An 88215-nucleotide genomic window follows, 5' to 3' on the forward strand; every position below is an offset into this window, starting at 1 on the left:
CCGCCGCAGGCCGCGTCCCGCGCCGTCAGTTTGGCCCGCATCAGGTGCGCGGACGAACGATCGGATCGCGGCTGGCCCAGTCCCGAAAGGTCCGCCGGCATGGCATCGCCGCGCGCGCGCCAGGGTGTGCTCGCTCTCGCCCGCCGCGATCCGGGCGCAGATCTCATGGCCCAGCTCGACCGAATAGCGCACAGGCGTGCGCGACGGCGCGCGCCGCCCACGCCCGCGTCAAACGCGTCGTCCATGGTCGTCTCACAGATGTGTCAGGAAGACAGGCAGCCTCGCACAAACGCGCGCAAAAGTTCAGAACAAATACGGAACGCCACCGCGCCCCCGCAAACCGATACCGCGGTTCGCCAAACCGGCTAGCCCAACCCAGAGGCGAATGGCAGTATTCTCGACCACGAACGCCATCCGGGGGGACGCAAATGGCCGCCATCGCCGAATCCATGCCGCTTGAACCGCAGAAGGACGACCGGGGATTCTTCCTCGGCGGAGCCATCGCCATGGCCCTGACCATCGCCGCGGGCTTCTCCATCAATATCGTGACCGGGCGCTCCAGCTTCGCCTCGCCGCCGGTCGTCCATGCCCACGCGCTCGTCTTCATGAGCTGGGTCGCGATCTACCTGGCCCAGAACGTTCTGGCCCGGCAGGGGAACATGGCCCTGCACCGCCGCCTCGGCTGGCTGGCCACCGGCTGGGTCGTGCTGATGGTGATCATGGGCTGCGTCATCACCGCCTATGACATCCGCGCCGGCCACGTGCCCTTCTTCTTCCAGCCGCTGCAGTTCCTGGTCTTCGACCCGCTCAGCGTCTTCGCCTTCGCCGGCCTGACCTGGAGCGCGGTGGCCCTGCGCAAACAGACCGACTGGCACCGGCGCCTGCACTTCTGCGCCATGGCCCTGATGGTCGGCCCGGGCATGGGCCGCATCCTGCCCATGCCCCTGCTCGCCCCCTGGGCGTGGGAGATCACCTTCGCCGCCTGCCTGATCTTCCCGCTGGCCGGGATCATCGCCGACCTGCGCCGCACCGGCCGCGTCCACCTCGCCTGGGGCGTGGGCCTGGCCGTCACCTTCGGCGTGCTCATCGGCACCGAGGCGATCACCTACAGCCCAGTCGGCACGGCCCTCTACAAGGCCGTCGCCGCCGGCTCCCCCGGCGCCGCCATCGCCCCCCTGGACTTCCCCAAGCCCCCCGGCCCGCCGCCGGGGGCCTAAGGGCGGCGCGCTCCCTCTCCACCGCTCATCCCCGCCCAGGCGAGGACCCAAGCGAAGGTCCGCCTCACCAGCCGTTGCAGGCGCTGCACCCGCTCATAACCTGTGGATGCAGGCTCGCCGCGCCTGGCGGCGGGTTGCACCCACCCCAAGATCAGCCCAGGATTGCCGCGTGGGCGCAGGTCGCGCTCAGGGGGGACTTACCAATGCCGCATACATCTTCGCGCCGCAAAGCGGCGGCGCTGCTCGCCGCTGCGCTCGTCCTGGCGCCCTTCGCGGCGCAAGCCGCCTCGGTGAAGCTGCCCGAGGGCACTGAGCTCAGGATCCGCTTCAACGACAAGCTGTCCTCGGGGACCAATTCCGAAGGCGACCAATTCGCCATCACCCTGGATGAGCCGGTCACCCTCAACGACGGCACCGTCATCGCCGCCGGATACCGCGGCAAGGGCGAGGTCACCGAGGCCAAGAAGAAGGGCTTCATGGGCCAGGCCGGCGAACTGAACATCCGCCTCAACAACCTGCGCATCGGCGAGACCCGCGTGCACATCCGGGCCAACAAGGGCGGCGAAGGCAAGGGCGCGATGGGCGCCACCATCGCGCTCACGGTCCTGTTCGGCCCCCTCGGCCTGCTCAAGCACGGCCACGACATCGAGATCAAACCCGGCCAGACCATCACGGCCTATGTCGACGAAGACACGATGCTCAACACCCCGCTGGAACCGCCGCCCAAGGGCGAGTGAGCAACCGCTCCGCCGCTCATCCTAAGGAGGCCATCCGTCAGGTATGCGATGGCCTCCTAGTCCGGCGCCCGGGCGCCGTGCTTGATCCTCATGATCGACACAGTGCTTCCGGCGACGTGGTATCGGATGACATAGGGCGGGACGATGGTCAGTTCCCGCACGCCTGACCGCACCGCACCGCACGTCCTCGCTCCGGGTGCTCATGCAATCCCAAGGCGGCCGCCCGAAGCTTCAAAGTCATGCGCTGTGCGGCGAGCGGACTGAACTGGCCGATATAAGCCCAGATAGCCGACAGATCGGCCAGAGCCCGCCTCGACCAGACTATTTGAACCAATGGGCGGGCGCTGGCGTCTCGTCCGGCGTTCCCCAGGTTTCCAGCCAGGCCTCAACCTCGGCATGAGGTACGACCCGCCCTGCCGCGATGTCGGCCATCGCCTGCGCGTCGGCCCGCTCATCGCCCTCGGCGTCGATCTCATCAAAGAGGGACGGCACGGGTTTCATTGGCGAAGCCTAGCACGACAAAACGTGAACATCCAGAGTGCTCACCCCTCTCCACCGCTCATCCCCGCGCAGGCGGGGACCCAAGCAGACCTGGGGCCATGCGCTTACGTCGGCGTGGCGGACGCTCGGCTTGGGCGCCCGCCTGCGCGGGGATGAGCAGAGTTTGGAGCGGGCCCCGTTCGTGTTTTTTCGTGTTTTTTCGTGGTCGGATCTTACTGCGCGAGCCGCTCCCGTTCGTGAGGTTCGGGGCTTCGCGAACCCTACCCCACGAAAATCCAACCCGACGGCAGGCTCGACAGCTTCACCCCCACCAGGGTCATCACCGCCCCCCCGGTCATGGTGATCACCGTGTCAGCCCCCGACTGCGACACGCGATAGGTCGTGCCGGGGTCGAGTTGCACGCGGTCGCCTTCGGCGGCGCTGAAGTCGGTCACCCGGTCAATCCCGGCGTCACCCCAGCTGTGAAAGATGTCGGCTCCGGCCCCGCCGCTGATGGTGTCATCGCCCTTGTCGCCGCTCATGAAGTCGTTTCCGGCCCCGCCGGACAGCACGTCGTTGCCCTGGCCGCCGCGCACCCAGTCATCGCCAGCGTCCCCGGACAAGGTGTCGTCACCCAGATTGGCGTAGACGATGTCGGCCCCGTCGCCGCCGAACAGCTGGTCATTCCCCTGGCCGCCGACGACCCAGTCATCCCCGGCCCCGCCGCTCTCTGAATCGGCGCCCGCATTGCCCTGCAGATAGTCGAAGCCGGCGCCGCCCATCAGGGTGTCGGCGCCATCCCCGCCCGCCACCATGCCGGTCGTCGAGCCCAGGCGGCCATCATAGGTGTCGTTATCGCCGCCCAGGTCCACGTCGCCTTTGATTAGGCCTGAGTTGACGAGGATCTCGTGACCAGCGCCCAGAACGACCCGGCCGATCAGCTGGCCGTTATTCTGGAGTATTGCGGACGCCGTCTGGATTGATGGCTGGGAATCGACCTTCAGGGCGATGTCGGCCTGTACGACGCCGGTGTTGACGAAGATCTGGTTGTTCGAATTCGACGGATCCATGGCCGAGCCATCCAGCGACACGCCGACACTGGACCAACCCTCGCCTCCATCGGCGGCTTCGATTCGGCCGCCGTTGATCAAATGAGTGAAATGGTTCAACGCCATGAAACCGACGGCCGAACGGTCGGCATAGACCTTGACGATCCCCTCATTGTCGATCGTCTGGCCGAACCCTCCGTCGGCGCGGATGCCCACCGCCCAATCCACCGCCTTTACGGTGACCTGGCCGAAATTGGTCAGCATCACCTCCTTGTGGGTGGTGCCGACATAGCTGCCGACCTGCACGCCGAACGCCTGATAGTCGGAGGTGACGGAGATCGCGCCGGCATTGGTGATCATGGGCGTGAAGGTGCCGCCCATCAGCCCATAGGCGACACGTGTGTCCCCCACCGCTGTGACCGACAGCTGGGCCTGGGCGGTGATGTCGAGATGAAACACATTGAAGGTCAAGCCCATCACCGCCACCGCGGCGAGCTCGGTGTTTACGACGCTGTCGAAGGAGACGCTGATCGCCCCGCCTATGGAAACGTCCGGCGCCGCGCCGTCCCGCTCTTCAATGGATACGCCGGTGTCGTTTGTGGCAGAGAGCAGCTCGCCATAGGCGAGGCTATAGGGCGCGCTGGTCACGGTGACGATCGGCAAGGCGGTTCCCCCAGTGCGCGCCCGCATACGTCGCGCCCGGCCGACCCTAACGCGCGCAACGGTTGAGGCGCAATCGCTGAAGCCCCACTTTATAGATCGGGAGTTGAGCCGCCTCTCAGTCCGCCAGCAGCGCCTCGCAGAACCCGCCCCAGCGGCCCTCGGGCTCCACCAGGTGGACCTCCAGGATCCAGTAGCGGACCCGCCCGTCCGCGTCCTTGTCCCGCATCGGCCAGACATTGACCGGGGCGATCAGCGAGACCTCGCGCCCGCCCGGGAAGTCGGTGTGCGGGAACTCGCCCACCAGATGGCCGGCGATCGTCCCGCCAAACCGCCAGCCCCGCCGCTCGGCGGCCCGGTGGGCCTCGGCGTAGAGCTCGGCGCCGGTGATGTCCGGGTGCGCGCCGAAATAGGCCGTCAGCTCCGCGAACACCGCGTCCAGATCGGCGACCAGCCGGGCCTTCTCGGGGTGGTCGCCCAGCAGGTAGCAGCGGCCATAGTCGGCCTCCCAGGCGTCGAACACCGGGCCGAAATCGAGGAACACGAGGTCGTCGTCCTCGATCACATGCTCGGGCGGATCGTCATAGAAGGTGGCCACCGTATTGTGCCCGGCGCGAACCACCTTCCGGTGCCAGTGGGTCTGCGCCCCGAACCGCTCGGCGGCCAGGGCGTGGATCTCCTGGCTGAGCGCCGCCTCGCTCACGCCGGCGCGCAACAACCCCCCGTCGCGGACCGCGTCGAACAGGGCCTCAGCCTTATCCTGCGCCGCCACCAGCTCCGCCCACCGGCGGGTTTCGTCGAACACTTGGATGGTCTCCGGCATGTCCCGCGTTTCCCAATTTCCGCTCATCCCCGCGAAGGCGGGGACCCAAGCCGAATCTCTAACGCACCGCGATCAGCAGCTGGCCCCAAGTCCGCTTGGGTCCCCGCCTTCGCGGGGATGAGCGGTTGAGGGGCGAGCCTGTGGTTCGTGGACGAACCCCCTCACTCCGGCTCGTAATTCAGGATCGGCGCCAGCCAGCGCTCGGCCTTGGCCAGGTCCCAGCCCTTGCGGCGGGCATAGTCCTCGACCTGGTCCTTCTCGATGCGGCCGACCCCGAAATAGTGGCTCTCGGGATGGCTGAAATAGAGCCCGGAGACCGCCGCCGTCGGCGTCATGGCGAAGCTCTCGGTCAGCTCCATCCCCGTCGCCTTGCGCGCGTCGAGCAGGCGGAACAGGGTGTCCTTCTCGGTGTGGTCGGGCTGGGCCGGATAGCCGGCGGCCGGGCGGATGCCGCGGTATTTCTCGCCGATCAGGAAGTCGAGGTCGAAGGGCTCGTCCTCGGCATAGGCCCACAGCTCGGTGCGCACCTTGCGGTGCAGGGCCTCGGCGAAGGCCTCGGCCAGGCGGTCGGCCAGGGCCGCGGCCATGATCGCCGAATAGTCGTCGCCCTTGGCCTTGAAGGCCGCCGCCACCTCCGGCTCGCCGTGGCCCGCCGTCACCGCGAAGCCGCCGATCCAGTCCGGCGTGCCGATCGGGGCCACGAAGTCGGACAAGGCCACATTCGCCCGGCCGCCCTCCCCCTTGGCCATCTGCTGGCGCAGCGAATGGAAACGGCCGAGTTCGACGGTGCGGGTCTCGTCGGTCCAGACCACGATGTCGTCGCCGTCCGAATTGGCCGGCCAGAAGCCGACCACACCCTTGGCCGTGAACCACTGCTCGGCGATGATCTTGTCGAGCATGGCGGTCGCGTCCTTGTAGAGGTCGCGGGCGGCCTCCCCCACGACGTCGTCCTCGAGGATCTGCGGGAAGCGGCCGATCAGCTCCCAGCTGGCGAAGAACGGCGACCAGTCGATGTGGCGCGCCAGGTCGGCCAGGTCCCAGGCCTCATAGGGCCGGGTTCCCAGGAAGCTCGGCCTCACCGGCGGGTGCTTGGCGAAGTCCGGCTTGAAGCGGTTGGCGCGGGCCTCGGCGAGCGATGACCGCGACCGGTTGGTCTGGCCGCGGGCGAACTGCTCGCGGACCTTGTCATAGTCGGCGCGGGTCTCGGCGACGAAGCGCTCGGACTCGGTGGGCGAGAGCAGGTTCGAGACCACGCCCACGGCGCGGCTGGCGTCCAGCACATAGGTGGTCGAGCCGCCCTTGTAGCCGGGCTGGATCTTCACCGCCGTGTGGGTCTTCGACGTGGTGGCCCCGCCGATCAGCAGGGGGATGGTGAAGCCGCGCCGCTCCATCTCCTTGGCCACATAGACCATCTCGTCCAGCGACGGCGTGATCAGGCCCGACAGGCCGATGACGTCGACATTGTGCGCCTTGGCCTCGTCCAGGATCCGGTCGGCCGGGACCATGACGCCCAGGTCGATGACCTCGTAATTGTTGCACTGCAGGACCACGCCCACGATGTTCTTGCCGATGTCGTGGACGTCGCCCTTGACCGTGGCCATCAGCACCTTGCCGGCGTTGGTGCGCGGCTGGCCGGCCTTCTCGGCCTCCATGAAGGGCATCAGATAGGCCACGGCCTGCTTCATCACCCGGGCCGACTTCACGACCTGAGGCAGGAACATCTTGCCCGCGCCGAACAGGTCGCCGACCACGTTCATGCCGTCCATCAGCGGACCTTCGATGACGTGCAGCGGGCGCTCGGCCTGGGCGCGAGCCTCCTCGGTGTCGGCCTCGATGAACTCGGTCACTCCATGGACCAGGGCGTGGCTGATGCGGGCGGCGACGGGGGCGTCGCGCCAGGCCAGGTCCGGGCCCTTGGCCTCGCTCTTGCCGCCCTTGTACTTGGGGGCCAGCTCGACCAGCCGCTCGGTGTTGGTCAGCTTGGGGTCGCGCTGCGGCCGGTTGAGGATCACGTCCTCGACGGCGACCTTCAGCTCCTCGGGAATGTCGTCATAGACCGGCAGGTCGCCGGCGTTGACGATGCCCATGTCCATGCCCGCCGCGATGGCGTGGTAGAGGAACACCGAGTGGATGGCGCGCCGCACCGGCTCGTTGCCGCGGAAGGAGAACGAGACGTTGGAGACCCCGCCCGAGACCCTGGCGTAGGGCAGGGTCTGCTTGATCTGGCGCGTCGCCTCGATGAAGTCGACGGCGTAGTTGTCGTGCTCCTCGATCCCGGTCGCCACGGCGAAGATGTTGGGGTCGAAGATGATGTCTTCCGGCGGGAAGCCGACCTGTTCGGTCAGCGTGCGATAGGCCCGTTCGCAGATCTCGACCTTGCGTGCGCGGGTGTCGGCCTGGCCCTGTTCGTCAAAGGCCATGACCACCACGGCGGCCCCGTAGCGGAGGCAGGCCGTCGCCTGCTCCAGGAACTTTTTCTCCCCTTCTTTCAAGGAGATAGAGTTGACAATGCCCTTGCCCTGGACGCACCGGAGCCCGGCCTCGATGACCTCCCATTTCGACGAGTCGATCATCACCGGGACCCGGGCGATATCGGGCTCGGCGGCGAGTAGGTTGAGGAAGGTGGTCATGGCCTTCTGGCTGTCCAGAAGTCCCTCGTCCATGTTGACGTCAATGATCGCGGCCCCGGCCTCGACCTGCTGACGGGCAACGTCCAGGGCGGCGTTGAAATCGCCCTCGACGATCAGTTTGCGGAACTTGGCCGAGCCGGTGACATTGGTCCGCTCGCCGACGTTGACAAAGATCGGTCTCATGAAAGTTCGAAGGGCTCCAGGCCCGCGAGCCGCATGGCCTTCGGACGTTCAGGGATCTGTCGGGGCGCGAGACCTTTGACGGCCTGGGCGACGTGGGCGATGTGGTCGGGCGTGGTCCCGCAACAGCCCCCGAGGATGTTCACAAGGCCATGCTCGGCCCACTCGTGCAGCTCGTGGCTGGTCTGGTGCGGCTCCTCGTCGTACTGGCCGAAGGCGTTCGGCAGGCCGGCGTTGGGATAGGCGCTGACCAGGGTGTCAGCGACGCGGGAAAGCTCGGCGATGTGCGGGCGCATCAGCTCGGCCCCGAGCGCGCAGTTCAGGCCGATGGCGAACGGCTTGGCGTGCTTGACCGAGTTCCAGAAGGCCTCGACCGTCTGGCCCGACAGGGTCCGGCCCGAGCGGTCGGTGATGGTGCCCGAGATCCAGATCGGCAGGGGCTCATAGCCCTCGTCCTCGAGGTCCATGATCGCCTTGATGGCGGCCTTGCAGTTCATGGTGTCGGTGATGGTCTCGATCAAGAACAGGTCGACCCCGCCCTCGTGCAACGCGATCATCTGTTCGCGATAGGCCTGGTAGACCTCATCGAAGGTGACCAGCCGCGCGCCGGGATCGTTCACGTCCGAGGACATGGACAGCATCTTGTTCAAGGGCCCGATCGAGCCGGCGACGAAGCGCGGCTTGTCCGGCTCCTTGGCGGTCCAGCGGTCGGCGACCTCGCGGGCGATGCGCGCGCCGGCCAGGTTGATGTCGCGCACCGCGCCTTCCATCTCGTAATCGGCCTGGGCGATGGTCGTCGCCGAAAAGGTGTTGGTCTCGGAGATGTCGGCCCCGGCGGCGTAATAGGCGTCGTGCAGGTCGGCGATGATGTCCGGCCGGGTGAGGCAGAGCAGGTCGTTGTTGCCCTTGAGCTGGCCGTTGTGGTGCGCGAAGCGCTCGCCGCGATAGTCGGCCTCGTCCAGGCCGCGCTTCTGGATCATCACGCCCCAGGAGCCGTCGAGGATCAGGATGCGCTGCTTGGAGATCGCCTTGAGCTTGGCGATCCGATCGGAACGGGCGCTCATCGGGCGGCCTCCTGTTGCTTGGCGAGATCCTGGCGGAAGGCCTGTTCGGCGGCGGCCACCCGGACCTGCAGTTCATTGGGGTCGACGAAGGGATTGGGCCCCTTGCCCAGGCGCGCGCGCTTGCCCTCCAGGTCGAACTGCTCGGCGTGCGGGGCCAGGAAGATGTCGGCCTTGAAGGTCTTCAGGATCGCGAAGGTCTTCTCATAGTCGGCGACGATGCCGGGATATTGCGGGCCCTTGGTCTTGGAGACCAGGCGGTTGGCCGCCACGCTGGTGCTGCAATAGGCGATGGCCTGCAGGGTCTTGCCCTCGACCTTCACCGGAAAGGTCCAGGTGGTGCAGCCGGCGGAGTGGCCCGGGGTGACATGGGCGGTCAGCACCTCGCCGCCCAGCGAGACCGTGTCGCCGTCCTTCAGCACCCGGTCGACCTTGACCGGCGGGAAGTTCAGGAACTTGGCGTCCTCAGACCCCGGATAGGTCCCGGTCTCCAGCGCCGCGCGATCCCCGGCGCTGGCGTCCAGGGGCGCGTGAAGGTCGGCCTTCAGTTCCGCGAGGCCGCCGGCGTGGTCGAGGTGGGCGTGAGTGTTGAGCAGGACCTTCACGTCCGCAGGCTTGAAGCCCAGGGTCGCGATGCTCTTCTCGATCTGCTTGGCCGTCCCCGGCATGCCGCCGTCGATCAGAATGTGGCCCTTGGGCGTGGTGATCAGGAAGCTCGAGATCCCGGCCGAGCCCACATAGAAGAGGTTGTCGGCGATCCGGAACGGAGCGGTGGGCGTCGTCCAGGAAGCGGGCGATTGCGCCTGGGCCGCGGAGGCGACGGCGGCCAGGGCGGCGGCGATGACGAGCGGCTTCATGCGGCGGCCTCCTGCAGGGGCTCGGACGGATCCTCGCGCACGCCCAGCACGCGGCAGATGGCGTAGACCAGATCGGCGCGGTTCAGCGTGTAGAAGTGGAAGTCGGAGAAGCCTTCCTCGGCCAGGCGCGCGCACATTTCGTCGCGACCGAGGCGGCGATCAGCTTGCGGGTCTCCGGGTCCTTGTCGAGGCCCTCGAACAGGTTGCCCAGCCAGGACGGGATGGTGATCCCCACCGGCCCGGCCATCTTCTTCAGGCCCTTGAAGTTCGACACCGGCATGATCCCCGGCGAGATCGGAATGGTCACGCCGGCTTTGCGCACCTTCTCCATAAACCGCAGGAAGCTGTCGATATCATAGAAGAATTGGGTGATCGCCCGGGTCGCACCGGCGTCGATCTTGGCCTTCAGCACGTCGATGTCGCGCTCGATCGAGCCGCTCTCGGGATGGGTCTGGGGATAGAGGCTGACGCTGACTTCGAAGTCACCGATGGCCTTGATGCCCGCCGTCAGTTCGGTGGCGTTCAGATAGCCGTCGGGGCGCGGCACATAGACCCCGCCGATCTGGCCGGGCGGATCGCCGCGCAGGGCGACGATGTGGCGGATGCCGGCGTCCCAATAGGCCTGGACCACCTCATCGACCTCGGCGCGCGAGGCTTCCACGCAGGTCAGGTGGGCGGCGGGCTTCAGCCGCGTCTCCTTCAGCATGCGCACGACGGTCCTGTGGGTGCGGTCGCGGGTCGAGCCGCCGGCGCCATAGGTCACCGAGACGAACTCCGGATTCAGCGGTTCGAGGCGGCGGATCGCCTCCCACAGGTTCTCCTCGGCCTCGGGGGTCTTGGGCGGCGAGAATTCGAACGAGACCTTCGGGCGCTTGGCCAGGCCTGCGCCGGCGCGGGCCACGGGGCCCAGGGCTGTAGCGGTCATGCCGCGCTCCTGTTGGATTGGCGGACCCGTTCCCCGGTCCAGATCTTGACGGTGAGGCCGTCGCGGCGGGCAGGCGGCAGGGCCGCGGCGCGGACCTTGGCGAGCCCCGCCTCATGCAGCCAGCGCTCCATCTCGGCTTCGGCGAAACCCAGACGGCGGTGCTGGTGCTGTTCGCGCAGGAACTCGAGATTGTGCGGGGCGAAGTCGACGATGATCAGCCGGCCGCCCTCGGCGACCAGCCGACCGGCTTCGCGGACCGCCGCGCCTGGATCTCCCAGATAGTGCAGCACCTGGTGCACGACCACGAGGTCGGCGCTCTGGCCCGGCAGGCGGGTGGAGAAGATGTCGCCGTGGCGCAGCTCGCAGCGCGCGAGCCCGGCGTCCGCCACGTGGGCGCGGGCGATGTTCAGCATCTGCTGCGACAGATCGAGGCCGACGGCCGCCTCGGCGTGGGGACCGAGCAGGGTCAGCATGCGGCCGGTGCCGGAGCCGAGGTCCACCAAACGCTTGAAGGGCCCCGACCCCGCGGCCTTAAGAATGGCGGCCTCGACGGCGGTCTCGGAGATGTAGAGCGACCGGATCTCGTCCCAGCGGGCGGCGTTGCGGGCGAAATACTCGCCGGCTTCGGTCGAGCGCTCGGCGCGGACCTCCTGCAGGCGACTGATGTCGCGCAGCAGGACCGGGTCGGCGGGATCGATCAGGCGCAGGGTCTCGTCGGTCAGGCGGCGGGGCTCGCCGCCCGAAACCAGGCGGTAGAACACCCAGGCGCCGTCGGGAAAGCGCTCGACCAGGCCCGCTTCGGCCAGCAGCTTCAGATGGCGCGAGACACGCGGCTGACTCTGGTCCAGAACCCGGCAGAGTTCGAGAACGGCCAGCTCCTCGTGGGCCAGCAGGGCGAGAATGCGCATGCGGCTAGGCTCACCCGCCGCGCGCAGCACATCCACAGCTTGGCCTGAGGTCAGACTCATGGCCGACATAAAGATATCTTTATGTCTTTATGTCAAGGCTCGGAGGGCTCCGGCGCGGGCTCCCAGAGCTCGATCTTCAGACCGGCGGGATCCATCAACCAGGCGAAGCGGCCATTGTCGTCGGTGTCGTCGCGCCCCGTCGGCTCGACCCCCGCCGACGCCGCGCGGGCGAGCACCCCGTCCAGGTCATCGACGATGAAATTGATCATGAAGGGCGAGGTCGACGGCTCGAAATAGGTCGTGTCGGCCTTGAAGGGCGACCAGATGGTGCAGCCCCGGTCGCCGTGCGGCCACATGGCGCCCGACCACGCGCCGCCGCCAAATCCCAGCACCCGGTCATACCAGGCCGCCAGGGCGGCGGGATCCTCCGTCTTGAAGAAGACGCCGCCGATGCCGAGCACCTGGGCCATGTCACGCTCCGTGGATCAGTCTGGGACCGGGCTCATCAAAGGCTCGCCGGCGAAGAACCGACGCAGGTTCTCAAAGCACTGGCCGATCATCAAGGGCAGGGAATCCACGGTGGTTCCGGCCGAATGCGGGGTGAGCACCGTGCCGGGAACCCCCGCCCAGCGCGACGCAGGCGTCGGCTCCTGCGCGAACACATCCAGGGCGGCGCGCCCCAGCCGTCCCTCCTTCAGCGCCGCGACTAGGGCGTCCTCGTCGATGATCGAGCCGCGGGCGACATTGACGATCAGGCCGCGCGGACCGACCGCCTCGATGATCTCGGCATTGACCGCCTTGCGGTTGGAGGCGTCGGCGCGGCAGGCCACCACCAGGATGTCGCTGTCGGCGGCCAGGGCCTTAAGGCTCTCGGCCCGCGGCCAGCGGGCGTCAGGCTTAGGCCTCGGCCCCCACCAGGAGACCTGCATGCCGAAGGCCTCGACCCGGCTGGCCACCGCCTCGCCGATGAAGCCCAGCCCCATGACCCCCACCTTGCGGCCCTTGAGGCCGGGGCGAGCGCCCATGCGGTCGGCCATGGTCCAGCCGCCGGACCGCACCATCTGGTCGCCACGAACGATGTCGCGCCAGGAGGCGATCAGCAGGCCCACGGCATGGTCCGCCACGTCCTCGGCGTTCAGGCCTTCCGCGTGGGTGACCTCGATGTCGCGCGCCCGGCACCAGGCCACATCGACCCCGTCATAGCCGACGCTCACATTGGCGATCAGCTTGAGCTCGGGCAGGAAGGCCAGAAACTCAGGCGTCAGCACGATCTCGCCGGCATGGACGATGGCCTGGGCCTCAGCCCCCTCGTTGGGCGTCATGTCCCAGCGCCGCACCACCTTGTAGCCCTGAGCCTCCAGCCCCGCCTGGATGGGGGCCAGCATCTCGTGGCTGATCATGACGACGGGGGGTTTGGACATGCGGCGCTCCTGAGGACGGGCGTCCTATAGCGGGGTCAGAGCCCGCGCGAATAGCCCCGCTCGGCCTGCAAAGCGGAGGCGCCTTCCGCTTGTCACCCAATGCGCCCATATGATCGCCATCCCAGGGAGCATCGCATGAAGTACAATCAGCTTGGCCGCACAGGCCTGTTCGTTTCCGAGATCTGCCTCGGGACCATGACCTTCGGCGGCGACAATGACGCCGGCATCTGGAAGGCGATCGGATCGCTTGGCCAGGACGAGGTCGACGCCATCGTCGGCAAGGCGTTGGCCTCCGGCGTGAACTTCTTCGATACGGCCGACGTCTATTCCTTCGGCGCGTCCGAGCGGCTGCTGGGCCAGTCGCTGAAGAACCTGGGCGTGGCCCGCAAGGACGTGGTGATCGCCACCAAGGTGTTCGGCGAGATGGGCCCCGGCCCCAATGATCGCGGCGCCTCGCGCGGCCACATCATGGATTCGGTGTCGGCCAGCCTGGAGCGGCTGCAGACCGACCACATCGATCTCTACCAGATCCACGGCAATGACAGCGTCACGCCGATTGACGAGACCCTGCGGGCGTTGGACGACCTGATCCGCCAGGGCATGGTGCGCTATGTCGGCGTGTCCAACTGGGCGGCCTGGAAGATCGCCAAGGCGCTCGGTCTGGCCGAGGCCAAGGGCTATGCGCGGTTCGAGACCCTGCAAGCCTATTACTCCATCGCCGGCCGCGACCTGGAGCGCGAGCTGGTCCCCATGCTGACCGAGGAGAAGCTGGGCCTGATGGTCTGGTCGCCGCTGGCCGGCGGCCTGCTCAGCGGCAAGTTCGGGCCGGGCGCCGCGACGCCCAATGGCGCGCGCCGGGTCACCTTCGACTTCCCGCCGGTGAACAAGGACCGCGCCTGGGCGTGCGTGGCGGCGATGCGCGAGATCGGCGACGCCAGGGGCGTGTCAGTGGCCCGGGTGGCGCTGGCCTGGCTGCTGGCCAAGTCCCACGTGATGAGCGTGATCATCGGCGCCAAGACCGTCGAGCAGCTGGACGACAATCTGGCCGCGGTCGGGCTGGAGCTGACGGCCGACGAGGTCGCCAGGCTGGACGCGGTCAGCGCCCTGCCCTCGGAATATCCGGGCTGGATGTTCGAGCGCCAGGGCGGCGCGCGGCGGCCGAGGCCGTTCGTGGCGAAGTAATTACAGAGCCGCCCCCAACCCCTTGGGGGCGGCAACTGGGACACACACCTATTTGACCAGCTGGCCGAGGCTCAGGCCATCGACCGCTGTCGCCTGCGGATGAGCCGAGACAATGGCTGCCGACAGGCCGAGGCCCGGCAGGGTCCGAAACCTCGCGGGCATGTGCGTCAGGGTGAAGGGCGGCGCCAGGGCAAAGGCTGGCGACACCCGCAAGAACAAGAGCAGGCACGAGAAGGCCCAGCAGGCGAGCGTCAAAAACGCCATGCCTAGCCGAGCGCCGGGATCAGCTTGACGGTCTCGATGGCGAACTGGGTGCCCCGGTGGATCATCCATGGCCCCAGCGCCATGAGCACCGGGGCGGCGACTAAAAGCTTGGGCACATAGCCTAGGGTCATCTCCTGCAGCTGGGTTGCCACCTGCAGCACGCTGATCAGCAGTCCGACCGGGAGCGCCGCGCCCTGCACTGGGGCGGCCACCAACAGGCTGCTCCACAGGAGCCGGTTCATCAGCTCCAGCGCATCATCCGCCCCACCTGCCCGCCCCCGCTTTAAGCTTGAGCGACGCAACTGACATGAGCCGTGGCTATACGGCACGGTGGTGCCGCTGGGTGCGTTTAGCAATGGTTGGTCACTGCGTCCTAGTCTCACAACTGTAGGCATTGCGTGAGGCAGTCGATCTATAGAACCAAGTAAGGGTCTGCGCTTCCTGCCTAAGGTCGCTCGCGCCTAACGCGCTGGAGCTGAAGAATTGGGTCTCGGGCAGAGCACCGCTCATTCCAATCCAAAATTTAACGCAACAACGACGACACCCATTCACCGAACCGAAATTCCCTCCAAAACTCACTCGAGACAAATTCGAGCAAAGAAATACAGAGCACGACGGCCCCCACAATGAGAGCAAACGCGCCGATCACCCGAAGACGCAGCAAAAACCCAAGACCGTTTAACCCAGCTATCTTCTTTATATTTGGAACTTTTGACGCCAATTCTCTAGCCACTAATTCTGCAATATATTTCTTTGTCAGAAATAAACCTATAACGCCCCAATAGAAAAAGTAAGATCCAATAGCGAAATGTTCAATTATATTCATCAGATCTACATCACGAAATCAATCACCACTGAAACCGGGACACACACACCTATTGTCCGGCCCTGCCTCCCACGCATCCTAACGTTGAACGACCGCCAGTCCACCCAAGGGACGCCCTCGACGCCTTGACATTTGGGACATTGCGGGAACACCTTCGGACAACTGCAATTCTCCAGGCCGGCGCCCATGCCCAGAATGGCCCGCGTGATAGTCCCCGGCGCGCGAACCACGTGACCCAGCGCGGCAATCGGCGGCAGCAGACCTTTTCCGACCCGCCGGCTATCTGACCCATCTCACCATCGCCGCCGAGGCCTTTGCGGAGGCCGGGGTCGAGGTCTGGGCCTATTGTCTGATGCCCAACCACGTCCACCTGATCGCCACGGCCGGCCGCCGCGAAGCCCTGCCACGGGCCGTCGCGGCAACCCATCTACGCTACACCCGACAGGTGAACCTGCGCGAAGATTAGACCGGCTACCTCTGGCAGGGGCGGTTCTTCTCCTGCCCCTTGACGAGGACTTCCTTCGAACCTGCGCCCGCTATGTCGGCCTGAATCCGGTGCGGGCCGGGTTGGGTCGACCGGGCGGAAGACTGGCCCTGGTCCAGCGTCAAGGCGCATCTGCACGGCCGCGACGATCCGTTAATGACCTCCGCCCACTTGGCCACCCGCCTCGGCGACGACCTCGCCACCTTCTTCGAGATCGACGTTCGGGACGACGCCCGCAGGGGCCTGCGCCGGGCGAGCACGTCTGGCCGACCGCTTAGCGCGGCAGTCTGAATCAAGGCGCTGGAGGCGGCGACCGGGCGAGACCTCGCGGTGCGCCCGGTCGGGCGGCCAAGGCGGGAAGAGGCGGGAAAATAGTTGTGCCTGTTTTCGGTTTCCCCGCAGGGGAAGACCGGGCCCCATGGACCTGATCCATCCTGCGAGCCTCGCGCGTATGGGTCCCGGCCCTCCGCTGCGCTCCGGACGAGATGACAGGTATGGGGGAATTACAGGCGTTAGGTTGGCTTGACTCCCCGCCCCCGCCCTGGCTCCCTGCCCTCCAGGTGAGCCGCGGCGGGCGGCGATGACATGGGCTCACCGTCGATCCCGGCAGCTGCGGCTGGCGGATGTGTGGCTCCGCGCGAGCCCGGCCCCCTCGACGGACCTCTTCCATGACCTCCCCCCGCGCCCTGTGGCGCGATCCCGATTTCGCCCGGCTGTGGGCGGCCCAGGCCGTGTCCAGCTTCGGCGCCCGCATTACCCGTGAGGGCCTGCCGATTCTGGCCGTGACCACACTGGCCGCCGCGCCCGCATCGCTCGGCGTGCTGGCCGCCATCGCCAGCGGCGCGGCCCTGGTCGTGGGCCTAAGCGCCGGCGGCTTCGTCGATCGGCGGTCGCGCAAGCCTGTCCTGGTTGGCGCCGACCTGGCCCGCGCCCTGGTGCTGATCTCCATCCCGATCGCCGCGGCCTTGGGCCGGCTGACCATGCTCCAGGTGTTCCTGGTGGGCGGCCTGGTCGCCTGTTGCAGCGTGGTGTTCGACATGGCGAGCCACGCCTATCTGCCGGGCGTGGTGGGCCCAGACCGGTTGGTCGAGGGCAATTCGCGGCTGGCGGCGACGGAGTCCCTGGCCGAGATCGGCGGGCCTGCCCTGGCCGGCCTGCTGTTCCAGATCCTCAGCGCGCCATTCGCGCTCGCGGTCAATGCCGGGACCTACCTGGCCTCCGCCGGGTTCCTGTCCCTGATCCGCAAGCCCGAGCCCCCGCCAGAGCACGAACCGCCGGGGCACTGGACCGTCGAGGTCACCCAGGGGCTAAGGCTCGCCTGGGCCGAGCCCAGGGTCCGCGCCCTGCTGCTGATGGGCCTGGTCCAGGGCCTGTTCGGCGGGGTGTTCTCGGCGCTCTACATCCTGTTCGCGATCAAGACGCTCAATCTGCCAACCACGGTGCTGGGCCTCGCCATCGCCTGCGGCGGGGTCGGCGCCTTGCTGGGCGCGGGGCTCGGCCCCTGGCTCGCGCGGCGGGCCGGCGCGGGCCCCGCGATCATCCTGTCGATCACCGGGGCCAGCCTCTCGGCCATGGCGATCGGGCTCGCACCCGTCGACCGGGCCGGCGCCACGGTGGTGCTAATCGTGACCCAGATCGGCGGCGACGCCTTCGGGGTCTCGGCCAATCTGCTGATGATCAGCCTGCGTCAGGCCTTGCTGCCCCAAGCGGTGCTGGGCCGGGTGTCGGGCGCCTTCCAGGCCTCGGCTGGCGGGCTCGGCATTGTCGGCGCGCTCGGCGGCGGCTGGCTGGGCGGGGCGATCGGACCGCGGGCCGCGATCCTGGGCGCCGCGGCGGGCTTCCTGCTGATCCCGCTGATTGCGATCCTGTCGCCAATCCGCAAGGTCGGCGAAATCAGCGGCGGATCCGCGTCGACAGAATGATCGAGGAGGTCGTGCGCTCGACGCCCTCGATCAGGCCGATGTCGTCCAGCACCTGATCCAGCTCCTCGATCGAGGCGGCGGCGACCAGGACGATCATGTCGAAGGGACCGGAGACCGAATGCAGGGCCTCGACCTGGGGCATGGCGCGCAGGGTCGCTTCGATGTGGCGGGCGGCCTTGGGCGCGGCGGTGACCAGGACGTGGCCGCGCACGCGGCGGCCGGCCAGGTCGTCGCCCAGGCGGATGGTGAAGCCGGCGATGACGCCCGAGGCCACCAGCCGGTCGATCCGCGCCTGGACCGTGGTGCGCGACAGGCCGAGCCGTCGGGCCAGGGTGGCGGTGGGGAGGCGGGAGTCGGCCTCCAGCAGCCGGATCAGGGCCTGATCCCGGGCGTCCAATGTCATTTCGGCGGTCGGACTTGGCATAATGCACAGTCTCTTTGGGCGATATGGTCAGTATGAATGTTCAAATCGACCGTCAAATCGCTCAGCGTCAACCGAATTCATCGGGGAGACGGGTCATGCGCAACATCGTGGTGGTGGGCGGCGGCAAGATCGGCGGCGTGATCGCCGAGATGCTGGCGGAGACGAGCGACTATGCGGTCACGGTCATCGACCGGTCGGCCGAGGCTCTGAAGACCATTTCGGCCCTGGCCGGGGTGACGACCCGCGTCGTCGACGTGACCGACGCGGCCGCCCTGGACGAGGTGCTGGTCCACGCCTTCGCCGTGCTGAGCGCCGCGCCCTTCCACCTGACCGGCAAGGTGGCCGAGGCCGCGGCCCGGGTCGGCTGCCACTATCTGGATCTCACCGAGGACGTTGCGACGACCCGCAAGGTCAAGGCCCTGGCCGAGACCGCCAAGGGCGCCTTCATTCCGCAATGCGGCCTGGCGCCGGGCTTCATCTCGATAGCCGGGGCGGATCTGGCCCGCGGCTTCGAGCGCGTCGAGGAGTTGCGCCTGCGGGTCGGCGCCCTGCCGCGCTATCCCTCCAACTCGCTGGGCTACAATCTGACCTGGTCGACCGAGGGCGTGATCAACGAATATTGCGAGCCCTGCGAGGCCCTGGTCGAGGGCGAGCTGCGCGAGCTGCCGGCCCTGGAAGGGCTTGAGACCTTCAGCCTCGACGGCGTGACCTATGAGGCCTTCAACACCTCCGGCGGGCTGGGCAGCCTGGCCGAGGTGCTGGCCGGCAAGGCCAAGAACCTGAACTACAAGTCAGTCCGCTATCCCGGCCACTGCGCCCTGATGCGCACCCTGCTCAACGACCTGAACCTGCGCGCCCGGCGCGACCTCCTGAAGGACGTGCTGGAAGGCGCGGTGCCCGGCACCGAGCAGGACGTGGTGGTGTTTTTCGTCACCGCCTCGGGCTGGCGCAACGGGCGGCTGATGCAGGAGAGCTATGCCGGCCGGGTGATCGGCGAGCACCACGGCAAGGGCTTCTGGAGCGCCATCCAGGTGACCACGGCCGCCGGCATCTGCACCGTGCTGGACCTGCTGGCCCAGGGTCGGCTGCCGCAGCAGGGCTATGTCCGCCAGGAGGAGATCGCGCTGGCCGACTTCCTCGCCAACCGCTTCGGCCGCGCCTATGCGCAGGGCGAGCCGGTGCGCACGCCTGTGCTGGCGGCCGTCGCCTAGTCCCCCATCCGTCCGTCCCGCGCCCTCCGAACTGGGTCCCGGCCTTCGCCGGGATGAGCGGTTGGGGTATGGAGCGCTTCGAGGAGATTCCCCATGAACGCCCATGTCCGCCCCCTGACCGCGCCCGCCGAGGACGCCCTGGCCACCCTCGCCAAGCTGGGTGTCGATCTGGCCCGCCACGCGGGCGGCGACGTCGAGGCGCGCTCGCCGATCGACGGGAGCCTGGTCGCCACCCTGCGCGCCGCCACCCAGGTCGAGGCCGACGCCGCCATCGAGGCGGCGCACACGGCGTTTCTGGCTTGGCGCACCGTGCCGGCGCCCCGTCGCGGCGAGCTGATCCGCCTGTTCGGCGAGGAGCTGCGCGCCGCCAAGGACGACCTGGGCCGCCTCGTGGCGCTGGAGGCCGGCAAGGTCACCTCCGAAGGCCTGGGCGAGGTGCAGGAGATGATCGATATCTGCGACTTCGCCGTCGGCCTGTCGCGCCAGCTGCACGGCCTGACCATCGCCACCGAGCGGCCCGGCCACCGGATGATGGAGACCTGGCATCCGCTCGGCGTCTGCGGGATCATCTCGGCCTTCAACTTCCCCGTCGCGGTCTGGTGCTGGAACGCGGCGCTCGCCCTGGTCTGCGGCGATCCCGTGGTGTGGAAGCCTTCCGAGAAGACCCCGCTGACCGCGCTGGCCGTCCAGGCGGTGTTCGACAAGGCGCTCGTCCGCTTCGGCGATGCGCCGGCCAACCTCTCGGCGGTGCTGCAGGGCAAGGCCGATATCGGCGCGGCCCTGGTCGCCCACCCGAAGGTCGCCCTGGTGTCCGCCACCGGCTCGACCCGCATGGGCCGCGCCGTCGCCCCCATCCTGGCCGAGCGCTTCGCCCGCGCCATCCTGGAGCTCGGCGGCAATAACGCGGCCATCGTCGCCCCCTCGGCCGACCTGGAGCTGACCGTTCGCGGCGTCGCCTTCGCCGCCATGGGCACGGCGGGCCAGCGCTGCACGACGCTTCGCCGGCTGTTCGTCCACGAGAGCATCGCCGACACCCTGATCACCCGTCTGAAGGCGGCCTACGCCTCGGTGCCGGTGGGCGATCCGCGCGAGACGGGAACCCTGGTCGGCCCGCTGATCGACGAAGCCGCCTACGCCGGCATGCAGGCCGCGCTGGACGAAGCCAAGGCGCCGGCGGCGTGGTGCATGGCGGCGAGCGCGTCGAGCGGGACGGCGTCTATGTGCGCCCGGCCCTGGTGGAGATGCCGGCCCAGGCGGGCCCGATGCTGCGCGAGACCTTCGCCCCCATCCTCTATGTCGTCCGCTACAAGGACCTGGCCGAGGCCATCGCCCTGCAGAACGCCACGGCGGCGGGCCTCGCCTCCTCGATCTTCTCCACCGACCTGCGCGAGACCGAGCTGTTCATCTCGTCGCAAGGCTCAGACTGCGGCATCGCCAATGTGAACATCGGTCCCTCGGGCGCCGAGATCGGCGGGGCCTTCGGCGGCGAGAAGGAGACCGGCGGCGGCCGCGAAAGCGGCTCCGACGCCTGGCGCGCCTATATGCGCCGCGCGACCAACACGGTGAACTACTCCTCGGCCCTGCCGCTGGCCCAGGGCGTCAAGTTCGACATCTGACGGACCGGGCCGGGAAACAATCCGGCCCGATCAGCGTTTCCCGGAGAGGCGCCGCCCCAGCGCGGTGCATCGCCCTTGGGAGACCTTCTGATGAGACTGACCCTCCTGGCCCTCGCCGCCGCCTCGGCCGTCGCGAGCACCCCCGCCCTGGCCGCCGGCCACCACGCGTCCATGGGCGCCATGGTCAAGCCGCCCGCCCAGCCCCTGCCCTACGCCCAGCTCGACGCCTATCTGAAGGCCTCGCCGAAACAGCGGGCCAGCAAGGACTGGTGGGCCGAGGGCGCGCCCGTCGGCGCCGCGGCCAATACGTCGGCCACCGCCCCGGCCATTCCGGGCGACACGCCGACCAGCGCCACGCCCGCGCCGTCGATGACCCCGCCCAATCCCGACCCGGCCGCCAGCGCGCCCACCGCCACGGACACGCCGCCGGACAAGGCCAGTCCCGAGGCCATGACCTCTAGCGAAAAGCCGCACTAGGCCCCGGACGGCGTCAGTATCCCACCACCAGCCAGTTGGGCGTGGCGGTGGAGGTGGTGACGCCGACCAGGATCAACTGATCGCCATTGCCCAGGTCGACGACCGTGTCCGCGCCGACCTGGGTGACGGTGTAGGTCGACCCCGGATCCAGCTGGACCCTGTCGCCCTCGGCCGCCGAGAAATCGGTGACCCGGTCGATCCCGGCGCCGGAGAAGAAGTGGAAGATGTCGGATCCGGCCCCGCCGGAAATGGTGTCGGAGCCCTTGTCGCCGGACATCCAGTCGCGCCCGGCGCCGCCCTCCAGGATGTCGTTGCCTTGGCCGCCCCGGACGATGTCCGCGCCGTCATTGCCATAAAGGGTGTCGTCGCCGAGGTTGCCGTAGACGATGTCGTCCCCGGCGTCGCCGAACAGCATGTCGCCGTCCTTGCCGCCCACGACCCAGTCGTCGCCGTCATTGCCATGGGCAGTGTCGGCGCCCGCATTGCCGTTGATGTCATCGAAGCTGGCGCCGCCATTGATGACGTCATTGCCCTCGTCGCCGCGCAGATAGTCGGCGCCCGCCCCGCCCTGGATGGAGTCGTCGCCGGCGTTGCCGAACATCTGGGCCGCCGCGCCGCCCGCGGTGAAGCTGTCATTGCCGTCGCCGCCATAGAGGGTGTCCGCGCCATTGCCCGCCGTCAGGGTGTCGTCGCCCGCGTCCCCGAACAGGCGGGAGGATCCGCCGCCGCCGATCAGCCGGTCTGCGCCGTCCCCGCCATAGAGGTCGCTGCCGCCGGTCCCGGCGTTCAGCGTGTCGTCGCCCGCGTCGCCGTAGAGGCTGGACGCCCCGGTCCCGCCATTGAGCTGGTCATTGCCCTCGCCGCCATAGAGCTGGTTATGGCCCGCCCCGCCCGACAGGGTGTCCGCGCCGGCGTCGCCAAACAGCTTCGACGCTCCGCCGCCGCCGATCAGGCTGTCGTTCCCATCGCCGCCGGCCAGGGTGTCCGCCCCGGTCCCGGCCGTCAGGCGGTCATCGCCCGCGTCCCCATAGAGGCTCGCCCCGCCGCCGCCGGCGGTCAGGCTGTCATTGCCATCGCCGCCATAGAGGCTGTCCGCGCCATTGCCGCCCGTGAGGGTGTCGTCGCCCGCGTCCCCGAACAGACGCGAGGCCCCGCCGCCGCCGATGAGGCGGTCCGCGCCGTCACCGCCATAGAGATCGCTGCCGCCGGTCCCGGCATTGAGCGTGTCGTCGCCTGCATCGCCATAGAGGCTCGACGCGCCGGTCCCGCCGTTGAGCTGGTCATTGCCTTCGCCGCCATAGAGCAGGTTTTGACCCGCCCCGCCCGACAGGGTGTCGGCGCCCGCATCCCCAAACAGCTTGGAGGCCCCGGCGCCGCCTTTCAGGGTGTCGGCGCCGTTGCCACCGGCCAGGGTGTCCGCGCCCGTCCCGGCGGTCAGGCTGTCATTGCCCGCGTCGCCATAGAGGCTCGAGCCGCCCGCCCCGCCAAACAGGCTGTCATTGCCCTCGCCGCCAAACAGCCCCTGCGCGCCGGTCCCGGCCTCCAGGGTGTCGTCACCGGCGTCGCCGTAGAGGCTGGCTGTGCCCGCGCCGATCAGCCGGTCATTGCCTTCGCCGCCATAGAGCAAGTTCGCGCCGCTGCTCGCCGTGAGGGTGTCGTCGCCCAGGTCACCGAAGAGCTGCGCCTGATCGGCGCTGCTGGTCAGGCTGTCATTCCCCGCGCCGCCATGAACCTCGATATTGGCGCTCTGGGGCTGAATGGTGAACGTGTCACCGAACTCGGTGCCGCGCAGATAGACCAGGTTTTCAATGTTCTGGATGACCCCGCCGCCCAGATTGAACGATGCGCCGGGCGAGATGCTGGCGGTGTTGAACTGGATCCCCGCCCCAAGCCCGCCAAGCGACAGGCGGAGGACGTCATACCCGTCGCCACCGTCGGCGTCGTCGCCATAGCCAATCGCCAGAATGTCGTTGCCGCCGCCGCCGGTGATCCGGTCGTGCTCAAGACCCATGTCATCGGCGGGGTTGCCACCAAAACTGGCGACGTCCGCAGAATAGAGTGAGTCCGCCCCAGCGCCTCCAGCGATGGTGTCGGCGCCGGATCCGCCCGATATGATGTTGGAACTATCGGCCGCGGTGATCTTGTCATCGCCTGCATCGCCATAGACCAGTCCACGATAGCCCGTCGATTGCATGATGATGGTGTCGTTGCCGGCGTCGCCATGGGTGACCCCATTGGCGTAGATGGTGTCGTCACCCGCGCCGCCATTCGCCTGAGCACCGGAACTATTGCTCGTGTAGAGCGTGTCATTGCCCGCGCCGCCGTCCAGGCGCATCAGGTATTGGCTGGGCCGGCTATCGAGGACGTCGTCACCATCATCGCCAAAGATCGATCCCGTATAGTATCCAGCCGTTATGGTGTCATTGCCGCCCATGCCGCGGACTGCGGTTAAGTCAGAATAACCCCCCTGAGTTGCGCGAACATTGACGATGTCGTCGAACTCACTTCCCTCAACGTAGCTGATGTTCTCAATGCCGGTGATGATCCCGCCACCGATGTTCTGAGTTGCAAGCCCGAAATCCACATTCACGCCACTGGGCGCGCCCTGGAAACTGATGAATAGATAGTCTCCGTAGTTTCCGTTGCCACCTCCATCTACATTGTCTCCGTAACCGGCGAAAATTCGATCCGAACCATCTCCACCAATCAGAGTATCAACTTCACTGCCCCGATCGAGCTGGGGAAACACATACGGAAGATTGGAGTACGGCAGATTGTACGGTGGGGACTCGTCGCCGCTGTACAGCGTGTCGTCTCCCGCCCCACCCTCGAGCCTGTCCGTGCCGGCGCCGCCAATCAGCTGGTCATTGCCATCCGAGCCATAGAGCGTGTCCGCATCAGCGCCGCCCACAGCTCGGTCATTGCCGGTCGTGCCGTTGAAGATCATGCGAGGCCCCCGTCTCAGCGCCGCAGCCGCGGCTGACGACGCCGGCCCCACCAGCACGATTGCTGTAGCAAACTGGGTCGTCACCATCTGCGATTGCAGGACAGGCGCCAGAGTTCAGGCTCGGGGATACGCGCTTAGATAATTCTCCCCGCAGGGAGGCTCTCCGATAGGTTGCTCCACGGAAACGCGAGTTTGGGGGCGGAAATCGCCTAGCCGACGCCGATCCAGCCGCTGGTCAGGGTCGAGAGCGTGACCCCGACCAGGATCATCTGGTCGCCATTGCCCATGTCGATGACGGTGTCTGCGCCAACCTGGGACACCGAATAGGTCGTGCCCGGATCCAGTTGGACGTGATCGCCCTCGGCTGCCGAGAAGTCGATCACCCGGTCGATCCCGGCCCCTGAGAACGACCGGAACACATCGGCCCCGGCCCCGCCGCTGATCGTGTCATTGCCGCGGTCGCCATAGAGCAGGTCGTTGCCGGCCCCGCCGGAGACGCTGTCATTGCCCTGGCCGCCGCGCACCCAGTCATTGCCGTCGCCACCGCTGATCGTGTCGTCGCCGAGGTTGCCGTAGACGATGTCGTTTCCGGCGTCGCCATAGAGGACGTCATTGTCCTTGCCGCCCACCACCCAGTCGTCGCCGTCATTGCCGTGGGCCGTGTCATTGCCGGCGTTGCCGTTGATGTCGTCGAAGCCCGAGCCGCCGGAGATGGAATCGTTACCCTCGTCGCCGCGCAGATAGGTTGTTCCGCCAGCGACGCTGATTGAGTCATCCCCACTTCCGCCATAGGCGACGGCCCCGTCGCCGCCCCCGGAGATCGTATCCGCACCGTCACCACCGAGCAGCGAGTCGTGACCGCCGCCGCCATTCAGGACATCATTGCCGGCCCCTCCGTCCAGCAGATCGACACCACGCCCGCCTGTGAGCGTGTCCGACCCAATCGCTCCATAGAGGTTGTCGCCAGTTTCGTTTGCTTGGACGTTGAGCTTGAGATTGGCGGCGAGATCGATCACCTCAAACCCTGTTGGGGTTTCCAGGAGGAGTTGACGGCCATGATCGCCAATCAACATCTTCCCCCAATTCCCCAACAGGTCCGCGCCCTGAACGACCGTGCTGACCTGAAGATCGCCCACCTCGGTCCAGCTGTGGGTGTCGAACACGCGGACGGTATCAGACACGGCGTCCCACAGAAGAAGCTGGTGACCGCCGTCATTGAATTTCACACCGACAATTCGGCCCGCCGACTGAAGTCTCGAAAGATCTTTTACGAGTTTAAATGAAAAATCGAAGACTCTGAGATCGGTGTAGGTGTCGTTTACACCCAGTCCAGACGCCTCGTTCAGATCAGCGCGGCCTACATTGGATGTACCGTTGCTTCCGAGCTCAACCATGCTACCAAAAGCGACAATCTTATCGGCCTGTGCGTCAAACAATGACAAAGGCGCATCGCTCTGATTTCCCCAAAGCATTAGCACATAGTGCCGATCTTCAGAGGGAATGAGTGATGTGCTCTGGTTTACCGTGAACTTCTGACCGAGATACGAGATTTCGCTTGTTGAAAAAGGGCTGGCGAAAGGATCGAACTGTCGCAGCGGGACCCGCCCAGAGCCTGCAAACTGGGTGGTCACAAGAGCGGCGTTTTGGCCAATGAAGGCCAAGTCGCTCACGCCCACTTCATACTGCCACTCCGTCTTGAACGTCAGCGTCTTGGTCGAAAGATCGTCCAAAGATACAAGATAGATGCTGTCTAGGTTCGCGCTGGTGAGACTTCCCGCGGGTTGCGGCAGCGCCGAGTACTGCTGGTCGCCAATCAGCAGGCTATTTCCGTCCGGGGAGATATCGATCGCGGATAGGGTTCCGCCCAAATGTGCGAGGTCTGTCAGAGCGCCAGACCCGAGGTCGAAGGCGTACAGGTCGCCATCAGTCGTCGTCATGTAGGCTTTGTCATGCTGGGGATCGAAGACCCAGTCCTGCATGTTACGGAGGGTATATTGACGCCCCACGCGCAGTCCTCCCGTGGGGCGGGTCGCCCGCGCGACAGCCCGTGCAGCTACAATTTCGACGGCCCGCAAGCGAAGCGGTACAATTTGAGATTGAAACGGTTGCAGCCGTCAAGACCCAACTGAAGGTCCTGAGACATGGGCGCGACCTGCCGGCCGCCGAGGCGAAACGGCAGTTTGCGCAATCTTGTTATCTCGACGATGGCAAGGGGCCGCGCCCGCCCCGCAGCCCCTACCGCGTGAACTTGTGGAACTTGATCCGGTGGGGGATCAGGCTGTCGGCGCCCAGGCGGCGCTTCTTGTCTTCCTCATAGGCTTCGAAGTTGCCTTCGAACCATTCGACGTGGCTGTCGCCCTCGAAGGCCAGGATGTGGGTGGCCAGGCGGTCCAGGAACCAGCGGTCGTGGGAGATGACCACGGCGCAGCCGGCGAACTCGTCGAGCGCCTCTTCCAGGTTCTGCAAGGTCTCGATGTCGAGGTCGTTGGTCGGTTCGTCGAGCAGGATGACATTGCCGCCGGTGGTCAGCGTCTTGGCCAGGTGGACGCGGTTGCGTTCCCCGCCGGACAAGAGCCCGACCTTCTTCTGCTGGTCGCCGCCCTTGAAGTTGAACGAGCCCACATAGGAGCGCGTGTTGATCTCGCGCTTGCCGACCGTGAGGATGTCGAGGCCCTGGGAGACCTCCTGCCAGATCGTCTTGTTGGGATCGAGGGCGTCGCGGCTCTGGTCCACATAGGAGAGCTTGACGGTCTCACCCAGGCGGAAGGTGCCGGAGTCCGGCTTCTCCTGGCCGGTGATGATCCGGAACAGGGTCGACTTGCCGGCGCCGTTGGGGCCGATGACGCCGACGATGCCGTTGGGCGGCAGCTTGAAGGACAGGTTCTCGAACAGGACCTTGTCGCCATAGGCCTTGGACAGGTTGTCGGCCTCGAGCACCACATTGCCCAGGCGCGGGCCGGGCGGGATCTGGATGGTGGCGAAGGTCTGGGCGCCGCGCGCCTGTTCCTGTTCGCGGACCATTTCGTCATAGGCCGCCAGACGGGCCTTGGACTTGGCCTGGCGGGCCTTGGCGCCGGACCGCACCCATTCCAGTTCGCGGGTCATGGCGCGCTGGCGGGCCTCGGACTCCGACTGTTCCTGGACGATCCGCTTGGTCTTCTGTTCCAGCCAGCCGGAATAGTTGCCCTCATAGGGGATGCCCTTGCCGCGATCGAGTTCCAGCGTCCACTTGGTCACCTGATCCAGGAAGTAGCGGTCGTGGGTGACGAGGATGACGCAGCCCGGGAAGGCTTCCAGGTGGTGCTGCAGCCAGGCGACGCTCTCGGCGTCGAGGTGGTTGGTGGGTTCGTCCAGCAGCAGCATGTCCGGCTTGGACAGCAGCAGGCGGGCCAGGGCCACGCGGCGCTTTTCACCGCCCGACAGATTGTCGACGCGCCAGTCGTCCGGCGGGCAGCGCAGGGCGCCCATGGCCATCTCGATGCGGCTGTCGATGTCCCACAGGTCGCCGGCGTCGATCTTTTCCTGGAGGGCGGTCATCTCCTCCATGAGTTCGTCGGTGTAGTTCTCGCCGAGTTCGGTCGCGATGGCGTTGTAGCGGTCGAAGATCTTCTTCTCTTCGCACCAGGCGATGACGTTCTCCCAGACGTTCAGGTCCGGATCGAGATGCGGCTCCTGCTCCAGGTAGCCCATCTTCACGCCCTCGGCGGCCTTGGCCTCGCCGCTGAACTCCTTGTCGATGCCGGCCATGATCTTCAGCAGGGTCGACTTGCCCGAGCCGTTGACCCCGACCACGCCGATCTTGGCGTCCGAATAGAACGACAGCCAGATGTTCTCGAAGGTCTTCTTGGTCGCGCCAGGGAAGGTCTTGGTCAGACCCTGCATCTGGAAAATGTATTGCTGCGCCATGGGGCGTGCGGGCTCGCTTAACGGAGGAGTGGAGATTTGGCTGCGGACATAGCGTTGGCGGGCCCTTGGCGCAATGTCGCCGTCCTCCTGCGAAGCTTCACAGGTCCGCCGTCGAACCGAATCCGAACTGTCGCAGAGCGGCGCTAGGCGAACCCCATCCACGTCGCGAAGGCCGACGGGACCCTAGGGGATAGCTTATGAAAAACCATCTTCTCGCTGGCGCAGCCGCCGGCGCTCTACTTCTGATCGCGGGCCAGGCCTGCGCGGCCGAAGCCGCCGCCACCGACGCGGGAACCAGCGTCGAGGAGCTGGTGGTCTACGGCAAGGGCGAGAGCCGCCAGGTCCAGCAGATCGCGGTCCAGGAAATCGAGCAGGCCGCCCCGGGCACCAGCCCGATCAAGATGGTCGAGAAGCTGCCCGGCGTGAACTTCCAGTCCGCCGACGCCTTCGGCGCCTATGAGTGGTCGACCCGCATCTCGATCCGCGGCTTCAACCAGAATCAGCTGGGCTTCACCCTCGACGGCGTGCCGCTCGGCGACATGAGCTATGGCAACCACAACGGCCTGCACATCAGCCGCGCGATCATGTCGGAAGACCTGGGCGGTGTGGAGCTGGCGCAAGGCTCCGGTTCGCTGGACACCGCGTCGTCTTCGAACCTCGGCGGCACGCTCAAGTTCGTCTCCCGCGATCCGTCCTCGAAGTTCGGCGTGTTCGCCGCCGGCACGGTCGGCTCCGACAACATGTATCGCGGCTTCGTGCGGCTTGAGACCGGCGACCTGCCCTCGGGCGGCCGCGCCTATGTCAGCTACGCCAAGCAGGACGCCGACAAGTGGAAGGGCTACGGCGTCCAGAAGCAGCAGCAGATCGACTTCAAGTTCGTCCAGCCGATCGGCGAGGGCAAGGTCACCGGCTTCTACGACTGGTCGCAGCGCCGTGAGAACGACTACCAGGACCTCTCGCTCGAGATGATCAAGCGTCTGGGCTACGGCTTCGACAACATCTCCAACGACTATGCGCTCGCCAATAAGATCGCCAACACGGCCCTGGCCCACTATCTGGCCACCGGGACCTCGGGCGACCCGGCCTATTGCGTCTCCGACCCGGGCGACGGCACGAACAGCTATTCGGCCCCGATCAAGTGCGACGACGACGCCTATTTCGACGCCGGCGGCCTGCGCGACGACAAGCTCTGGTCGATCAAGGGCGAAATGCCCTTCGGTGAGAGCGTCAACACCACGGCCCTGATCTATGGCCACACCAACAAGGGCCAGGGCACCTGGTACGCCCCGCTGAACCCGAGCCCGAACTTCGGCGTGCCCGGCGCGACCACCGCCAACTCGTCGATGTCCTATCGGACCACCGAGTACAATATCGACCGCACGGGCGTGGTGCTCGGCGGCGACATTAAGCTCGGCGCCCACGCCATCCGCCTCGGCGGCTGGTATGAGGACAACGATTTCGAGCAAGCCCGCCGCTACTATTCGCTCGACGCCGCGGCCAACAACCGCGACTCGCTGGCCTTCCAGTCGAACCCCTTCAAGACCCGCTGGCACTACGCCTTCAACACCAAGACCACCCAGTTCTCGCTCGAGGACAACTGGACGGTCACCGACGCCCTGAAGGTCAATTTCGGTTTCAAGTCGCTCAAGGTCGAGAACAAGGCCAAGTTCCTGGACGGCTACGGCCCGCTGGTGAACTCGGGCTCGATCCAGTCCAAGGACAGCTTCCTGCCGCAGGTGGGCGCCAACTATAAGCTGAACGAGAACAGCGAGGTCTTCGGCTCCTACACTGAGAACATGCGCGCCTTCGTCAGCGCGGCCACCGCCGGTCCGTTCTCGACGACCCAGGCCGGCTTCGACGCCATCAAGAACAAGCTGAAGCCGGAAACCTCCAAGACCTTTGAAGCCGGCTGGCGCTTCAAGACGGCCGACTTCCAGGGCGTTATCGCCGCCTATCACGTGAAGTTCGACAACCGCCTGCTGGCCACGGCCTCGGGCTCCGGCGTCGCCGGCAATCCGAGCGTGCTCTCCAATGTCGGCAGCGTGACGACCAACGGCTTCGAGACCGCCGGCACCTGGCGGATCAATGACGCCTTCTCGCTGTTCGGCTCCTACGCCTACAACGACTCCAGCTTCGACGACGACGTGCGAAACGGCTCGGGCGCCCTGGTCGCCAAGACCGCGGGCAAGTCCCTGCCCGACGCGCCGAAGTCGATCGCCAACCTGAGCCTGGCCTATGACCAGAACGGCTGGTTCGGCGCGCTGGCCGCCCACTACACCGGCGAGCGCTACATCACCTACACCAACGACCTCAGCGTTCCGGCGGTCACCACGCTCGACCTGAACATCGGCTACCGCTTCCAGGGCGAAGGCCTGACCAAGGACCTGGAGATCCAGGCCAATGTCACCAACCTCCTGGACAAGGAATACGTCTCGACGATCGGTTCGAACGGCTTCGCCAACTCGGGCGACAGCCAGACCCTGCTGGCCGGCGCGCCGCGGCAGGTGTTCGTGACCGTCCGCAAGCAGTTCTGATCCGACCCAATCAGAATGTCCGAGGAGAGCCCCCTTCCCGACCGGGAAGGGGGTTTTTCTTTGGGCGCCTAGGCCGGCTCGCCGACCGGCGGGGCGGTGTAGCTGGCCGACTTGGTGATCACCTCGTCGGGAACCTTGAGCATCTGCTGATAGGTTTCCGGCGGATAGGCCATGTGCGGTTTGGCCGGGTCATAGGCCGGCTGCGGCACGGGGCTCGGGCCCGTATAGGCGGCCGGCGCCTTGAAGCGGGCGGCCTCCTCGGCCGAGATGCCCGCCTTGGCCAGGACCGCCGGGTCGATCCACTTGGCGGGATCGATGGCTTCGTGGCTGGTGGCGACCTCCAGGGTCATCTGGTCGGGACCGGCGAAATAGATCGAGCGGCACATGCCATGGTCGATCGGGCCGATGACATTGACCCCGTGGCTGCGGATGCGGTCGCGCATGGCGACCAGGTCGGCGTCGGTGTCCACCCGGAAGGCCAGGTGCTGCAGGGTCCCCGGCGCGCTGGGCAGAGCGCCCGAGCCCGCATGGGTCTTGCCGAGCTCGATCGGGATCTTGTCCACGTCCGGCAGCTGGACGATCGAGAAATAGCCGTGGTCGTTCATGCGCAGGAAGGCGTGCAGACCGCCCGGCACGCCGTGCATGTCGAACAGGGCCACCAGCGGGCAGCCCATGACCTCCGAGAAGAAGGCGATGTGCTTCTTGATGTCCCCGGCCATGAAGGCCAGGTGGTGAATGCCTGTGGGTTGGGTCATCGGGTCTCCTCCGGGATCTCGCTTCTGTCGGCGAGCAGGCCCTGAACCAGGGCGTTGAGTATCAGGTCCTCGTGGGCGGCGCGGCCGGCCTCGGTGTCGGGGTCGATGCCGAAGGCGCTGCGCATCAGCGGGGCCAGGTTGATCACGCCCGCGGCGCCGGCCTGCAGGGTCACGACCAGCATCTCCGGCGGGAAGGGCTTCAAGTCGCCGGCGTCCATCGCCTTGCGGGCGAGATCGACCAGGCGGCGGTTGCGGGGGCCCAGGAGGTGCTGGTTCAGCCAGTCGAGCCGCTCGCCGCCAGCCATGCCCTCGAGCGCCACGATCCGACCCAGCGCCGGGTGGCGCCAGCTGATCTGCAGGAACAACCGCATGGCCATGCGCAGCTGGGCGATGGGCGGCGCATCGCGGGCGGCGGACAATAGCCGCTCCTCCTCCGAGATCACCGCCGACAGCTCCAGCATGGCGCTGCGCCACAGCTGGTCCTTGTCCTGGAAATGATAGTGCAGGGTCGCCTGGGAGACCTCGGCCGCCGCGGCGATGCCGCCCATGGTCACGCGCTCGAAGCCCAGCCGCGAGAACTGGTCCAGCGCCACCTCGCGGATCTTCGCGGCGGTGCGCTCGCCCTTGCCCAGGGCGACGACGGTGGCGGACTTCGACACAGGAATTGACTTCTCGATCAGTTTTCCTGATTTGATACTCAAAAATCAGCTCAGGGCAAGCTTGGCCCTCGGCCGGGGTCAGGGAGAGAACGACATGGCGGTGGTGCGCGAACCCTATGGTTTCGTCCATGCGGACACGAGCAAGCTGAAGGAGGTCTATGGCGGCCCCACCGGCCAGGTCTTCGTGGAGTGCATGCGCATCCGGCCGGAGACCGGCGCATCCAAGACCGTCATCCTGTTCAGCCACCCGATCGGCGGCGGCTCGTTCCTGCCGCTGGTCAACGCCCTGGCCCATGGCGGGCGCCACGTCATCTATTGCAACCCGCGCTATCGCGGGAACGACACCGCCCTGATCATGGAGAAGTGCGTCCTCGACCTCGGCGCCTGCATCGCCGACCTCAAGACCCGCTTCGGCTATGAGAAGGTGATCCTCGGCGGCTGGTCCGGCGGCGGCTCGCTGTCCCTGTTCTACCAGGACCAGGCCGAGCACCCGACGCTCACCGACACCCCGGCCGGCGACCCGGTGGACCTGGTAGGCGCAGGCCTCCAGCCCGCCGACGGGATCATGCTGCTGGCCGCCCATATCAGCCGCTCGGTGACCATGACCGAGTGGCTCGACCCCTCGATCCTGGACGAGGACAAGCCCTTCGAGCGCGACCGCGAGCTCAACATCTACGACCCCGCCTGCCCCAACCAGCCGCCCTATTCCGACGCCTTCGTGGCGAAGTTCCGGGCCGCCCAGATCGCCCGCAATCGTCGCATCACCGCCCGTGTGAAGGCCCAGCTGGCGGCCCTGAAGGCGGCCGGCGAGCCCGACGCCGAGCGGCCCTTCGTGGTCTATGGCACCATGTGCGACGTCCGTTGGACCGACCCCGCCCAGGACCCCTCCGACCGCCGCCCCGGGACCTGCTATCTGGGGGAGCCGAAGATCGCCAATGACGGGCCCGTCGGCCTCGGCCGCTTCGCCACCCTGCGCTCCTGGCTCTCCCAATGGAGCTATGACGAGAGCCGCGCCAATGGAGTGGTCAACGCCGCCCACATCTCCTGCCCGGTGCTGGTGATCAACAACACCGCCGACCTCGCCTGCACCCCCAGCCACGCCGATCGGCTGTTCGCCGCGGTGGCGTCGAAGGACAAGGAGATCGTCCAGATCCAGGACGCCGATCACTATTACGTCGAGCGCAAGGACCTGCTGCCCAAGGCCGTGGCCACGGTCGGGGATTGGCTGGACCGGCACGGATTTTAGATACAGCCCTCCACCAGGATCAGCTTGCTGACCGTGGTGCGTTCGCGGACGGCCTTCAGGCTCTGGAAGTCGGGGTCGTCCAGGAACGCGCGCGCGTGCTCCGACGAGGGAAATTCGAGGATGACCACCCGGTCCGGCGACCAGTCGCCCTCCATCACCTGGGGCTCGACGCCCCGGACAATGTAGCGGCCGCCATGCTTGGCGATGAAGGCCGGGACGCCTTCGACATAAGCCATGAAGCCCCTGAGATCGAGGACGGCGAAGTCCAGGACGAGATAGGCGGTCATGAGACAGCTCCCTGTTCGCAAGACGGCGCCCTCTGACGGAACCGCACGCCCGTGTCACGCGTATGGAAGGGCGAACCTCCCCAGCGCACAAGGAATTCCAACATGCACAAGGACACCATCAAGGGCGCCGCCAAGGAAGCCGTCGGTTCGGCCAAGGAAGCCGTCGGCAAGGTGACCGGCAATGAGCGCCTGCAGGCCGAAGGCGTCGTCGAAAAGACCGCCGGCAAGGTCGAGAGGACCGTCGGCGATCTGAAAGACACCGCCCGGACCGCGCTGAAGAAATAACCCCACACCGTCCGTTTGCCGCCCCCCCAGAGTCTGGCGGTCGCCTGACATAGTCCCCCTCAGGTCGCCGGACTCGCATGCGGACGGAACAGGCAGGGCCGCGTCTTCACAGGCGCGGCCCTCGTCATGTCTGGCCATCCCCGCGCGGGCGCCCTCCTATGGCGACCTGGGTGGGGTGGGTCATGCGCAGGGCGATCGGCGGACTTGTCGCGGGGGTGGTGCTGATGGCGGCGATGACGGGCTCCAGCGGCCACGCGGCGGAGGATCCCGCCTTCGCGAGCTTCGCCCAGCAGCAGGCGGCGATGGCCGCGGGCCAGACCAGCGCCGAGCGCCTGGTGCAGGCTTATCTCGCCCGAATCGCGGCCCTGGACCATGCGGGCCCCAGACTCAACAGCGTCATCGCCCTCAACCCCCACGCCCTGGCCGACGCCCGCGCGCTCGACGCCGAGCGCAAGGCCGGCCATGTGCGCGGCCCCCTGCACGGGGTGGTGATCCTGTTGAAAGACAATATCGAGTCGGCCGACGACACCGCCACCACCGCCGGCTCCCTGGCGCTGAAGGACAATGTTACCAACCGCGACGCGCCCCTGGTCAAGCGCCTGACCGACGCCGGCGCCGTGATCCTGGGCAAGACCAATCTGTCTGAATGGGCGAACTATCGCTCCACCCGCTCGATCAGCGGCTGGAGCGGCGTGGGCGGGCTGGTGCGCAATCCGCACGCGCTGGACCGCAGCGCCTGCGGCTCCAGCGCCGGGTCCGGCGCGGCGGTCGCCGCCGCCCTCGCCTCCGCGGCGATCGGCACCGAGACGGACGGTTCGGTCACCTGCCCCGCCACCATGAACGGCATTGTCGGGCTGAAGCCCACCGTGGGCCTGGTCTCCCGCACCCACATCATCCCGATCTCGGCCAGCCAGGACACGGCCGGGCCCATGACCCGCCACGTCGCGGACGCCGCGGCCCTGCTCACCGCCATGGCGGGCTCCGATCCCGCCGACCCGGCCACGGCCGCCGCCGATCAACACAAGACCGACTATCTGAAGGCTCTGGACGCCTCCGCCCTGAAGGGCGCCCGGATCGGCGTCCTGCGCACGACCGCCGGCCGCTCGCCCGACACCGACGCCGTGTTCGAGCGGGCGCTCGCCGCCCTGAAGGGGGCCGGCGCCACCCTCGTGGAGGTCAAGGCCCCCGACTCCGCCGCCATGGCGGCGGCCGAAAGCCTGGTGCTGCAGGTGGAGTTCAAGGCCGGGATCAACACCTATCTGGCCTCGACCTCGCCCGACCGGGTTAAGACCCGCACCCTGGCCGACCTGATCGCCTTCAATGCCGCCAGCCCGCGCGAACTCGCCCTCTTCGGCCAGGAGAGCTTCGAGCGGAGTCAGGCCGGCCCGGGCCTGGACGACCCGGCCTATCTGAAGGCGAAGGCCGACGCCAAGCGCCTGGCCGGGCCCGAGGGCATCGACCGGCTCCTGGCCGAGGCCAAGGTCGAGGTGCTGGTCGCCGAGAGCGGCGGCCCGAGTTCGGTGGTCGACCCGGTGAACGGCAGCAAATGGCTGGGCTCGGCCTCGGGTATGCCGGCGGTGGCGGGATATCCGCACCTCACCGTGCCCATGGGCCAGGTCTCGGGCCTACCCGTGGGCTTGTCGTTCATTGGCCCGGCCTGGTCGGAAGCCCGACTGCTGTCGCTCGGCTACGCCTTCGAGCAGGGGACCCAGGCGAGGATCACCCCGGCGTTCCTGCCCTCGGTGAGTGTGAGCTCGCCTTACGAGGCGGCGTTCGCGCCGGTGAAGTGAGGGGCCTAAGGTTGGCCTCTCGCGGGAATGTGCCGCGCAAGATCCATGGCCTCATGCAAGATGCGCATGACCCGGACTTCAGCCGCATCAAATTCATAGAGGATCAGGTGCCGGGGATCTGAGACGATGGTCCCGGCGACCCGCGCGCGCTGCCGACTGTGCCTCAGGTGGTAGACGTAAACCCCGGCGGCCAGGTCCGGTCGCAATTGGCTCCCGACCGCTTTCGGGTCGTCCAAGAGGTCGCGAAGCGCCACATCGAGCAGGGCGCTGTAACGGCGGCGAGCCTGTTGACCAAAGACCTCCCCGCTTCGTGCGAGGATTCCCGCAACATCGACTCGGCCTTCCAAGGAAAGGATCAGGCGACGCATGGCGCGATCCGTTCAGTCTGTTTCGAAATCGCCGAGACTTTCTAGAAAACCTGCGATCTCATGGGCCTCAAGGCTAATGAACCGACCGGCCTCAATATCCCTGCGCCCCACGGCGATCGCCTGGCGCAGCGCCTCCAGCTTCAACTCATCCTCTTGCTGCTGGCGTTCAAGCAGGCGCAGCGCCTCGCGAACCACCTCGCTGGCGTTCTGGAAGCGGCCGGACTCGACATTCATGTCGATGAACTGGGCCAGATGATCGGTGAGATTGACGTTGCGCGCGGTCACGATGAGGCTCCCTCGACCTCATCAGACTAGAATTGCTGTCAATCTTTGACAACAGGCCGGCAGGCCACCGCCTAGTGCGGCCGCAGCACGTCGATCGGCGGCGGCGGGGGGATCACGCGGCTGGGCGCGGGCGCCGTCGGGTGGGGAATATGCCGGGGCTCGGAGGCGCAGGCGGCCAGGGCCGAGAGCGTCAGGCCCGCGGCGGCGACGAGCAGGAGCCGGCTCAGCACTTGAGGGCCCCGATGCCGACCATGCCGTTCTGAGCGCCCAGGCCGATGACATGGTCGCCCACCGCCACCCCGACCGCAGCCGAGTCACGGCCGGCCGCCAGGGTCGGGCCAAGCACCGCCATGTCGCCGCGATTGCCGGCGAACAGGCCCAGGCCCAGCTTGAAGCAGTCATGCTCGCGCATCAGGCTGCCATCGCCGTCCATGCGCCAGGTCTGGCCGGTGCGGCCGTCGAAGCCGGTGATCTGGGCGCTGTCGCCCACCGGACGGATCGAATAGGCGTCGCCGCCGGGCGTACCGTCCACGGTGCAGACTTCCGGCGTGCCATGCTGGCCCAGATCGCCGGCCACGTGGGCGGCCGAGCGGGTGCGCGGGTTATAGGCGGTGACTTCGGTGCGCTGGGTCTGGTCGACGAAGACCTGGGTCCCACTGCGCGAGTCGTAGGTCATGATGTCGGGGGCCTGGCCGGTCAGGGCCTGTTGCCCGCAGCCGCCGCCGGCGCCGCGCCCTGGGCCGGGTTGGGCGACCGCCGGAGCGGTCCAGATCAGGCAGCTGGACGCGACCGTCACCGCCGCGGCGAGGAGCGCCGTCGTCTTGCGGGGGGAAATCGTCATTTCGGAGATCCTCCTTGGCTCGCGCCACGGGAATTGGGGGCGGCGCCCCCGTTGGAATAGGGGCCGGCGCCCGGCAGCGGCGCGGCGACCGAGGGACGACCGGCCGGGGCGTAGGCGGCCGGGGCCGAAGGCGGGCCGCCCTTGAAGCTCGGGGTGGCCAGAGCCTCCTGCTCGCTGTCGAGCACAGCCTGGAAGCTGTCGAAGGTCGGCAGGGTGGTGCGGGTATGGCCGCCGCCCAGTTCCGGCGCCTCGAACCAGGGGCGGCAGGTCAGGGCGCCTTCGAAGAAGCCGCTCTTCAGGGCCGCGCAGCCGTCCTTGGCCGCGAACACGGTGTTGTCGACGCTCCGCACCTGGGCCCCGCGTTCGGCGAAGATGCCCGAGCGCATCACGCCCTGGATCCGGGCCTGGGACACGTAAGTTGTCCCGGCGGCGGCATAGACCCCAACCTCGTCGGCGCTGAGCAGGGCCTTGGAGACGCGGGTGGTCGGACCTTCGACCAGCAGGGCCCAGTCGGCGCCGGTGATCGAGGGGCTGCGCAGATTGACCTCGCCGGCGCCGGACACATAGGCCCCGCGCGAGAAGCCGTTGATGTCCAGGCCGCTGACCTCGATCAGCTGCGAGGCGCCGACCTCGGTCAGCACCAGACCCGCCGAGGCGGCCGAGCGCTGCGATCCGGTCCAGTCGTCGAGCCGCACCAGTTCCAGGTCGTCGATCTTGACGTCGTCGGTGGGCGTGGCCTTCAAGCCGATCACCGCGGCGCCGATGGTGACGTGGTTGATCTTCAGACGGCCGCGGGTGGTCACGGCCGGCGCCTGGCTGCGGGAGACGATCCGGCTGTCGGCCAGGGTCAGCTTGCTGTCGCCGGCCAGCGCAATGGCGCCGCCCGCGCCCGAATAGGCCAGGCTGGTGTTGTAGAGGTTGAGTTCGTCGGTCTGGCCCAGGATGCAGGGGGCCTCGGCGCCCTCGGCCTGGCCGATGGTCAGGTCCTGGAGGGTCACCCAGATGGCCGGGGCCAGGCGCAAACAGGGCTGGCCGGGGGGCGCGATGAGCAGGGGGCGGGCGAAGCTCAGGGGCGCGCGGGCGTCGCCCACGATGCGCACCGGGCGATTGACGACCACCGCCTCCTCGCAGGCGCGGCCATTGGACGAGGTGAGCGTAATGGTCGCCCCGTTCCAGCTGCGCTCGATCGTGTCGCTGATCTGGCCGGGCCAGGCATAGGCGCAGTCGATATAGGTCGAGGGGTAGTAGCTGCGGGTGTTGCCGTAGCCATAGCCCGGCTTCCGGCGATGGGTGGTCCCCTTGCAGCGGATGTCGGGATTGGTCAGCAGGCCGAAGCAGGGCCGGATCACCGCGTCCACGCGGGCGTCGGGGGCGGCCAGGGCCGGAGCCGGCGCGACGATATCGGCCGCCAGGATCAGGGCCAGGGCGATGAGGCCGTTGAGCAGATTACGCATGAGGGTCATCTATCTGTACCCCTCGCTTTGGGGCCGCACGGGACGGATCGTCAGACTGTCAGGCCGGCCCGGGCCGGGCCTCTGAGGCGGACCATAGCCGCCGGCGCCCTGACGCGGGCCGCCACCGATGTCCTGGCCGTAGCCGCCGGACGGGCCGGGACCATAGCCGCCGCCGGGCCCCTGGCTTGGGCCGTAGCCGCCGCCCTGGCCATAGGGCTCGCGGACCGGGCGCCGTTCGCCATCGTCCTGGTAGGAGCCGTAGCCGTCGCGTTGGGGTTGGCCGGAAACCTGGGCCAGCACGTTGCGCAGGCGGGTCACCGAAGGGCTGAAGCCGGAGAGCGCGGAGTCGATCTGGTAGACCACCGCCTGGGCGCGGTCCTGGTCGGCGATGCCCGCCACGCCGAGCGAGAAATAGGTCGACATGGCGTACTTGGCTTCCGGGCTGCCCTGCTTCTCGGCTTCCGAGAACCAGTGGAAGGCGCGGGCGTAGTCACGCGGCACGCCGACGCCCTCGGCGTACATCACCGCCAGCACCAGTTGGGAGTTGGGCGAGCCGTTGACCGCCGCGTACTGGATGGCGCGAACCTTCTCCAGCGGGCTCAGGCGGCCTGTGCCCGGCCGGCCCAGCATGCCCTGCATGGCGCTGGCTTCCGCCGACCCCAGCTGGTTCTCATGCTGCGGCGGACGCGGGGTGATCCGCAGATAGGTGAGCGCCCGCCCGACATGGATGAAGGGCAGTTCGTTGATGCGGCCGAGCGCCACGGCGCCCGCCTCCCCGGCGGCGTCGCTTTCGTCCGAATGGGGCACGCCGGAGGCCGGGGCCTCGGGCGGATAGAACTCGTAGGGCGGGACCCAGCGCACGGCGGTGGCCTGGGCGTCGGCCGCGAGCGCCGCCCGCTCGGGCGAGGACCGCTCGAAGTCCTTCAGCATCACATAGCCGGCCACGTCGCCGGCCTGGGTGGCCAGGTAATTGTAGAGATAGACGTCGACGTCGTTGCGTGTGAACAGGGTCGCTGAAGCCGGCGGCTTCACGCGCGTCAAGTCCTTGGGATTGATCGGTGAATTGTCCGGCGGGTCGCCGAACGGTCCGAAGGACACGTCATGCAGGCGCGCCAGGGTGCGGAAGCCATAGGCGCCCTGGGTCGAGAGCACATAGATCACCCGGTTGCGCACGTCCTGGCGCTCGTCGGAGCTCATCAGGTTCAGCAGCCGCTCAAGGGCGTAATAGGCGCCGCGGCGCTCGGCCGTGCGGCAGTCGGTGACCTTGCGCGGGCCGCGCTCGTTCGGGCGCCGATCGGATAGGGCACGATCGGCGAATAGCCGTCGGGATTGGACAGGGCGAGCTCGTACCAGACCGCGGCTTCCACCGGGTCTTCCAGGTTGCGCTCGCGCGCGTCGCGGCCGGAATAGCGGCGGGCGAGATCGATCTGGGCGAAGAAGTCGCCGTGGAACGCCTGGCGGCGCAGGAAGCGGACGTCCTGCTCCTGGGCGTTGAACTGGGGCGCGACGCCGATCGGACCCTGCGGCCTGGGACAGGTCGCGTTGGCCGCGGCGAATCGAGAGCCTGGACCATTGGGGGGCTGGCAGCCGCCCATCAACGGCACCAGACCCGCCATCACCAAAATCGTGAGCGCTCTGCGCCCCCACCGGCGGGCGTCCAGGGCAGCTTCATGTCGGTCCATGCGCTCCCCCAAGCGTTAACCATAATTCCACAGCTTCACTAGCGTCTCTGGACCGCTGTCTGTCAAGCGCTCCAGCAACGCTTTGCACTCTGAACAGATTCACCTGACAGGTACATGAACAGCTTGAGGGGGCGCCAAGCCTTGGAATGTCCCGATTTCGCCTGTGAGGCGAAGTCAAACTCAATCAAGAAGTTCTTCGCGGCTCACGGGAAAACATTGCCGACGGGACTTGAGATCAGTGAGACAGTACTTTGTTGCTTGACTATGGTTGCGACCTGTTCAGTCGCCAAGACTTCCACGCCTTCGATTCGGGGGACTGATCGGGCGTGAAGGCGCCCCTCCCCGTCGCCGGAGAGGGGCGTCCGATCCTTAACGGCCGGTGGGCATGTCCTTGAACGGAATGTCCTTGTCGACCCGGATGTCGCCGGGCAGGCCCAGGACCCGCTCGGCGATGATGTTCTTCAGGATCTCGTCCGTGCCGCCAGCGATCCGCAGGCCCGGGGCGAACATCACCGAGGAATGGAAGCCGCCGCGCAGGGCCGCCAGGTTGGGATCATTGATGATGCCGTACTGATCGAGCATCTCGACGGCGGTGTTGCCGAGCTCCTGCATCTGGACCGCCGAGACGATCTTGCCGATCGAGCTCTCCGGTCCCGGGGTCTGACCCCGCGAGAGCGCGGTCATGGTCCGGTTGCGGGTGTGCTTGAGGCCCTCGGCCTGGACGTACCAGTCCGCCAGCTTCTCGCGCAGGGCGCCGTCCTTCAGGGCCGAGCCGCCGTCGAGGCCAGGCGTCTGGCGCGCGGCTTCCATGAACTCGCTCCAGCCGGCGCCGGTCGCCCCGCCCACGGCCAGGCGCTCGTTCATCAGGGTGACCAGGCTGACCTTCCAGCCGTCGCCTTCCCCGCCGAGGCGCTGGCTGTCTTTGACCCGGACATCGGTGAAGAAGACCTCGTTGAAGCCCGAGCCGCCCGACATCTGGTGGATCGGCTTCACCTCCACGCCCGGATCATGCATGTCGATCCAGAACATGGTGAGGCCCTTGTGCTTGGGCACGTCGGGATTGGTACGGCAGATGACGATGCCGAAGTCCGAGAACTGGGCCCCCGTCGTCCACACCTTCTGGCCGTTTATGATCCAGTCGCCCGAGCCGTCCGGCGCGCGTTCCGCCTTGGTCCGCGAGCCGGCCACGTCCGAGCCGCCCGAGGGTTCGGAGAACAGCTGGCACCAGATCTCCTCGCCGCGGATGGCCGGGCCCACGAAGCGCTTCTTGGTGGCCTCGTCGGCGAAGGTCATGACCGTGGGCACGCACATGCCCAGGCCGATCTGGAACGGGTTGGGCGGGATCGGATACTTGGCTTCCTCGGCGCCGAAGATCACCGTCTGGATCGGGGTGCCGCCCTGCCCGCCCCATTCCTTGGGCCAGGTGATGCAGGCGTAGCCGGCGGCCGCCTTCTTGGCCTGCCAGGCCTTGGAGGCCTCCAGGCTGTCGCCGCCTTCGGGATCGCCGCCGGCATAGGTCTTGGGGGCGTTGGCCGCGAGCCAGTCCTGGACCTGCTTGCGATAGGCGGCTTCGTCGGGAGAATCGTTGAAGTCCATGATCTCAATCTCCTTTAGGCGGCCGCCGCGTTGCGGCGTTCGAGGTGGCTGACGAGACGTTCCTTCCAGACCCGGGGCGCGCCCGCGACCAGAGAAAGCTGGCGCGAGCGCCGATAATAGAGGTGGCAGTCCATTTCCCAGGTGAAGCCGATGCCGCCGTGGGTCTGGATGTTTTCCTTGGAGGCGAACCAGAAGGCTTCCGATCCGGCGATCCGCGCGGCGCTGGCGGCGACCGGCAGTTCGGGGGCGTTGGTGTTGAGCGCCCAGGCCCCATAATAGGCATTGGAGCGGGCCAGCTCGTTCTTGACGTACATGTCGGCCAGCTTGTGCTTGATCGCCTGGTAGGAGGCGATGACGCGGCCGAAGGCGTAGCGCTCAAGCGCATATTCCTTGGCCATGTCCAGGCAGCGGTCCGCGCCGCCGCACTGTTCGAAGCTCAGCAGCACCGCCGCGCGGTCCAGGACCTGTTCGAGCAGGGCGAGGCCCTCGCCGGCCGGGCCGAGACGCTGGGCCGCGGCGCCGGCGAACACCAGCTTGGCCGCATCGCGGGTGGGATCGAGGGTCTTGACCGCCTCGCGGGTGACGCCGCCAGCCGCCAGATCGACCAGGAACAGGGAGAGCTTGCCGCCCTCCTTGGCCAGCACCAGGGCCACCTCGGCGATGTCGCCGTCGGTCACCGGGATCTTGGCGCCCGAGAGCTTGCCGTCGGTCACGGTCGCCTGGACCGTGGCGGCGGTCACCGGACCGGGGCCTTCCGAACTCGCCACGCAGCCGATCACCTCGCCGGCCGCGATCTTGGGCAGCAGGCGCGCCTTCTGGTCGGCGTCGCCCGCCAGCATCACCGCCTCGGCCAGGAAATAGACCGTCGAGGCGAAGGGAATCGGAGCGACCACGCGGCCGAGCTCCTCGGCGATCACGCAGAGCTCCAGGTGGCCCAGGCCCAGGCCGCCATGTTCCTCGGGGATCGCGGCGCCCAGCCAGCCCTGTTCGGCGACCGCCTTCCAGAGGTCGGCGTCATAGGCCTTGCCGTCGTCGTCCAGGACCTTGCGGACCCGGGCCGTCTGGCAATTGGCCTCGAGGAACTTGCGCGCCTCGCTCTTCAGAAACTTCTGATCGTCTGAAAAATCGAAATTCATGTCCGCCCATCCCGCCGTCGAGGTCGGTTAAAAGGTTTCGTCGCGCGCACCATAGCGATGGCGAAGCCCATGAAAAGATTGACCTCGCGTCAAGGATTTCAGGGTCTTATGCGGCCCTTGCAGTCGGGCTCAGGGGCGCGTGCGGATGGCCAAGGCGATATTCCAGCGAAACCAGAAGGTTTGGGTCGAAAGCGTCGGCGCCTGGGCGGTGGTTGAGAAGATCGTGCCGATCTGGGCGAAGGGCTTCGATGAGCCGGTCCGGGTCACTTATGACGTCGGCATGGGGCGCGATTTCCAGGCCCATGAGCTGAAGGCCGAACAGGACAGCGCCGAGACGGTGTCCGACGACGGGTCGCGCTGGCGGCTGCTGCGCGCCAAGAACAAGTGGCAGACCGAGGACAACTGCCGCCACCATCCCTATCCGGGCAGCTATCCGGTGGTGGTCACGGATCTGAACGACTGGGGCGGCTGGCGGGTGCCCGGCGCGGAATATGATCGTGACCCGGCCAAGATCGAACATCAGGCCCGGCTGATCGCCTCGGCGCCGCGGCTGCTGGAGGCCTGCCGCCGGGTGGTGACTATGGTCGACGAAAGCCCCGGCGAGGCGCCGACGGAAATCGTGCGCCTGGCCGAGGACATCATGAAGATCGAGGCCTATCTGAAGTCGGTCCCGGCGGCGGAGACGCGCGAGGCGGACCCCGCCGCCCACGCCGCCGAGTAGGACGTCCCGACGACCGTTTGGCTTAGAACTTGTAGCCGAAGCCGGCGGACACGACCCACGGGTCGAGGTTCACCTTGGACTTCAGCGTGCCGCCATTGATCTTGGCGTCGGTTTCGAAGAACACCTTCTTCACGTCGACATTGACGCTCCAGGGGCCCTTGGTGGCGATGTCGGCGCCGGCCTGCAGGGCGTATCCGAAGCCGTCCTTCAGCTTCACGTTGAAGCCGTTCTTATCCTTGCCGCTGTAGAAGATCATGTAGTTCACGCCCGCGCCCACATAGGGGCTGAACTTGGCGTCCGGCGCGAAGTGATATTGCAGCGAGACGACCGGCGGCAGGACCCAGGTGTCATGCACGGCCACGTCGACGCCCGCGCCCTTTGCCTTGATCGTGTGCTTGGAGGTGCCGGCGATGGCTTCGATGGCCACGTGGTCGGTCAGGAAGTAGCTAAGGCCGATGGTCGGGACCACGTCGTCCTTCACGTCGACATGCAGGCCCGTGGCCGCACCGGCCGCGGTGGTGATGGCGTCGCTGGTGTCGGGCGAGACGTCCGTCGCGCGGACGTTCAGCATGATCAGGCCCTTGTGCTTGGGCGTGAACTCTTGCGCATTGGCGGTCCCGGCGAGGGCGAGGACGGCGGCGCCGGCGAGCAGCGCGGTGCGGATGACGGTCATGAGATGTATCCCCTTCTTGGCGGCAGGTCGGTGCTGCCTTGAGCGAGGGGATCGCGCCGCCGGGGCCTCACGGCCTTGATCTAACTCAAACGACTGTTTGAACCGGCGAGGTGTGTGTTTCAGGTCGCAGTCACGGCGCCAAACCGGTCGATTTCGACGCCGACCGCCCTCGCCCTTCGGCCGGCGATGGCCTAAATCTGCGGGATGCGCACCGAAACGCCCCAGCCGATCCGGCTCACCGACTATCGCCCGCCCGCCTATCTGATCGACGAGGTCCACCTGACCTTCGATCTGGCCCCGAACACCACCCGGGTGACGGCCAGGCTGTCGATCCGCCGCAATGGCGACCACGCCGAGCCCCTGGTGCTGAACGGCGAGCGGCTGAAGCCGATCTCGGTCGCGGTGGACGGCCGGGAACTCGGCGCCGCCGAGCACAGCGTCGATGCTGAATTCCTGACGGTGCCGAACGTGCCGGCGGCCTTCACCCTGACCACCGAGGTCGAGATCGATCCCGAGGCCAACAAGGCGCTGGATGGCCTCTATATGTCCGGCGGCCGCTTCTGCACCCAGTGCGAGGCCGAGGGCTTCCGCAAGATCACCTGGTTCGCCGACCGCCCGGACGTGCTGTCCCGCTTCACCGTGCGGATCGAGGCGCCCAAGACCTATCAACGCCTGTTGTCGAACGGCAATCTGATGGAGAGCGGCGACTTGCCCGGCGGCAAGCGCTACGCCGCCTGGAACGACCCCTTCCCCAAGCCCTGCTATCTGTTCGCCCTGGTGGCGGGCGAGCTCGACGAGCTGTCCGACTCCCTGGTGACCATGAGCGGCCGCACGGTCGATCTGAAGATCTATGTCGACCCCGGCATGGCCGGCCGCGCGACCTACGCCATGGACGCGCTCAAGCGCTCGATGAAGTGGGACGAGGAAGCCTTCGGCCGCGAATACGACCTCGACCTGTTCATGATCGTCGCCGTCCGCGACTTCAATTTCGGGGCGATGGAGAACAAGGGGTTGAACATCTTCAACTCCTCCCTGCTGCTGGCCGACCCAGCCACCGCCACCGACTTCGACTATGAGCGGATCGAGAGCGTCGTCGCCCACGAGTATTTCCACAACTGGACCGGCGATCGCATCACCTGCCGCGACTGGTTCCAACTGTGCCTGAAGGAAGGCTTGACCGTCTTCCGTGACCAGAGCTTCTCGGCTGACATGCGCGGCGAGGCCGTCCAGCGGATCAAGGACGTCAAGGCCCTGCGCGCCCGGCAGTTCTCCGAGGACCAGGGGCCGCTGGCCCACCCGGTGCGGCCGTCCAGCTATCTGAAGATCGACAACTTCTACACCGCGACCATCTATGAGAAGGGCGCGGAGGTCATCCGGATGCTCAAGACCCTGATCGGGCCTGAGAAGTTCCGCGAGGGCATGGACCTCTATTTCGACCGCTGGGACGGCCACGCCACCACGGTCGAGGAGTTCATCCGCTGCTTCGCCGACGTCACCGGCGAAGACCTCAGCGACTTCTTCGCCTGGTACGAACAGGCCGGCACGCCGAAGGTCAGCCTGGTTCAGAGCTATGACGCCGAGGCCCGGACCCTGACCCTGGAGTTCAGCCAGGAGATCGACCCGACCTCCGGCCAGCCGACCAAGCGCCCCCTGCCCACCCCCGTCCGCATCGGGCTGCTCGATGGCGAGGGCCGCACCCTGGCCTTCGAACGCGACGGCCAGGCGGTCGATGAGACCGTGGTCGTTCTGGACCAGGCCAAGGCCAAGGTGGTCCTGACCGGGGTCGACTCGGCACCCGTGGTCTCGGCCCTGCGCGGCTTCTCCGCGCCCGTGACGCTGACCACCGATTCGCCGTCCAAGGACCGCTACGTCCAGCTGGCCGGCGACCCGGACCTGTTCAATCGCTGGGAGTCCGGCCAGGACCTGGCCCGCGACCTGATCCTCGGCCGTGCGGCCGGCAAGCCCGACGAGGTGGGCGAGGAACGCTACGCCCACGCCGTGGCCCGCGCCCTGGCCGACCAGGCCGCCGATCCGGCCTTCAAGGCCCTGCTGCTCGCCCTGCCCAGCGAATCCGACCTGGTCCTGGCCCGCCAGCCGGCCGATCCGGCGGCGATCCATGCGGCCCGGGAGGCCCTGCGCCAGCGGCTGGCCCTGCATCTCGAGGACGACCTCAAGCGTCTGCACATCGGTCTGCAGCAGATCGGCGATTTCTCGCCGGACGCCGCCAGCGCCGGACGCCGGGCGCTGCGCAACGCCAGCCTCGACCTGCTGGCCGCCAATCCGCGCTCCGACGTCGTCGAACTGGCGGACGGCCATTATCGCGCCGCCCTCAACATGACCGACGCCATGGGGGGCCTGAACGCCCTGATGCAGATCGGCGGCGAGGCCTATGAGGCGGCCCTGGCCGACTTCTACGACCGCTGGAAGACCGAGCCCCTGGTGATCGACAAGTGGTTCGCCCTGCAGGCCCGCGCCCCGGACGAGGGCGTGCTGGGCCGGGTGCTGGGCCTGACCGCCCATCCGGCCTTTGACCAGAAGAATCCCAACCGGCTGCGCGCCCTGGTCTCGACCTTCGCCAGCGGTAATCCGTCCCGCTTCCACGACCCCAGCGGGGCGGGCTACCGGTTCCTGGCCGATCAGATCCTGGCCGTCGACGGCTTCAACCCCATGACCGCCGCGCGCATGGTCGAACCCCTGGGCGGATGGCGGCGTTACAGCCCCGAACTGGGCGCTTTGATGAAGCAGCAGCTTCAACGGATCGCCGAAACTCAGGGCCTGTCGAAGAACGTCTATGAGTTGGTCGCCAAAGCGCTGGGCGAATAGGCGTCAAACAACTTTAGGGTGCTGGTTATCCCGCGCTCCACCAGGATAGATCGGGCGATCAAGGGGGCCACGGCGGTATGTCGAACGCGTTGAACCGAGTGCGCATTCTGCTCGTGGACGACAACATCCGGACGATCGACCTGGTCAAGACCATGCTCCGGGGCTTCGGCTTCGAGCGGTTCTCCGAGGCGACGACCATCGCCGAGGCCAAGAAGATCCTACGGTCCACGCCGCCAGATCTGATGCTGCTCGACTATATGATGGGCGCCGAAGAGGGCGTGACCCTGGCCCGCTGGCTGCGCAATGATCCGGCCAGTCCCGCCCCGCAGCTGCCGATCATCATGCTGACCGGCCACGCCGACCGCGCCCGGGTGATGGCCGCCCGCGACGCCGGCATCAATGAGATCTGCGTGAAGCCGTTCACCCCGGCCGACCTGATGAAGCGGATGCTCACCACCTTCGAGAACCCGAGGCCCTTCGTGAACTCGGGCACGGGCTATTTCGGCCCCGACCGGCGCCGTCACGACGACCCGAGATACAAGGGTCCGGAGCGCCGCAAGCGCAGCTGAGCGCCGCGCCCCATTCAGGGTCAGGTGTGACCGCATGACTCTCGTGACGGGTCGGCGCCGCCCGCGTAGACTCGCAAGCTTCGGGGTGACTCGGTCTAGGTTCGGAAGGAGCGGCGGGCTTTGGCCAGACGCGTGGGGGATGACGCGGCTGAAGACCCTGCTGGCGGGCGAAAGCGGGTGAAGGCGCAGCCTTCCCAGCCTCTGCCCGGGCAGGCGTTCGCGCGCGTCGCCATCCTGTCCACCCTGCTCCTGCTGGCCATCTATACCCTGTTCGCGGTCGCCCGCGTGCAGCGCGAGCCGCAGAGCGCCACGCTCGCCAACGCCGCCCTGCCCGACCGCGCCGACGCCGTGGCCGCCCGCCTGGACGCCGAGGCCGTCGGCCTGAAGGGCGGTCTGGCCGCCGCCCGCGACCTGTTGGCCCGCGAGGACGAGCAGCCGGCCGACGCCGCCCAGACCGGTCTGGCCGCAACCTCCGGCGCGGGCTCCAGCCTGGCGATCCTCGGCGACGAGAGCGCCCTGGCGGTGGCCGGCGCCGCCGACGGCGTGGACTGGCGCGAACTGGCCGAGGCGGCGGAGAAGTCCGGACGTGATCCGTGGCTGGGCGTCACCCACCAGGCCAAGCCGGCCCTGGCCGCCGCGAGCCTGGCCAATACGCCCAAGGGCCGTCGGTGGATCATCACCGTGGGCTCGCCGACCCGCTTGGCCGCCTGGCTGTCCAAGAGCCGCGATGAGGCGATCGTCACCCCTCAGGGGCGCGTTCTGGCGGCGAGCGGCCCCGGCGGCGTGGCCCTGGCCGACACCCTGAACGCCGCCTTCGGCATCACCGCCGCCGAGCTCACCCTCGACGGCGGCCTCGGGCGGGCAAGCGGCCGGACCGCGCCGCGCTCGACCTGGCCGCCCGGCCGGCCCTGGGCGGCGCGCTGAACGTGGTCGCCGCCGCGCCCTCGGCGGTCAATGAGCACCAGACCACCGCCGAGCAACTGACCTGGCTGCTCGTGCCGCTGGCCGCCGCCTTCCTGCTGGGCCTGCTGCTGCTGGGCCAGAGCCGCAAGGCCGAGACGGCGACCAAGGCCTTCGTCGATTCCGAGCAGCGCTTCCGTCTGGCTGTCGAGGCCGCGCGCTGCGGGATCTGGGAGTGGGATCTGGCGACCGACCAGATGTACATGTCCGACGTGACCGGGGCGATTTTCGGCTGGGGCGGCGGCGGGGTCGTGCCGGGCCAGCAGGTGCTGGAGCGGGTCTCGCCGGACCACCGCGACCGGGTCCGCCAGGCCCTGGCGACAGCCGCGGCCTATGGCGGCTTCGACGTCTCCTTCCGCGTGCCCAGCGCCGCCGGCGGCCGGCCGATCTGGATCGACGCCCGCGGCCAGGCCTTTGGCGATGGCCCCAGCCAGGGCTACACCCGCATCATCGGCGTCGCCCTTGACGTCACTGAGGAGCGCATGGCCCAGGCCCGCGCCCAGGCCGCCGAGATCCGCCTGCGCGACGCCATCGAGAGCGTGTCGGAGGCCTTTGTCCTGTGGGACCGGGCCGGCCGCCTGTTGATGTGCAACCGCAATTATCGCAGCGTCTTCTCCCTTGAGCCGAGGCTCCTGAAGCCGGGCGCCTCGCGCGACCAGGTCAATCGCTTCGCCCAGCTGGCCATCAAGCACGAAACCCCCTCCCCCGACGGCCGCAAGGGCGTGCGGGAGGCCGAGCTGAACGACGGCCGCTGGATCCAGATCTCGGAGCGCCGCACCGCCGAGGGCGGGCTGGTGATGACGGCCGCCGACATCACCGCGATTAAGACCCAGGAGGAGGCCCGCCGGCTCAACGAGGAGCAGCTGCAGAAGGCCGTGGCCAGCCTGGAGCGCAGCCAGGAGCAACTGTCGGAGCTGGCTCGCAAGTACGAGAGCGAGAAGGTGCGCGCCGAAGGCGCCAACCGCGCCAAGAGCGAATTCCTCGCCAATATGAGCCACGAGCTGCGCACGCCGCTCAACGCCATCAACGGCTTCTCCGACATCATGGTCCAGGAGATGTTCGGCCCGCTCGGCGACGCCCGCTACAAGGGCTATTCCCAGGACATCCTGTCGTCCGGCCAGCACCTCTTGGCCCTGATCAACGACATCCTCGACATGTCGAAGATCGAGGCCGGCAAGATGAGCCTGAAGTTCGAGCCCCTGTCCCTGGAGGATGTCGCCGAGGACGCCGTGCGCCTGGTGCGCAATCGGGCCGAGACCGCGGGCCTGGCGCTGACCATCGACCTGCCGCCGCACCTGCCGGAGGTCGAGGCCGACTATCGCGCCATCAAGCAGGTGCTGCTCAACCTGTTGTCCAACGCCATCAAGTTCACCCCGCGCGGCGGCCGCGTCACGGTGCGCGCCGAGGGCCGCCACGATCCGCTCGGCGAGCGCATCCGGGTGAGCGTGCAGGACACCGGCATCGGCATTGCGGAAGACGACCTCGCCCGCCTGGCCCAGCCTTTCGAGCAGGTCGAGAACCAGCATTCCAAGACCACCCAAGGCACGGGCCTGGGCCTGGCGCTGACCAAGTCCCTGGTCGAGATGCACGGGGGCTCGCTCGACATGCAGAGCGCGCCCGGCGAGGGCACGATGGTCAGCTTCTCCCTGCCGATCCGCCAGACCGGTGTCGCCCTGGCAACCGGCGGCGCGGCCGCCTGAACAGGCGTTCCGGCTACTGGGCTTCGGGCCCGGGCGGCGGCGGCTCCTCGCCCATCGGCCGCATCCGGCGCATGCCGTTCAAGGGGCCGGGCGCCGACTGCATCAGGCCCCGGGCCAGTTCCGCCCGTTCCTCGGGGGGCAAGGTGGCGGCGAAATCGACGATGCGGCTCTCCACCTCGCCACGGGCCTGAACCTCCAGGGTCCGGGCGTCGGCCAGGCGCTTGCGCGTAGCGTCGGCGTCGAAGGGATCCTCCCCCAGGGCGGCGAAGGCGTCGCGGCGGGCGCGGCGGGCCTCCCGGATCTGCTGGCCGACGCCCATGGCCTGGCCCTGCAGCAGGCGGCGATAGGCGTCGCGCTGATCGATCGGCAGGCCGTCGGCGGCGGCCCACAGCGGCTGGGGCCGATGGGGCTGAGCGGCCTCGCTGTGCAGGCGATGGCCGATCACGAACACGCCCACGCCCGTGCCGATCACGAACAGGTTCACGGCCAGCGACAGGAACAGGGCGATGGTCAGGTTGCGGGGGCTCATCCTAGGCTTGGCCCTCCAGGGCCGAGGTCGAGAAGGCGCCGCTGGTGTCGGTCAGGCCTTCATAGGCGGTCATAGCGGCGCTGACCGGTTCCGTCGTCTCGGCCGTCGTCGCGCCGACGCCGGAGAGGGCGACGCCCATCATCAGCCCCGCGGCGCAGGCCGCGGCGAGCCCGGCGCCCAGGGCGCCGCGCCAGATCCAGGCTGCAGCCCGCCGCATCGGCGCGCGGGGCGCCTGGGCGACCACCTGCTCCAGCAGGGCGTGACTGACATGGACGGGCCGCCAGGCGTCCAGCGCGGCGTCCAGGGCCTCGGCCCGGGCCAGAATCTGTCGAGCGGCCTCCGGCTGGGCGGTCATCCAGGCCGCCGCCGCCTCGCGCTCCGCCTGGGGCCAGCGCGCCACCGCGCCGCCATAGGCCTCCGCCAGCTCTTCGAACCGTTCAGGGGTCATCTCGCCATCCTCATGACGCCACCATATCCGCCAGCGCCGTCCGCAGGGCGCGCCGGCCCCGCGACAAAAGACTTTCCAGGGCCTCGATGCTGACGCCCATCACGGCGGCGGCCTCGATATTGGTCAGGTCCTGATAGTGACACAGGGCGACCGCCTCCCGCTGCCGGTCCGGCAGGGCCTGCATGGCCTGGGCCACACGACGCCCCACATCGGCGGCCTCGAGCCCCGATCGGGGCCGGGCCCTCGTCCGCGCGCTCCGGCGGCTGGTCCATGGCGATCTCGCGCCGGCGTCTCAGCCGGTCGTAGCAAAGATTCAGGGCCACCCGATGCAGCCAGGTGTCGAACTTGGCCGCCCCCGGACGCCACTTGGGCGCCTGGCGCCAGGCGCGGATCATCGCCTCCTGGGCCACGTCCTCCGCGTCGGGCGTGTCGCCCAGCATCCGCTGGGCCAAAGCCAGCATCCGGGGCAGCTTGCGGGCCGCTAGGGCCCGCACGGCCGCGACGTCGCCCGCGGCGACGCGCAACACCAGGGCCTCGTCCGGATCGCTCGCGTCCAAGCCTCACCTCGCCCAGGGCCGGCGCGCCGCCGCCCGCGGGTTCAACCCGGCCCACGCCGGTTCTGGCGCAGGGTGAGCAATTCATCCCGGCTAAGCCAGCCATCATGATTGGTGTCGGCCGCATTGAAGCGCTTTCGCGCCCCGGCCTCGATCTCGGCGCGGGTCAGGACGCCGTCGTGATTGGCGTCCTCCTTGGCGAACCGCTGGTTCATCCGCTGGGCCGCGTCAGGCGGCCCGAAGCCCGCCATGCGGTCGACCATCGCCTTCACCTCGGCCTTGCTGATCTTGCCGTCGTGATTGGCATCGAACCGGCGCAGCATCCGGTCGGCGGCGGCCGTCTTGAATTCGTCGAAGGTGACCTTGCCGTCGTGATTGCGGTCAGGATCCATGCGCGGACCGCCGGGGCCCCCAGGACCGCCCGGCCCGCCAGGCCCGCCAGGCCCGCCAGGGCCATGCGGGCCGCCGCGCATCATGCCGCCCGCGCCGGGGCCCGCCCGGAGGCGGCCCCATCTGAGCCTGAGCTGCGCCCGCAACCAGCATCAGACCTGCGGCGATCATGATCCGCTTCATCGACTTGTCCTTCCGGGCGCCTGGGGGAGGCTTCGGCGCCGTTCAACCCTTCAACGTCCCTACACCGCAAGTCCGTCGGTCAAGATTGCAGGATGATGTCATAGGCTGCCCGCGCCGCATGCCGCACCCGGTCCAGCCGGGCGCGCAGGGCCTTGAAGTCGCGGGCGCCGCCGGCGCGGGCCAGCAGCTGGCGGAAGCCCTTGGGTTCCTGGCTGACGTCCTCGGCGCCGGTCAGGGCGAGCTTCAGGAGCTGGGTCAGGTCCTGCTGCAGGCGCCAGGCTGTGCGCAGGGCCTCGAGCGGCGCGTGGTCGGCGAGATTGGCGCCTTCCGCCTCTGCCAGGGCCTCGGCGGTGTTCTGGCGCAGGGGCGCGCCCTCGGCGGCGTAGGCGAGCTGCAGGTATTGGGCGGCGAACTCGATATCCACCAGCCCCCCCGGCGAGAGCTTGAGATCCCAAGGGCCCTTGGGCGGCCGCTCGCGTTCCAGGAGCTCGCGCATGTCACGCACGTCGGCCGCGGTCTTCGCCCGGTCACGGGGTCGGCGCAGGGCGAGATCGACGGCGCCCTGGGCGGCCTCCGCGAAGGCGTCGCTGGTCGCCCAGACCACCCGGGCGCGGGTCAGCGCGAGCAGCTCCCAGGTCTCGGCCTCGCGCTCGTAATAGTCCTCGAAGGCCGCGAAGCTCACCGCCACCGGCCCCTTGGTGCCGGAGGGGCGCAACTGCATGTCGACCTCATAGAGCTCCCCCTCCCCGGTCGGGGTGGAGAGCGCCGCGATCAGGCGCTGGGTGAAGCGGCCATAGAAGACGTCGGCGCTCCAGCCCTTGAGGATGGAGGCGGCGCCGGGCGCCGAGGCGCGATAGAGGGTCATGAGGTCGAGGTCCGACCCCGCGCTCATCTCCCGCGATCCGCACTTGCCGAGCGCCACCACCGCCACCTCGCCGGGGAAATCGCCGCCGATCCGCGCCGCCTCGGCCAGGGCCACGGGGGCCAGCGCCTGGATGCAGAGGTCGGCGAGATCGGCGAAGGCGGCGCCCGCCACCTCGGCGCTGGCCGTGCCGCTCATCACCTGCACCCCGATGCGGAAGGTCTGCTCGCGGTGGGCGCGACGCACGGCGTCCATGGCCGCCTCGAAGCCGGGCGCCTCGGCCACCGCTCGGCTCATCGCCGCCCGCTCCTCCTCGATCAGGATGGTCGAGAAGAAGTCCCCGTCCAGCATGGCGTCGATGGCCGCCGGCCGGCGGGCCAGGGTCGAGGCCAGGCGCGGCGCATAGGCCATCACCTGGACGATCAGCTCGAACAGGGCCGGCTGGGCCAGGAACAGAGACTGCAACTGCACGCCCGTGGACAGTCGGCCGAAGAAGTCGGCGAACCGGTTGAAGGCCGCATCCGGCGATCCGGTCGCCTGGGCGGCGTCGAGCAGGCGCGGGGCCAGCCGGGTGAACAGCTCGCGGCCCCGCTCGGTGCGGGTGGCGGCGATATGGCCATGGTGCCAGCCGCGGATGGTCTGGGAGACGCGCGGCGGATTGGAGAAGCCCATGCGGGCGAGCGTCGCCAGGGTCTCCGGGTCGTCCTCGACCCCGGTGAAGATCAGGCTGCCGAACTTCGACGACAGCGGCTCCTCGTCGGGGAACAGCTCGCCATAGCGCTTGTTGACGGTCTTCAGCGTGCGCTCGACCAGGGCGTCGAAGCTGCGCAGGCGGGGTTGGCCATAGAGGGCGGCGACCCGCTTGCGCTCGGTGTCGGACTCCGGAAGCCGGTGGGTCTGCTCGTCGGCCAGCATCTGGATGCGGTGCTCGACGCTGCGCAGCAGGTGATAGGCGACCGTGAGTTCGCTGCAGGCCTGGGCGGTGACGTGGCCGGCGTCGCGCAGGGCAATGAGCGCATCGAGGGTGCGATAGCTGCGCAGGTCCGGGTGACGGCCGCCCAGGATCAACTGCTGGGTCTGGACGTAGAACTCGATCTCGCGGATCCCGCCCCGGCCCAGCTTCAGATCCATGCCCTTGGCGGTCAGGCGGTCATCGACCTTGTGGACATGGATCTGGCGCTTGATCGAATGGATGTCGGCGATCGAGGCGAAGTCGAGGTTCTTGCGCCAGATGAAGGGGATCAGCTCGGCCAAGAAGGCCTGGGCCCGGGGCATGTCGCCGGCGCAGGCGCGCGCCTTGATGAAGGCCGCCCGCTCCCAGTTCTGGCCCACGCTCTCGTAATATTCGAGCGCCGCCGGCACCGGCACGGCGGGGGGCGTCGAGCCGGGATCAGGGCGCAGGCGCAGGTCGACCCGGAAGACATAGCCGTCGGCCGTGCGGTCCTGCATCAGGTCGGCCAGCCTATGTGTCAGGCGGACCGCAAATCCTTGGGTCTCAATGCCCGGCGCCAACGGCAGGGCGTCGGGCTCGTAGAAGACCGAGATGTCGATGTCGCTGGAATAGTTCAGCTCATAGGCGCCGTGCTTGCCCATGGCGATGCAGAAGAAGCCGGGCACAGGGCCGTAGTCGCCGAACTCCGGCGGGATCAAACGGCCGGCGTCGGCCTCTTCCCGCGCCGCGACCCGCAGCGCGGTCTGCAGGGCGCCGTCGGCGAAACGGGCGAGCGCGCGGGTGACGGCGTCGAGATCCCAGACCCCGCCCAGGTCGGCCAATGCGATCAGCAGGTGGGCCTCGGCCTTCAGCCGCCGCAGGGCGCCCTTGGCCGTCGCGAGGTCGCCGCCGCCCACCGCCTCGGTGCGGGCGAGCAGGTCCTCGAAGCGCGCGTCGGGATCGCCGGACAACAGATCGGCCAGGCGGGCGGGATCGCGGCGGATCAGGCTGGTCAGATAGGTGGAGGCCCCGAAGATCGGCGCCAGGACCGGCCAGGCCGCCTCCAGCAGCGGTGTGGCGGCGCCGTCCGCGACCAGCAGCCAGGTCCGCGCGCGTTCGGCGGCCTTGAGGTCGATCACCGGCCCGCAGGGGGTCATTCGGTCCAGGAGGCGAGTCATGGCCCCCAGCCTAGCACTCCGCGCCTAGAGCGCGCGCGGCAGGATCAGGGCGACCCGCAGGCCGGGGCCGATCTCGCCGACTTTGCCGGGCCCTTCGGCCAGTTCGAGACGGCCCCCATGGGCCTCGGCCACGGCGCCGACCAGGGACAGGCCCAGGCCTGCGCCGGGTTCGTTGCGGCTGTTCTCCAGGCGCACGAAGCGCTGAACCACCCGCTCGCGATCCTCCTCCGGCACGCCGGGGCCGGTGTCGGTCACCGAGAACTCCACCTCACCGGAGGACCGGCGGCGGACCCGCAGCATGATGGCGCCGCCGGGCGGAGTGTATTTCACGGCGTTGTCGAGGATGTTGGCCAGGGCCTGGGCCAGGAACTCCTGATTGCCGCGCACGGTCAGGTCGGGGACCAGCTCGGCCTTGAAGTCGATGCCCTTGTCCTCGCAGAGCGGCTCATAGAGTTCGGCGATGTCGGCGCCCAGGACGGCGGGATCGATATTGGTCGGGTTGGGCGCCTGGCCGGCCGCCTGCAGCCGGGCGATGGCCAGCACCGCGCCGAAGGTTTTCAGCACCCCGTCGGTGTCGTCCAGCGCCTGGGCGAGCGCCTCGGTGGCGTTGCCCTTGCCGGCCTCGACGTCGAGATAGGCCACTTCCAGGCGGGCGCGCAGGCGGGTGAGCGGCGAGCGCAGGTCGTGGGCGATGGCGTCGCCGGCGTGGCGGTGGCCGGCCATGGACCGCTCCAGCCGGTCGAGCATCTCGTTGAGGCCCTCGGCCAGTTCGTCGAACTCATCGCGGGCGCCGCGCACAGGAGCCCGGGCGCCGAGGTCGCCGTTGCGCACGGCGGTGACCACGTCGGTCAGGCTGGCCATGCTGCGGCTGACATTGCGGCTGACCAGCACCCCGCCCAGGAGGCCGAGCACGATGATCAGGCGCCGGCGCCCCACAGGGCCCGCACGATCTTGACCACATAGGCCTCGTCCTCGCCGATGTCGGCGCCGACGAACAGAATCTCGCCGCCGCTCATCCGCTCCTGCAGGCCGCGGGCCGGATGCTTGACCTGGCGGCCCTGGACGTCGGTGTCGGTGACCGAAAAGCTGTTCCAGGTGGGCGTGCCGTCGAACTTGTCGAGCGGGCTCTCGGCGATGGAGCCGGAGATGCGGGTCCCGTCCGGCTTCATCAGCAGATAGAGGAACGGCCGCTCGCTGGCGGCGCGCTCGATCAGGGACTGGTTCAGCGCATCCATGCCGGCGCGGTCATAGGCCGCCGCCAGGGAGCGCATCTCGCGGGTGATCTCCTGGTCGGTCCGCCGCGTCGCCTCGCCCGCCGTGGCCACATAGATATAGGCCAGGAAGGCGCTGGCCGCGGCCGCGAACAGCGCGAGGAACAGCAGGGTCAGCCGGAACGGGGTGGTCCGGAACAGGCGTGGCAGGCGCATGATCCGCGCCGGCCGCTAAGCGTCCAGGCGGTAGCCCGCCCCGCGGACGGTCTGCAGCATCGGGCGATCGAAACCCTTGTCGATCTTCGAGCGCAGACGCGAGATATGCACGTCGATGACATTGGTCTGGGGATCGAAGTGATATTCCCAGACCTTCTCCAGCAGCATGGTGCGGGTCACCGACTGGCCGGCGTGACGCATCATGAATTCCAGCAACTGGAACTCGCGGGGCTGGAGGTCGATCTCCTTGCCCTGGCGGTGCACGGTGCGGCCGATCAGGTCCATTTCCAGCTCGCCAACCCGAAGCAGGGTCTGGACCGAACCGGTTTCGCGACGGCGCGACAGGGCCTCGACCCGGGCGATCAGCTCGGCGAAGGCGTAGGGCTTGACCAGATAGTCGTCGCCCCCGGCCTTCAGGCCCGCCACCCGGTCATTGATCTCTCCGAGCGCCGACAGGAACAGGACCGGGGTCTGGTCCCCCTCGCGCCGGATGGTCTCGATCAGGGTGACGCCGTCCATCTTGGGCATCATGCGGTCAACGATCATCACGTCGAACTCTCCGGCCCGGGCGGCGGCGAGACCTTCCTCGCCGTCCGCCGCCTGGGTGCAGGCGTGGCCGCCGTCACTCAGGCCGCGCACCATGGCTTCGGCCGCTTCCAGGTCGTCCTCAACGATCAGGATCCGCATGATTCGCCCCCAGCGATTGTCGGAGTTAGCCGGAAACCTTGATCGGCAGGAAGATGGTGCGACCCGAGCGGTGGACGCCCATCAGGATGCTCGGCCGGCCCGCCTTCTTGGCGGCGTCGACCGCGGCCGCGACGTCGGAAGCCAGAGCCACGTCCCGGTCGCCGGCGCGGACGATCACGTCGTCCTTGCGCAGGCCCTTGGTCGCGGCGTCCGAGTTCTGATCGACGCTGGTCACCAGGGCGCCCTTGATCCCGGCGTCGACGCCGATGCGACGGCGGTTGGCCTCGTCCAGGGGCGCGAGCGCCAGGCCGATGACCACCGGGTTCTTGGGTTGCCCCTGGCCCTGGGAGGGACCGCCCTGGTCGTCGCCGCCGCGGTTGTCATTGGCCGCCAGCTGCTGCTCGCTGGGGCGGGTGCCCGAGCGGACCTCGATGGTCTTGGGCTTGCCGTCGCGCAGGACGTTGAGCTTCAGGGTGTCGCCCGCATGGGCCTTGGCGACCTCGCGGGTCAGTTCCGAGGAGGTGCGGACCGTGACGCCGTTGACCGAAGTCACGACATCGCCGGGCTGCAGGCCCGCGCGCTGCGAGGGACCGCCGGGGACCAGATCGGCGACGATGGCGCCCTTCTGGCCGGGCGTGCCCTGGGCCTCGGCCATTTCCGAGGTGAAGTTCTGGATGGTCGCGCCGATATAGCCGCGGCTGATCTTGCCGCCGGCGATCAGCTGCTTGGTGATCACATTGGCGACGTCGGCCGGAATGGCGAAGCCGATGCCCACCGAACCGCCCGTGGGCGAGAAGATCGCGGTGTTCACCCCGATGACCCGGCCATAGATGTCGAAGGTCGGACCGCCGGAATTGCCCCGATTGATGGGGGCGTCGATCTGGATGTAGTCGACGAAGGTCTCGCCGATGTCACGGCCATAGGCCGAGATGATCCCGGCCGTGGCGGTGCCGCCCAGGCCGAAGGGATTGCCGACCGCGATGACCCAGTCGCCGACCCGCGGCTTGGCGGAGTCCTCGAAGTTCACGAAGGTGAAGTTGTCGCCCTTGACCTTGATGACCGCCAGGTCGGTGCCTTCGTCGCGGCCGACCACGACGGCGTCGAGCTCGCGCTCGTCCTTCAGCACCACTTTGATGGTCTCGGCGTTCTCGACCACGTGGTTGTTGGTGACGATGTAGCCGTCCGACGAGATGAAGAAGCCGGAGCCGGCCGACTGCTGGGTCGGCAGGCGCGGCTGGCCCTTGCCGCTCGGCGGCGCGCCGTCCTCGTCGTCCTCGCCGCCCGGCGCCTGGCGCGGAACGATATCGAAGGGCAGGCCGGGGATCTGGCGGCGCAGGCTGCTGGCGTCGACCTTGGAGGTCACATTGATCGAGACGACCGCCGGCGAGACCTGCTGGAAGATGTCGGCGAACGACAGGGGCGCGCCGGGCGGGGGCGCGAAGATCGGCGCCGTGGAGGCCCGGATCATCTGGGGCGTTTCGGCCTGGGCGGAGGGCATGCGCATGCCCACCCCGGCCATGGCGGCGGTGACGATGCCCGCGCCGGCGACGACGCCCAGGAGATAACCGGTCTTCTTAGAGGTCATAGGCCTTGTGTTCCCTGTGGAGGCCCGGAAGCCGGTCCGTCCCCACCAACTTAAGTTCGATGCCTGAGAGCGTAAGTGCTCTCAAGTTACGTTTAGGTCACCCTGGGCGCCGCATGGCGACCGATCTTGGGCGCAATCGTGTCATTCTTCGCCTTCACCGGCGAGCCCTGCGATACGTTTCGCCTCTTCAGGCGACAGATCATCCTGTTCAACGACGCGGCGACGGCGGAGGTTGCCCAGCAGCAGCAGGACGCCCAGGCCGACCACGGCGAAGGGCGCGCCCCACAGGACGGCGTTGCCCAGGGAGAAGGCCGGTTTCAGCAGCACGAACTCGCCATAGCGCGACACCAGATAGGCGCGCACCTGCTGGTCCGACCGCCCGGCCTTGATCTCGTCGCGGACCAGCTTGCGCAGGTCGGCGGCCAGCTCGGCCTGGGAATCGTCGATCGACTCGTTCTGGCAGACCAGGCAGCGGACCTCCTGGAAGATCGCGCGGGCGCGGGCCTCCTGGGCCGGATCAGGCAAACGCTCGGCCGGATCGGCCGCGGCGGCGATGCAGAGCACGGCGCCCAATATCGCCAGGATGCGCCTCATGCCGGCCGCGCCGCGCGCTTGCCGACGCCCAGCCGCAGCCGGCGGTCGGACAGGGACAGGACGCCGCCCAGGGCCATGATCACCGGGCCGATGAAGATGAACAGCGCCCAGGGGTTATAATAGGCGCGCACCAGCCAGACCGGCGCCTTGGCGCCCGGCGCCTCGCGCCGCTCGCCCAGCACCACATAGAGGTGGTCGGCGCCGCGGGTGCAGATGGCGACCTCGGAGGTCGTCTGGCCGCCGGCCGGATAGAACCGCCGTTCAGGCCGCGGGGTGCAGAGTTCGCGGCCGGCCCGCACGGCGTGGATGGTGGCGCGTTCGGCGTCATAGTTGGGCCCGTCGACGCCCTGGACCTTTTCCAAGGTCAGTTCATAGGCGCCGACCTTCAGATGGCCGCCCAGGGACAGGGTCTCGGCCGCCTCGACCTTCCAGCCGGTCTCGACGCAGGCGCCCAGCACGAAGACGCCGAGGCCAATATGGGCGAGCGTCATGCCCCAGGCGCCACGCGGCAGGCCGGTGAGGCGCCGGCGGGTCTCGGCCCAGTCGCCGCGGAAGGCGCGGGTGCGCTCCACCAGCTCCGACAGCGTGCCGGCGATCAGCCAGGCGCCAAGGCCGAGGCCGGCGCAGGCGAAGGCCTTACGCGGGCTGACCATGGCGTAGGCCGTGAGCCCCGCGCCGACGGCGATGACGGCCGCGAGCGCCAGGCGCTGAGCCACGCCTCGGGCGTCGGCGCGCTTCCAGGACAGCAGGGGCCGGCCGGGACCAGCAGGATGAGGGCGGTCATCAGCGGGGTGAAGGTCAGGTTGAAATAGGGCGGGCCGACCGAGATCGACTCCCCGGTCATCGCCTCGCGGATCAGCGGATAGAGCGTGCCCAGCAGGACGGTGGCGGTCGCAGCCGCCAGCAGGATGTTGTTGAGCACCAGGGCGCTCTCGCGGCTGACCGGCGCAAACAAGCCGCCCGGCGCAAGGCTCGGCGCCCGCCAGGCGAACAGCAGGAAGCCGGCGCCGGCGGTCACGCCCAGGATGATCAGCAAAAGCACGCCGCGGGTCGGGTCGACGGCGAAGGCGTGGACGGAGGTGAGCACGCCGGACCGGACCAGGAAGGCGCCCAGCATCGAGAAGGTGAAGGCCGCCATGGCCAGGAACACGGTCCAGCCGGACAGGGCGCCGCGCTTCTCGGTGACGATGGCCGAATGCAGCAGGGCCGTGGCGATCAGCCAGGGCATGAAGCTGGCGTTCTCGACAGGGTCCCAGAACCACCAGCCGCCCCAGCCCAGCTCATAATAGGCCCAGAAGGCGCCCAGCGTGATGCCCACGGTGAGCAGGCTCCAGCCGGCGAGCGCCCAGGGCCGGACCCAGCGGGCCCAGGCGGCGTCGACCTTGCCCTCGACCAGGGCCGCGACCGCCAGGGAGAACACCACCGAGAGGCCGACATAGCCCGCATAGAGAAAGGGCGGGTGCACCGCGAGCGCCGGGTCCTGCAGCAGCGGATTGAGCGAGTGGCCCTCCACCGGCGGATTGAGCAGGCGGACGAAGGGATTGGAGGCGAAGACCGTATAGGCCAGGAAGACCGTGCCCAGCAGGCCCTGGGTTCCGACCGCCACCGCCTTGAGGCCGGCGGGCAATCCCTTGCCGAGCCCCGCCACCGCCGCGCCGAAGCCGGTCAGGGCCAGGCACCAGAGCAGCATCGAGCCCTCGTGGCTGCCCCATGTCCCGGCCACGCGATAGAGCAGCGGCTTTTCGGTGTGGGAATTGGCCGCCACATTGGCGACTGAGAAGTCCGACACGACGAAGGCGTGCATCAGGGCGGCGAAGGCCAGCGCCACACTCAGGAAGGCGGCGAGCGCCGCGCCCTCCCCGGCCCCGGCCAGCACCGACGACCGGCGCACGCGCGCCACGCCGGACAGGACCGCCTGGGTCAGGGACAGCACCAGACCCAGGATCAGGGCGAAGCCGCCGAACTCGTCGATCATGTGCCCGAGCCCGGGGTCTGATAGGCGGCGACCTTGCCGTCGCCCCGCCATTCGCCCTGCTTCTTCAAGGCCTTGGAGACCTCGCGCGGCATGTAGCGTTCGTCGTGCTTGGCCAGGACCTGCTTGGCCTGGAACACGCCGTCGCCGCGGAAGGATCCGGTGGCGACGATGCCTTGGCCCTCGCGGAACAGGTCGGGCAGATCGCCCTGATAGGAGACCAGCGCCTTGGCGGTCTGGTCGCGAACCACGAACTCCACCTTGCCGTTGGAGGACTTCACGACGCTGCCCTTCTCGACCAGCCCGCCGAGCTGGATCGAGCGGCCGGCCGGCGGCTTGGCCGCCTGGGCCTGGGAGGGCGTGTAGAAATAGGAGATCGAGTCCGACAGGCCGTAGAGGGTCAGGCCGACGGCCAGCGCCAGGACCGGCGCGATCGCCGCCACCAGGATCAGGCGTCGGCGCGCCTTGGGGGATTTGGGAAGCCAGCCGCTCATTTCATCGGTTCCGTCTTGGCCGCGGCGTCCAGCTCGGCCTGGATTGCGGGCTTGCCGGCGAAGCGCTTGCGCGCATCGGCCAAGGCCGCGTCACGTTTGGCGCTTTCCCCGAGCACCGCATAGGAGCGCACCAGCCGGACCCAGCCTTCGGGGTCGTCGGGCTGGGTCTTGAGCCGCTCGGCCAGGCCCGCGACCATGCCGCGGATCATGTCGAGCTGGCCGCCGGGCGGCGCCGCGGCGACAGCCGGCGTTTCCGACTGGGCCTCGGCGATCGCCTGCTGCAGAGCAGGTCGGCGCGGGTCTTCGGCGGGCATGTCGGCCAGCAGGGCCTTCCAGTCGGCGATCCCGCCGGCCTTGTCGCCGCCCATGACCCGCGAGCGGGCCAGGTGGAACCGCGCGGCGATCGAGGTCGGATCGCGCTTCAGGGCCTCGCGGAAGGCGTTGTCGGCCTCGGGCGACGGCGCGCCCCCGCTCTCGACCACCAGGGACTGGCCCAGCAGCTCCCAGAGATCCGCGCGGCCGGGAGCCAGGGTGATGGCGTGGCGCAGGGCGCGGCCCGAGGCCGAGGTGTTTTCCGCCGCGCTCTCGGCGAGCGCCAGATAGCGCCAGGCGTCAGGATCCTTGGGACGCTCGACGGCGACCTGGCGCATGACCGCGGCCAGGGCGGCGGGCGGCAGGGTCTGGAGGTCGGCGGCGCGCCATTGCGCCAGGCGGTGCTTGAAGCTGTCGTCGGGTAGGCCCGGCGACCCGACAAGGACGTAGAGGGCGAGCGCCGCGAGGGGGGCCACGGCCGCGGCGATCAGGACGGGCCGGCGCTCAGCGCCGTCATGGGTCCAGGGCTGGGCGGTCTGGTCGGCGGCGGTCAGCAGACGGCGGCCGGCCTCGGCATGGGCGGCGCCCTGTTCATCCTCGCCGATCAGGCCGCGGGCGGCGAGGTCGTCGATCTCGGATAACTGGCGACGATAGACGTCAAGCGTCGGGTCGGGAGATCCGACGCTGGCGGCCGCCCGAGCGGCGCGATGCAGGACAAGGCCGGCTGCGACGGCCGATAGCACGCCCGCCGCCACCCATAAGGCGATCATGCGCGGGCTTTAGCGGAATCGCGGCGGCGAAGCGAGGGGTCTGGAGGTCGCGCTCGACGATATCGTGCCGGGGCGCGCGCAGGTCAGTCGGCGAGCGGAGCCGGCTCGGGCGGCAGCAGGCCGCGGGCCTGATCGACCGCCACGGCCGTGCGGCGACGAACGATGTCGCCGGCCCGCGGCTCGCGGATCAGGGCGGCGCAATTGGCGGCCACTTCCAGATAGCTGGCGGCGAGGGTGAAATCGCGCACGGACCCGTCGCGGATCAGGGCCAGGCTTTCCTCGACATAGAAGTCGAGCTGCTCGGCCGCCTTCTCCAGCACCTTGGCGCGGGCCGAGGCGAAGCCGCCATAGTTGGAGCTGGTGCGGATGGCCTCGACGAAGGTCAGCACAGCCATGGCGCGCTCGGTGGCGCGGGGATCGGGATCGGTGGTGAAGCGCGGCAACTCCTTGCTCATCCGCGCCACCTTCACCTGCTGGGTCGGCAGGGCCGCGCCCATCAGCTTGGCGACCTCGCGCAGGCGGCCCTCGACGCAGCCGGCCAGCTGGCCCTTCTGCTTCTTGACCCGACCGCCCCAGCCGCCCTCGTGGGCCAGCTCGATGCTGCCTTCCATCTCGGCGATCTGGCGGGTGACCAGCTCGACCACGGTCGCGGCGTGGCGGCCGGACTTGGCGCCGCCGTCCAGGTCGAACTTGGCGATGTGGACCAGGTTCTCGTCGATCAGCTCCATCAGGCGAAGGGCGAAGATCGAGAGCTCCGACGCCGCAAGATAGCGCTCCGCCGGATGATCCATGACCGAGGAGACGACGCGCAGGATGGTCCAGGGCTCGGCGAGCTGGGCCGAGAGCATCTCGAAGAACCGCGGCGCGGCGTCCTCGGCGATGGTGATCGCGTCCTTATAGGCAAGGCGCGCGGCGGCGGCCCGCTCGTCCGTGGTCCGGCTGATCCAGTCGGGAAGACGCAGGGTCGCGGCGCGGACGATCGCACCAATGTCCAGGCATGCGGCCAGGGCGTAGGCGTTGCCGGGCCGGACCGCGTCGAGGCAGTCGGCGGCGGCCATGAAGTCGTGGGTGTCGCGATTGCGCAGCCCTTCGGCGGCGCGGGCCACCAGGGCGTCGAGCGGCTCGGGCGAAGTTTCGTCGGGCCGGAAGTCGGCCAGGATCCGCGCGGCGAGCGCGACCTCGCCCGGCGCTTCGGCCTTAAGGCCGCGCCAGATCAGCGACAGGGCGCGGGCGGGAAACACCAGGCGTGTGCTGATCCGGCCGTCGCCGACGAACAGCGGCGCCACAGGGGCCAGGACTGCGTTGCGCAGACGACGATCAGCGACCTCGGATTCGACCAGTTGGCGCACGCCCGCCAGGGCGCTGTCGCCGGAGGCGGCGGACAGGGCGTTTTGCAGTCCGCCGACAATCTTGTCCGGGGCGGACTCGACCAGGTGTCGGACAATTTCAATCTTGTGGTCGGACAGACCCGTCATGAGGCGCTCCAGACCCGGAACAGGCCCGCGTCATCCCCATCCTTCCGCGCTGCGAGTTAAGGTTTTCCAAAAGCTAAGGAAAACGAGTGACGGCGTTCCGCGACAAAATGGCAACCAGGGGTTTTAGGCCTCCGCCCGAGGCAACTCCATTTCGACCATGAGGCCGCCCAGGCGCGACTCGCCGAGCTTGAGCACGCCGCCATAGGCGCGGGCCAGCTCGTCGATGATGTTGAGCCCCAGACCCGAGCCCGGCGCCGATTCGTCGAGCCGCGCGCCGCGCAGGAGAGCAGCCTCGCGCCCTTCCGGCGTAAGCCCCGGGCCGTCATCCTCGACGGTCAGCCGCAGGCGTGACGGACTGATCTGCTCGGCCCTCACCCGCACCCGGCCGCGACACCATTTGCAGCCGTTCTCCATGGCGTTGCCCGCCAGTTCGAGCAGGTCCTGCCGCTCACCCAGAAAGTGCAGATCGTCGGCGGCGTCCCAGTCGATGGTGACGCCCTTGTCCTGAAAAATTCGCTCGAGGGTCCGGGAAAGCTCATCCAGCACCTCGGCGACCCCGGTGCGTTCGCCGGAGCCCTGGGTCCGGGCGGCGGCGCGGGCGCGGCGCAGGTGGTGATCGACCTGGCGGCGCATGGCCTCGGACTGGCGGGTCACCACCTCCGACAGCGGCCCGGGCTGCTGCACGGCCTCGGTCAGCATGACCGACAGCGGGGTCTTTAGCGCATGGGCGAGATTGCCGACATGGGTGCGCTGGCGCTCCACCACTTCCTGATTGTGCGCCATCAGGGCGTTGAGCTCCTCCGCCAGGGGGGTGAGTTCGCTGGGATAGTCGCGGACCACCCGCTCGGCCTGGCCGCGGCGGATCTGGGCCACCTCGCGCCGCAGGGCGAAGAGCGGGTTCAGGCCGACCCGCACCTGGATCACCACCGCCGCCACCAGGCCTGCGCCCAGCAGCAGGAACACCACGGCCGTGGCGGCCACGAAGCTGCGGATATCATTGTCGACCGGGGTGCGGTCCTCGGCGGCCATGAAGATCACCGGCGCGGCCCGGCCGGCAGCTTGGCCTGGCTGACCATGGCCCGCAGCGGCTCTTCCAGCGGCCCGCGGGTGTCGTAGGAGACCGGCTTGCCGGGATTGGCGCTGAGCGCCTCGACCGCGCCGACGGGCGCGCGCAGGTCGCTGTCCCACAGCGAGCGGGAGCGGACCAGGATGTGCAGCCTGCCGCCGGCCGGCTCGGCGATCTGCCAGTACTTGCCGGAATAGGCGCGCAGGGCGCGCAGGTCGGTCAGGGCCGGGGCCAGGACCTGGCCCTTGTCGCCAATGGTGGCGCCGGCCACCAGATTGTCGATCAGCTCCGCAAGGCCCTGGTCGAAGCGCCTCAGGGCCGCCTGCTGGAACAGCAGGGACAGGACCAGCGCCGAGACCAGCAGCACCGCGAGGCTCCAACCCGCGGCCAGGATCACCAGCCGCCGGACGAGCGAGGGACGGCGCAGGGCCTCGGGGATCACGAGCGCGCGGCCTCGCCCCCCAGTTCCTCGGCCGGCGCGGTCAGGCGGTAGCCGAGACCCCGCACCGTATCGATGCGGTCGGATCCGATCTTCTTGCGCACCCGGCCGATGAACACCTCGATGGTGTTGGAGTCGCGGTCGAAGTCCTGGTCATAGAGATGCTCGACCAGCTCGGTGCGGCTGATCACCCGGCCCTGGTGCATCATCAGATAGTGCAGCAGGCGGTATTCCAGCGAGGTCAGGCGCAGGGGCTCGCCATTGACGCTGGCGCGGGCCGCGCGCGGATCCAGGCGCAGGCCGCCGCAGGACAGGCTGGGGGCCGCGTGGCCCGCGGCCCGGCGCAGCAGGGCGCGCAGGCGGGCCAGCAGCTCCTCGGTGTGGAAGGGCTTGGTCAGATAGTCGTCGGCCCCGGCGTCGAAGCCCGCGACCTTCTCGCTCCAGGCGCCGCGCGCCGTCAGGATCAGCACCGGCGTGGAGACCGCGCCGCGCCGCCAGCGCTCCAGCACCGAGACCCCGTCGACCTTGGGCAGGCCGAGATCGAGCACGACAGCGTCGTAAGGCTCCGTCTCGCCCAGGAACTGGGCCTCCTCGCCGTCGGGGGCGTGATCGACCGCATAGCCGGCGTCGGCCAGCGCCGCCTTCAGCTGCCGCGACAGATCCGGATCGTCCTCGACCAGCAGGATGCGCATGGGATTCCTCTTAGCCGCCCTGGCGGCCGATGATGGCGCCGCTCTCGGCGTCGACGATGAAGATCATCACCCGGTTGTCCGGGGTTTGCCACTGCACGAAATAGGCGGGTCGTCCGCCATAGTCGCCCATGGTCGTATTCAGCTGGCGGCCGGGCACACCGGAGCCGCGAATGGCGGCGATCACCCGGGCGAGCGGCACCTGGCGGCCGCCGCGGACGGCGTCGCGAGCCTGGTCCTGGTCCCCGCGCCCGGCCCCATAAGAGGGCCGGCCGTAGTCAGGATAGCCCTGGGCCGAGGCGGCCAGAGGCGCGGCCAGCAGGACAAGTATGGCGAGAAACCGCTTCATCTTCGCTGTTCTAGGCGCCCCTGACTGAACCCAAGCTGAATGGCCGGTTTATGAAGTCGCAAACCGGGCCTGTCACGCCCGCTCAACCGGGACGGCGTCGCGGCGCATAGGGACGCTCACTCCGCCAGCGTTCGGCGAAGGCCTCCAGCTCCGGATCGGGCGTCTCGGGCAGCATCAGGACGATGCGGGCGATCAGGTCGCCGCGCTTTCCGACGCTGTTGGACAGCCCCTTGCCCTTAAGCCGCAGGGCCTGGCCGGAATTGCCGCCCTTGGGCACGGTGAGCGTCACCGCCCCGTCCGGGGTGGGAGCCTGGACCTTGCCGCCCAACACCGCATCCGGCACCGAGACCGGCAGGTCCATGACCAGGGTCTCACCCTCGCGCTTGAAGACCGGATGCGGCCGGATGGCCAGGTCGATCAGGGCGTCGCCCGGCCCGCTGCGGCCCGGCGAGCCCTGGCCCTTGAGCCTCAGGGTCTGGCCTTCCTCGGCGCCCTTGGGGATGGTCACGTCGATGGTGCGGCCGTCCGAGAAGGCGATGCGCTTCTTGCCGCCGTGGATCGCCTCTTCCAGGTCGATCTCCAGCTTGGCCCGCACGTCCGCACCGCGTTGGGAGAAGCCGCCGAACCCGCCGCCCTGGCCGCCCCCGCCCGGCCGGCCGCGGCCGAGGATGTCGCCGAACAGGTCGGACAGGTCGATATTGTCGAACCCTTCCTGACGGCCGGGGCTCCAGCCCTGGGAGAAGCCGCCCGGGCCACCGGCCCCGCCGCCGAACGGGCCGCCGCCGCCGAAGCCGCGCATGGTCTCGCGGCCGTCGGCGTCGATCTCGCCGGCGTCGAATTTCTTTTTCTTGGCGGCGTCGCCCAGGATGTCGAAGGCCGCGCTGACGCGCTTGAACTTTTCCTCCGACGCCTTGTCGCCCGGATTGGTGTCGGGATGGTGCTGCTTGGCCAGCTTGCGGAACGCCTTGCGGATCTCGTCGGCGCTGGCGCCGCGAGACACACCCAGTTCCTGATATGGATCGCCCGCCAAGGAATAGCCCTTCAGATGCTGTGGAAACTCTGGGCCTCAATTAGGCGGTTTAGCCTGGGGCGCAAGAGCTATTGTTGCAGAAAAGTCACAGTCCGTTTCGTGGTCAGTCCCGGCCGCGTTCTTCCATCAGATCCCAGGCCGCATAGTCGAGCGCATCATCCGGATCGTCGAGGGTCGCCTCGCTGATCGTCTCGCCCCGCACCGAAACGCCCGCGGCGTGGACGCTTTCCGGGTCACCGCTGACCAGCGGATGCCAGTCGGCGAGGCCACGGCCCTCATTGATCCGTCGATAGGCGCAGGACAGTGGCATCCAGGCGAGCCGTTCGACATTGTGCGGCGTCAATTTAATGCAATCCGGCACATGGCGCTTACGGTCGGCATAGTCGGAACAGCGGCACAGCTCGGGGTCGAACAACTTGCAATGCACGCGCGTGGGGACGACCTCGCCCGATTCCTCATCTTCGAAGCGAACCAGGCAGCACAGGCCGCAGCCATCGCATAGACTCTCCCACTCCGGGACAGTCATTTGTTCGAGGGATTTTGTTTCCCAGAAAGGTCTTTTGGACATGCTAAGCAGCGTCCTAGACCAATCCCCAGCCGCCTCTCACTAGTTTTCTCGCACCGTGTCCGACTGGAACCTCGAACCCTACCGCTTCCCGGACGGAAAACCGGCCCAGCCTGAGGCCGCGCCCACGGCTGCGCCCGAGGCGGCGCCGGGGCCTGATCCGTTCGCGGGCGAGGCGACCGAGCCCGAGGAAACCTTCCGCGCCGACCTGCCGGCCTCCAAGTCCAAGAAGGCCAAGAAAGCCAAACCGCCCAAGCCTCCGAAGCCGCCCAAGCCGCCGCGGCGGCGTGGCGGCGGCGGTGGGGGACCGCGTCGGCCGGGTCGCTGGGGCTGGGTGCTGCCGACCCTGGGCGCCCTGGCCCTGGTGCTCGCCCTCGTCGGGATCGGCGGGGCCATCTACATCCAGCAGGTCTATCTGAAGGACATTCCGCCGCTGCCGGCGCGGGAGTCGCTCTATGCGATCAACCGGGCCCCGGCGATCCGCTTCTTCGACAAGAACGGGGTCCAGATCGCCCTGCGCGGTCCGAAATACGGCGACCGCCTCGCCCTCAACCAGCTGCCCGACTATGTGCCCAAGGCGTTCCTGGCGGCCGAGGACAAGCGCTTCTACCACCACGGCGCGGTCGACCCCCTGGGGATCTTGCGGGCGGCTGTCGCCAACTATCGCGCCGGCCGCGTGGTCCAGGGCGGCTCGACCCTGTCGCAGCAGCTGGCCAAGGGCCTGTTCCTGACGCCCGACCAGACCCTGAAGCGCAAGCTGCAGGAAGCCGTCATGGCCATGCGGCTGGAAAAGATGCTGAGCAAGGACGAGGTCCTTGAGCTCTACATCAACCGCATCTTCTTCGGGGCCAACACCTTCGGCATCGACGGCGCCTCGCGCACCTATTTCGGCAAGCCCGCCAGCCAGCTGCGCCTGTCGGAAGCGGCCCTGTTGGCCAGCCTGCCCAAGGCGCCCTCGCGCATGGCCCTGAACCACAACATGGTCGGCGCGCTCGCCCGCCAGCGGCTGGTGCTGGAGAACATGCGTCAGGAGGGCTGGATCACCGCCGAGGAGATGGAGGCCGCCGTCGCCGACACGCCCCGGCTCAGCCCCACCGCCCTCGGCAATGACGGGGACATGGGCTACGCGCTCGACTACGCCACCACCGAGGTCCTGAAGCTGGTCGGCCCCAATTCGCCGGACCTGATGGTCCGCCTGACCATCGATCCGCATCTGCAGGCCGCTGGCGGCCAGGTTCTGCGCCAGGTGGTCGGCTCCACCGGCGCCGCGGCGGGCGCAAGCCAGGGCGCCCTGGTCGCCATGTCCTCCGAGGGCGCGATCCGCACCATGGTCGGCGGGCTCGACTACAATCAGAGCGTCTTCAACCGCGCGGTCCAGGCGCGCCGCCAGCCCGGCTCCAGCTTCAAGCCCTTCGTCTATGCGACCGCTCTGGAGAAGGGCGTCATGCCCACTGACGTCCGCATCGACGGCCCGGTGAAGTTCGGCGACTGGCAGCCGGAGAACTATGGCGGCGGCTATAAGGGCGCGGTGACGGTCGAGACCGCCCTGATGCTGTCGATCAATACGGTCGCCGTGAAACTGGCCCAGGAGGCGACAGGCCCGGCGATCGCTGAGCTGGCCAAGCGCTTCGGCCTGACCACCATTCCGTCCAATCCCAATCTCTCGATCGCGCTGGGCGCCTATGAGGTGCCGCTGATCGAGATGGTCTCCGGCTTCCAGGTGTTCCAGCTGGGCGGCAACCGGGTCACGCCCTACATGGTCGACGAGATCAAGACCGTGGCCGGCGCGCCGGTCTATCAGCACCAGACCTCCTCGCCCGTGCCGGCCTATGACGTCGCCCGGGCCAGCATGATGGTCAAGATGATGGAGAAGGTGATCTCCGGCGGCACCGGCACCCGCGCCAATTTCGGCCGCCCCGCAGCCGGCAAGACCGGCACCAGCCAGAACTGGCGCGACGCCTGGTTCATTGGCTTCACCCCCGACTATGTCGCCGGTGTCTGGGTCGGGAATGACGACGAGAAGCCGATGAACAAGGTCACCGGCGGCATCGTCTCGGCCGAGATATGGCGGCGGTTCATGATGGTGGCGCACGAGAACCTGCCGGTCCGCGACTTCGACTGGCTGATGCCTGATCCGGTTCCGGAGATGGAGGCCGATCCGCGCAACGCCTTCTACGAGGAGCTGTCCGGCGACTTCGCCGCGGCCGGCCGCGACGCCCAGGCCGCCCTGCCCGACGGCCCCGACAGCGACAAGACCCCCGACAAGCCGGCGGAAGATATTCCTTTCTAGCTTGATCGCGGCCCGCGCGTCGCTATGTCGGGGCCCGCATGAAGCCACCCGTCCTCGCCCTCAAGGAGGTCCGTCTCGCCGACGGACCCAAGATGCTGTTCGACGGCGTCGATCTCGGTCTCGAACCGCGTAGCCGCGCCTGCCTGGTCGGGCGCAACGGGGCGGGCAAGACCACCCTCTTGAAGGTGCTGGCCGGCGCCCTGCAGGCCGATGAGGGTGAGCGGGTCGTCACCCCGGGCACGACGGTGGCCTATGTGCCCCAGGAACCCGACATCACCGGCGACACCGTGCTCGACTACGCCACCGCGGGCGGGGCCCAGCCTTATCAGGCGGAATCGACGCTCGCCCTGTTCGGCATCGACCCGGCCAAGTCCACCGTCGGCCTGTCGGGCGGCGAGATTCGCCGCGTGGCCCTGGCCCGCGCCTTCGCCGAGGATCCGGACGTCCTGCTGCTCGACGAGCCGACCAACCACCTCGACATCCTGGCGATCGAGACGCTGGAGACCGAGATCGCCGGCAGCCGCGCGGCCATGCTGATCATCAGCCACGACCGCGCCTTCCTGGAGCGCACCACCGGCCGCTGCTTCTGGCTGGAGCACCGCAAGGTGCGCCGACTGGACAAGGGCTTCGAGGCCTTCGACGCCTGGGTCGAGCAGATCATCGCCGCCGATGTCGAGGAAGGCCGCCGGCTCGATAAGCAGCTGGAGAAGGAAGAATACTGGCTTCGCCGGGGCGTGACCGGCCGCCGGGCCCGCAACGAGGGCCGCCGCCGCGCCCTGCTCGACCTGCGCGCCCAGAAGCAGGCCCGCCTGCGTGAGGTGCGCGGCGACCTGACCATGGCCATCGCCTCCTCGGGCCTTTCCGGCCAGCGGGTGGTGGAGGCCAAGGGCGTCAGCAAGAGCTTCGGCGACCGCGTGCTGTTCAAGCCGTTCTCCACCCGCATCCAGCGCGGCGACCGGGTCGCCATCGTCGGCCCCAACGGGGCGGGCAAGACCACCCTGGTGAAGCTGCTGCTGGGCGAGATCGCCTCTGACTCCGGCGAGGTGAAGCTCGGGGCCAATCTGGAGATCGCCTATATCGATCAGGCCCGCGCCGACCTGAAGCCGGACATGATGCTGCGCGACGTGCTGACCCCGTTCGGCGGCGACCAGGTGATGGTGCGCGGCCAGGCCAAGCATGTGGCGGCCTATGCGCGGGAGTTCCTGTTCACCGACCAGCAGATCCGCCAGCCGGTCCGCAGCCTCTCGGGCGGGGAGCGCAACCGCCTGCTGCTGGCCCGCGCGCTGGCCACGCCGGCCAATCTCCTTGTGCTGGACGAACCGACCAACGACCTCGACATGGACACGCTGGACCTGCTCGAGGACATCTTGGCCGACTATGAGGGCACCCTGATCCTGGTCAGCCACGACCGGGACTTCATCGACCGGCTGGCCAGCTCGACCATCGCCCTGAACGGCCGCGGCGACGTGGTCGAGACCCCCGGCGGCTGGCAGGACTTCCTGCATCAGAACCCGGGCTATTTCCGCGCGGTCGGCGCCACAACCTCCTCGGCCCCGCCCAAGCCGGCCCCGGTGAAGGTCGAGGCCGCCAAGCCGACCAAGCTCTCCTACAAGGACCAGCGCCGTCTGCAGGAGCTGGAGGCGGCGCTCGCCGCCCTGCCCGACAAGATCGCCAAGCTGGAGGTCGACCTCGCCGATCCGGGCCTCTACGCCCGCGACCGCGCCGCCTTCGACCGCATCAACGTGCAGCTGGAGAAGACCCGCCAGGAGCTGTCGGCCTCGGAAGAGGAATGGCTGGCCCTGGAAGAGCGCCGCGAGGCGCTGGAGGCCGGGCGCTGAGCGGCCTGCGCCTTAGCTGTGGATAAAATTAAGGTTTGATTCACCAGGACATTTCGGCGGCGACCCACGCCTTGTCCACAGCTTACCCACTGATCCGCTTGGGTTTTCCCACATCGGCGGAAACTCGGGCGGTTGCTTCATACCGGGTTCGGTGAGAACGTCAAGGCGTCGAGAGGGACCGCGGCGCGGCCCGGACGGAAAGCCGGAAACGGCGGACCTGTCGGGGCAGACGAGCGGAAGGTTCTCGGGAAGGCCGGCGCCGGGGCGACCTGGGGCCAGGACTTCGCGGGGACACCAGTCGGTGACGGATACCAGCGGGGCGACTCGCGAACGAAGTCAGGGCTGACCTTGCGACCCAGATCCCCCAACGGATCTGAAATAGAGGGCGACGTCGCGGGAAACCGAGGCGCCGCCCTCTTGCTTTTGGGGCCGGCGTTTCGCGTTACCCAGATTGCCTTCCGCCTAAAGCGCATTAGGGTCCCAGGCCATACTGTTGGGGTCCCGTCATGAAGTTCCTGCGCGCCGCCGCCGTCGCCGCCCTCGCCGCTCTCGCCTGCGCCTGTTCGCCCAAGAAGGCCGAGGTTGCGCCCGCCGGCCAGGTCACCATCCGCTTCGCCACCGACTGGCGCGCCCAGGCTGAGCACGGCGGGTTCTATGAGGCGCTGGCCACCGGCGAATACGCCAAGCGCGGCCTGAACGTGCAGATCGTCCAGGGCGGCCCCGGCGTGAACGTGCCGCAGCTCCTGGCCTCCGGCGCGGTCGAGGCTGGCATGGGCTCCAACAGCTTCGTGGTCATGAACCTCGCCCAGCAGAACGTGCCGGTGAAGGCCGTCGCGGCGATGATGCAGAAGGACCCCCAGGTCCTGATCGCCCACCCCGACCAGGGGATCAACGGCATCGCCGATCTGAAGGGCCACCCGATCCTGCTGTCGGACGCCTCGGTCACCGCCTTCTGGGTCTGGCTGAAGTCGAAGTACGGCTTCACCGACGACCAGATCCGCAAGTACACCTTCAATTCCGCGCCCTTCCTGGCCGACAAGAAGGTGGCCCAGCAGGGCTATGTGACGTCGGAGCCCTACACCCTCGAGAAGGAGGCCAAGCTGAAGCCGCAGGTCTTCCTGCTGGCCGACAACGGCTATCCCTCCTACGCCACCATGGTCCTGGTTCCCCAGAGCCTGATCGACAAGAACCCCGCCGCCGTGCGCGCCTTCGTGGAGTCCAGCGCCAAGGGCTGGCACGACTATCTCTACGCCGACCCCAAGCCGGCCGACGCCCTGATCCGCAAGGACAATCCGGAAATGGCCCAGGACGTCCTGGATCAGGCCCGCGACAAGATGCGGTCCTACGGCATCATCGACGGCGGCGACGCCAAGGCCATGGGCATCGGCGCCATGACCGACGCCCGCTGGGCCGAGTTCTTCAACATGGCCGCCAGCCAGGGCGTCTATCCCAAGACCCTCGACTACAAGAAGGCCTACAGCCTGGAGTTCGTCACCCCCGCGGTGAAGTGATCCGGCTTCCTCCCCCGCTTGCGGGGGAGGGCTTGCCTCCCGAAGCGTCACGGTCCATCCAGGGCGGGCGTCCGCTGTCGATCGGGACGCACCCGCGACGGCCGGCGCTATACTGCGACCCGCGGCGGATCTGGCAGGGGGCGTGCGTTGAGGATTGCGAAGCTGCGGTCGGTTGGACCGCTCGTCGCGTCGAGGGGGCGTGAAAGCCTATTCCCCTCCCCCGCAAGCGGGGGACGCGCCCAATGACCTCCCCCGTCGCCGAACTCACCTCCGTCGAGGTCGACTACCCCAAGCGCGGCCGCGCGCTCGGCCCCTTTGATCTCACCCTGGGCGCCGGCCAGATCACCGCCCTGGTCGGCCCCTCGGGCTGCGGCAAGTCCACCGCCCTGCGCCTGCTGGCCGGGCTGGAGCAGCCGACCCACGGAACCATCCGCCGCGCCGCCGGCCGCGGGGAGACGTCGGTGGTGTTCCAGGCGCCGACCCTCGCCCCCTGGCTGACCGCCCGGGAGAATGTAGCCCTGCCGCTGGAGCTGTCCGGAACGCCCCGCAAGCTCGCCCGCGAGAAGGCTGGCGAGGCGCTCACCCGCGTGGGACTGGGCAGCGCGGTCGACGCCCGGCCCGCCCAGCTGTCGGGCGGCATGGCCATGCGCGCCTCGCTCGCGCGCGCCCTGGTCACCGAGCCCCGCCTGCTGCTGCTCGACGAGCCCTTCGCGGCCCTGGACGAGATCACCCGCCGCACCCTGGCCGACGACGTCCTGGCCCTGTGGGCCCAGACCCGGCCCGCCATTGTCTTTGTCACCCACAATGTCGAGGAGGCCGCCTATATGGCCGACCGCGTGGTGGTGATCACCCGCGGACCCGGCCGCATCGCCGGCGAGGTTCTGGTCAACGCCCCCCTGCCCCGGCCGGAGGGCTTCCGCGCCACCGCCGTGTTCCGCGAGGCCTCCGAGGCGGTGTCCCAATTGCTGGCCAAGGGCGCGGAGGCCGTCGCATGAGCAAGGTCGCCGACGCCCTCGCCCCCTTCGCCCTGATCGCGCTCCTGCTGGCGGTCTGGGAGGCCGCGGTCCGCATCACCGGCGTGCCCGCCTATTTCCTGCCGGCTCCGTCCGCCGTCGCCGTGGCGCTCGCCACTGACACCGGCAGCCTGATCCAGGCGGCCTGGAACACCCTGTCCGTGGCGCTCATCGCCCTGGTCATCGCCAGCCTCACCGCCCAGCTGATCGCCCTGATCGTGGGGTTGAGCCCGTTTCTGGAACGCGCGGTGCGCCCGCTCGCCTCGACCCTGCAGGTGACCCCCGTGGTGGCGATCGCGCCGCTTGTGCTGATCTGGGCGGGCATCGACCACCCGGAGCGGGCCATTGTCGCGCTCGCCGTGCTCGTCGCCTTCTTCCCGATCTTCTCCGGCGCGGTGACCGGGCTTAAGGCCGCTGATCCGGATCTGGAGCGCCTGTTCGATCTCTATGGCGCCAGCCGCATCCAGCGCGTGCTGCGGCTGCGCCTGCCCTCGGCCGTGCCCTTCCTGCTGGAAGGCCACAAGGTGGGGGCCGGTCTGGCGGTGATCGGCGCGGTCGTGGCCGAGTTCGGCGCCGGCTCGGGCGGCGTGCGCGGCCTGGCCTGGCGCATCCTCGACGCCGGCAACAAGCTGCAGACCGCGCGGATGATCGCCGCCCTGGTGGTGCTGGGCCTGATGGGGGTCGTGCTGCACGCCCTGCTCGATCGATTGGAGCGCGTCGGGCTCGCCTGGTGGCGCGGTCGTTAGAGGAGGGTTAAGGCCGCGGCCTTAGCCTTGAAGGACCATGCGTCTCTCGCCCCTCCTGGTCGCCGTGATCCTCGGCGCCGCGCCCGCCGCGGCCCTGGCCGGCGACCGCTATGGAAACGGCGATTACGCCCCCGAACCCCGCCCCTCGCTGATGAGCCGGGCCCTGGGCTGGGCGCACAAGTCCGACACGCCGCAAGACGACCAGGCCCCCGTGGTCTACGCCCAGCCCGAGCCCCTGGCCCTGGCCGGCCAATTCCTGCGCGGGCGCAGCCCGACGCCCGGCGCGGCGGCCCTCCGCCCCTCGCCGTCGGACCGGTCGCAGGTCGCCTATGCGCCGGTCTATCCCGCCTTCACCCCGCAGGAGCCCTATCGCCCCGCGGCCGCCCGCCCGGCCGTGGCGCCTCCGGAGGCGCCGACCGCGCCGCCGCCTGAGACGCCGAGCGGATCTCCGGCCCTGGCGGGCGGTCTGCCGCCCTATGTTCCCCCGGCCCAGGCCGCCGTCTCCACGCCTCAGCGGCTGGCGGAGGCTGCCCCCACGACGCACAGCGGCGGCGAGCAGGCGCGCCTCTATTCCGTCCATCGCCCCTATGGCCTTACCCCCGACGCCATCGCCGAACCCGCCCAGGGCCAGCAAGGCTATGTGCTGATCGGCCCGTCCGGCGGCGGGGTCGCCCAGGCGCCGGCGGAGGACGCGGCCGGCACGGTCGCCCGTGACGACGCCGACGGCGACGGCGGCGACAAGCGCGAACGCCCGTTCTGAGCCTGACCATGTCCCAGTCCAAGCTGCACGATCTGATCGCCCTGGCCCAGGAGCCGTCGAGCGCCCGGCGTCGGGAACTGCTGCGCGGGGTCACCGACCTGTTCTTCAGCCCCACCGATCCCCGCGGCGAGGCGGAGACCGCCCTGTTCGGCGACATCATGACCCAGCTGGCCGGCGAGATGGAGGATGCGGTCCGCGGCGAGCTGGCCGAGCGCATGTCGCATGCCGAGGCCCCGCCCGCCGGCCTGATCGGCGTCCTGGCCCGCGACAGCTCCATCGAGGTGGCGCGCCCGATCCTGCAGCATTCCTCGGCCCTCACCGACGACGACCTCTTGTCGGTCGCCCACAGCCGCGGCCAGGCCCACCTGCGCGCCATCAGCCAGAGGCGCACCATCTCGGAAGTGGTCTCCGGGGTGATTGTCGAGCGGGGCGATGACGAAACCCTGGGAACCCTGCTCGCCAACGAGGGCGCCCTGCTCTCGCGCGAGACCCATGAGCGCGTGGTCGACCGTGCGGTCGACAACCCCGCCCTGCACGCCGCCGTGGTCGCCCGCCAGTCCCTGCCCATCGACCTGCTGAACGAGATGTATTTCGTGGTCGAGGCCAAGCTGCGCGGCGAGATCCTCGAGCGGAACTCGGGCATGGATCCCGAGGCCCTGGATCGGGCGCTCGCGGTCGGGCGCAAGCAGGTGGCCGCCCGCGACGGCGCCCTGCCCGCCGACTATGACGAGGCCGAGCGCAGCATCCGCCTGCTGCGGGCCCGCGGCGGCATCACCCCTCCGGTCCTGGCCGGCTTCCTGCGCAATGGCGAGACCAGCAAGTTCTTGGTCGCGCTCAGCGAGCTCGCCGACATCGACTTCCACACCGCCCGCCGGATCCTGGAACGCCGCGAGCTCGACGCCCTGTCGATCGTCTGCAAGGCGGCGGATTTCGACCGCTCGCTCTATCTGACCTTCGCCGTGCTGATCCTGGATCGGGAAGACAACGCCCTTGGCCGCGCCCGGGAATATGGCGAACTCTACGCCGCCCTGCCTCGCGAGGCGGCCCAGCGCACCATCCGCTTCTGGCGCATCCGACGTCAGACCGGCGACGTCGCCGCCGCCTGATCGCTCGCCGCAGCCGCCTCGATGCGGGGCGGCAGTCCGATCTCCGCCAGACGGTCCAGAAAGGCCTGGGTCAGGTCGGCGAAGTCCGAGGTGCCCCTCACGAATTCAGGGCGGTGCAGCACGCGCTCAGGCATGATCAGGCCGCCATCCCCGCGACGCTCGAGATAGCCGCGCTCCACCAGCAGCTTGGCGTGACGCCGCACGGTTTCGTAGGGGACCAGGAGCGCCTTGCCGACCGCATAGACCGATACCGCGCGGCGCAGCTCATCCGGCGGCACCGCGTCCAGGCTGGCGTACTGACGGCCTAATTCGAGGTCGGTGATCAGATGCTGGACATTGGCGTTGGTCACATAGCGCAGGATCAGCACGCTCAGGGTTTCCAGCCCCAGCGCCTGGGCCGACCGCTCCAGGCCCTCCAGAAAGAAGGTCATGGTCTGGCGCAGCGCCTCGCGGCGGGCGTCCGGCACATCCATCCGCAGGGCGCCCCGGCCGTGCAGCCCCGTCACCGCGGCGTCGGCCACGAACTGGGTCAGCGCCTCCCAGGTCTCCGTGAGCGCGCGCTGGTAGCCCGGACCCTCGATGGTCGAGGTCGGCAGGATGATCCCGCCCTCGACCGCCAGGCACAGCCCGTCGCCCTGCAGCTTGCGGACGTGACGGCGGACGGTCTCGTAGGGAATGCCGGTCGCCTTGGCCACGGCGTAGATGCTGACCGGCCGCCGCAGCGAATCCGGTGGAATGGCGTCGGCCGCGGCGTAGCGGGCCGCAAGCTCCGGATCGGCGAAGAGGGGAGCCAGATTGGCGCGCACGATTCCAAGGGCCACCAGGGCGGTGATCAGGTCGCGGTCTATGGTCAGGGCGACGATACGGGCGGCGCGCAGCAGGAAGCGCGCGCCCAGCCGGCTCAACTGCCGCTGATGGTCTGCCGACCCCGTTCCCCCCGCTTGCACGATCGTGTTTCCCAAACTGCGACTCGGGGGATTTGACCACACGGTCACCTCGGACGCGAATGGCGTAATCGCCGCACCCTGGGGTTGGGTCGGTTGCGCCCAACTCGCCTTGAACGCCCCCGGCGCCCCCGCCCGAAAAGATGTGCGCGATGCTTAGGCGCCGGCTCGGACCCGGGCCGAAAGCGACGCCTGCGCCATTGCCAGCGGCGCCCCGCGGCCGAACCTTGAGGAACAGAGTTCCGGCGCCCCGGAACCTGCGGAGCAAGGTCCCATGTCCCAACAGCCCTTCGATTTCGCCCGCATGGGCCGACGCTCGTTCCTGCGCGCCGCGGCGTTCGCCGCCGCCACGCCCATCCTGGCCGAGGCCGACCTGGCCCACGCCGCCCAGGCTGGCGCGGTGCCCGCGGGTCTCGCCGTCCATGGCCAGGGACCCGACGTCCCGCCGCCCGGCGCCGTGCTGATCAACGCCAACGAGAACCCGCTCGGCCCCTCCAAGGCGGCGCTGGAGGCCATCGCCAAGGCCGCCCCCCTCGGCGGTCGCTATGACCGCATCGGCGAGACCGAGATGCTGGCCATGACCTTCGCCGAGCAGCACGGGCTGAAGAAGGGCTATGTCGAGATCTATGCCGGCTCAGGCGAGGCCCTGCACTACACCGTGCTGGCCTTCACCTCTCCCACCCGCAGCTTCGTCACCGCCGACCCGTCCTATGAGGCCGGCATGTACGCGACCCTGACCAGCGGGGCCAAGATCGTGAAGGTCCCGCTGACCTCGACCTACGCTCACGACGTGAAGGCCCTGGTCGCGGCCGACCCCAACGCCGGAGTGATCTATATCTGCAACCCGAACAATCCGACCGGGACCCTGACCTCCAAGGCCGACATCGTCTGGGCGCTCGACAACAAGCCCAAGGGCGCGATCCTGCTGGTCGACGAGGCCTATATCCACCTGTCCGACGCCGAGGACGTGATGGACATGGTGGCGGCCGACAAGGACCTGATCGTCCTGCGCACCTTCTCCAAGATCTACGGCATGGCCGGCATCCGTGCGGGCGTGGCGGCGGGCCGCCCTGACCTCCTGGCCAAGCTCAAGGCCTTCGGCCAGAACCCCATGCCGATCACCTCCTCGGCCGCGGCGCGAGCCTCCCTCTTGGATTCCGACCTGATTCCGGCCCGCAAGAAGCTGATCGGCGACACCCGCCGCGACACGATCGCATGGCTGAAAGCCAATAATTACAAGGTGATCGGCGACAGCCAGTCGAACTGCCTCATGATCGACACCGGCCTGCCGGGCAAGGCGGTGATGGCCGCCATGAAGGCCCGCAACGTCTATATCGGCCGCACCTGGCCGATCTGGCCCAACGCCGTGCGCATCTCGGTCGGCACGCCCGAGGACATGGCCGCCTTCAAGACGGCCTTCAAGGCGGTGATGGAGAACAAGGCCATGGCCGAGCTGAAGGGCGCGCGCCACGCGGGCGTCGACCTCGCCGCGATCGAGCCGCGGCTGCACTGGTCCTAGGGCTTGGGCGCAGGCGGCGGCGGCGCGCCGAACTCGAACCGGAACGGCACCCGCAGCCGGGCGCCCACGGTCGGCAGCCCCTCCGGGGTCCAGACCGAAACCTGCACATAGGGCGCGACGGCCAGGGCGCTGGCGCCGAAGCCCTTGTCGGGCGGAGATTCGCTGGCGACCTTGCAGTCCGAGACGTGGCCGCCGGGCGCGATCAGACAATCGAGCGCCACCCGTATCGTGCCCGTGGGCTCTGACCCCTTTGGCATCGCCGCTGTGAACTGTTGGGCGGTCGGCGCCGAGATCCAGTTGGGCTTGCCGACAACAGGCGTGGAATCCGACTTGAGCATGTCCGTCACGAAGACGACCGAGATCTGCATGACTGCGCCGCGGGTCGATCGCCCGTCGGCGAGGGTGGTGGGAGCCTTGAAAAGCGGTGCGAGTGATTTCGCAGCCGCGCCAAAGCCCAACCCGCCGGGGTCTTCGGTCAAGACGGTGCAATACTGAATCTGTCCGTCGCTCCGGACATTGCAGCTCAAGGCGGCGCGTCCTCCGGCGCCTTTGGCGCGGGCCTTCGCGGGATAGGCCTCCACGACCTGCGCATAGGTCGGCGCAACCGTCAGGAGGGCCACGGGGAGCAACATGCGCCCCTCCACGCCGCCCTGAGGCGGTTCATAGGAGGGAAAGGTGATGGGTATGCGGACTTCGCTCTCGACCGGTTTTCCGTTTCGGATGGCCGGCTTCATCAGGAATTGAGACGAAACCATCACCGCCGCCGCGCCAAAGCCGGCGCCAGCGGGGCTCTCCGACAACACCACGCAGCTGTTGAGCAGGCCGCGCTCGGTGACCTTGCACCCGATCAACGCCTTGCCGCCGGCCCCGACTTGAGCGGCGTCATGCGGCCAGACCGCCATCAGATCCGCCTGGGTCGGCTTCTTGAGCCAATCGGCGTTGGAGTCGCCCGGCGCCAGCTTGCTGTCCGCCGGTGGCGCGGCGGCCGCCGTCGTTGCGGCGAACACCGAGAGCGCGGCCAAAAGGGCCCGTTTCACAAAAACCAACTGTCGTCCCCCGCCCACCGCAAACAGCAGTGATCGCCCCGGCGCCCCCACGGGCCGGGCTGCCACCTATGCTTGCACGTTACACGGGTGGGCGAAAGCCTCAGGCCGCCGGACGGCGTCTCACTGGCGTCGTCGCGTCGAGGCGATCCAGGGCCTCGGCGGCGACGATGCTGAGCGAGCGCAGGCCCTGTTCGGCGAAGACGTCGAGAGCGGCGTTCAGCGCCATGGCGGCGGCGGCGCGTTCGCCGCGATCCTTGCCGGTGATGTCCATCCGCGCCTCATAGAGGCGGGCCAGATTGACCTGCAGCAGGGCCCAGGCGGTCGGGTCACGGCCGGCCGACAGCGCCGTCAGTTCGATGCGGAAGGCGGCCTCGGCGGCGTCCAGCACCGCCAGATCGCCGGTCAGCTCCGCCGAACGAGCCAGGCACAGGGCGCGGTTGGAGGCGGCGACGGCGCGGAGCGCCAGAGCCGGCGTCTCCTTGAACACCAGTCCGGCGCGGTCGTAGCAGGTCACGGCCTGCTCATAGGCCCGCTCGCTGGCCCCGGCCTCGCCGAGCGCCTGGAGGCCTTGGGCCAGGGCCGTCTGGACGCGGGCCCAGTCCAGGGGGCTGTGCTCCCGCGACAGCTCGTTCAGGACATCGGCGAGCGCGGTGACGGCGTCGGCCAGGGGTTCGATCTGGCCGCCGATCTCGCCCAGCAGGGCCATGGCCTGGCCGCGGGCGGCGGCGACACGGGCCCAGCTCAGCGGCTCATAGGCCTGGTCCAGGCCCTCGCCGGCCAGCTCGGCCTCGTTGAGCGCCTGTTGCAGCAGGTCGCGGTCCTTGAGGCGCGCGCCCCAGCCAAGCAGCAGATCGGCGCGCACCAGGCGCGCCTCGACCGCCAGCAGGCGCGCGGCCCGGCAGCGGCGGGTCAGGGTCCGCAGGCCCACGATGGGGGTGGAGAAGCGGGCGGCGGTCACCCGCGCCAGCTGGGCGTCGCCGTCGCCCATGCGATTGCGGCCCTCGATGGCGGCGATGCCGACCTCGGCGAGCGGCAGGGCCAGGCCGCCGCGGGCGGCGGCGCGGGCCTCACGGAAGGCGGCCTCGGCGGCGGCGTTGAGGCCGTCATCGCCGAACAGCTCGGCGCCCAGCATGGCGCAGAAGGCCTGTTCGCAGCGGGCGCGGGCCCAGCCGTCAGGACGGCGGTCACGTCCGAAGAGTTCGGCGGCGGCCTCGGCGCCGGCGGCGGCCCGGCGCAGGGCCACGGCGTCGCCCGAGCGGCGGGCGATCTCGCGCCAGACGATGGCGGCCTCCAGCCTGCGCTGGGCGCGGTCCTTGGCGCCCATGCGGCCGGCGGCGATGTCGGCGGACTTGGCCTCGGCCCGCAGCATGTCGAGATCGAGCAGCTCCAGCAGGGACGCGTCCCGCCGGTCAGACCATCGCGCGCCACGTTGAGATTCTCGGCGCCGAACAGACGCTTCAATTCCCGACCGAACTCGAACATGGATCCACTCCGATCCCCCGCCGGAGTCTCAACACGGGACGCCTGGGACGGGTTCAGATCGGAAGCAGCAAAGCCGGAGCCGAAGAACTTAACAAGTGGTTAACTGCTTGATTATGGTTAACGAATTCCGAATCTTCGCGATTGACGCGATTTCGCCTCGCTCAGGCGGCGATCAGCCGAAGATCGCGGCGTGATCCGCAGGGGTCAGGATGCGCCAGGCGCCGGGCTCCAGATCGTGCGGTAGGGCCAGGCCGCCGATGCGGTCGCGGTGCAGGGCGGTGACGTGATTGCCGGTCGCCGCGAACATCCGGCGCACCTGATGATAGCGGCCCTCGGTGATCACCAGCCGGGCTTCCTTGGGTCCCAGGACCTCCAGCGTCGCCGGCTCCAGGGGATCGGTCTCCCCCTCCAGCATCAGGGTCCCGGCGGCGAAGATCGCCCCCTCCTCGCCGCTCAGGGGCCGATCCAGCATAGCCACATAGCGCTTGGCCACATGGGCGCGAGGCGAGATCACCCGGTGCAGGAAGGGCCCGTCATCGGTGATCAGGAGCAGGCCCGAGGTCTCCTTGTCGAGCCGGCCGACCGTGGACAACCCCGGCATTCGGGCCCGCCAGCGATGCGGCAACAGCTCATAGACGCTGCGGCCGACCTCCTTGTGGGAACAGACCACGCCCAGCGGCTTGTGCATCATCAGGGTGAGCGGCGCGGGCGGGTCGACCGCGACGCCGGACAGGGTCATGCGGGCCGGCAGGTCGGCCGTGACGGCGATCCGCGCGCCGGCGTCCTTCAGGGTCACGCCGTCCAGCACCACCTTGCCGTCGCGGACCAGGCTGTTGACCTCGCGCCGCGAGCCATAGCCGAGATTGGCCAGCAGCCGGTCGAGGCGGGCCATCATCGGCTTGGCGGGCTTCTCGCTCACTTGCGGGCCTCATAGACCTTGAAGCCGCCGACCTCGACCTTGGGCGTCACCTTGGCGAAGGTCTCGGCGAGCGTCGCCTCGTAGGGCAGGTGACGATTGGCGACCAGCCAGCAGGTCCCGCCCTTGGCCAGCATGGCGCCCGCCGCGCGGATGAAGGCCGAGCCCAGGGCGCGGTCCTCTGCGCCGCCGTCATGGAAGGGCGGGTTCATGACCACGAAGTCGAGGCCGGTGACCTGGCCCTCCGTCCGCCGCACATCGGCCCAGCGGACCTGGACGCGCGGGTCGTCGAGATTGTGCCGGGCGCATTCGACCGCGCGGCGGTCGATGTCGATGGCCGTCAGCTCACTGATCTCGCCCTGGGCCAGGATATGGGTGGCCAGCACCCCTATGCCGCAGCCGAGGTCCGCGCCCCGGCCCTTCAGCGGCGGCAGGTGCTCGATCAGCCGCGCGGTGCCCGGATCGATCCGGTCCCAGCTGAACACGCCCGGCTGCGACCACAGGCCCAGGGATGCGACCAGGCGCGGTCCGCCCGCGGCCATGGCCTCGGCCAGGCTGGTCGGCGCCTCCGGGCGCTCGACATAGCAGAACCGGTGATGGCGGCGCGCATCCTCGCTGACCTCGCAGCCAAACCGCTCCAGCGCCTTCTTCAGCCGCGAGCCGCCCTTGTCCTTGGGCGCGAAGGCGGTCAGCGCCGCATTCGGCTTGAGCACGCGCAGGGCGTGGGCGAGGACGAAATCCCGCTCCAGCACGCCGGGCGGCGCCAGGATCACCGCCTCGTCGACCGAGGCGTCGGCCATCGCCGCCAGGTCCGCCGAGCCGGGGATCAGGGGCGAGACCTGGGTCGCGCCCGGCGGAATGTCCGTCAGGCCGGGGGCCGGGTTTCCATAGAGGATCACGCCGCTCATCGGCGGCTAGCCCCGTTCCTTGGTGCGCTCGAAGCCGACCTTGGGATAGCGCTCGGCCACATAGCCGATCTCCCAGGCGGACTTGGCCAGGAACACCGGCTGGTCGTCGATGTCGGTGGCCATGGCGGTGCGGTGCTTGTTCTCGAAGTCCTCGACCTCGGCCTTGGCGCCGGTCAGCCAGCGGGCCTCGGCGAAGGGGCTGGCCTCGAACTGGACCTCCAGCTGATATTCGTTGGCCAGGCGGTCGGCCATGACCTCGAACTGCAGCTGGCCCACGGCGCCGACGATGAAGTCCGCCCCGAACTGCGGGCGGAACAGCTGGGTCACCCCCTCCTCCGCCAGGCCTTCCAGCGCCTTCTTCAGGTGCTTGGCCTTCAGCGGATCCTTGACCCGCACGCGCTGGAGGATTTCCGGGGCGAAGTTGGGCAGGTCCGCGAAGCGCAGCAGGCCGGTCTCCGACAGGCTGTCGCCGACCCGCAGCACGCCGTGGTTCGGAATGCCGATGACGTCGCCGGCGAAGGCCTCTTCCGCCAGTTCCCGGTCGGAGGCGAAGAACATGATCGGCGCATTGACCGACAATTGCCGGCCGGTGTTCTGCACCTTCAGCTTCATGCCCCGGGAGAACCGCCCCGAGGTCAGGCGCAGGAAGGCGATCCGGTCGCGGTGATTGGGGTCCATATTGGCCTGGACCTTGAAGACGAAGCCGGTGACTTCCGGATCGCCCGGGACCACGTGGGTCGGCTCGCCCGACTTGGTCGCGGCCACGGCCTTGGGCGGCGGGGCGTAGGCGCCCAGGCCCGCCAGCAGCTCGTCGACGCCGAAATGGCGCAGGGCCGAGCCGAAGAACACCGGGGTCATGTGACCTTCCAGGAAGGCCTGGGGATCGAAGGGCTTCGAGGCCTCGGCGACCAGCATGGAGGCTTCCTCCAGCTCGGCGCGCTCGTCGGGCTCCAGATAGCTCATCACCGCATTGCCGCCGAAGGCCACGGCGTCGGGGTGGCCGTCGTCCGGCTCGGCGCCGCGCTTGGCGTAGGGCTGGAACTTCTGGGTCCGCAGATCCAGCATGCCCTTGAACCGCCCGCCCGACCCTGCCGGCCAGAACAGCGGCGCAGGATCCAGCGCCAGCTTGGAGCCGATCTCGTCCAGCAGAGCGAAGGGGTCCTGGGCCTCGCGGTCCATCTTGTTGATGAAGGTGACGATCGGGATGTCGCGCAGGCGGCAGACCTCGAACAGCTTCAGGGTCTGGGGCTCGATGCCCTTGGCGGCGTCCAGCACCATGACCGCGGCGTCGGCGGCCGTGAGCGTCCGATAGGTGTCTTCCGAGAAGTCCTCGTGACCCGGGGTGTCGAGCAGATTGAACATCAGACCTTCGTGGTCGAAGGTCATGACACTGGCCGAGACCGAGATCCCGCGCTCGCGCTCGATCTTCATCCAGTCCGACCGGGTCCGCCGGTTCTCACCCCGCGCCCGCACCGCGCCCGCCGCCCGGATCGCGCCGCCGGCCAGCAGCAGGTTCTCCGTCAGCGTCGTCTTACCGGCGTCCGGGTGGGAGATAATGGCGAAGGTGCGCCGACGGGCGGCCTCGACGACGGGAGAAGTGCTCATGCGCGGGCGATACCGCGCCCGGGCCCGTCAGGCAAATGGTGGCGGGGATAGATCGCGCTCGCGCGCCCTCATCCGCTCATCCCGGCGAAGGCCGGGACCCAGATCATAGGGCGCAACGCTATCCAGATGGGGCCGAGCGACCTTCCCGCCACACACTGAGCTTTTCGCTCTGGGTCCCGGCCTTCGCCGGGATGAGCGGAGTTAAGTCGCGGTCAATTGCGAGCCCGGGTTCGCCCCTTAAGCCGCCAACCGCCGCCAGACCTGGCGATCCGTATGCAGGGTGTCGAGCTCGCCCTCGTCCTGGCGCAGGCTCAAATGGGCCATGGTCTCGAAGTCCACCTGGCGATAGCTGACCAGCACCTCGGCCGGCGCGCCGCCGAAGCGGGTGGCGATGAACTGGGCGGCGTTGATCGCCGGCGCCTTGGCCAGGATCAGGGCCGCCAACCGCTTGGCGCGGTCCGGCCGCGTGAGATGCAGCAGGGGCTCCTCGGCATAGAGCTCCTGGCCCAGCCGGGTGACCGCATTGAACGTCAGGGCGTCAAACCGCCGGCTCATCGCCTTCGGCGCGAACTTCGGATTTTCGAGTTCAAGCACCACGTCGTTCATCAGGAACAGCATCAGCGGGTACGCACCGGTCAGTTGGGGAAGCCGATGCGCTAGATCTCACACCCCTGCTTTCGGCCCGGTGCACAAAGGCGGTGAACGGGCGTTCACCGTGATGGGTCACCCCACCTCCACCGGCTCCGTCAGGAAATGCCGGCCGTCCTTGTCCTCGACCTCGACCACCCAGATATCGGGATCGACCTTGATGGCGCGCTCGATATAGCGGTCGAGGTCGCTTTCCTGCTCCGAGACCGCCGGGCGCATCCAGACCCGCTCGCCGTCGCCGCGGGTGGCTTCCGCATAGAGCCTGACCGTCCTGTCGCTGCGGTTCAGCACCTTGACCAGCACCGAGCCGGCGCGGGCGTCGCCCTTGCGGATCAGCATGGCGAAGCCCCCGCCCAGCTCGACGCGACGGATCAGGGCGGCGACCCAGATGTCGGTGGACAGCATCATCGCAGGGTCGGGCCTCGCTAACGGAACAGAAAGGCGCGGCGCCTAAGGTCACGCTCAGTTCTCGAACCATACGAGAAAACAGGTGAGCATGACGAGTACGCGCAAAGATGCGCGGCGCGTCGTGTGTGGATGGATGGGGTTATTGCTCGGCGCCAGCGTGATGGCGGCGCCCGGGCTCGCGAGTGCGTCAAGCCTCGACCTCTTCTACGAGCGCACGGTGATGGCCGCCGCCGACACCCGCTGCGGCCTGTTTTCAGGCGGCGTGGGCTCGGCCCTGGCCGCCGCGCGCGTCCAGGCCCGCGGGCCGCCATGCGGCCGGCGCCGACCGCGCGACCCTGAAATCCGTCGAGGCCCGAGCCATCGCCCGCGCCGCGA

General features: G+C 68.7%; 78 protein-coding genes and 7 pseudogenes. 26 read left to right on the forward strand and 59 right to left on the reverse strand.

Annotated features, from left to right (window positions below):
- A partial coding sequence (locus tag MQH10_RS15450) for a hypothetical protein (protein WP_242564924.1) occupies positions 1-245 on the reverse strand: 245 nt, incomplete at its 3' end.
- A 183-nt stretch (positions 246-428) separates the two neighbouring features.
- Here MQH10_RS15450 and MQH10_RS15455 point away from each other — a divergent pair.
- Positions 429-1217 carry a hypothetical protein gene (locus MQH10_RS15455; protein WP_242564925.1) on the forward strand — a complete coding sequence of 263 codons (789 nt, stop codon included), beginning with the start codon at positions 429-431 and terminating at the stop codon, positions 1215-1217.
- A 203-nt stretch (positions 1218-1420) separates the two neighbouring features.
- On the forward strand, positions 1421-1954 hold the full coding sequence (locus MQH10_RS15460) for a hypothetical protein (RefSeq protein ID WP_242564926.1): 534 nt from the start codon (positions 1421-1423) through the stop codon (positions 1952-1954).
- A 148-nt stretch (positions 1955-2102) separates the two neighbouring features.
- Here MQH10_RS15460 and MQH10_RS15465 read toward each other — a convergent pair whose 3' ends face one another.
- The 11 genes and pseudogenes from MQH10_RS15465 to MQH10_RS15515 form a co-directional block, all read right to left on the reverse strand.
- Positions 2103-2288, reverse strand: a complete 186-nt coding sequence (locus MQH10_RS15465; RefSeq protein ID WP_272886967.1) for a type II toxin-antitoxin system RelE/ParE family toxin — start codon at positions 2286-2288, stop codon at positions 2103-2105.
- On the reverse strand, positions 2276-2455 hold the full coding sequence (locus tag MQH10_RS15470; RefSeq protein ID WP_242564927.1) for an antitoxin: 180 nt from the start codon (positions 2453-2455) through the stop codon (positions 2276-2278). The genes MQH10_RS15465 and MQH10_RS15470 overlap by 13 nt, the downstream gene beginning before the upstream one ends.
- Before the next feature lie 260 nt (positions 2456-2715).
- Entirely contained in the window at positions 2716-4146 is a 1431-nt protein-coding gene (locus MQH10_RS15475) for a calcium-binding protein (RefSeq protein WP_242564928.1), read from the reverse strand.
- Between the two features lie 115 nt (positions 4147-4261).
- Entirely contained in the window at positions 4262-4966 is a 705-nt protein-coding gene (locus tag MQH10_RS15480; RefSeq protein WP_242564929.1) for a M24 family metallopeptidase, read from the reverse strand.
- A gap of 161 nt (positions 4967-5127) precedes the next feature.
- The gene (gene metH / locus MQH10_RS15485; RefSeq protein ID WP_242564930.1) at positions 5128-7779 is read right to left on the reverse strand and encodes a methionine synthase; all 2652 of its coding nucleotides are present in this window, start codon (positions 7777-7779) and stop codon (positions 5128-5130) included.
- The gene (locus MQH10_RS15490) at positions 7776-8840 is read right to left on the reverse strand and encodes a homocysteine S-methyltransferase family protein (protein ID WP_242564931.1); all 1065 of its coding nucleotides are present in this window, start codon (positions 8838-8840) and stop codon (positions 7776-7778) included. Before MQH10_RS15490 ends, metH begins: the two co-directional genes overlap by 4 nt.
- Positions 8837-9694, reverse strand: coding sequence for a subclass B3 metallo-beta-lactamase (bla, locus tag MQH10_RS15495; protein ID WP_242564932.1), 858 nt, complete (start codon positions 9692-9694; stop codon positions 8837-8839). Before bla ends, MQH10_RS15490 begins: the two co-directional genes overlap by 4 nt.
- Positions 9691-10619 (reverse strand): annotated as a pseudogene (metF, locus tag MQH10_RS15500) (methylenetetrahydrofolate reductase [NAD(P)H]). Before metF ends, bla begins: the two are co-directional and overlap by 4 nt.
- A complete protein-coding gene (locus tag MQH10_RS15505) occupies positions 10616-11587 on the reverse strand; it encodes an ArsR/SmtB family transcription factor (RefSeq protein WP_242564933.1) in 972 nt (323 codons plus the stop codon). The pseudogene metF and the gene MQH10_RS15505 overlap by 4 nt, the downstream one beginning before the upstream one ends.
- 32 nt (positions 11588-11619) lie before the next feature.
- Positions 11620-11997, reverse strand: coding sequence for a VOC family protein (locus MQH10_RS15510; protein WP_242564934.1), 378 nt, complete (start codon positions 11995-11997; stop codon positions 11620-11622).
- A gap of 15 nt (positions 11998-12012) precedes the next feature.
- Positions 12013-12948 (reverse strand): 2-hydroxyacid dehydrogenase, encoded by a 936-nt coding sequence (locus tag MQH10_RS15515; RefSeq protein WP_242564935.1) that lies wholly within the window; start codon positions 12946-12948, stop codon positions 12013-12015.
- 135 nt (positions 12949-13083) lie between these two features.
- Between MQH10_RS15515 and MQH10_RS15520 the strand changes: the two genes are divergently transcribed.
- Positions 13084-14130 (forward strand): aldo/keto reductase, encoded by a 1047-nt coding sequence (locus tag MQH10_RS15520; protein WP_242564936.1) that lies wholly within the window; start codon positions 13084-13086, stop codon positions 14128-14130.
- Between the two features lie 48 nt (positions 14131-14178).
- Here the strand turns inward: MQH10_RS15520 and MQH10_RS15525 are convergent, their stop codons facing one another.
- Positions 14179-14394 (reverse strand): hypothetical protein, encoded by a 216-nt coding sequence (locus MQH10_RS15525; protein ID WP_242564937.1) that lies wholly within the window; start codon positions 14392-14394, stop codon positions 14179-14181.
- A 2-nt stretch (positions 14395-14396) separates the two neighbouring features.
- Positions 14397-14636 (reverse strand): flagellar biosynthetic protein FliQ, encoded by a 240-nt coding sequence (locus MQH10_RS15530; protein ID WP_242564938.1) that lies wholly within the window; start codon positions 14634-14636, stop codon positions 14397-14399.
- A 936-nt stretch (positions 14637-15572) separates the two neighbouring features.
- Between MQH10_RS15530 and MQH10_RS15535 the strand changes: the two genes are divergently transcribed.
- Both MQH10_RS15535 and MQH10_RS15540 read left to right on the forward strand, forming a co-directional pair.
- Positions 15573-15686 (forward strand): hypothetical protein, encoded by a 114-nt coding sequence (locus MQH10_RS15535; protein WP_242564939.1) that lies wholly within the window; start codon positions 15573-15575, stop codon positions 15684-15686.
- A gap of 686 nt (positions 15687-16372) precedes the next feature.
- Positions 16373-17626 carry an MFS transporter gene (locus MQH10_RS15540; protein WP_242564940.1) on the forward strand — a complete coding sequence of 418 codons (1254 nt, stop codon included), beginning with the start codon at positions 16373-16375 and terminating at the stop codon, positions 17624-17626.
- On the opposite strand, the gene MQH10_RS15545 is transcribed toward MQH10_RS15540, so the two are convergent.
- Positions 17598-18029 carry an Lrp/AsnC family transcriptional regulator gene (locus MQH10_RS15545; protein WP_242564941.1) on the reverse strand — a complete coding sequence of 144 codons (432 nt, stop codon included), beginning with the start codon at positions 18027-18029 and terminating at the stop codon, positions 17598-17600. The two genes, MQH10_RS15540 and MQH10_RS15545, sit on opposite strands and share 29 nt — an antisense overlap.
- Positions 18030-18145: 116 nt before the next feature.
- Here MQH10_RS15545 and MQH10_RS15550 point away from each other — a divergent pair, with 116 nt between their 5' ends.
- The 3 genes and pseudogenes from MQH10_RS15550 (at position 18146) to MQH10_RS15560 (ending at position 21354) form a co-directional block, all read left to right on the forward strand.
- A complete protein-coding gene (locus MQH10_RS15550; protein WP_242564942.1) occupies positions 18146-19261 on the forward strand; it encodes a saccharopine dehydrogenase family protein in 1116 nt (371 codons plus the stop codon).
- 93 nt (positions 19262-19354) lie between these two features.
- Positions 19355-20877: pseudogene (gene amaB / locus MQH10_RS15555) on the forward strand (L-piperidine-6-carboxylate dehydrogenase).
- Between the two features lie 90 nt (positions 20878-20967).
- A complete protein-coding gene (locus tag MQH10_RS15560; protein ID WP_242564943.1) occupies positions 20968-21354 on the forward strand; it encodes a hypothetical protein in 387 nt (128 codons plus the stop codon).
- A gap of 13 nt (positions 21355-21367) precedes the next feature.
- Here the strand turns inward: MQH10_RS15560 and MQH10_RS15565 are convergent, their stop codons facing one another.
- The 4 genes and pseudogenes from MQH10_RS15565 to ettA form a co-directional block, all read right to left on the reverse strand.
- Entirely contained in the window at positions 21368-23689 is a 2322-nt protein-coding gene (locus MQH10_RS15565; RefSeq protein WP_242564944.1) for a calcium-binding protein, read from the reverse strand.
- Between the two features lie 459 nt (positions 23690-24148).
- A pseudogene (locus MQH10_RS27115) lies at positions 24149-24388 on the reverse strand (hypothetical protein); the annotation flags it as partial.
- A gap of 122 nt (positions 24389-24510) precedes the next feature.
- Positions 24511-26280 carry a calcium-binding protein gene (locus tag MQH10_RS15570; protein WP_242564945.1) on the reverse strand — a complete coding sequence of 590 codons (1770 nt, stop codon included), beginning with the start codon at positions 26278-26280 and terminating at the stop codon, positions 24511-24513.
- A gap of 256 nt (positions 26281-26536) precedes the next feature.
- On the reverse strand, positions 26537-28207 hold the full coding sequence (gene ettA / locus MQH10_RS15575) for an energy-dependent translational throttle protein EttA (RefSeq protein ID WP_242564946.1): 1671 nt from the start codon (positions 28205-28207) through the stop codon (positions 26537-26539).
- A gap of 197 nt (positions 28208-28404) precedes the next feature.
- Here ettA and MQH10_RS15580 point away from each other — a divergent pair, with 197 nt between their 5' ends.
- Positions 28405-30741, forward strand: coding sequence for a TonB-dependent receptor (locus MQH10_RS15580; protein ID WP_242564947.1), 2337 nt, complete (start codon positions 28405-28407; stop codon positions 30739-30741).
- A 68-nt stretch (positions 30742-30809) separates the two neighbouring features.
- On the opposite strand, the gene MQH10_RS15585 is transcribed toward MQH10_RS15580, so the two are convergent.
- Positions 30810-31496, reverse strand: a complete 687-nt coding sequence (locus MQH10_RS15585) for a VOC family protein (RefSeq protein ID WP_242564948.1) — start codon at positions 31494-31496, stop codon at positions 30810-30812.
- Positions 31493-32155 (reverse strand): TetR/AcrR family transcriptional regulator, encoded by a 663-nt coding sequence (locus tag MQH10_RS15590; RefSeq protein WP_242564949.1) that lies wholly within the window; start codon positions 32153-32155, stop codon positions 31493-31495. The genes MQH10_RS15585 and MQH10_RS15590 overlap by 4 nt, the downstream gene beginning before the upstream one ends.
- Before the next feature lie 94 nt (positions 32156-32249).
- Between MQH10_RS15590 and MQH10_RS15595 the strand changes: the two genes are divergently transcribed.
- On the forward strand, positions 32250-33401 hold the full coding sequence (locus MQH10_RS15595; protein WP_242564950.1) for an alpha/beta hydrolase family protein: 1152 nt from the start codon (positions 32250-32252) through the stop codon (positions 33399-33401).
- On the opposite strand, the gene MQH10_RS15600 is transcribed toward MQH10_RS15595, so the two are convergent.
- On the reverse strand, positions 33398-33688 hold the full coding sequence (locus MQH10_RS15600; RefSeq protein ID WP_242564951.1) for a DUF1330 domain-containing protein: 291 nt from the start codon (positions 33686-33688) through the stop codon (positions 33398-33400). The genes MQH10_RS15595 and MQH10_RS15600 overlap by 4 nt on opposite strands.
- Before the next feature lie 102 nt (positions 33689-33790).
- On the opposite strand from MQH10_RS15600, the gene MQH10_RS15605 reads away from it, so the two are divergent.
- Together MQH10_RS15605 and MQH10_RS15610 are read left to right on the forward strand one after the other, a co-directional pair.
- Complete coding sequence (locus tag MQH10_RS15605) at positions 33791-33973, forward strand: CsbD family protein (protein ID WP_242564952.1); 183 nt, start codon at positions 33791-33793, stop codon at positions 33971-33973.
- A 182-nt stretch (positions 33974-34155) separates the two neighbouring features.
- Positions 34156-35763 (forward strand): amidase, encoded by a 1608-nt coding sequence (locus MQH10_RS15610; RefSeq protein WP_242564953.1) that lies wholly within the window; start codon positions 34156-34158, stop codon positions 35761-35763.
- Between the two features lie 5 nt (positions 35764-35768).
- On the opposite strand, the gene MQH10_RS15615 is transcribed toward MQH10_RS15610, so the two are convergent.
- The 9 genes from MQH10_RS15615 to MQH10_RS15655 form a co-directional block, all read right to left on the reverse strand.
- Positions 35769-36131 (reverse strand): type II toxin-antitoxin system RelE/ParE family toxin, encoded by a 363-nt coding sequence (locus tag MQH10_RS15615; protein WP_242564954.1) that lies wholly within the window; start codon positions 36129-36131, stop codon positions 35769-35771.
- Between the two features lie 12 nt (positions 36132-36143).
- Positions 36144-36416, reverse strand: a complete 273-nt coding sequence (locus MQH10_RS15620; RefSeq protein ID WP_242564955.1) for a type II toxin-antitoxin system ParD family antitoxin — start codon at positions 36414-36416, stop codon at positions 36144-36146.
- Between the two features lie 71 nt (positions 36417-36487).
- Positions 36488-36646, reverse strand: a complete 159-nt coding sequence (locus MQH10_RS15625; RefSeq protein ID WP_242564956.1) for a hypothetical protein — start codon at positions 36644-36646, stop codon at positions 36488-36490.
- Positions 36640-37257, reverse strand: coding sequence for a hypothetical protein (locus MQH10_RS15630; protein WP_242564957.1), 618 nt, complete (start codon positions 37255-37257; stop codon positions 36640-36642). Before MQH10_RS15630 ends, MQH10_RS15625 begins: the two co-directional genes overlap by 7 nt.
- Positions 37254-38720: a hypothetical protein gene (locus MQH10_RS15635; protein ID WP_242564958.1), complete on the reverse strand. Its 1467-nt coding sequence runs from the start codon at positions 38718-38720 to the stop codon at positions 37254-37256. Before MQH10_RS15635 ends, MQH10_RS15630 begins: the two co-directional genes overlap by 4 nt.
- Positions 38721-39908, reverse strand: a complete 1188-nt coding sequence (locus tag MQH10_RS15640; protein ID WP_242564959.1) for a tetratricopeptide repeat protein — start codon at positions 39906-39908, stop codon at positions 38721-38723.
- Positions 39909-39913: 5 nt separating this feature from the next.
- Complete coding sequence (locus tag MQH10_RS15645; protein ID WP_242564960.1) at positions 39914-40327, reverse strand: hypothetical protein; 414 nt, start codon at positions 40325-40327, stop codon at positions 39914-39916.
- Positions 40328-40762: 435 nt separating this feature from the next.
- Entirely contained in the window at positions 40763-41989 is a 1227-nt protein-coding gene (locus tag MQH10_RS15650) for an acyl-CoA dehydrogenase family protein (RefSeq protein ID WP_242564961.1), read from the reverse strand.
- Between the two features lie 14 nt (positions 41990-42003).
- A complete protein-coding gene (locus MQH10_RS15655) occupies positions 42004-43125 on the reverse strand; it encodes an acyl-CoA dehydrogenase family protein (protein ID WP_242564962.1) in 1122 nt (373 codons plus the stop codon).
- Positions 43126-43270: 145 nt separating this feature from the next.
- Here MQH10_RS15655 and MQH10_RS15660 point away from each other — a divergent pair, with 145 nt between their 5' ends.
- Entirely contained in the window at positions 43271-43846 is a 576-nt protein-coding gene (locus MQH10_RS15660) for a hypothetical protein (RefSeq protein ID WP_242564963.1), read from the forward strand.
- A gap of 22 nt (positions 43847-43868) precedes the next feature.
- Here MQH10_RS15660 and MQH10_RS15665 read toward each other — a convergent pair whose 3' ends face one another.
- Positions 43869-44519, reverse strand: coding sequence for an OmpW/AlkL family protein (locus MQH10_RS15665; RefSeq protein WP_242564964.1), 651 nt, complete (start codon positions 44517-44519; stop codon positions 43869-43871).
- A 204-nt stretch (positions 44520-44723) separates the two neighbouring features.
- Between MQH10_RS15665 and pepN the strand changes: the two genes are divergently transcribed.
- The 4 genes from pepN (at position 44724) to MQH10_RS15680 (ending at position 50571) form a co-directional block, all read left to right on the forward strand.
- Positions 44724-47342, forward strand: a complete 2619-nt coding sequence (pepN, locus tag MQH10_RS15670) for an aminopeptidase N (protein WP_242564965.1) — start codon at positions 44724-44726, stop codon at positions 47340-47342.
- A 98-nt stretch (positions 47343-47440) separates the two neighbouring features.
- Positions 47441-47911: a response regulator gene (locus tag MQH10_RS15675; RefSeq protein WP_242564966.1), complete on the forward strand. Its 471-nt coding sequence runs from the start codon at positions 47441-47443 to the stop codon at positions 47909-47911.
- 177 nt (positions 47912-48088) lie between these two features.
- Positions 48089-48835 (forward strand): hypothetical protein, encoded by a 747-nt coding sequence (locus MQH10_RS26870; protein ID WP_336605113.1) that lies wholly within the window; start codon positions 48089-48091, stop codon positions 48833-48835.
- Positions 48836-48837: 2 nt separating this feature from the next.
- A complete protein-coding gene (locus tag MQH10_RS15680; RefSeq protein ID WP_336605114.1) occupies positions 48838-50571 on the forward strand; it encodes a sensor histidine kinase in 1734 nt (577 codons plus the stop codon).
- A gap of 13 nt (positions 50572-50584) precedes the next feature.
- On the opposite strand, the gene MQH10_RS15685 is transcribed toward MQH10_RS15680, so the two are convergent.
- The 19 genes and pseudogenes from MQH10_RS15685 to MQH10_RS15775 form a co-directional block, all read right to left on the reverse strand.
- Positions 50585-51100 carry a periplasmic heavy metal sensor gene (locus MQH10_RS15685; RefSeq protein ID WP_242564967.1) on the reverse strand — a complete coding sequence of 172 codons (516 nt, stop codon included), beginning with the start codon at positions 51098-51100 and terminating at the stop codon, positions 50585-50587.
- Between the two features lies 1 nt (position 51101).
- Positions 51102-51548 carry a hypothetical protein gene (locus tag MQH10_RS15690; protein WP_242564968.1) on the reverse strand — a complete coding sequence of 149 codons (447 nt, stop codon included), beginning with the start codon at positions 51546-51548 and terminating at the stop codon, positions 51102-51104.
- A gap of 10 nt (positions 51549-51558) precedes the next feature.
- Positions 51559-52105 (reverse strand): annotated as a pseudogene (locus MQH10_RS15695) (RNA polymerase sigma factor).
- A gap of 41 nt (positions 52106-52146) precedes the next feature.
- On the reverse strand, positions 52147-52494 hold the full coding sequence (locus MQH10_RS15700) for an EF-hand domain-containing protein (RefSeq protein WP_242564969.1): 348 nt from the start codon (positions 52492-52494) through the stop codon (positions 52147-52149).
- A gap of 260 nt (positions 52495-52754) precedes the next feature.
- Positions 52755-55646, reverse strand: a complete 2892-nt coding sequence (locus MQH10_RS15705) for a bifunctional [glutamine synthetase] adenylyltransferase/[glutamine synthetase]-adenylyl-L-tyrosine phosphorylase (protein WP_242564970.1) — start codon at positions 55644-55646, stop codon at positions 52755-52757.
- A gap of 24 nt (positions 55647-55670) precedes the next feature.
- Positions 55671-57073 (reverse strand): annotated as a pseudogene (locus tag MQH10_RS26875) (sensor histidine kinase).
- 15 nt (positions 57074-57088) lie between these two features.
- The gene (locus tag MQH10_RS15715; RefSeq protein ID WP_242564971.1) at positions 57089-57760 is read right to left on the reverse strand and encodes a response regulator transcription factor; all 672 of its coding nucleotides are present in this window, start codon (positions 57758-57760) and stop codon (positions 57089-57091) included.
- A 25-nt stretch (positions 57761-57785) separates the two neighbouring features.
- Positions 57786-59345: a Do family serine endopeptidase gene (locus tag MQH10_RS15720; protein ID WP_242564972.1), complete on the reverse strand. Its 1560-nt coding sequence runs from the start codon at positions 59343-59345 to the stop codon at positions 57786-57788.
- A gap of 141 nt (positions 59346-59486) precedes the next feature.
- Entirely contained in the window at positions 59487-59939 is a 453-nt protein-coding gene (locus MQH10_RS15725) for a cytochrome c-type biogenesis protein (protein ID WP_242564973.1), read from the reverse strand.
- Positions 59936-61914 (reverse strand): annotated as a pseudogene (locus MQH10_RS15730) (heme lyase CcmF/NrfE family subunit). Before MQH10_RS15730 ends, MQH10_RS15725 begins: the two are co-directional and overlap by 4 nt.
- Positions 61911-62405 (reverse strand): cytochrome c maturation protein CcmE, encoded by a 495-nt coding sequence (gene ccmE, locus MQH10_RS15735; protein WP_242564974.1) that lies wholly within the window; start codon positions 62403-62405, stop codon positions 61911-61913. Before ccmE ends, MQH10_RS15730 begins: the two are co-directional and overlap by 4 nt.
- Positions 62402-63487 carry a c-type cytochrome biogenesis protein CcmI gene (ccmI, locus tag MQH10_RS15740; RefSeq protein WP_242564975.1) on the reverse strand — a complete coding sequence of 362 codons (1086 nt, stop codon included), beginning with the start codon at positions 63485-63487 and terminating at the stop codon, positions 62402-62404. Before ccmI ends, ccmE begins: the two co-directional genes overlap by 4 nt.
- A gap of 83 nt (positions 63488-63570) precedes the next feature.
- Positions 63571-64962, reverse strand: coding sequence for a hypothetical protein (locus MQH10_RS15745; RefSeq protein WP_242564976.1), 1392 nt, complete (start codon positions 64960-64962; stop codon positions 63571-63573).
- Positions 64963-65085: 123 nt separating this feature from the next.
- Positions 65086-65991: an ATP-binding protein gene (locus MQH10_RS15750; RefSeq protein ID WP_242564977.1), complete on the reverse strand. Its 906-nt coding sequence runs from the start codon at positions 65989-65991 to the stop codon at positions 65086-65088.
- A gap of 5 nt (positions 65992-65996) precedes the next feature.
- Positions 65997-66470 (reverse strand): sensor histidine kinase N-terminal domain-containing protein, encoded by a 474-nt coding sequence (locus tag MQH10_RS15755; RefSeq protein ID WP_242564978.1) that lies wholly within the window; start codon positions 66468-66470, stop codon positions 65997-65999.
- On the reverse strand, positions 66467-67159 hold the full coding sequence (locus MQH10_RS15760) for a response regulator transcription factor (RefSeq protein ID WP_242564979.1): 693 nt from the start codon (positions 67157-67159) through the stop codon (positions 66467-66469). Before MQH10_RS15760 ends, MQH10_RS15755 begins: the two co-directional genes overlap by 4 nt.
- Before the next feature lie 10 nt (positions 67160-67169).
- A complete protein-coding gene (locus MQH10_RS15765) occupies positions 67170-67505 on the reverse strand; it encodes a PepSY domain-containing protein (protein WP_242564980.1) in 336 nt (111 codons plus the stop codon).
- 82 nt (positions 67506-67587) lie between these two features.
- The gene (locus MQH10_RS15770; protein ID WP_242564981.1) at positions 67588-68535 is read right to left on the reverse strand and encodes a DnaJ C-terminal domain-containing protein; all 948 of its coding nucleotides are present in this window, start codon (positions 68533-68535) and stop codon (positions 67588-67590) included.
- A gap of 103 nt (positions 68536-68638) precedes the next feature.
- A complete protein-coding gene (locus tag MQH10_RS15775; RefSeq protein WP_242564982.1) occupies positions 68639-69103 on the reverse strand; it encodes a YcgN family cysteine cluster protein in 465 nt (154 codons plus the stop codon).
- Positions 69104-69158: 55 nt separating this feature from the next.
- Here MQH10_RS15775 and pbpC point away from each other — a divergent pair, with 55 nt between their 5' ends.
- From pbpC to MQH10_RS15810, 7 genes are all read left to right on the forward strand, one after another.
- A complete protein-coding gene (gene pbpC, locus MQH10_RS15780; protein WP_336605115.1) occupies positions 69159-71390 on the forward strand; it encodes a multimodular transpeptidase-transglycosylase PbpC in 2232 nt (743 codons plus the stop codon).
- A 38-nt stretch (positions 71391-71428) separates the two neighbouring features.
- Positions 71429-73228, forward strand: a complete 1800-nt coding sequence (locus MQH10_RS15785; RefSeq protein ID WP_242564983.1) for an ABC-F family ATP-binding cassette domain-containing protein — start codon at positions 71429-71431, stop codon at positions 73226-73228.
- A gap of 506 nt (positions 73229-73734) precedes the next feature.
- Positions 73735-74739 (forward strand): ABC transporter substrate-binding protein, encoded by a 1005-nt coding sequence (locus MQH10_RS15790; RefSeq protein ID WP_242564984.1) that lies wholly within the window; start codon positions 73735-73737, stop codon positions 74737-74739.
- A gap of 242 nt (positions 74740-74981) precedes the next feature.
- Positions 74982-75734 carry an ABC transporter ATP-binding protein gene (locus tag MQH10_RS15795; RefSeq protein WP_242564985.1) on the forward strand — a complete coding sequence of 251 codons (753 nt, stop codon included), beginning with the start codon at positions 74982-74984 and terminating at the stop codon, positions 75732-75734.
- Positions 75731-76498, forward strand: a complete 768-nt coding sequence (locus tag MQH10_RS15800; RefSeq protein ID WP_242564986.1) for an ABC transporter permease — start codon at positions 75731-75733, stop codon at positions 76496-76498. Before MQH10_RS15795 ends, MQH10_RS15800 begins: the two co-directional genes overlap by 4 nt.
- A gap of 37 nt (positions 76499-76535) precedes the next feature.
- Complete coding sequence (locus MQH10_RS15805; protein ID WP_242564987.1) at positions 76536-77258, forward strand: hypothetical protein; 723 nt, start codon at positions 76536-76538, stop codon at positions 77256-77258.
- An 8-nt stretch (positions 77259-77266) separates the two neighbouring features.
- Positions 77267-78364, forward strand: a complete 1098-nt coding sequence (locus MQH10_RS15810; protein ID WP_242564988.1) for a DUF2336 domain-containing protein — start codon at positions 77267-77269, stop codon at positions 78362-78364.
- Here MQH10_RS15810 and MQH10_RS15815 read toward each other — a convergent pair.
- Entirely contained in the window at positions 78337-79269 is a 933-nt protein-coding gene (locus tag MQH10_RS15815) for a hypothetical protein (RefSeq protein ID WP_242564989.1), read from the reverse strand. The two genes, MQH10_RS15810 and MQH10_RS15815, sit on opposite strands and share 28 nt — an antisense overlap.
- Before the next feature lie 313 nt (positions 79270-79582).
- Here MQH10_RS15815 and MQH10_RS15820 point away from each other — a divergent pair, with 313 nt between their 5' ends.
- Positions 79583-80827, forward strand: coding sequence for a pyridoxal phosphate-dependent aminotransferase (locus MQH10_RS15820; protein ID WP_242564990.1), 1245 nt, complete (start codon positions 79583-79585; stop codon positions 80825-80827).
- Here the strand turns inward: MQH10_RS15820 and MQH10_RS15825 are convergent.
- The 7 genes from MQH10_RS15825 to MQH10_RS15855 all read right to left on the reverse strand — a co-directional run bounded on the left by MQH10_RS15825 (position 80824) and on the right by MQH10_RS15855 (position 87840).
- The gene (locus MQH10_RS15825; protein ID WP_242564991.1) at positions 80824-81924 is read right to left on the reverse strand and encodes a TonB family protein; all 1101 of its coding nucleotides are present in this window, start codon (positions 81922-81924) and stop codon (positions 80824-80826) included. The genes MQH10_RS15820 and MQH10_RS15825 overlap by 4 nt on opposite strands.
- Before the next feature lie 49 nt (positions 81925-81973).
- A complete protein-coding gene (locus MQH10_RS15830) occupies positions 81974-83242 on the reverse strand; it encodes a hypothetical protein (RefSeq protein WP_242564992.1) in 1269 nt (422 codons plus the stop codon).
- Between the two features lie 285 nt (positions 83243-83527).
- Complete coding sequence (locus MQH10_RS15835; protein ID WP_242564997.1) at positions 83528-84247, reverse strand: pseudouridine synthase; 720 nt, start codon at positions 84245-84247, stop codon at positions 83528-83530.
- A 23-nt stretch (positions 84248-84270) separates the two neighbouring features.
- Positions 84271-85179 carry a class I SAM-dependent methyltransferase gene (locus tag MQH10_RS15840; protein ID WP_242564993.1) on the reverse strand — a complete coding sequence of 303 codons (909 nt, stop codon included), beginning with the start codon at positions 85177-85179 and terminating at the stop codon, positions 84271-84273.
- 6 nt (positions 85180-85185) lie between these two features.
- The gene (locus MQH10_RS15845; protein WP_242564994.1) at positions 85186-86784 is read right to left on the reverse strand and encodes a peptide chain release factor 3; all 1599 of its coding nucleotides are present in this window, start codon (positions 86782-86784) and stop codon (positions 85186-85188) included.
- A 237-nt stretch (positions 86785-87021) separates the two neighbouring features.
- Positions 87022-87402 (reverse strand): hypothetical protein, encoded by a 381-nt coding sequence (locus tag MQH10_RS15850; protein WP_242564995.1) that lies wholly within the window; start codon positions 87400-87402, stop codon positions 87022-87024.
- A 105-nt stretch (positions 87403-87507) separates the two neighbouring features.
- Positions 87508-87840 (reverse strand): DUF1491 family protein, encoded by a 333-nt coding sequence (locus MQH10_RS15855; protein WP_242564996.1) that lies wholly within the window; start codon positions 87838-87840, stop codon positions 87508-87510.
- 82 nt (positions 87841-87922) lie between these two features.
- On the opposite strand from MQH10_RS15855, the pseudogene MQH10_RS15860 reads away from it, so the two are divergent.
- Positions 87923-88215 (forward strand): annotated as a pseudogene (locus tag MQH10_RS15860) (hypothetical protein); the annotation flags it as partial.

Source organism: Phenylobacterium aquaticum (genome assembly GCF_022695515.1).
GTDB lineage: Bacteria > Pseudomonadota > Alphaproteobacteria > Caulobacterales > Caulobacteraceae > Phenylobacterium > Phenylobacterium aquaticum.

Bases quoted from the DNA above. Each gene is read 5' to 3' on its own strand.
- MQH10_RS15645 (WP_242564960.1), bottom strand. From the start codon at position 40,327: ATGGCGGGTCTGGTGCCGTTGATGGGCGGCTGCCAGCCCCCCAATGGT.
- MQH10_RS15660 (WP_242564963.1), top strand. From the start codon at position 43,271: ATGGCCAAGGCGATATTCCAGCGAAACCAGAAGGTTTGGGTCGAAAGC.
- ettA (WP_242564946.1), bottom strand. From the start codon at position 28,207: ATGGCGCAGCAATACATTTTCCAGATGCAGGGTCTGACCAAGACCTTC.
- ccmI (WP_242564975.1), bottom strand. From the start codon at position 63,487: ATGATCGCCTTATGGGTGGCGGCGGGCGTGCTATCGGCCGTCGCAGCC.
- MQH10_RS15640 (WP_242564959.1), bottom strand. From the start codon at position 39,908: ATGAGCTCCGACGAGCGCCAGGACGTGCGCAACCGGGTGATCTATGTG.
- MQH10_RS15855 (WP_242564996.1), bottom strand. From the start codon at position 87,840: ATGATGCTGTCCACCGACATCTGGGTCGCCGCCCTGATCCGTCGCGTC.
- ccmE (WP_242564974.1), bottom strand. From the start codon at position 62,405: ATGAGCGGCTGGCTTCCCAAATCCCCCAAGGCGCGCCGACGCCTGATC.
- MQH10_RS15845 (WP_242564994.1), bottom strand. From the start codon at position 86,784: ATGAGCACTTCTCCCGTCGTCGAGGCCGCCCGTCGGCGCACCTTCGCC.
- MQH10_RS15605 (WP_242564952.1), top strand. From the start codon at position 33,791: ATGCACAAGGACACCATCAAGGGCGCCGCCAAGGAAGCCGTCGGTTCG.
- MQH10_RS15550 (WP_242564942.1), top strand. From the start codon at position 18,146: ATGCGCAACATCGTGGTGGTGGGCGGCGGCAAGATCGGCGGCGTGATC.
- MQH10_RS15650 (WP_242564961.1), bottom strand. From the start codon at position 41,989: ATGGACTTCAACGATTCTCCCGACGAAGCCGCCTATCGCAAGCAGGTC.
- MQH10_RS15725 (WP_242564973.1), bottom strand. From the start codon at position 59,939: ATGAGGCGCATCCTGGCGATATTGGGCGCCGTGCTCTGCATCGCCGCC.
- MQH10_RS15580 (WP_242564947.1), top strand. From the start codon at position 28,405: ATGAAAAACCATCTTCTCGCTGGCGCAGCCGCCGGCGCTCTACTTCTG.
- MQH10_RS15850 (WP_242564995.1), bottom strand. From the start codon at position 87,402: ATGCTGTTCCTGATGAACGACGTGGTGCTTGAACTCGAAAATCCGAAG.
- MQH10_RS15540 (WP_242564940.1), top strand. From the start codon at position 16,373: ATGACCTCCCCCCGCGCCCTGTGGCGCGATCCCGATTTCGCCCGGCTG.
- MQH10_RS15610 (WP_242564953.1), top strand. From the start codon at position 34,156: ATGCGCAGGGCGATCGGCGGACTTGTCGCGGGGGTGGTGCTGATGGCG.
- bla (WP_242564932.1), bottom strand. From the start codon at position 9,694: ATGAAGCCGCTCGTCATCGCCGCCGCCCTGGCCGCCGTCGCCTCCGCG.
- MQH10_RS15635 (WP_242564958.1), bottom strand. From the start codon at position 38,720: ATGACCCTCATGCGTAATCTGCTCAACGGCCTCATCGCCCTGGCCCTG.
- MQH10_RS15810 (WP_242564988.1), top strand. From the start codon at position 77,267: ATGTCCCAGTCCAAGCTGCACGATCTGATCGCCCTGGCCCAGGAGCCG.
- MQH10_RS15535 (WP_242564939.1), top strand. From the start codon at position 15,573: ATGCCCAACCACGTCCACCTGATCGCCACGGCCGGCCGCCGCGAAGCC.
- MQH10_RS15785 (WP_242564983.1), top strand. From the start codon at position 71,429: ATGAAGCCACCCGTCCTCGCCCTCAAGGAGGTCCGTCTCGCCGACGGA.
- MQH10_RS15595 (WP_242564950.1), top strand. From the start codon at position 32,250: ATGGCGGTGGTGCGCGAACCCTATGGTTTCGTCCATGCGGACACGAGC.
- MQH10_RS15565 (WP_242564944.1), bottom strand. From the start codon at position 23,689: ATGCGCCTGGACGGCGGCGCGGGCAATGACACGCTCTACACGAGCAAT.
- MQH10_RS15655 (WP_242564962.1), bottom strand. From the start codon at position 43,125: ATGAATTTCGATTTTTCAGACGATCAGAAGTTTCTGAAGAGCGAGGCG.
- MQH10_RS15760 (WP_242564979.1), bottom strand. From the start codon at position 67,159: ATGCGCATCCTGCTGGTCGAGGACGATCCGGATCTGTCGCGGCAGCTG.
- MQH10_RS15490 (WP_242564931.1), bottom strand. From the start codon at position 8,840: ATGAGCGCCCGTTCCGATCGGATCGCCAAGCTCAAGGCGATCTCCAAG.
- MQH10_RS15545 (WP_242564941.1), bottom strand. From the start codon at position 18,029: ATGACATTGGACGCCCGGGATCAGGCCCTGATCCGGCTGCTGGAGGCC.
- MQH10_RS15805 (WP_242564987.1), top strand. From the start codon at position 76,536: ATGCGTCTCTCGCCCCTCCTGGTCGCCGTGATCCTCGGCGCCGCGCCC.
- MQH10_RS15745 (WP_242564976.1), bottom strand. From the start codon at position 64,962: ATGACGGGTCTGTCCGACCACAAGATTGAAATTGTCCGACACCTGGTC.
- MQH10_RS15835 (WP_242564997.1), bottom strand. From the start codon at position 84,247: ATGGCCCGCCTCGACCGGCTGCTGGCCAATCTCGGCTATGGCTCGCGG.
- MQH10_RS15585 (WP_242564948.1), bottom strand. From the start codon at position 31,496: ATGACCCAACCCACAGGCATTCACCACCTGGCCTTCATGGCCGGGGAC.
- MQH10_RS15775 (WP_242564982.1), bottom strand. From the start codon at position 69,103: ATGTCCAAAAGACCTTTCTGGGAAACAAAATCCCTCGAACAAATGACT.
- MQH10_RS15570 (WP_242564945.1), bottom strand. From the start codon at position 26,280: ATGCAGGACTGGGTCTTCGATCCCCAGCATGACAAAGCCTACATGACG.
- MQH10_RS15515 (WP_242564935.1), bottom strand. From the start codon at position 12,948: ATGTCCAAACCCCCCGTCGTCATGATCAGCCACGAGATGCTGGCCCCC.
- MQH10_RS15720 (WP_242564972.1), bottom strand. From the start codon at position 59,345: ATGACCTCTAAGAAGACCGGTTATCTCCTGGGCGTCGTCGCCGGCGCG.
- MQH10_RS15685 (WP_242564967.1), bottom strand. From the start codon at position 51,100: ATGAGCCCCCGCAACCTGACCATCGCCCTGTTCCTGTCGCTGGCCGTG.
- MQH10_RS15795 (WP_242564985.1), top strand. From the start codon at position 74,982: ATGACCTCCCCCGTCGCCGAACTCACCTCCGTCGAGGTCGACTACCCC.
- pepN (WP_242564965.1), top strand. From the start codon at position 44,724: ATGCGCACCGAAACGCCCCAGCCGATCCGGCTCACCGACTATCGCCCG.
- MQH10_RS15800 (WP_242564986.1), top strand. From the start codon at position 75,731: ATGAGCAAGGTCGCCGACGCCCTCGCCCCCTTCGCCCTGATCGCGCTC.
- MQH10_RS15630 (WP_242564957.1), bottom strand. From the start codon at position 37,257: ATGACGATTTCCCCCCGCAAGACGACGGCGCTCCTCGCCGCGGCGGTG.
- MQH10_RS15505 (WP_242564933.1), bottom strand. From the start codon at position 11,587: ATGAGTCTGACCTCAGGCCAAGCTGTGGATGTGCTGCGCGCGGCGGGT.
- MQH10_RS15600 (WP_242564951.1), bottom strand. From the start codon at position 33,688: ATGACCGCCTATCTCGTCCTGGACTTCGCCGTCCTCGATCTCAGGGGC.
- MQH10_RS15615 (WP_242564954.1), bottom strand. From the start codon at position 36,131: ATGCGTCGCCTGATCCTTTCCTTGGAAGGCCGAGTCGATGTTGCGGGA.
- MQH10_RS15480 (WP_242564929.1), bottom strand. From the start codon at position 4,966: ATGCCGGAGACCATCCAAGTGTTCGACGAAACCCGCCGGTGGGCGGAG.
- MQH10_RS15560 (WP_242564943.1), top strand. From the start codon at position 20,968: ATGAGACTGACCCTCCTGGCCCTCGCCGCCGCCTCGGCCGTCGCGAGC.
- MQH10_RS15470 (WP_242564927.1), bottom strand. From the start codon at position 2,455: ATGAAACCCGTGCCGTCCCTCTTTGATGAGATCGACGCCGAGGGCGAT.
- MQH10_RS15510 (WP_242564934.1), bottom strand. From the start codon at position 11,997: ATGGCCCAGGTGCTCGGCATCGGCGGCGTCTTCTTCAAGACGGAGGAT.
- MQH10_RS15700 (WP_242564969.1), bottom strand. From the start codon at position 52,494: ATGGATCCTGACCGCAATCACGACGGCAAGGTCACCTTCGACGAATTC.
- MQH10_RS15820 (WP_242564990.1), top strand. From the start codon at position 79,583: ATGTCCCAACAGCCCTTCGATTTCGCCCGCATGGGCCGACGCTCGTTC.
- MQH10_RS15665 (WP_242564964.1), bottom strand. From the start codon at position 44,519: ATGACCGTCATCCGCACCGCGCTGCTCGCCGGCGCCGCCGTCCTCGCC.
- MQH10_RS15525 (WP_242564937.1), bottom strand. From the start codon at position 14,394: ATGGCGTTTTTGACGCTCGCCTGCTGGGCCTTCTCGTGCCTGCTCTTG.
- metH (WP_242564930.1), bottom strand. From the start codon at position 7,779: ATGAGACCGATCTTTGTCAACGTCGGCGAGCGGACCAATGTCACCGGC.
- MQH10_RS15455 (WP_242564925.1), top strand. From the start codon at position 429: ATGGCCGCCATCGCCGAATCCATGCCGCTTGAACCGCAGAAGGACGAC.
- MQH10_RS15830 (WP_242564992.1), bottom strand. From the start codon at position 83,242: ATGCTGCGGGCCGAGGCCAAGTCCGCCGACATCGCCGCCGGCCGCATG.
- MQH10_RS15705 (WP_242564970.1), bottom strand. From the start codon at position 55,646: ATGACTCGCCTCCTGGACCGAATGACCCCCTGCGGGCCGGTGATCGAC.
- MQH10_RS15765 (WP_242564980.1), bottom strand. From the start codon at position 67,505: ATGAAGCGGTTTCTCGCCATACTTGTCCTGCTGGCCGCGCCTCTGGCC.
- MQH10_RS15750 (WP_242564977.1), bottom strand. From the start codon at position 65,991: ATGGCCGCCGAGGACCGCACCCCGGTCGACAATGATATCCGCAGCTTC.
- MQH10_RS15520 (WP_242564936.1), top strand. From the start codon at position 13,084: ATGAAGTACAATCAGCTTGGCCGCACAGGCCTGTTCGTTTCCGAGATC.
- MQH10_RS15715 (WP_242564971.1), bottom strand. From the start codon at position 57,760: ATGCGGATCCTGATCGTTGAGGACGACCTGGAAGCGGCCGAAGCCATG.
- MQH10_RS15840 (WP_242564993.1), bottom strand. From the start codon at position 85,179: ATGAGCGGCGTGATCCTCTATGGAAACCCGGCCCCCGGCCTGACGGAC.
- MQH10_RS15690 (WP_242564968.1), bottom strand. From the start codon at position 51,548: ATGACCCCTGAACGGTTCGAAGAGCTGGCGGAGGCCTATGGCGGCGCG.
- MQH10_RS15460 (WP_242564926.1), top strand. From the start codon at position 1,421: ATGCCGCATACATCTTCGCGCCGCAAAGCGGCGGCGCTGCTCGCCGCT.
- MQH10_RS15790 (WP_242564984.1), top strand. From the start codon at position 73,735: ATGAAGTTCCTGCGCGCCGCCGCCGTCGCCGCCCTCGCCGCTCTCGCC.
- MQH10_RS15530 (WP_242564938.1), bottom strand. From the start codon at position 14,636: ATGAACCGGCTCCTGTGGAGCAGCCTGTTGGTGGCCGCCCCAGTGCAG.